Genomic DNA, 115,343 nt, shown 5'->3' with positions numbered 1-115,343 from the left:
CTCCTCAACCCCGTCCTCGTCCTCGTCCTCGTCGCCGGCCCCGACCGCCCTGCGTACGGTGTCACCGACCGTCCCTGCGGCCTCACGCACCTTGCGTTTACCGACCGACCGGGCCGCGGAACCACCGAACAGTTCAGGAACGGTGGTACTGCCGGAATCACGTTCGAGATCGAGCCGGTTACACGCCTCGGCGAAACGCAGATAGGTATCGACGCTCGCCACGACTATGCGCGCGTCGATCTTCAGGATCTCGATACCGACCAGGGAGACCCGCACGAACACGTCGATCACCATGCCCCGGTCGAGAATAAGCTCCAGCACGTCGTAGAGCGTGCCGTCACGAGGCGGACACGGAACAACGCCGTCGTAATACGTCGTGGTCGTCATGAAAACCTTCCACCTGTCGGACGGAAATCGGATCACTCGTCGGAAGCACCACGCCGGTAACGACGGACCCGGGTGTATTCCACAAGCTCACAGGCACTGTCGAGGCGTACCTCGTACGAAGCGAGGAGACTTGTGGTGTCCGGGATACGGGGTACCTCACACACATCCACGACGACGCACCAGCCACCGTCGTCGTTATCGGAACGCCGGACCGCGGACACACCCTCGGCCGGGTGACTGATCAGCGCTGCCAGACACTGACACGCAGCACGCGCCGCACCCCCCGGCCCCACCCCCGACCCCCCGCCCGGCGACGAACCCTTCCCCCCACCCCCGGACGACGAGCCCTTCCCAGACACCCTCGACCCACCACCCACACCCACACCACCTTGCTCTCCCATACACACCAGTCTCCCCAAACCAGGACACACCGCACCCCCAGCACACCCATACGCGCAACACACACCACCCCGGGTGCTGCTGCGCGACGGTGCGGGGTGATGCGTCAGCGGCGCTCCAGGGCCCGGGCCTCGGGCGCGCCGCCGATCCAGTCCTGGAACTTGCGGCTCGGACCCAGCCAGCGCCGGTCATGGTGGTAAGCACGCAGTTGGGACTTGGCGCGGGCACGCGGGCGCCGCCGGTAGAAGCGCTTCGCCCAGGGAGACGCGGGGCGGGCCAGCCTGACGGCGCCGAACAGAGCCACGAAGGGAATGATCACTCCGAAAAGCGCCGTACGGGCCTTGCCCTTGAAAAGGGCGGTCAGCGCAAGCACGAAGTTCCCGGCAATCGTGCTCAGCGCCGTCCCGCGGTTCTGCATCTCGTCGTCATTGAGGCCATTGACCCCGAAAGGCGCGAAGCCGAGCAGAAGCAGCCCGGCCAGCGCGGCGGTGAGCACGACCACCTCGACGCTCTTGCGACCGTCCTCGGTCCAGTAGACGTCGTCCAGGTGCAGGATCAGCGCGAACTCGTCCATGACCAGACCCGCGCCCATTCCGAAGATCACGGCGGCGGCGGCCGAGCCGAAGCCGCGCTCACCGCCCGCGACCGCGCAGAAGCCGCCGATCACCGTGAGGATGATCCCGGGGACGACATGGTGGATGTGGACGGAGCCGGTCTCGACGTTGCGGAACGGCCCCTTGCCCGCGCGGATGAGGCGGGTGATGACGCGGGTGACCACAAAGGTGATCACGAAGGCGGTCAGGGCAAGGAGCAGGGGCAGTTTGCCCGGTTCGAGGATGTTGCGCTGCCACCAGTCACCCATGTCCTCAGTGTGTCCGGGACCGTGGTGGGCCGCCTCCTGTGCTCGGCTCCGGCGATGGAGCGGAAGACCGTGGACATCGACGCCCGACGGCACCGGATGCGGCGCCCGACGCCTCTGAGAGCCGGGCGCGGCATGACGAAGAGGCCCGTGCCGGTCTCCCGGCCGCCGTGCCCCTTCTTTGCCACGGTCCGGGATGCGGCTGTGACGGACTGGGCCGATGGCGGCCACATGGCGGTCGTCGTGCTGCGCGAGCCGCGCAGGGAAATGCGGAGGGCTTCGGCCCGGGCGATCCGCTCCCAGCACCCGACACCCGGACGGCTCAGGGATGTGGGCGAAGGTGGGCCCGTATGTGCCGTCCGCGGCGCGCGCCATGTCGGTGTGAATCCACTGGTGGTCCCCGGAGGCGCAGGCGTAGGTGTCGATGAGCTCCTGGGTGACCTCTGTCCAGCCCGAGTGCCCGAGGTCGCGTCCGCCGGGGGCGAGGTTCTCCGGGATACCGTGCGCGGTCAGGGGCACCGAGTGAGCTGGTGGCCCAGGACAGGGCGAACGTCGGCTTGAAGTAGGTCGCGGACGGGCCGATGGTGCAGGCGCCGATGCCGAGGACGATCAGCATGGGGTGGCTGCGCAGGACGCCCCGGGCACGTCGCCCGCCGACCGCGCCGGCCGGTGACGGCGGCGGCCCCCGCTTCGTACGGGACCGGGTCCGGGGTGCGCCGGATCCGCGACGTGCCTGCGTGTCGGGTCACCGGGCGGGGGTGTCCGGGGCGGTCGACGGGTCGAACCCGGAGAGCTCTCCGACGAAGGTTTTGACGTTCCGCAGCGTCCGGCGGGCTGCTCGCACCGGTGACGTTCCACTCCCCGGTCGTGATCATCCATGTCGCCGGGTTGTACCGAACCTATCAACCTGTCCGATTCACGGGCCTGTTGAGGGTGATGCGGAAGTGATCCCGCCAGGTCGGGCCCGTAGGTTCTCTTGCGAGAACCACAGCACGTGCTCATATCATCACACTCACAGTTGGGGCCAACGATCCACTCTGCGTTCAGGCGGGCTGGACGCACGGGATCCGGTGAGGGGACCACATGGCATCGGCGGGGCAGGTGGGGCGTCGCTTCCCCCAACTGGTGGCGGGCAACGCCGTTTCGGCCTACGGCTCCTATCTGAACCTCGTCGCGCTCAACCTCTTCGTGCTGCAGATCACCGGCAACGCGCTCTCCGTCGGGATCTTCCTGATCATCCGCATCGGCTTCGCCTTCCTCGCGGGCTACACCGCCTCACGGGTCGTCGCACATGTCGACCGGCGGTACGTGATGGCCGGCTGCGACCTCGTGCAGGCGCTGTCCCTTCTCGGGTTCGCCCTGCTGCCGGACGGCGGACGCACCGCGGTGCTCTACGGGCTCGCTGCTGTCATGGGCTGGTGCGGCACGCTTTCCGGTGTGGCGTTGCGCAGCAGTGTTCCCGACATCGTCGGGCAGGACCTGCGGATCAAGGCCAACGGTCAGCTGGTGACCGGGCGTTCGGTGGCGATGGTGCTGGGCTTCGCCTCGGCCGGTGTGGTGGTCGCCGCGGCCGGGTACACCTCCGCGTTCCTGGTGGACGCGGCGAGCTTCCTGTTCTCCGCCGTCGCCTATGCGCTGCTGCCGCGCCGGGCCGGGGGCAGGGATGCGGCGCGGCGCACGGCGGCGGAAGGCACCCCCGCCGACGAAGAGACGGGCCGGGGCGCCCGCCGGACCGGAGCGGGCAGGTTGCGGCGGCTGCGGGGCTCCCCGGCCCGGGCAGCCGTGCGCCTTGCACCGGTCGTGGTCTGCCTGGTGGCGGTGCGCGCCGTGGACAACATGGGTTCCGCCTCCCACCAGGTGGGCCTGCCGGTCTACGCCGCCGGGCTGGACCCGGACGGCGCCGCGGCATTCGTCGGCCGCTTCTACGCGGTGTGGGCCGTGGGCTGTCTGCTCGCACACCAGCTCGTGTCCCGGGTGCCCACGGTCGCCCGCTGGGCCGGGTCGCGGGAGAAGGAGGGGGGCTCGGGGGGTGAGCGGGCGTTCGCCGTCGGCACCTGTCTGATGTCCGGGTTCTTCATCCTCGCCTTCGCCGGTCTGCCCCTGCCCACGTTCCTCGCGGTGGCGATCGGCGCGGGGATGGCCGACGGCTTCACCGAGATCGTCTACAACTCCCGTCTCCAGGCACTGCCCGGTGGGCAGCGCGAGCGGGTCCTTGGCCTGGCGTCCATGGCGGAGACCGCGGCCCTCGGGGTGGGCACGCTGGGATGCGCCTCCCTGCTGGACCACTTCGCACCGTTGACCGTGGTGACGCTGGCTCACGGCACCGCCATCCTCCTGGCTCTCGGCCTGCTGGTCCTGCTGGTCACCGTCCCCGGGCTGACCGGCGAAGGACGGCCCGACGTCCGGAGACCGGGCCCCGTGCCGGCCGGCCGCCGTCCGGCGGAGGACACCTCCCGGCCGGCCCGTGACGATGCGGCGGCTCCCGTGGATGTCGACTGATCGCTCCGGCGGGTCGACCGCGACCCGGCCGGCGTCCCGCCGCCCGGTCTTCGCGTGTCAACTCGCCGGTCGCACGGGGCCGGTCCCCGTAGGACGGCGGCACGCACACGCCGCACGTGCCGGCACCGCTCGAGAAGGACGGCGCGCGCCCGTTGGCACGCCGCACCACGGCGCCCGAACAGACCACTCTCGTCAGGAAGGCAACCATGGCCACCGACCACTCGCCGCTCCGTCTCGCGGACGGGCTGCGCGACCTGCGGGACGTGCTCGACTGTGCGGTCGTGCCGCTGGGCGCCACACTGCCGTCGGCCGCGTTCATCGTCCCCGCGCCCGGCACCGACCCCGCGCGGCTCAGGCGCAGGGTCGCCGCGGTGGCCCTGGACGCGGGCATCCCGCTGATTCCCGTACTGGTCGACGACGTTCCCCGGCGGGACGACGGCACGGTGGACACGGCGGGCCTGGACGCGGTGCCGGTGCTCTCGGAGCACCATCTCGCGGAGTACCGACGTCAGTGCGAGGCCGCCGGTATCCGCGCCGAGGTGACCTTCGCCCCCGTCGTCCGTACGCCGGGCCGGCTCCACCTGGCCGGCCTCGACCCGGAGCCGCCCGTCTCGCCGTCCCCGGCGGACACCGCTCCCGGGCGTGCGGATGCCCCGGCCGACGGGCCCTCCCGTCAGACACCCGCCGGTCCCGCCCGGCCACCGGCCCTGAGCGCCGGCCCCGCGCTGGTGCCGGACCCCGATGCGCCGCGCGACCTGCCGGAGGCGCTGCTCCGGGCCGCGGCCGGGCAGCCCGAGGCCGGGCTGCACCTGGTGACGGCGGCCGACCGCACCGTGTTCCTGAGCTATCCGGACCTGCTCGCCCGTGCCCGGCGGATCCTCGGCGGGCTGCACGCGGCGGGACTCCGGGCCGGTGACCGCGTGCTGCTGCAACTGCCCTCCCTCGACGCGTACTTCCCGGCCCTGTGGGGCTGTCTGCTCGGCGGTGTCCTGCCGGTGACGGTGGCCTGCCCCCCGGACCACACCGCGCCCGGCCCCGGACCCGACAAGGTCTTCCACGCCTGGGAGACGCTGGAGCGGCCCGCCGTACTGGCCGCCGGCGCGGCGGTCGACGGCGTCCGGGCGATGGCGGGCCGGTATTCCATGGCCGGTGTGCGGGTGCTGGATGCGGCGCTTCTGGAGCAGTCCCCGGCTGTCATGGACCTGCCCCCCGTGGATCCGGCCGAGCCGGCGCTGCTGCAACTGAGTTCCGGCAGCACCGGCCGGTCCAAAGCGATCCGGATCACCCACCGCGGAGTGCTGGAGTACACGGCCGGCACGCGCGAGCAGGGCTGCGCACCCGGTGACACCACCCTCAACTGGCTGCCCCTTGACCATGTCGCCGGTCTCGTCATGTTCCACCTGCGGGACACCGTGCTCGGTTCCCCCGCGGTGCACGTGCCCACCGAGCTGGTCGTGGCGGATCCGCTGCTCTGGCTCGACCTGCTCGACCGCTACCGCGCGGCGCACTCCTGGTCGCCCAACTTCGGCTACCGGATGGTGACCGAGGCCCTGCGGCGATCACCCGGGCGTAGCTGGGACCTGTCGGCGGTGCGCTCGCTGATCAACGCGGGCGAGCAGTGCACGCTGCCGGTGATGAGCCAGTTCCTGGCCGCCACCGCCCCCTACGGTCTGGCCCCCCGGGCTCTGATGTCCGCCTGGGGCATGGCGGAGACCTGCACCGCGATCTGCTACCAGCCGTTCACCGCGCCGGGAGCCGTGCAGCACGTCCGCAAGGCGTCGCTGACCGGGGACCTCGAGTGGGTCGGCGAGGACACGCCCGGAGCGGAGCGGACCACGTTCCTGAGCATGGGCCGCCCGGCGCCCGGCGCCCGGTTCCGGATCTGCGACGAATCCGACCGGGTGCTGCCCGAGGGACGCATCGGACGGCTCCAGGTCTCCTCGGCCCGGGTGACGCCCGGTTACCTGGGCAACCCGCAGGCCAACGCGGAGGCGTTCCGCGGTGACGGCTGGTTCGACACCGGTGACCTGGCCTATCTGCGGGACGGTGCGCTGGTGATCACCGGCCGCCGCAAAGAGGTCGTCGTCATCAACGGCACCCACTACTTCTGCCATGAACTGGAGGACGTCGCCGGGTCCCTGGAAGGCGTGACACCGGGTTCGGTCGCCGCGTGCGGGGTGCCGGAGCCCGGCTCGGGCAGCGAGCGGCTCGTGGTGTTCTTCGTCCCGCGGGACGACGGCGACGCGCCCGGTCCACAGACCGCGGCAGGTGCCGGCCTCCGGATGGACGGCGACCTCGCCGCGACCGTGCGCCGTGTCCGCTCCGGGATCACCCACCGCTTCGGCCTCCCCGCCTGGCGGGTGGTCCCCGTCACCGCCGCCGCGTTCCCCCGGACCACCAGCGGCAAGATCCAGCGCACCGCGCTGCGCGCCCGGTTCCTGGACGGCGCCTTCGACGACATCCTGCACGCGCTGGACGTCACGGACGGCAACGCCCGGACAGTTCCGGACGCCCTCCACCGGGCCGTGTGGGAACCGCTCGCGACCACCGCGGGACAGGACGGCGCGCTGCCGCCGCTCGACCCCGCTGCCACGGTCGTCGTCTCGGACACCCTGGGACTCGCCGACCGGCTCGGCGGCACCGGCGGGCCCTTCGCACCGTCCGTCGTGGTCCGTTCGGGACAGCGGTACGAGCGCGAGGGCCCCGGACGGTACGTACTCGACCCCGCCGACCGCGGCCACTGGGACGCCCTGTGGGCCGACCTCACCGCGGCGGGCAGGACGCCGGCCGGGCTGCTGTATCTCGCGGGCTACTCCGCACCGGTGCCGGACGACCTGCCGGACGGCCGGCTCAGGGCGTTGTTCGACGCGGCGGGCACCGGGCTGGTCACCGCCGTGCGGGCGCACCGGGCGGGCGGCGGTGCCGCGCTGCGCGTGGTGACGGTGAGTCGGGGCGTCCACCGGGTGACCGGTCAGGAGCCGCCGGCCGGGAGCGCCGGGGCGCTCACCGCCGCCGTGGCGCAGTGTCTGGCACTGGAGTGGCCGGGAGCCGGCATCCGCCACGTCGACCTGCCGGGCGCCGGTCCGGAGGCGGACGCGGACGCGTTGTGCACCGCCGTGCTCGGGCGCGCCGGCCGTCCCGCGCCGGCAGGGTTGTCCCGGGGGCCCGCGGACCCGGTGGCGGACGGTGGCGGTCCGGGGGGCGTGGAGGTGGCGCTGAGGTCCGGCCGGGCGTACCGGCGGCGGCTGGTGAAGGTGCGGCCCGCCGCGGCGGGTGAGGACGGGCCGTCCTCACCGTTGTTCACCCACGGCTCGTGCGTCGTCGTCACCGGTGGTCTGGGCGGGGTGGGCCGAGAGGTGCTGTCCGGCCTGCTGCGCCGCTTCCGGCTGCGGGTGCTGGTCCTGGGCCGGACCCCTCCCGAGGACGGGTCCGGCGCGGCCCGCGCGCTGCGGCAGCTCGCCGCGCTGGGCGACGTCCGCCACGGCGTTGCCGATGTCGCCGACCGCGCGGCCCTGGCGGCGGCCGTGGAGGAGGCCGAGCACGACTGGGGCCGGCCGCTGGACGCGGTACTGCACCTTGCGGGCGTCTTCGTGCCACGGCTGCTGGCGGACGAAAGCCCGGAGACCTGGTGGTCAGGGCTGGCCGCGAAGACCGCTGGGGCGGTGCGCCTGGCCGAGCTGGTGCGGCGTCGGCCGGGAGCGCATTTCGTGTCGTTCTCCTCGCTGCTGACCGTCACTCCCGCCGCCGAGTCGGCCTCGTACATCGCCGGGAACCGCTTCCTGGAGGCCTACCGGGACCAGTTGGCCTCGCAGGGGGTGTCGGGCCACTGCGTCGTCTGGGGCCTGTGGAACGGGACCGGCGTCAACCGTGACAACCCGTACGAGGAGCTGACACGCCGCCGCGGCCTGATGGCGCTGTCTCCGGCCGAGGGGCGTGACCTGGCGCGGGTGGTGCTGGCCCAGCCGCCGGGGAACTGGTTCGCCGGTCTCGACGACACCGCGCCCGCGCTGCGCGGCCTGGTCAGACCTGCCCGCCCGGCGGCCCTGGAGCGGGTCGTGGTGGACTCCGTGAGCGCGGTCGACGCCCTGCCGGTGCTGCGAGACGCGCGGGGGGACACGGTCCCCGTGGTGGTCCGTGCCGCCGATGCGGCCGGTGCCGCCCCGGGCGACGCCGGTGACACCGCTGCCGCCGGTGCCGCCCCGGCCTACGTTGGTGACGCCGGTGCCGCCCCGGGTGACGCCGGTGGCGCGGCGAACACGCGTGACACGGAGGCGAGCGGCCCGGCAGACGCGGGTCGCCCGCTGGACGCGGGGGCCCCACCACCCGCCGACCCGCCGCCCTTCGCGCAGCACGGGGCGCCCGGCGCCGTCACGGCCCGCGCGGGGCGGGACCGGGCCGGATTGCGGCAGCTGGTGCTCACGGCGCTCACGGACGCGGCGGGAACCGAGGTGGACGAGCGCCGGCCGTTCCACGAGAGCGGTCTCGGCTCGCTCCAGCTGATGCGGGCGCACGGCGCGATCGAGCGGGGCCTGGGCCGCGCCGTGCCGCGCGCCCTGCTCTTCCGCTACCCGACGGCCGTGGAGCTGGTGGACCACTTGGCCCGGGAGGACGCCGCCGGGGCCGTCCCGCACGACCGCCCCGCGGCGGACGCGTCCCCGGCCGGGAACGCCGGGCGGTCCGGCGACCGGCGGATCGCCGTCATCGGCATGGCCGGCCGCTTCCCCGGCGCGGCAGACCTGGACGCGTACTGGCACCTCATCGACTCCGGCCGCTCGGCGCTGCGCACCTTCACCGCGGAGGAACTGGCCGCGGCGGGGGTGGACGAGGCGGAACGGGGCCGACCGGACCACGTCCCGGTCGGCGGGGCCCTGGAGGGTGCGGACCTGTTCGACGCCGGCTTCTTCGGGATCAGCGCCCGGGAGGCCGCGACGATCGATCCGCAGCAGCGGCTGCTGCTGGAAATCTGCCACCGGGCCCTGGAGGACGGCGGTTACGCGCGTCCGCTGCCGGACAGCCGGGTCGGTGTCTTCGCCACCACCGGAATGAACCTGCACGCCCTGCAGACGTATCTGCTGAACAATCTCGCACCCTCCCAGGACCTCACCGACCCGGTGACCGCGCTGCAGTTGGCCATCGGCAACCAGCCCGACTTCGCCGCCGGCCGCGTCGCACACCGGCTCGGTCTGCACGGCCCGGCGGTCGGGGTGCAGACCGCCTGCTCCAGCGCCCTGGTCGCCGTGCACCTGGCCGTGCAGTCGCTGCTGAGCGGCGACGCGGACCTGGCGCTCGCCTGCGCCGCCGCGGTGCACGTGCCGCAGCGTGCGGGATACCGCCATGTGCCGGGTTCCGTCCTGTCCCGCACCGGCGCCTGCCGGGCCTTCGACGCCGCCGCGGACGGCACCGTCGGCGGCAACGGCGTCGCCGCCGTCCTCCTCAAACGCCTCGACCGTGCCCTCGCCGACGGTGACACCGTCCACGCGGTCCTGCTCGGCACGGCCGTCAACAACGACGGGGCGGACAAGGCCGGGTTCACCGCACCCGGCGTCACGGGCCAGCGCCGCGCGATCGCCCAGGCCCTGCGGACCGCCGGGGTGGGCGCGGACAGCGTCCAGTACGTGGAGGCGCACGGCACGGGCACCGAGGTCGGCGACCCGATCGAGTTCCAGGCGCTGACGGAGGCGTTCCGGGAGAGCACCGACCGGACGGCGTACTGCGCGCTGGGGTCCGCGAAACCGGTCATCGGACATCTGGACTCGGCTGCCGGACTAGCCGGGCTCATCAAGACGGTGCTGGCGCTGCGGCACCGCCGTATCCCGCCGCTGGCCGGCTTCACCCGCCCCAACCCGGCGCTGCCGCTGAACGGCAGCCCGTTCGTGCTGTCCGCGGCCGGACGCCCCTGGGAGCGGGACGGGACGTCGCCGCGCCGGGCCGGGGTCAGCGCGCTCGGCGTGGGCGGCACCAACGCGCACGTGGTCGTCGAGGAAGCGCCCGAGCCCGTGAGGCGCCCCGTCCCGGCACCGGGCGCGGCCGGCCCGGTGCTGCTGCCGCTGTCCGCCCGCACTCCGCGGGCGCTGGCCGACCTGGCCGCCGCCTACCGGGACCGGCTGAGCGGCGCGGACGCGCCACGGCCCGCCGATGTGGTCGCCACGGCCGCGTTGCGCCGCGCCCACCACGAACACCGTCTGGCCGTCGTCGGCGGTTCTTCCGCCGAACTGGCCGACGCCCTCGGCGACTTTCTCGCTTCTCACGCCGGACCGCCCCCGGACGGCGGGTCGGCGGCCGCCACAACCGGCGCGGCACCCGCCGGCCGAGATGCCCGCGGCCCTCGCCGGAACCGCTGGGTGTACGGCACGGTGCCGCGCGAACCTGTCGGCCCGCTGGTCTTCCTCTGCGCCGGACAGGGCACCCAGCGACCCGGCATGGCACGGGAGCCCGCCACGCGTTTCCCGGTGTTCCGCGCCGTCCTGGACGAGTGCGAGCAGTACTACCGGGACACCTGGGGCGGCTCGCTCCTCGCGCCGCTGCTCGACGACCGCACCGGACGGGGCGCCACCTGGCCCACGGATCTGGTGCAGCCCGCGCTGTTCGCGTTCGAGACCGCCCTGATCCGGCTCTGGGACACGCTCGGTGTGCGTCCGGAGCTGATCGCGGGCCACAGTGTCGGCGAGTACGCGGCGTTCACGGCCGCCGGGGCCCTGTCGCTCGAGGACGGCCTGCACCTCACCGCCGTGCGCGGCCGCCTGATGCGCCGGCGTTGCGCGCCGGGCTCGATGGCCGCCGTGCTGGCCGACCGCTCGGCGCTGGACGAGACGCTCGGCGAACTCCCCGGAGTGGAAATCGCCGTGACCAACGGCCCCGGCAACCACGTGATCGGCGGGGACCCACGGGAAGTCTCCGAGGCGGTGCGGCGGCTGGAGGCGGCCGGGCACCAGGTGCGCATACTGCCGGGCGACCGGGCGTTCCACTGCCGGCTGGTGGAGCCGATGCTCGAGGAGTTCCGCGGCCACGTGGCCGGGGTCCGCACCATGCCCCTCGGCATTCCGGTGATCAGTGGCCTCGACGGCACCGTACTGCCCGCCGGGCACGTCCCGGACACGGAGTATTTCGTTCGGCAGACCCGGGAACGCGCCGACTACGCCGCGGTCCTCGACCGGTGCGCCACGCACGGCGCCGGAACGCTACTGGAGATCGGCCCGGACGCCACGCTCACCGGCATCGGCCGGCGCGTGCTGCCCGGCGCGCATCACATCGCCGCCCAGCCGCGTGGCGCCGCCGGTCCCGCCGGCCTGCTCCACGCCCTCGGCGAGCTGTACGGCCGCGGGCTCGGCCCCGAGTGGCGCGGGCTCGCCCTGCCCGACGACCCGGGCGGCCACATCCCCCTGCCCACCTATCCCTTCCAGAGCACGTCGTACTGGATCGACGCCCCGGCGGTGGCGTCCGTCCCCGCCCCAGTCCCCGCAGCCTCCGATGGAGCTCCCTCGATGACGACCGACGACTCGGCCCCCGCAACGTCCACGGTCCGGGCGGAGACGGCCTCGACCGCCGGGGCCGTGCTGGCGCAGGTACGGGAGCTGGCAGCGGACCACCTCGCGCTGCCCGTCGAGGAGGTCGCGCCGGGGGTGGCGTTCTTCGACCTCGGTGCCGACTCCCTGCTGCTGATCAACTTGATCCGCCGGCTGGAGACCGCCTTCGGGGTGCGCATCGCGATGCGCGAGCTGTTCGAGGAGGCCGACAGCCCGGAGCGGCTGGCCGCACTGATCACCGAACGGATGGACCCGGACCGGGCGGCCGGGCTGCGGGCCGCCGCGGCGACGCCCGTACCGGCGCCCTCGACCACGCCGGACTCCTCCCCCTCGACGACCTCGAGCGTTCCGCCGGTCCCGCTGCCGGCCCCCTCTCCGGCCCCGGCCCTCTCGACGGAACCGCACTCTTCGCCCCTGCCGCCGCCTCCCCCTGCGCCAACCGCTCCACCGGTCCCGGCTTCTCCACCGGTCCCGGGTGCGGGCTCCGTGCCCGCCGGCACGGCCGGGCACTCCGACCTGGCCAGCGTCGTGCACCGTCAGCTCGACATGATGAACGGCTTCTCCCAGCTGATGCAGCAGCAGCTGACGGCACTGGGCACAGTCCCGGCGCCCACCGCGGACGACCGGGGCGCTCCCCCGTCCCAAGGGGCCGCCCCGGCACCGCGGGCGACATCACCGGCCGCACCGAACGTCACCCCGCACTCCGACCCCCGGCCCCCGGCGGACACCCGGGCGCCCGCCTCGCACGGCCCACGGGTCGCCCTCGCGCGGTCCTCCGGCATGGCGGCCGGTGCGCTCACCGCGGCACAGCGGGCTCATCTGGACGACCTGACACGGCGTCTGACCGAGCGCACCGCCACCTCCAAGGCGATCGCCCAGCGGCACCGCAGAGTGCTGGCGGACAGCCGGGCGGTCGTCGGGTTCCGCAGTGCCACGAAGGAAATGCTGTACCCGCTCGCGGCGCGCACGGCGCGGGGCTCCCGTCTGGAGGACGTGGACGGCAACCGCTACGTCGACATCACGATGGGCTTCGGTGTGCTGCTCTTCGGCCACGAGCCGGCGTTCGTGAACGACGCGGTGCGGCGCTACCTCTCCGGCGGACTGCGGCTCGGGCCGCGCAGCGAGGAGACCGGGCGGGCCGCCGAACTCCTCGCGGAGCTGACCGGTTTCGAGCGTGTCGCGTTCGCCAACTCCGGTACGGAAGCGAACTCCGCCGCGATCAGGCTGGCGCGCGCCGCCACGGGCCGCAGCACGGTGGTGGCCTTCCAGGGCTCGTACCACGGGCACGCCGACAACGTCCTCGGGCGCGCCGTCACCGCCGACGGCCGCTCCCACACCGTCCCGGTGTCGTCCGGCATCCCGGCGGCCGCGGTGGCCGATCTGGTGGTACTGGAGTACGGCGCGGACAGCGCACTCCAGGCCCTCGAGGAGCTCGGCGGACAGGTCGCCGCGGTGCTCGTGGAGCCGGTGCAGAGCCGCCACCCGGGTCTGCAGCCGAAGCAGTTCCTGCACCGGCTGCGCGAGGTGACCCGGCGGCACGGCTCGGTGCTGCTCTTCGACGAGATGCTGACGGGCTTCCGGCCCCATCAGCGGGGGGCGCAGGGCGTGTTCGGCGTCACTCCCGACCTCGCGACGTACGGCAAGTGCATCGGCGGCGGTTACCCGATCGGCGCGATCGCCGGCCGGGCCGACATCATGGACGGCATCGACGGCGGCTTCTGGAGTTACGGCGACGACAGTGTCCCGCCGCGCGACACCACCTTCTTCGGCGGCACGTACATCCAGCATCCGGTGGCGATGGCCGCCGCCGAGGCGGTGCTGAACCGTCTCAAGGCGTGCGGTCCCGGCCTCCAGGAAGCTCTCAACGCCACCACCGCGGGGCTCGTCGACCGGCTCAACCGGTTCTTCGAAGAGGAGGAGTTCCCGGTCCGCATCGCCCGCTTCGGCTCGCTGTTCCGCTTCGAGTACCGCGGGAACCTGGAGCTGTTCTTCCACCACCTGCTGCTGCGCGGCGTGTACGTGTGGGAGTGGCGGAACTTCTTCCTGTCCACCGCGCACACCGAGGAGGACGTGGCGCTGGTCGAGCACGCCGTGCGCCACGCCCTCCACGACATGCGCCGCGGCGGTTTCCTCGTGCCGCCGGGCGGACCCCGGCCGGTTCCCGCGTACGAACCCGCCCGCGAGGTCCCGGCCGGCCCGGCGCCGGACCACACACCCTCCGCACCGCCGACACCGCCGCCGACGCCGCCGACGCAACCGGTACCCGTCGTGGCACCGGTCTCGGCCCCCTCCGCGCCGGGCACGACCGCGACGACCACCACGACCGGCACGACCGACTTCAGCCTGTACTTCTTCGGCGACTACCCGCGCGACGACACCGGCACCGACGGCACACCCGTCGGGGCCGGTGGACCGGACAAGTACGCCATCGTCCTGGACGCGGCCCGCTTCGCCGACCGGCACGGATTCCACGCGGTGTGGCTGCCCGAGAGGCACTTCCACTCCTTCGGCGGGGTATTCCCCAACCCCTCCGTGCTCGGCGCGGCACTCGCCCGTGAGACCAGCCGCATCCGCATCAACGCCGGCTGCGCCGTGCTGCCCCTGCACCATCCGGTGCGGGTCGCGGAGGAGTGGTCGGTGGTGGACAACCTCTCCGGCGGGCGGGTCGGCATCGGCTGCGCGAGCGGCTGGCACGCCAACGACTTCGTGCTGCAACCCGAGGCCTACGGCCGGCACAAGGACCTGATGTACGAGCACCTGGAGACGGTGCGCCGGCTGTGGCGCGGTGACGAGGTGCGCAGCCGCAACGGCCACGGAGACGAGATCGGGGTACGGCTCCACCCGCGTCCGGTGCAGTCGATGCCGCCCTTCTACACCGCGATCGTCGGCAACCCGGAGAGCTACCGGCGGGCCGCACGGCACGACCTGGGCGTGATCACCAACCTGATGACCCAGTCGGTGTCCGACCTGGCGGAGCACATCGCCCTGTACCGCAGGGAGCGGGAGGCCGCCGGACTCGACCCGGCCGCCGGGCGGGTGGTGGTCCTGCTGCACAGCTACCTCGGCGACGACCTGGAGCGCGTACGGGCCGAGGCGCTCCCCGCCTTCAACCGGTACATGCGGTCCTCGCTTGCCCTGTTCGGGCAGGTGTCCAACAGCCTCGGGCTGCAGATCGACGTCGCCCGGACACCGGCGGAGGACCTCGACTTCCTGTTGACCAAGGCGTACGAGCGGTACTGCGCCGACCGTGCCCTCATCGGCACGGTCGACAGCGTCGTGCCGGTCGTGGACGCGCTGCGCGCGGCGGGCGCGGACGAGATCGCCTGCTTCGTCGACTTCGGCGTCACCCCCGAGCAGGCTCATGCCGGGCTGCCGTACCTGGACGCGCTGCGCCGCCGCTACCAGACGCCCGACGGCCGGTCCGGGACGGCGCACGACACCGCGGGGGGAACCGGGCCCGCGCAGCACGCCGGGCCGGCGGCCGGTGTCCCGCTCACCCTCGCCCAGCAGCGCCTGTGGTTCCTCGACCGCCTGCACCCGGGCAGCACCACCTACAACGAGTGCGTCGCGGTCCGGCTGGACGGCCTTCTCGACACGACGGCGCTGCGCACCGCTCTGACCTGGGCGGTTGCCCGGCACCCCGCGTTGCGGTCCGTCTTCCGCGACACCGCCGACGGCCCGCGGCAGTTCGTGCCCGACGCCCCGTACGACGTGCCCGAACCGGCGGACGTCGGCGGGCAGGACGTGGAGGAGGTGGTGCGTCGGGTCACCGCCGAGGAGAACGCCCGCCCGTTCGACCTGGCGAGCGGCCCGCTGCTGCGCACCCGGCTGCTGCGTTTCGGACCGGACCGGCACGCGCTGGTCCTGGCCGCTCATCACATCGTCTTCGACAGCGTCTCCGCCGAGGTACTGGCCCGTGATCTCTCGGCCGGATACGCGGCAGCCGTCGAGGGCCGCCCGAACCCGCTGCCGCAGCCGGGCGACGGCATCCGGGGGTATGCCGAGCGCCGGCGGAGGGCGGTGGACAGCGAGGCGGGCAGGAGGGCCCTGGCCCACTGGCGCGAACAACTCGCCGGCGCACCGGAATACCTGCACCTGCCGGCCGACCGGCCCCGACCCCCGGTGCCCTCCGGCCGCGGCGGCTCGGTGCACGCAGGGCTGGACGCCGGTCTCACCAAGCGGGTGCGGGAACTGGCCCGAAGCGAGCGCGCGACGCCGTTCATGGTGCTGCTCACCGCGTTCTACGCGACGGTGCAACGGTTGACCGGACAGGACGACCTCGTGGTCGGCACACCGGTCGCCGACCGCCCGTCCGGCACCGAGGACCTGGTCGGATTCTTCGTCAACACCCTCGCGCTGCGCACCGATCTCGGCGGTGCCCCCACCTTCACCGAGGCGTTGCGCCGCACCCGTACCACCGCTTTCGAAGCGTACGAGCACCAGGACCTGCCGTTCGAGGTGCTGGTGCGGGAACTCAACCCGGAGCGGGACGCCGGTAGGTCCCCGATCGTCCAGGTGTGCATCGAGTACGAGACGCAGGAACCGCTCGCCCTGACCCTGCCCGGGGTGTCCGCGACCGCGCTGGACGTGCCGACGCAGAAGGCGCCGTTCGATCTCACCTTGTTCCTGACCGATCTCCACGACGGCCTGCGCTGCCGGCTGGAGTACAGCACCGACCTGTTCGAGGAGGTCACCGCGCGGCGCTTCCTGGACTACTTCGCGCACGTGCTCGGTGCGGGCGTCGAGAATCCGGACCGTCCGCTCCCGGAACTCCCGCTCACCGAGCAGGACCGCGCCCTGCTGGCGACCGCGCAGACCTCCGCCCCCCACACCGGAGCGCACCGGGGCGTCGAGCCCGGTGAGCCGGTGCACCTGCGGGTGCTGCGGGCCGCAGCCTCGGCGCCGGACGCGCTCGCCGTGGCGCAGGACGGAGTGCGTCTCACCTACGGGGAACTGGCAGAGCGTTCGGCGGTCCTGGCCGGTCGGCTGCGGGCGGCGGACTGCGGAGCGGGCCGCGTCGCCGCGGTCCTGCTGCCGCGCGGCCCCATGGCGGCCGTCGCACTGCTCGCGGTGCTGCGCGCGGGCGCGGCGTACCTGCCGCTCGACCCGGCGCAGCCTGCCGAACGGCTGGCGTACATGGTCCGGGAGAGCGGTGCCGCGGTCCTGCTGACCACGGGCGGGGACGGCGCGGACGGCGACCGGGGGCGGGATCTCCCGGACCTGCCGGGGCTGACTGTGCCGGTGCTGCCCCTCGACGGCGGTGACGCCGACGGCGCCGAGGACGGACCCGCCGGCGGACGGCCCGCGGGCGTCGTGCCGTTCCAGGACCACCGGCCCGGGCCGGACGACACCGTGTGCCTGCTGTACACCTCGGGCTCGACCGGCCGTCCCAAGGGTGTCGTGCTGCGTCACGGCGGTCTGGCGAACGTCGTCGACTGGCACCACCGCGAGTTCGGCACCGGTCCCGAGGACCGTGCCTCGTGGATGTCGAGTCCCGGATTCGACGCGTCCGCCCTGGAGTTGTGGGCGCACCTGGCAGCCGGGGCGAGCGTCCATCCGGTGCCCGGGGCGGTGCGAACGGCCCCCGAGGCACTGCGGGACTGGCTGGTTGAACAGCGCGTCACCAGCTCCTTCTTCACTACCCCGCTGGCCGAACTGCTGCTCGCTCTGGACTGGCCCGCCGAAGCCGCGCTGCGCCTGCTTGTCACAGGCGGGGACCGGCTGCGCCGGTGGGCGCCCGAGGGCGCGCCGTTCCGGCTGGTCAACGTCTACGGCCCGACCGAGAACACCATCGTCTCCACGTGGACGGACGTGCCTGAGCGCACCGGTGACACCGGGGCGCCGCCGATCGGCCGGCCGGTGCCCGGTACGTGGGCGCTGGTGCTCGACGGTCGGGGACGCCCGGTGCCGGTGGGGGCGCGGGGCGAGCTGTACCTGGGCGGGGCTCAGGTGTCGGCGGGCTATGTGGCGCGGCCCGAGGAAAACCGGGACCGGTACGTCACGGCGCCCGAGGGCTGCGGAGCGCCGTCCGGAGGCCGGCTGTACCGCACCGGTGACCTGGTGCGGTGGCGTGCGGACGGCCGGCTGGAGTTCCTGGGCCGGGCCGACCGGCAGGTGAAGATCCGCGGCCACCGCGTCGAACCGGGCGAGGTCGAGCACACGGTGTTGCGCCGGCTGCCGTGGGTGCGTCAGACGGCGGTCGTCGCGCACGGCGCGGACGGTGAGCGGACCGGCCTGACCGGCTACGCGGTGCTGGCCGACGGGGTGCCCGACACCGGGTCCGAACCGGCGGCGCGGGAGAGGATCACCGGCGCTCTGGCCCGCTGGCTGCCCGATTACCTGGTGCCGCGCATCTGGGTCTTCGCGGACGCGCTGCCGCTCAATGCCAGCGGCAAGGTGGACCATGCGGCGCTGCCCCGGCCGGACCTGAACCGGGGGGCCGGCGGCGTCGCGCCCTCGGCCGGAACGGAGCAGCGGCTGCACGAGCTGTGGGCGGCCGAGCTGGGCCTGGAGCGGATCGCCGCCGACCGTTCGTTCTTCGAACTCGGCGGGCACTCGCTGAACGCGACACGGCTGCTCAACCGGATCCACGCGGACTTCGGCCACGAGGTGACCCTGCTGGACTTCTTCCGCGCACCGACCATCCGCGGCGTGGCTGCCCTCCTGCCGCGCGAGCCGGACGAGGCCACCGCGCCGGCCGACGGACGTGTCCGGGGGAGCTTGTGACCGGCACCGGGACGGCCAACGAGGAGGCGGCGAGCGCCGTCCCGTCCACGCTGTCCGGCCTCCTCGCCCGGCTCAGCGTCCTGGACGTCCGGGTCCGGGCCGACGGCGACACACTGCACTACGACGCACCCCGCGACGCCGTCACGGACGACCTGCTGGACCTGATGCGCCGGCACAAGGCGGAACTGCTGCGCCACCTCCGCGCGGAGCCTCCCGGCCGGCAGCCGGAATCCAGCGGGCCCACCCTGCCCGTCCAGCGGCGGATGTACGACAAGGTGGTGCGGCACGCCGACCCGGCCGTCTTCAACGTCGCCCACCGCATCGACCTGGCCGGACTTCTCGACGTGACCGCGCTGCAGCGTGCGCTGACCGCGCTGCTGCGCCGCCAGCCCGCCCTGCGCACCCGGCTCGGCGCGGCCGGCGACGAGCTGGTGCAGGAGGTCATGTCCCTGCCGCCGTTCCGGCTCGACATCACCGACCTGCGCGGCACCGGGCCCCACGAGCCGGTGCCGCGCGTGGAGCAGTGGCTGCGGGAGCACGCCGCGACACCGTTCGACCTCTCCGCCGCTCCCCTGCTGCGCGCCGCGCTGGCCCGGACCGGGGAGCAGTCCTGGACCCTGGTGCTGGTGGTGCACCACATCGTCGTCGACGGCTGGGGGCTCGACGTCCTGCTGAGCGACCTCGGCGCGTTGTACGCCGCCGCTCAGCGGGTGCCCGGGCCGCGGCCGCCCACCGACGCCGAGGCCGGGCTCGTACCGCTGGCCACGTCGTACGCCGACGCCGCCCGACAGGTCCGCCGCGATCTGTCCGGTCCCCGCCTGGAACGCCTGCGCAGCTACTGGCGGCAGGCCCTGGCAGGCGCGCCGATGGTGCTGGACCTGCCCTACGACCATCCGTCGCCGGAGCGGCCCACAGGCGCAGGCGGGCGGGTCGACCTCCGGCTCGACCGCGCCCTGGCCGACGGGCTCGGGGCTCTCGCCGGGTCGGTGGGCACCACTGTCTTCACGGTGCTGCTGAGCGCCTACGGCACTCTGCTGTGCCGGTTGACCGGGCAGCGCGAGGTGGTGGTCGCGTGCAACATCGCAGGGCGTACCCGACGGGAGTTCGAGCCGCTGGTCGGCCTGTTCACGGGCAATGTGGCGCTGCGGCTGGGCTCCGTGGACACTGCCGACGCGGGGGTGCCCGGCGCCGTCCGGGCCGCCGCGCAGACCTTCTTCGCGGCGGCGGATCACCAGGAGTACCCGCTCGACCTGGTGCTCGCCGACCGGGCCGGCCAGGACCCGCCGGACGCGCCGCCCTTCCCCCAGGCCGTCGTCGTCATGGAGAGCCAGGGCCCCCCGGTGCTCGACGTTCCGGGCCTGACCGCACGGATCAGCGATGTGAGCGTCGAGGGCGCCGTGGGCGACGTGTGCCTGATCCTCACCCCCGACGCCGACGGCATCCACATGACGCTGCTGTACGCCGTCGAACGCATCGGTCCGGCCTCGGCCGAACGCTGGGCGGGCGCGTACGAGGCGCTGCTGCGGGAGTACGCCGGGCATCATCCGGCGGGGGACGCGGGCCTCGGGCAGCCGGGCGGAACCGGCGGAGCCGGGTAGCGGTCAAGCAGTACGGGGCGGTGGGCGAGGCCCGGGCGATGGGGACCCGCCGCTGCTGACCGCCGGACGGCGCGGCGGGTTGCTGCGCCGCATGCCCGCCCCGAGTGCGCGGGCGGAGTACAGGAAGGCCGGGCCCCTGGGGGTCCGGCCTTCCTGGTGTGTCGGTTCCGTCAGGTGTCGGCCGTGGCCGTGCGCACTTGGGGGAACCATGCTCGGTAGCCGAGCCCGAACTTGCCGTAGAGGAGAACCGCGGCGCAGAGGGTGACGGATATCGTGGCGGATATCCGAACGATTCCCGGCAGCGAGACATGACCCGCCAGTACGGAGACCAGTGCTCCGCTCACCGGTATCGACAGCAGGTTGAGTGCGCCGATGATGCCCATGATCTTGCCCAGGTGTTCCTTCGGCAGGACCGTGCTCCGCATCGTTCTCACGTATACGTTGAATCCGCCGTCGAATGCTATGAGAAGAGAGTAGGCGGCGGCGTACACAAGGAAGTTCGGCGAGAATCCGAGCAGGAATCCGCAGGCGATCATCACGGCCAGCGAGAGCTTTCCGACGAACGGGATTCCTGCCCGGCGGACGAGATGCGGGATCGCCGCGAACAGGGAAACAGCCACGACCGCGGCCACCGACTGCATTCCGCCGAGGCTTGAGGAGCCTCTGTCGAAGTGCTGGACGACCATCGCCGCACTGATGGCGAGCGCCGTGCCGTAGACGAAATTGACCACCCAGGTCATCCCGCTGAGATACAGGATTTCCCGTCGCTTCAGAAGGATCCTGAACGCCGTTTTGTTGGTCGATATCACACGGGCGAGGGAGGCGGAGTTCGCGGCGGACGAGTCCTGGAGGGACAGCAGCCCGATGTTGACCGCGGACAGGGCGAAGAGCACGGCGCACGCGATGAGCACGTACTCGATGCTGCCCGTGTTGTAGATGAGGACCGCCAGCACCGGGCCCACCACCTGCGACGCCTGCTCCACTCCCTGGACCAGGGAGTGGGCACGCGGGAAGTCCTGCTCGGGCAGGTTGTTGGGAATGGTCGCCTCTATTCCCAGGAAGTTCACGACATAGCAGACGGACATGCATGCCATGAAAGCCGGGAGCGTGCTGAACGCGCCGAACGGACCGACGAGGGCCGCCGCTATGACGAGGAGGACCACGCGGGCCACGTCCAGCGCGAGGAACACCCACTTGAGCGGCAGCCCGTCGATGACGGAACCGATCAGGGGGAATCCGATGACCCGGGGTATCCATTCGATCACGAAGGATACGGCCGCGTAACTGGCCGAGTGGGTCTCGTGCAGCACGGCGAGCGGTACCGCGAAGAGCAGGAACTGATCACACAACGCGCCCAGGGCGCGTGAGATCATGAAGTAGTTGAAGGTGAGCCGAGCGGATCTCACTCCTCCACCACGAAGATGTCGGCCGCGATCTCACGGGCCCGGACGAGGTTTTCGTCGCTGGGCGCCGAACCGTACGCGACCGACTTGTCGGGCCAGTAGAAGCGGACGAACCCCTGGCGCTCCAGCCATGAGGTGAGCGGCTTCACCCGGGTACCGGGGCCCGCCGTGATGGCGTAGAACTTGATGTCCGGAGCCTTCAGCACCTCGGCGTTCTTCCGGACTTCGGTGACCGTCCCGTTGGCGGCCTTGAGGAAGGCGACGGCGGCGACGCCCCGCGGGGTGAACTCCTTACGCTCGGGATGCTTTCCGAGGTAGGAGAGGACGTGCATCTCGTAGGGGTTCACCCCGTAGACGTCCTCGATCAGATCCATGATCGCGTCGCCGCCGGTGCGGGCGGCGACCTCGATGACCTTGATGTCTCCGGCCGTGTTGACCCGGGCCTCGAAGTGTGCGACGCCGTACTCGATGCCGAGCACCTCGCACGACTTGAGGGCCCATTCGACGAGGGAGGTGTTCGTGCTCAGCACGGACGGCACCACATGGCCGGTCTCGACGAAGTAGGGCTCCGGCCCGAGCTGCTTGTCCGTGATTCCGAGAACGATCCGCTCACCCTGGAAGTGGGCGATCTCGACGCTCACCTCGTACTCGTAGTCGATGTACTCCTCGACCTGGAAGACGTCCTCGGGAGAGTTCGCCTGCCCGTCGATGGAGAGCACATCAGCCACGCTTCTGGCGTAGGCGTCGGCCAGCTCCTCCTTGCTGTCCACCTTGATGACGCCGAGGCTGCCCGCCATGTGGCGCGGCTTGATGACGACGGGGAACGTGAACTCGTCGACGCCGGCCATGAGCTCGTCGTACGTGGTGAACCCGTGGAACCTGGGGATCGGTATGCCCGCCTCGGCGAACGCTTCCTTCATCGCCAGCTTGTCGCGGCACAGCTCCACGGTGCGCGGCGAGTTGCGGGGCAGGCCGTAGTGTTCCGCCACCAGCGCCGAGGAGGTCACGGTGAAGTCATTCGTGGGGACGACGGCGCAGGGCCTGCGGCCGGTCGCCCGAGCGAGCTTCTCCGTCTCGGCGATGATCGTCTCGTGGTCCGCGATGTCCGAGAAAATGCTGCCGTCGAAGTACCGCAGGCCAGGTGACTCCTTGTGCTTCGATACCGAGTACACCGGCTTACCCGATGCGGCGCGGAGCGCTCCCGCGAGACTTCGCTCCCTCAGCGTTACGTCTGCGCCGACAACGAGGATGTAGTCTTCCACCGGTTCTCCCTGTCTCACACACTTTGCACGTTTTGGTATTACAGGTCTTTCGCCGCGCTCCAGCCACCGTCGACGAAGACGGTGGAGCCGGTCACGAATTTCGCGTCCTGGTCGGCGAGAAACAGGATAGCGCGAACCACGTCATCAACTTCGCCGATGTTCGGCACCAGTTGGCCCCGCTGGATGCGTGCGACCTGGTCGCTGTCGGAGAAATACTCCTCGGTCATGGGGGTCCTGATCACGCCAGGGGCGACCGCGTTCGCGCGAACGGAGAACTGCGCGTAATCCACGGCGAACTGTTTGGTCAGTCCTATGGTGGCGTGCTTGGACGTCACATAGGCCGTCCTGTTGGGCTCTCCGAGGAAACCGGAGACCGACGCCACGTTGACGATGTTTCCGGACAGCGACTCGCTGATCAGCCTTTCACAGAACGACTGGCTCGCCACGAAGACCGACGTCGTGTTGATATCCAGGATCTCGCGGAACCTGGCGTGCGTCAGTTCCCGGGTGTGGCAGATCTCGCGCTGCCCCGCGCAGGTGACGAGCAGATTGTCGTCGCCGGGCGTGAACCGGTCACCGATGACACGGGCCAGCTCATCGGTGTCCGTGACGTCCAGGACCACGTGCTCGTAGCGCTCGTCCGCCTGTTCCGCGGTGTTCCTGTCGATGCCGAGGACGTGGTAGCCGGCTTTCAGGAGGCCTGCGCAGGCGGCTTGCCCGATACCGCTTGCGGAACCCGTGACGACTGCCGACTTGAAACCGGGCATCAGGCATCCCTCGTCTGGAATGTCACCAGCATGATGTCGCGGTGGCTGGGAACCACCGTGTTCGTCCCGCGGGTCCCCACGGGCGTCACCGCGTGCAGCTTGTCGTGGTTGACGACGAGGGTGTCGAAGGTGTCGCTCAGCCGCAGCGTCGTTTCGAAGGACTTGGCGTCCCTGGCGATGACGTTGTCGCCGCCCACGATGTTCGCCGACGTCTCGACCAGATGGACGAAGACCACGTTCTCGTCGTCCTTGTGGAGCCAGTTCGGGGAGCTGTAGGCAGGGTCGTCCGCGTACGCCAGGTAGCGGAAGAGGTGGAGCCCGACCATCATCTCGGACGGGTCGGCCTCCATGCGGTCGTAGCAACGGAGGAAGCTGATGTCCGACCGCAGAATCTGCGACAGCATCCGGTTCTTCCGCAGCTCGTCGCTGATGAGCGGGTAGGTACGGACCACCCCACCCGTGTCCGGGTTGTACTTCTTCGTCTGGAGGTACGGCTCGAAATAGCCGTACTCGAAGTCGGTGGAATCCCTGTCCACCCGCAACTGCGCGTACTTCCGGTACCTGTTGCCGGTGGAGTACGGATCGATCTCCAGGTCCTCGTACGCGGCCGACAACTGCAGGTAGTCGGAGCGGAGTTCCTTCGTCTCCCGGCCGTCGAGCACACTGCCGAAGTAGAACTCCGACGGTATGAAGGCATACCCGTTCGTTGCCAGGTCCCTGGCGTAGGGCGCTTCGTCCAGCGTGTGTGTCATGTGGGGTCCGCCCTCAGGTCCAGTACGCCACGACGTCGTCGGCGATATTTCCGATGAAGCGGCCCGCGGAGAGCCGGCGCCCCGCCCGCACGCTGGAGACACCGTGAATGAAGCTGGAGTTCAGGAAGTACGCATCACCCTGGTTGAGCTGGACCGTGAGGGTCTCCACTCCTTCCAGTTCCTCGAGCGGATACGGGTAGCCGGTGCCCACGAGCCCTAGGCGGGCGCGGCAGGCGTCGTCCGGGTTGATGTTCCAGACCTTCAGGGACCCACCCGCGTCACTGGATTCGAGCACCGCGTTGTAGGACACGACATGGCGAACGTTCGCGATCTCGTAGTCGTCCCTCCTGGCGGCGTCGAGCTGGGCCGTGTCGTCGTGGGGCAGCAGTGACATCTGCCCGTTGTCGAGCCAGCGGCGCAGCGTGATGAAGCCGGCCGGCATGTTCTTGAATCTGCTGCTGCGGAAGACGACGCCCTTCTTCGCGAACGTCTTCTCGAGCAGAACGGTGTTGAACATGGCCTCGATGTCGCTCTGGGCGACGTCCTCGAAGAGGTCCAGGCTCATCGACGAGGTCTTGATGACCTCACGCACGTACTCCTCGCCGGAACGCGAGAACTGCGTGGCGCCGATCTGGTTGGTGTTGACGTACCCGTCTCCCGAGCGGTTGCCACCGCCGGTCGTGGACAGGAGGCGATCGAAGTTCTCCACGACCTTCGCGGCTGCCGTACCGCTGAACGCGTCGCGTACGACATACACGATGGCGCCCTTGTGATGACCCTGCATAATGATGTCGTGCATGATGGCCGGGTCGGCGTCGGCCTTTTTTGTCTCGACGTAGGAGAAATGCTCGTCCACGCGGGTACCGGTCAGCGGACCAGCCGAAATCGAATTTATCATCTTCCCTCCGGGTCAGATGAACAGGGGTGCGTACAGCATTCCACCCTGTGTCCTGAGGTGATTGGCCTTGCGTTCTTGCTTGAGTGCCGAACTCATGCCGAGATTGCGTTCGAAGATGTCGGAGTAGCTCCCGACCTTCTCAAGGATGAGAGAGGTGAAGTCGGGTTGCAGTCCGAGTTTCTCCACGGTTCTGGCAGAAGGGCGGAGAAATGAGCGCAGATATGGCGTGGCCGACTCTTCTTCGGCGGTCGGGAGAGAATGCTGGGTCAGGCCGAGGTTGTCCGCCTCGATGACAGCGAAGAGTGCCCATCTGATGGCTCTGACCAGATCCCAGTCCGCGCTCCGCGCGACGGGGGACATCGCCTCGAGAGACACCTGTTCACGGAGAAAGACATGGTTGTCGATTTCTCCGCTGCTGGAGAGCTCACCGGCCAGCAGGTAGGAATCGAGGCAGTAGACGCTTGCCTCTCCCGAGAGGTACCCGGCCAGAGCATCCTGCGGGGTGCGGTAGAGCACCGGGGTGTAGTCGATGTTGTCGCGACGGCACAAGCGCGACACGTTCTCGGCGGTGGTCGAGCCTGCCAGCATCCCGATCCTGGCGCTCTTCACCTCCCGGATGGAGAGGTCCGATCCGGCGCCGTGCCTGAGGTTCTCGGGTCTGGTGGCGAACACTTCGCCGTCGTGAAGTACGGGGTGTATGAACGTCAGCCCGTGCTCGGCCTCACGCGTGTAGGTGATGCTGGCGTTGTAGGACCCCATGTCGATGCGCTGTTCCGCCAGCGCCTCGAACCTCTCCGCGGAGGTCAGTGGTACGAATTCGATGGCTTCGGCGTCGCCCAACAATGCCACGGCGACCGCCCGTGCCATATCGACATCGAAACCGGTCCAGGTGGACCGCTTGTCGTCGTATAAGGAAAGCCCGTGGAAACCAAGGCTTGTCCCGACTCTTATCTTCCCCCTGCAGCGTATTCGCTCCAGGGACAAACCCCCCGATAAACCCATCGTCCTTTGCGCTTCCCTTCGCGGTCATCCGTGATGCAGTGGAAACGTATGGGATAGAACGCAGCCTCCGCACGCGGTGGCTGCGCCGACAAGTTAGCACGGGCCTCCATCATCCAGGAAGTCTTGACGGTGCAGACCGAAATTAAATAGAGGCAGGCGGTTCCGTTTTTGCGGTGCGTCCACCGGGGGTGGCGGAGTGTCACCGAATCGTGGTGCGCGGGCCGGGGACAATCGAGTCAAAGAGCAATGGGGACCGAGTTGCTCCCCATTTCCGTCCGCCGGCCGTCTTCTGGAAGCGCGGCGTCCGCTATCGGCATTCCGGTGGTTCTGTTCGGAGTTGCACCGACCGTCCTCACCGCACCACCGGGCACGTCCCGGCGAGGTGTCCTGGTGATGTCTCGCAGGCAATGCACGCCAGGAGCTCGAGTGCTTGTCACTCGTATCCCCTCGTCCGCCATTCGGGTGCGGCGGCCGACCCCCGGAAGCCGCCGGCCGCGGTCGCGTCACCCGGGCCGCAGCGGTGTATCCCGGTCCCGACCGACGGTGCGGGGCAACCATGCGGCCGGCCCAGGAGTCACCTCTGTGGACACAGTCCCAACCGAGGTGAAGAGGGTCGACGTGCGGAAAAGACTTCAGGCAGCCACCACCGTGGCCGTGCTCGCGGCATGCGGCCTGGCACTGCCCCTCGCGGCTCCCGCATCCGCCGTCGGCGCCACAGCCGACGACTTCAACGGCGACGGCTACAAGGACCTGGTGGTCGCCACACCCAAGGCCACGGTGAACGGACAGACACAGGCCGGGCAGCTGACCGTCCTGTACGGCTCGGCCTCCGGCGTCTCGACCAGCCGTTCCTCACTGATCAGTCAGAACACCGCAGGAGTTCCGGGCACGGCGGAGGCGTACGACAAGTTCGGCACGTCCTACGCCACGGGCGACCTCGACGGTGACGGCTACACCGACCTGGCTGTCGGCGTGCCGTCGGAGGAGGCAACGGCCGCTCCCGACTTCGGCATCGTCCAGATCCTGTGGGGTGGCTCCAGGGGGCTCGTCAACGGTGCGCTGACCGTGTACGCGGCGCCGGACTCGTCGTCCCGCTACCTGTACGGCTCCACCCTCGCGGTCGGCGACTTCGACGGCGACGGCCGCGATCAGCTCGCCGTCACCGGTTACTCCGGAATCTCGGTGTTCGGAGACGGATTCACCCGGAACACGGCTCCGGCCCAGACCGACCTGTCGACCGGCCCCTCCGGGGCGACCCGGGGAAGCGGATCGGTCGTGGCGGGCGACTTCGACGGCGACGGCGCCGACGATCTGGTCGTCTCGGGGGACAACGACTACGAGGACGACGAGCACGGGGAAACGGGCGTGTGGCTCGGCTACTACGCGGGCGGCGCCGACGGCATGACGTTCACCGACAATCCCGCGAGCGTGCCGCTCACCGCCGCCCACGCACGGGCGGCGGGCGACTTCGACAAGGACGGGTACGACGACCTGGTCACCTACGGACAGGGGGCCTCGGGAGCGGGCGCCATCTCCGTCCACTACGGCGGCACCGGCGGTATCCCGGGCAGCACGCGCAGCCGGCTGATCGACCAGGACACCGCGGGGGTCCCGGGTTCGAACGAGTCGGGCGACGGCTTCGGCCGCGCCGTCTCCGTCGGCGACGTCAACGGCGACGGCTACGCGGATGCGGCGGTGGGCGTGTCCGCCGAGGCTGTCGGCACCCTCGAGTACGCCGGAGCGGTCTCGCTGCTCAAGGGTTCGGCCTCCGGACTGACCGGCACCGGTGCCCAGTCCTTCACGCAGAACACCACGAATGTGCCCGGCACCGTCGAGTTCGCAGACCAGATGGGATCGGGTCTCCGGCTTCAGGACCTGAACGGCGACGGCCGGGCGGACCTCACCGCCGCCGCCCGCGGCGAAGACGTCTTCGACGACGACGTCCACTACTCCGACGGTGCCGACTGGATCCTGCGCGGCAGCGCCTCGGGGCTCACGACGTCCAGCGCGGTGTCGTTCAGCGAGAAGGCGTTCGGCCTGACCTACCGCAACAAGTCCTTCGGATCGGTACTCGGAGGCTGACCGGACGGCGGACGGCGCGCGACGAACGGCAGAGTCGTCGGAGGGCGGAACACCCCCTCGGGCAGACCACCTGCCCCGCGCACACCAACTGCCTGCCCGATCCTGGCTGACCGCGCGACATATCGCCGAGGCGAACACGGCAACGCCCTTGCACGGTCCAGCGCCCCACGCCCAGGGACCCAACGTCAGCTGATGTCCGCCGACGACTGCTCCACTACGGCATGGTCAGCCGTTTTCGTCCAGGTATTCGACCAGCGCCCTGCCCGCGCGGAACGCAGCGTCACGGCCATCGCTGCGGAAACTGCCGAAGCTGCCGAGGACGACCGATTCGTCGTGCTTGAGAGCTTGAGCGATCGTGCCCGGATACTCGACGGTGCCGAAGAGCGCGTCGATCACCCGCTCGACGTCCGCGACGTCGAGCGGCCGGGTGCCATGATGGACGGCTTTCTCAGCGGTCGCCTCGACCAAACGTGCCTTGTCCACGTGCCATTCCCTTGTCCAGGTCTGCCCTACGTCTGTCTCGATCACGGCATCGGGATCGCGTAGTTCTCCGGCTTCCGGAACGTCACGAGGTCCCGACACACAGGCAATGCCCTTGAGGCCCCACTGTGACGATGGACCGTGAGTCCAGCCTGCCTCCAAAGCGCCCGCCTCGCCACCGCCTGCCTGGTTCCGGTGTCAGTCGCCGGCGGTATCGCACGGTGCCGATGCTGCGGTGGTGAGAGCGCGGTGACGTACTCGGACGAGGACGATCAGCACGGTCACGCAGAGCAGGGCGACGACGCCTGCGAAGTACTGGACTGCGGCGAGAAGTCCGGCAACGGTGGCGAGGAAGCCGACTCCGATGACGGGCAGGCCGACGCCGAGGTAGACAATCACGTAGAAGCCGGACAGCACCTCGGCGTGACGATCGACGGTGGCTGCTTGGCTGACCGCGGTGAGGCCGCCCAGGAACGCCAGCCCCTGCCCGATACCGGCGACCACCGTCGCGATGAGCAGCAGCGTCAGCGAGGACACGCTCCCCGCGAGGGCGAGCAGCACCAGTCCGGCAGCCAGCAACGGGAGGCCGGTCAGCTCCAGGGCCCGGGCCGGCCGTCCGTAGGCGACGAGCTGGGCGAGCACGGAGCAGACCAGCATCAGGGCCACGGCCGCGCCGCCCAGGAAAAGATTCTCGCTGCCCGACAGGGTGGTCACGTAGGTGGGGATCAGCGTGAGGAACAGTCCGACGACGGCGAAGGCGAGACAACTGGCCGTTCCACTGGTGGCGAAAACTGCCCGCATCGCGGCGGGAATCGCGGGTCGGCGGGGTCGCCATCGAGCCGCTGGGCGGGTCGTCGGCAGGGCGGTGATCGCTGCTGCCGCCGGTACCAGCAGCACGATGTCCGCGACGAACGGCAGCACATGCGGTGCCGGAGCATACTGAGCAAGCAGGCCGGCGAGCACGGGGCCGAGGCCGAGGCCGCCCATGGAAGCCACGGTCGACACCAGCGCGGCCTTGCGCCGGTTGCCGGAGGGTTCCAGTTCCGCCAGCGATGCGGTCAAGGGCCCCGAGGCCGCGCCGAGCGCGAGGCCCTGCAGGATGCGTGCCGCGAAGAGCCACTCGGTGTCCGCGGCGAGGGCGAAGACCAGCGATCCCAGTGCGGCCAGGGCTACCGCTGGCAGCAGCACCTTCCGGCGGCCGACCGCATCCGACAACGGTCCCGCTACCAGCAGGGACGGGATCAGGGCGCCGACGTATGCCGCGAAGATCAGTGTGGCGACCAGCGGTGAGAAGCCGAACCGCGCCTCATAGCCTTGGTACAAGGGCGTAGGCAGGTTCGTGCCGGTCAGCAGGATCAGCAGCGCGTAGGCAGCACCCCAGAATCTCCGCCTCGCACCGGGTCTGGTCTGCTTGTCCTGATCTGTGCCGGGTGAGCCCGAGGGCTCGGCCCGGCGGTCGCGGCACGGTGTCCGACCGCTGCGTGCAGCGGGAAGGCGGTCGAGGGGCATCCATTCCTCCACGGGGAGCATGTTCGGGTTTTCCGAACATAGCAGATGTTCGCCCACCCCGAACATGATTGGCTATGCTGCGGGTATGGCCAGCCGTACCGCGACGAAACTCGTGCACCCCGACCGCGCCCACCTGCGGTTCACCGCCGTCCTGGCCGCCCTGAGCGACCCGGTGCGACTGGCCATCGTCGCCCGGCTCGCAGAGGTCGAAGCAGATGGTGAACTGGCGTGCACGACATTCGCACTGCCGGTCAGCAAGTCCACCCAGAGCGGCCATTTCAAGGTCCTTCGGGAAGCAGGCGTGATCCGCCAGCGGGATGAGGGAACCCGGCGGCTGAACCAGCTCCGCCGTGAAGATCTCGACGCCCGTTTCCCCGGCCTCCTGGATATCGCCGTTCCACAGGGGCGCGATGTCATGGCCAGTTGGTGACGACACCGGTCATCCATACCGCCGACACCGCGGGTCGCGGTGCCCGCGTACGCAGACGGCTGTCCCGCTTCACCCCTCACCCGGAAAACCGTCACCGGTGAACAGCGTCGCGCCTTCACCGGTTGGCACCCGCGCCTTCGTGCCCGCCCTGCGTACCGGTGGCCGGCTCCTCCTTCTCAGCGCAGTTGCTCGGCCAGTCCGACGATGATGCCCTCCGGCCCGCGGACGTAGCAGAGGAGATAGCTGTCCTCGAACCGGGCGATCTCGCCGACGAGCTCGGCGCCGTGAGGGCGCAGGCGGGCAACGGTGTCCTCGATGTCGTCGACGGCGAACATGACGCGGTGCGTGCCCAGGATGTTGTGCGGCCGGTCGCGCGGCCCGGCGCTGATCACCGCGGGGCTGCGGTACTGCGCCAGCTCGAGCCGGCTGTGACCGTCCGGGGTCCGGATCATCGCGATGTCGCAGCGGACGCCGTCGAGTCCGGTGCACTGGTCGGCGAAGAGGCCCTCGACCTCCCCCCTGCCCTCCAGCTCCATACCGAGTTCCACGAAGAACGCGATGGCGGCATCCATGTCCCCGACGACGATGCCGACGTTGTCCATCCGCTGAATCGCCATGCCGGCTTCTCCTCCTGCTCGTGCGGCCGGTGGTGGCCGCTTGGTGTCCCGGGGACGGAGCCGGCGGCACGTTCTCGACATCCTCAGACCGCCGGACTCCGAAGAATCCGGCTCGCGCCCCAGCACCGTTACAGCAGACCCGCGAGCCGGGCGCCACCAGCGAGGGTAGGTGCGGCGCAGGTGGCCGCATCCACGAAGACGATCAGCCGCAGCGTGCCGTCTCCGCTTTTCCATGCTTCCTCGACGATTCGCAGAGTGCGCCCTTGAGCGTTGCGCGTCCCCCATCCCCGCGCATCCGGGGTGACCTCAGACCTCACCCATGGCGACGTCCCGGTCCCCTCCCATCACGGCGCTCGCGCCACCGACGGCCGGTGTCACTGCTCGGGGCGTGAGGACGACGACTACCGGCAGTACGCGAAGAAGCGGAGGTCAGGGGTGGGGAGAGCGGGTCGGTGAACTCTTCCGGTGGCGGATGTGGGGAAATCCTGCATCCTCCGGCTACTCACCGGAATGGCCGGACCTGGGCTTTCCTCGCCGTCCGGAGCTCACCGCGCCTGATTACCCCACGCTGACCAGCGACAATGCAGGATTCCGCCATTGACTGGCTGAAAAGCGCTGGTTAGCTTCATCGCATGACCCAGCAAGCCCTCAAGGGCACCGTCGACGAGCTGGACCGCCGCGTCATCGCAGCGCTCCAGCTCAACGGTCGTGCCCCGTGGAGCGCGGTGGGGCGCTGGGTGGGTGCCAGCGAGACCACCGCCCAGCGCCGCTACACGGCCCTGCGGGAGCGGGGACTGCTGAGAGTGTCCGGCACTCTGGAACTGGACCGGACACGGGAGGGATCCTCCATGCTGGTCCGGGTCCAGACCCGCCCCGGTCGCGGGCTGGAGGCCGCGGCCCGGTTCAGCGAGAGCCCCGACGTCCGCTTCGTGGCCGTCGTCACCGGATCGGCCGACCTCGTCGTCGACTTCGTTGCCCGTGACAACGAGGAGATGATGCGGATGCTGTTCACCGATCTCCCGGCGACCGACCTCATCACGAGTACCGAGGTGGTTCCCGTCATCCGGTCCTTCACCTCGGCGGCGATGTGGGACACCGGTTTGCTCCCGGCCGCAGCAGCCGCCGACCTGCGGCCCGCTTCGTCTTCCGTCGACCGCACCGACCGGGACCGCGCGCCACAAGCGCTCACCCCGCTCGAGCAGGAGATCGCCGCGGCGTTGAGGGAGGACGGCCGGGCGCAGGTCAGTGTCCTCGCCCGGCGCCTGGACCGTGCCGAATCCAGCGTCGCGCGCGCCATGGACCGGCTCATCTCCCGCGGCGTCCTCCAGTTCCGTACCCTCGTCGAACCGTCCCTCCTCGGCTTCGACGCGGAGTTCATGGTGTGGCTCTCCATCGAACCCGGACAGCTGGACGCGGCGGGCAGGCAGCTCGTCAAGCATCCGGGGACGAAATTCCTCAGCGCGGCCACCGGGCGTTTCAACCTCGTCGGGCACATGGTGCTGCCCCGGCGCGCGGATCTGTACCCGTACACCAGCGATGTCATCGGGTCGCTGCCCGGACTTGTCGCCTCCGACGTGACGCTGCACCTCGCCACCATGAAGTACTCCTGGTACCGGATGGGCCGACCCGCCTGAACCGCCGGACCCGCACACCACACTCTGCCGCGCCGCGGCCCCCCTCTCCCTCCCCCAGCACGTACAACCCCCGTGGAGTCACCATGTCCTCAGAAGACCCCGGCCTGCCCGCGGAGAGCTGGCGCTGGCCGGAGACCATGTGGCGAGGTCACGTCGATGCCGTACGCGCCGGCCGGCGCCTGGTTCCCGACGGCTGGCCCGGTGACGCGCGCATCGCCGTCGCTTTGTCGTTCGACTCCGACCACGAGACGATCCCCCTGCGCGACGGCGAGACCAGTCCGGGCCGGCTGGCCCAGGGCGAATACGGCGCCCGCGTCGGTGCCACGAGAATCCTGAAGCTGCTGGCGCGCCACGGAGTGCCCGCCACGTTCTTCATGCCGGCTGTTTCCGCCCTCCTCCACCCCGAGGAAGCCCGCGCCTACACCAGGGACGGGCACGAGCTGGCCGTCCACGGCTGGATTCACGAGCGGAACATGCTCCTGGGGCGCGAGGACGAGCGGGAGCTGACCGCACGCGCCCTGGAAACCCTCACCACGCTGACCGGGCAGCGCCCGGTCGGCATCCGGACTCCTTCGTGGGACTTCTCCGCATCCACTCTCGACATCATGCTCGAGCTCGGGTTCGCCTACGACTCCTCACTCATGGCCGACGACGAGCCCTACGAGATCGTCGCCGGGGGGCGCTCCACCGGTCTGGTCGAGATCCCTGTCGACTGGATCCGGGACGACGCGCCGTACTTCACGATGGATCGCTACGGCTCCGTCCGCCCCCACAGCCGGCCCCGTGACGTGGGAGAGATCTGGCGGGACGAGTTCGACGCCGCCTACCGCGACGGCGGAGTCTTCCAGCTCACGCTGCACCCGCACGTCATCGGTCACCGTTCACGCCTGGTCGTGCTGCGCGAGCTGCTCGATCACATCACGGCGCACCGCGGGGTCTGGTTCGCCACGCACGCCCAGCTCGCCGACGCCGCGCGCGGCGTACTGCACAGCCCGACCACAGCCCGTCCCGTCCCCTCGGAGCGCACGCCATGAACACCAGATCTGACATGTCCGCCGGGTCTCAGAACGAAGAGGGCGGCGTGTCCGCCCCGGGGAAGCTGAGCGGCGGCCAGCGCAAGGCCATCGTCGCAGGCACCATCGGCAACACCGTCGAATGGGTGGACTGGGCGCTGTACTCGATCTTCGCGAAGATCATCGCGGACGAGTTCTTCCCCACGGGGGACGGGGCAGTCGCCCTGCTGTCGACTCTCGCCGTGTTCGCGGTCGGGTTCGTCATGCGCCCCGTGGGCGCCGCGATACTCGGCGCCTACGCCGACCGCCACGGCCGCAAGAAGGGCATGACACTCACCGTCGGCCTCATGGCGGGGGCCGGCTTCCTGATCGCCATCACCCCCTCCTACGAGCAGATCGGTGTCCTCTCGCCGCTGCTGCTCCTCGTCGCCCGCCTCGTGCAGGGCTTCTCCGCCGGCGGCGAGTTCGGTTCGTCCTCCGCTTTCCTCGTCGAGTCCGCGGCCCGGGGCCGCCGTGCCTTCGCCGGTTCCTGGCAGCAGGTGTCGGTCGCCGGCGGCGTCCTGATCGCCTCGCTCCTGGGCACCCTCACCACGTCGTGGCTCAGCGACGGTGCCCTGCACTCCTGGGGATGGCGTGTCGCGTTCGTCTTCGGGGCGCTGCTCGGACTGGTGGGCCTGTGGCTGCGCGTCGCGGTCGACGACACCGAGTCCTTCGCCCAGACCCAGGTCAGCGGCCGGACCCGCGCCAACCCGGTCAAGGCGATGTTCGTGGAGCACCCCGCGGCCACGCTGCGGGTCGCCGGGATCACGATCGCCGGCACGCTCACCTACTACATCTGGGTCAACTACCTGCCCACCTACGCGAACCTGACCACCGGCATCCCGCTGAAGACGGCACTGCTCTCGCAGACCCTGTGCCTGATCGTCTTCGTGTGCGCGCTGCCCTTCGCCGGGAAGCTTTCGGACCGGCTCGGACGCAAGCCGACGATGGCGGGCTTCGCCGGCGGGTTCGTCGTCCTTGCCTGGCCGCTGCTGCACCTGCTGGGCAACAGCTTCCTCAGCCTGTTCCTGGTCCAGCTCGTGGGCATGATGCTCATCCTGGGCTACTCCGCCAACTGCGCCGTCATCATGGCCGAGCAGTTCCCCGCGGAGGTCCGGGCCACCGGCATCGCCCTGCCCTACGCACTGGCCGTCGCGGTCTTCGGAGGCACGGCACCGTACGTCACGACGTGGCTGCACGAGAGCGGCCACAGCGACCTGCTGTGGATCTATGTGGCCGTCGCTTCGCTGATCTCCCTCGTCGTCTACCTCACGATGCCCGAGACCAAGGACAAGGAGTTCAAGTGACGCGCCACATTCTCATCACCGGGGCCGCGGGCGGGATCGGCAGCGCGATCGCCGAGGCGTTCGCCGCTCAGGGCGCGTCGCTCACGCTCACCGACCGCGACCACGAAGCGCTCCGGGCCACGGCCGCCCGCTTCGGTTCCGGCGCCGCGACCCGGACCGCCGACCTGGCCGATTCCGGTGAGTCGACCGCCCTCGTCGAAGAGGCATGGGCGGCGAACGGCCCGGTGGACGTCCTGGTCAACGCTGCGGGCATCTACCCCTCCCTGGACATGGCCGAGGTCTCCGCGACGGCCTGGGACCGGCTGTTCGCCGTCAATGTGCGCGCCCCCGTCCTGACCACCGCGGCTCTCGCACGCCTCGCCGTGGCGGAAGGCCGGCCCGGCTGCGTCGTCAACATCTCCTCCGGCTCCGCCCTGCGCTCACGCCCGGGCGGCGGACCGTACGCCAGCTCGAAGGCGGCCCTCGAGATGGCCACCCGGGCCGCCGCCCTCGAGCTGGGCGGCCACGCCATTCGCGTCAACGCGGTCAGCCCCGGCTTCGTCCTGGTCGACAGCGACTGCAACCCCGTCTCCGCCGAGTACGCCCGGGCCATCGGCGTCAACCCGCTGGGGCGCCCCGGAACGCCCGCGGACATCGCCCGCGCCGTGTGCTGGCTCGCCGGACCTGAAGCCTCCTGGATCACGGGGGAAATCCTCCGCGTCGACGGCGGGTCGAGCACCGGGGCTCTTCATCTTCCCCGGATCTGGCAGGCCGACGAGACCCGCGCCACCGCATCCTCCGCACCCCTCGCGGCCGTCACCACGACAGAGGAACACGCCCGATGAGCGACAACAGCCCGGATCGGACCGCCTACACGATCGTGGGCGCGGGAGCGATCGGCGGCACTCTCGCCTTCGCCCTCGCCCGCGCGGGCCACCCCGTCACCCTCGTCGACACCGACCGCGCGCACGTCGACGCCATCCGCGCCCACGGTCTCGTCCTCGCCGACGGCGATCGCCGCACGAGTCTCACGGTCACCGCCACCACTCCCGACGAGTTCACCGGGCCGCTCGAACGTGTCCTGCTCGCGGTGAAGGCACAGGCCACCAAGGGCGCCGTCGACTGGATCGCCCCCCGCCTGGCCCCGGACGGCTACGTCGTCTCCGTGCAGAACGGCTTCAACGAGGACCTGATCGCCGGGCTCATCGGCGCCGACCGCACCGTCGCGGCGTTCGTCAACATCTTCGCCGACGTGGCCGAGCCCGGAGTGATCCAGGACGGCGGCCCGGGAGCCCTCGTCATCGGCGAGCCCCACGGTTCCCCCGTCAGCGACCGCGTCCGCGCCCTGGTCGCCGACTTGCAGAGCTGGGGTCCCGCCCGGGCCAGCGACAACGTCGAGGGCTACCTGTGGGCCAAGGCCGGATTCGGCGCCATGCTCGCCGCCACGGCCCTCGCCGACGCGCCCATGGCCGACCTCATCGACCGCCACCGTCCGGCCATGGCCGGGATCGCAGCGGAGATATTCGCCGTGGCCGACCGGCGCGGCATCACGCTCGAGGCGTTCGACGCGTTCGACCCCCACCCCTTCCGGCAGGGGGCGGACACCACGGAGCGCGAGGCCGCCTTCGACCGTCTCACCGGCTGGCTGCGCACCCAGCCGAAGGACCGCAGCGGCATCTGGCGCGACCTGGCCGTCCGCCACCGTCCGGTCGAGGTCACCACCCACTACGGCGACGTCATCGCGTACGCCACGGACCTGGGGCTGCCCACAGCCCTCCTGCGGACCGTCCTGGACGGGCTGCGCGAACTGGAAGGCGCACCACAGAAGATGTCCGAAGCCCGGCTTGACGAGCTCGACCGGCTCACCCGGCAGCCCGCGGTCCGGGACCTCCCCGACGGCGAACAGGCCACGGCCGTCCGGCGCTGGCTGGAACACCACCGGGAGGACATGGTCGCCGACCTGGCCGCCTACACCGCACAGGGCAGTGCCAGCGACGACCTGGGCGCCCTGGACACCTGCCTCGCCTGGCTGCGCCAGTGGCTCGACCAGCATCTGGGAACCCCGGAGACGGAGGAGATCCTGCCGCGCGCCGAGGCCGGCGACATCATGATCCGCCGGTACCCGGCGCGCGGTGCCACCGCGGCCGACGAGCGCCCGGTCATGCTGGTGGGCCACTACGACACCGTCTGGCCGACCGGCACCCTGGACACCTGGCCCTTCCACCGGGAGGGCGACGCCATCAGCGGGCCCGGCGTCTTCGACATGAAGGCCGGCCTCGTCCAGGCTGTCTGGGCCCTGCGCGCGCTCGACACGCTGGGTCTGCCCCGGCCGGCCGTCACCCTCGTGCTCAACGGCGACGAGGAGACCGGCAGTCTCGCCTCCCACGAGGCCATCGTCGAGACGGGCCGCGACCACCGCCTCGCCATGGTCTTCGAAGGCGCCGCCGACGGCGCCATCAAAACCGCCCGCAAGGGGGTCGGCCTGTTCACCCTCACCGTCACCGGCACCGAGGCCCACGCGGGACTGGACCCCACCGCCGGAGCCAGCGCGGTGGACGAACTCGCCCGCCAGATCCTGCGCCTGACGGAGCTGCGCGACCACGCCGCCGGGACCTCCCTCAACGTCGGAGTGATCGAAGGAGGCACGCGCAGCAATGTCACGGCCGGCCGCGCCTGCGCCCGCCTGGACGTCCGCGTGTCCACCGCCGCCGAACAGGAACGCATGACTCAGGCCCTCGCAGACCTGCGCCCCGTCGACACCCGCACCCGGCTGGCGGTCACGGGAGACTGGAACCGCCCGGTCTTCGAACGCAGTGAACACGTCGCGGAACTCGCGGACCTGGCGAAGGCCTGTGCCCGACGGCTCGGACACGACCTCGCGGAGGCGTCGGTCGGCGGAGCGAGCGACGGCAACTTCCTCGCGGCAGCCGGTGTGCCGGTCCTGGACGGCATCGGAGCGGTCGGACAGGGCGCACACGCCCGTTCGGAAGGCACCTGCGTCTCCGGCATGGTCACCCGGGCCGCGCTGGCGGCCACCGTCCTCGCGGCACTCGCCGAAAAGTGACCTCTGCCGGACGGGAGGACGGACAGCGCGTCGCCGGCTGTCCTCCCGGCGGGCCGTGGGCGGGGCCGGCTGAGGCGGTCGAGGCCGCGCGGTGCGTGCTACCGGCCCGTTCACGGGGCATGCGGACGGGTGGCAAGCCGCACTCGCCGCCCGACCGGAGGAGCCGACGCATCATGGGAACCGCCGTCCACGTCCCGCAGACCCGGGACATGCTCGGAGAGGAACTCTCCGGCGACGAAGCCCTGACCGCCCTGCGCCGGTACGGGGGTCTGCGGTTGCTCGCCGACTCCTTCACCCGCTTCCGCTACGCGGACGGCTTCACCAACGCGCGGGCACTCGCCTTCCAGATGGTGATCGGCCTGGTTCCCTTCACCGTCGTGCTCGTCGGGCTGGCGACCTCGGTGCACACCGAGGGCGTCGGCGAGGTCGTCGAGCTCACCCTCGGCCGGATCGTGCCGGGCGCCGGCGCGGAGGTGGTGCAGAACGCGTTCGAGGGGACCCGCCGCAGTGCCGACAGCGACGTGTGGAGCACGCTGGCGCTGTGGCTGGGCCTGGCCTTCGCCCTGCTCAACCTCGCCTCGGCGATGGGTCAGATCGAACGGGGCGCCAACCGCATCTACGGCATAGAGCGCGACCGCCCCCTCCCCCGCAAGTACACCCGGGCGCTGCTGCTCGCCCTCACCGCCGGCCTGCCCATGGTGCTGGGTTTCGTGGTGCTCGTCGCCGGTGAGGCCGTGGGCGACGCCGTCACCCGCTCCCTCGGCGAGCCGGCCGGTTCCGGCTGGTGGGGCTTCCTCGAGGTGCCGGCGGGACTGCTGCTGGCCTGGGTCGCCTCGGCCGTGATCCTGCGCTGGTCGCCGCGCCGCGACCAGCCCGGCTACACGTGGCTGGCCTTCGGTTCCGCGGTCCACCTCGTGCTGTGGGTCTCGGCGACCTGGCTGCTCGCGCTCTACGTCGGCAAGAGCGGAGCCTTCGGCGCGGTCTACGGTCCGCTCACCGCCTTCATCGCGCTGCTGCTGTGGGCCCATCTGACCGCCGTGGCGCTCTTCCTCGGCATCGCGTTCGCCGCCCAGCTGGAGGCCGCGAGGGCCGGGATACACGAGCCCGCGCGGCCCGACCCGGGACCGGGCGCCTGAGGGACGTCACGGGCTGACGAGTCGGTGCGTGACAGCGGGCGGGAGGCGTCCGGCCCGGTCGTGGCCTGTTCTCAGATGCTGCGGGGCGGTCGGGGACGAGACCGGCGACGGCTCGGCAGGTGGCGGACAGGCGGTCGCGCCGTGGGAGGGGTGAGGTCGAACATCGAACGCGCAACAGGCACCCCGGGCCCCGACGCGTCACCGCTCTGTCACAGAAGACCGGTGGGCCGCAACGTTTCCTGTGCGCCATGGATCCAACCCGTGACCGCGCCCCCCGTCGACCCGCACACGGAAGCAGATCATGACCCACAGACGTTCCACGGCCGTTGCCGCCACCTCGTTCCTGCTGCTGAGCGGTGTGGCCCTCACCGCCGCGCCTGCGGCCCTCGCGGGCACACCCGGGGGCACCTACGCCGACGACCGCAACAGCGACTTCGACGGCGACGGTTACGACGACGTCCTGACCGGCGCTCCGGGCGGCACCGACGGCGGCAAGAAGGGGGCGGGCTACGTCACCGTCCAGTACGGCGCCGCGAGCGGCATGGGTACCGCCACGAGTCTCCCCCGGGTCCGCACCGCCGTTTTCGGTCAGGCCACCGCGGGCGTCCCGGGCTCCGCCGAGTCCGGTGACGGCTTCGGCACCGCCGTGGCCACGGGGGACCTCGACGCCGACGGCTACGACGACGCAATCGTCGCCGCACCGGGTGAGGACGAGGGTTCCGTGAGCGACGCGGGCCGGGTGACGGTCCTCTACGGATCCCGGGCCGGGCTGACCCCCGCGCGCAGCGTCACCCTGGGGTCGGGCGCGCCCGCGGCGGACACCCGGTTCGGCCTTGCGGTGGCCGCCGCTCGGCTCTCCGGAACCACACCGGGTGACGTCCTCGCCGTGGCCGACCGTGGGGGCGCCTTCCTGTTCACCTACGGCGGCGGCGTGCTGGAAGGAACGGGCCGGCTCGACACCGCCGGTGTTCCCGGCCGTCACTCGGTGCAGCCCGCTTCCCTGACGACCGGAGACTACGACGGTGACGGATACGCGGACCTGCTCGTGTCCGGCAGCAGCCTGGAGGAGGACTACAGGCCTCGGTCCTTCCTGTACATGGGCGCGGCGGACGGGCCGGTCTACACCCGCGACCTTCTGGGCGGCTCCGCCACGGCGTCCGGCGACATCGACAACGACGGGTACGACGACCTGGTCTACGGCAGGCCGGACAAGCCCGAGGACGAGAACGAACCCCTCACGGGCGGAGTGGTCGGCGTCTACCTGGGTTCCGAGAACGGCATGGACGACGTGAACGAACTCGGCACACCCGACCAGGTGTGGACGCAGAACAGTGCCGGTGTGCCCGGTACCGCCGAGCTCGGCGACGGATTCGGCGCCGATGTGTCCCTCGCCGACATCGACGGTGACGGATACGTCGATCTGGCCGTGGGCGTGCCCGGTGAGGACGTCGGTACCGTGGCGGACGCGGGCGGGGTGCGGGTCCTGCGCGGCTCGGCCGCCGGGCTGACCCCGGTGGGCGCGAAGTCCTTCGACCAGAGCTCGGCGGGCGTGCCCGGCACGGCGGAGGAGGGGGACCGCTGGGGCGCACAGGTCCGGCTCGCCGACACGGACGCCGACCGCCGCTCCGAGCTGCTGGCCGCTGCCCCCGGCGAGAACACCGGGGACGGGGCGGTCTGGTGGCTCGCCGCCTCCACGGCCGGGACGGTGAGCACGGGATCGTGGTCGTACGGCGCGGGCTCGCTCGGCGCTTTTGGGACCGAGGCGCGCTTCGGCACGTCGATCGACGAGTGAGCCGGCGCCTCCGACGCTCCGCCGATCACATGGGAACAGGTTCCGTCACGGTGTTCGTCGGGGGCCGCGGGTCTGTCAGGGGGCGATCCCGCGGTGGCCGGAGGTGGGCGCGCCCGTCCACGCCGGGCACGTTCCCGCGTAAGGCGCGCTCGGGTGGTCGGGGCGGCCTGCCGGGCGGTTCCGTCACGGGTCGCACCGCAGGCCGTGGCCGCCCGGGCCGCACGCCTCCACCCGCGGGGCCTTTACCTGATCCCACCCTTTCCATGACGTGTTCTTGACAAGGGCGGCGAATGACGCCACTCTCATGCCTCTCCAACCGGTACCACCGAGTGATGAGAGGCAGTCCCCCCACATGAGGTTACGTTCTGTCAGAGGGCTGGTGTCGGTACTGGCGGGCGCGGGCCTGATGCTCGCCGCCCCCGCGGCCCTGCCCGCGGTCGCGAACGCCGCACCGGCCGCCGTCGCCGAGGCGTCCATCGCCGACGGCTGCTACACCTGGAGCGGATCGCTCAGCGAAGGCTCGTCCGGCGAAGCCGTGCGACAGCTCCAGATCCGGGTCGCCGGATACCCGGGCTCGGGCAGTCAGCTCGCCATTGACGGCCAGTTCGGCCCGGCCACCAAGGCCGCGGTGCAGCGCTTCCAGTCGGCCTACGGTCTCGGCGCCGACGGCGTCGCGGGCCCGGCCACCTTCGGCAAGATCTACGAGCTCCAGGACGACGACTGCTCCCCGGTCAACTTCACTTACGGCGAGTTGAACAACTGCAACTCCGACTGGTCCGGAGGCAAGGTCAGCGCGGCCACGGCCCGCGCCAACGCCCTGGTCACCATGTGGAAGCTGCAGGCCATGCGCCACGCCATGGGCGACAGGCCGATCACCGTCAACGGCGGCTTCCGCAGCGTCACCTGCAACAGCAACGCCGGTGGCGCGGCCAACAGCCGCCACATGTACGGCCACGCGGCCGACCTCGGCGCGGGCTCGCAGGGCTTCTGCGCCCTGGCTCTGGCGGCCCGCAACCACGGCTTCACGGAGATCCTCGGCCCGGGCTACCCGGGTCACAACGACCACACGCACGTCGCCGGTGGCGACGGCCGCTTCTGGTCGGCACCGAGCTGCGGTATGTGATCCACCGGCGCGCACACTGCGCGCGCCTGCGACGCCCGCTCCGGCGCTTCCGCCCGGGGCGGGCGTCCGCCGTTGTGCGGCTGCCTCCCGCGACGGCACCGTAGGAGCCCACCCCTGGGGCCGGCGGTCCGAACTGGCCGAAGTCGGCGCCTTCGCGATCTTCTGGCGCACCGGATCCGCACGGCGGAGCGGTCGGGACACTGCCGCCGTGGGCCTTCATTCAGCCATGCATTGACATGCGCACGCCATGCTTGGAGAGTTGCCCTTCTCCGTAACCCGCCGCAGCGGCACACGACTTCGGACGGGACCGGAGTGCAGACCGTCGAAAGGACCGCACAATGAACCGCCTAGCGAAAACCATCCTGCCCATCGCCATGGGTGCCGCGCTACTGGTGCCACTGACCCACTCCGCCACCGCGGCGGACACCGGCACCCTCACCTCCCCTGTCGCGACCGAGAAGAAGGTCGTCGGCGATGTCCGGGCGACAGTCAGCCGCGACTCCGTCATCCAGCGGGCCAAGACCTGGCTGACGGCGAACAACGGCAGTCAGGTGCCCTACAGCCAGACCGCCACGTTCGGCGGATACCGTACGGACTGCTCCGGATACGTCAGCATGGCGCTCCAGTACGGCAAGCCCGGCGCCAACACGGTGATGCTCGCCGGTGCGGACTTCACCAGGCCGATCAACATGTCGCAGCTCCTCAAGGGCGACCTGATCATCGACGCGAACGGCAGCAGCACCACGCGCCACGTCGTGATCTTCGAGAAGTGGACGAGCAGCGCCCACACCAGCTACAAGGCCTACGAGCAGCGCGGCGGGCACGGCACGGACTACCGCACGCTCAGCTACGGGGTCGGGGCGGACGAGTACAACGCCTACCGTCCCAACAAGTACTGACACACGCCCCGTACGCGCGGCCCGCGGGACCCCCACGGCCGCCGGAAGCGCGGAACGGCAGTGAGCAGAACGCCCTTCGGCCCGCACCCGGGCCGGAGGGCGTTCCGTCGTCAGGCCGAGGTCGGCACCGTCCTGATGGTCGTGGACCGGCCCGCTCCCAGCGGTGTCCTGCCGCTGACCGTCGCCCGCCGCGCCGGCTGCAAGGTCGGTTTCCTGCCCGGACTCGCGGTGCGCCGGCCCGCCGGCCTCTACCCGGGTGAGGCCACGGCCGACGCCCGGGACGCGGCTGTCCTCGCGAACGCCGCCCGCACCAGCCCCCACCCTGCGCTCCCCGGAACTCGCCGACGGGGTCACCGCCGAGCCGATCATGCTGGTCGGCTTCCGCCAGGACCCGGCAGGCGAGGCCGACCGCACGTCCGACCACAACCGGCGCCTGCTCACCCGACTGGGCACTCCGAGCCGAGCCCGCCTCCGTTGTGCAGGGGGACCTCCAGCGTGCGGGCGCCGAAGGTGATCGAACCGTTCGGCGTCACCCCGCCCGCCGTCGACCTCAGCACCCACATCGAACCGTCGGTGGTGTCCTCGTCGCCGAACTCTCCCTCGCCCGCGGCGCCGACGACCAGGTCGGCCCTGCCGTCGCCGTTGGTGTCGGCGAGCCTGGTGCAGGACCCGAAGAGGTCGTAGGTCCGCGCGACACCGGGCACGCCCGCGGTGGCCTCGCTGAAGACCTGCGCGCCCCGGCCGGTCAGTCCGCCCCAGGTGCCCCGCATCGTGACGGCGCTGCCCGCCATCTCGATGCCGTCGAAGGTCTCACTGGGCACCCCGACGGACACGTCCGCGTACCCGTCGCCGTCGATGTCGCCCACCGAGACATCCTCACCGAACTCGTCGCCCACCTCGGCGACACCGGGCACACCGGAGGTGTCCTGGTTGATCCTCCTGCGCCGCGCGGTGTCGGGACCGGTCGCACTGCCCGGCAGGTAGGTGACCATGCCGCCCTTGGCCTGCGGCAGGGGGACCTCAGTGCCCACGTTGCCGTCCGGGCGGCCGATGACGATGTCCGCGCGGTGGTCGCCGTTCACGTCGCCGACGTCCAGGTTGTCGCCGGCGCCGTCGAGACCGCTGACGGTGACGCCCGCGCCGAGACCCGCCGGGGCGCCCGTGAAGTAACCGACGTGGCTCACGTCGCCCCTGCCCCCCGTGGAGACGACGTCCGTGCTGCCGTCACCGTTCACATCGCCCGCGGCCAGGTCGCTCATGCTGTTCGCATCGGGTGCCCCGTCGTCGGCGCCCTTGACGTCGTGTGTGCCCCCGGCCGGCGTACCGTCGCGGTGGAAGGGGCCGGTCAGGACGCGCAGACGCGTCCCCCGAACGCTGGTCGCCACGTCGGCGGCACCGTCGCCGTTGAAGTCGCCCGCCACGACGAGGTCGCCGACCCAGTCGTCGTACGCGGCGCCCCGGGACAGCCAGGTCGAGCCGGACAGCCCGTCGGGGCCGCCCCAGATGACCGACAGTGAGCCTTTGCCCCCGTTGTCACCGCCGGCCCCGACGATCAGGTCCGCGTTCCCGTCCCGGTCGAGGTCGGCGGAGGTGACCGAACTGCCGTAGGCGTCGCCCTGCTCGGCGTCCCCCGGAATACCGGGCCTGTTCTGGTCGAAGACCTGCTTGGAGGAGGTCACCAGACCGCTTGCCGAGCCGTACATGACGGCCACGTAGCCGTCGAACGCCGCTCCTCCCCCGTCCTGGTTGCCCTCGTTGCTCCTCAGTCCCGCGGCGGGCACGGGGAAGGCGACGTCGGCGTAGCCGTCGCCGTCGAAGTCGTCCCGGAGCCCGGCGCCGGCCGTGGTTCCGGAACCGTCGGCGGCAGTGCCCGCCATGGCCACGGGGGTGATCACCGACAGGCTCACCGCGATGGCCGCCATCAAACTCATACCGCCTGCCGCTCTGCGCAGGTTCATCAACATCCTCCTGGACCGGACGTGACCGCCGGACGGGCCGGGCCGACGCACGGGGCAGGACACACCCCGCGGTCACTGGCGCTCAACGGTCCGCGCACGGCGACATCACGCTGCTCCCATTCCCTGTAAGGCACGACGTGGACAGGCGCATGACGGCGCGTCGACAGCGCGTCACGCGCCTGTCCAGACCTGTCAGGGGCGCGAAGGGTTGTGCACCCCCGGCCCCGAGCACGACACGACGGAGGCAGGGCGCGGCGCAGCCTTGCGCGGGACGGACAGGAGCGACAGCGCTCCAAGCCGCACCTCGTCATACGTGCCGACGGCGCGTACGGGGTCGTCGTGAGCCGGCGCCTGATCCGGTACGACGAACATGAGGCATCAGCGGCCCCGTTGCCTTCTTCGTGGCTCCGCAACGGGGTTTCCGCCTTCTGAAACTGCATGGCTCGTCCCATTCCCCCTGTCGAACGCTTGGCCCAGGGGGTGTCACCAGCTCCGGAAGCACCGACAAACCGCCGGTCAGGGCATGACCAGCGGTTTCTCCGGATGAAGGGTGGCGGAGCGGTTCAGGGCCGCAGCCCCACCGGTGGGTCGAGTGGTCGGTCAGGAGTTGTAGTAGATGGGGCCCGTCGTGGTCTTGCACCTGACCGACTGGTTGTTGTTCACGTACTGGCATCCGGCCAGCACATTGGTGGTCGCCCCGGCCGGGATGTCCACCGTCACGTCGTGGTCGACGCCGTAGGTGCCGTCCATCACGCCGTAGAGCGTGCCCTCGCTGCCTGCCAGGGCCGCGCCGGGCCAGGTGTTGTAGGTGGAGCCGTAGCCGATCGTGCCGCCACCCCAGTGGTAGACACGGGTCGAGCCCTCCATGACCACCGGCATGTTGCAGGTGGTGCCCGCCTGCCACTCCATCGACCGCATCGTGTAGTCGCTGACCACCAGCGGGAGGTAGACGTTGCACGCGAGGAATGCGGCCTCGCCGCGGACGCCCGTTTTCTCCATGGTGATCTCGATGTGGGGACGGCCCTCGGGCCCCTTCGCCTCGGTGTCGACGACCTGGGCGGTCAGCACCGGGCGGGCGTCCTCCCCTTCACCGGCGGCGGAGGCAGAGCCGGTCGCGAGGACGGTCAGGACCATGGCCAGGCCCGCGGAGGCTCCCATGACGGTACGTCGCACGTGCATGGACATGCATACACCTTTCGCGAGAGGCGCACGACACGACCGCCGGCGCCAGGAGGAAACACGGAAGAGCGGTGGTGCACACACCCTCGGACCGTCCGTCGGGAGACGCGGAGGCCGTCAAGGACGCGATGACGATACCGGGGAACGTCGCTCTGCGCAGGAGGGCGAATCCCCCCGTGCCAAGCGGTCCGACGGCGTCCCGCGCCACGGGCGGAACGCCCCTACGGCCGTGCACCGGACGTCCACGCGCTGTCGCGATGTCCGCGTCCGGTGACAACCCCCCGCTTTCACGCAGAACCCACCGTTTCCAGCACGCGGGTGCCGTGCGACCTGCCGCGCCCCACCGTCCGGGGCTCGCGTCTGGCGGGCCGGGCCGCCCCGGCCGAAGGGCTGGTTCAGGTGGGCAGACCGGTGAGGGCGAGGAATTCGCTGCGGGAGCGGGCGTCGCTGCGCAGGACGCCGAGGAGGGTGGACGTGAGGGTGCTGGAGCCGGTCGCCCGTACGCCGCGCAGGGTCATGCAGGTGTGTTCGGCCTGGATGACGACGCCGACCCCCTTGGGTTCCAGCTGAGTCTGCAGCCAGTCGGCGATCTGTTTGGTGAGACGTTCTTGCACCTGGGGGCGGCAGGCGAAGTGTTCGACGACGCGGGCCAGTTTCGACAGGCCCAGGATGCGTCGTCCCGGCAGGTAGCCGACGTGGGCGGTGCCGACGAACGGCAGCAGATGGTGTTCACAGACGGACCGCAGGGGGATGCTGCGTGCCAGGACGAGTTCGTCGTAGTCCTCGTCGTTGGGGAACGTGGTGAGGTCGAAGGGTCGGGGGCTGAACAATTCGGCATAGGCCCGGGCCATGCGGCCGGGGGTCCCGCGCAGGCTCTCGGAGTCGGTGCCGATGCCGAGCGCGTGCAGGAACTGACCTGCGGCGTGTTCAGCGGCCGCCAGGTCGATGCCGCCGGTCTCGTGGACGACGCGCAGCGGGGGCGGCGCGGGTATCGGTATCTCCGGGTCGTCTGCGGGAGCGTGCGACGTGGTGGGGGAAGGCTGGGACATGTCAGCTGTCACCGATCCCGAGCGCCGTGAGCAGGACCAGGACGACGGTGACGACGGCGAACAGGCCGTGCCCGACGACCACCGGCACGGGGAAGTACCGTTCGGCGGGCTGGGACTGCTCACCCGCGGCGGCCTCGGCGGCACGGGCCCGGTACACGGGGAGCCAGCGGGCGAGCATCGCGAAGCCGAGCAGGGCGACGGGCACGAGCAGGCCGAAGGCGGTCCAGGCCAGCGCATCCTTGTCGGCGACCACGTAGACGATCCAGACGACCAGGCCGATCGCGGCGAGGGCGAAGTGCCCGAAGACGACCGGGACGGGCAAGCGGCTGCCGCCGCGGGCACCTCCGCGGGACATCCAGGTTCCGAGCATGTAGAAACCGCCCAGAGCGGTGATCACCCAGGTGATCAGTGCGGCGATGTCCAAGGGACTCCTCGTTTCCGTGGTGGGTGGGGTGGCCGGGCGTTGAGTGCCCGCGGCCCGGCGCCGCAGCGACGGCGCGCTGGCGCGTGAGGACGCCGGTCAGCCGGGCCGGCCGTCCTGAGAGCGGCGGGTGACGGGACAAAAGCCCTCGGCCTGGGTGGCTTCGTCGGCGACGCGGACGCCGTAGTGGTAGGCGAGCTTGCCGCCCAGGTAGCCGGAGAGGCCGAGGACCGCCAGGCTTACGGCGTTCAGCGCGAGCATCCCGGGGCCGACGCTGCCCTCCGGCCCCTGGCCCCCCTTGCGCCACAGGAAGTTCCCGGCGTAGGCGGCGGTCACCAGCAGGTTCAGCGTCATGTGGATCAGGCCGACGCGGAACGCACGGGTCCGCGGCGGGATCGCCCACAGATCGAGGAAGCCGACCAGCGCCGCGGCCAGAGCGCCGATCACCCCGATCGCGATCAGCCACATCGCCCCGCGGGCCAGGAAGTCCGGGTCGTGCACGACATGGGAGGCGATGTCGAAGACCAGGCTGCCCACCCAGGCACCGATGGGCACCGTGATCAGGATCGGGTGGAACGGGTGCCCGTACGGGCCGGCCAGCGCGGCGCTCACCGGTCTTTTCGCCTGCCGGTGCAAGGGATCAGCCATGTCGACCACCTCCAGTTTCGCTAACAAATTTTGGTCTTATTCCGGTGAGCGGTCAAGCAGGCCTGATCAGAGCCCCTCGGCGGGAGCCCCGCCCGTGGAGGTGGGAGTTACTGTGGAGAGGTGGCCTCCGACATGACTCCGCCGCCGGCTCGTGACGCGGCGATCAATTCCGTCAGCGTCCTCGGCGAGCACTCGCGGCGCCGGATGTTCGCCTTCATCCGGCGCGCCCGCCGTCCCGTGACCCGGGACGAGGCGGCCGCCAGCGTCGGCATATCGCGCAAGCTCGCCGCCTTCCACCTCGACAAACTCGTCGACGCCGGTCTGCTGCGCGCCCGCTACGCCTCACCGGGCGGAGCCCGCAAGGTCGGCCGCCAGCCCAAGGTCTACGAGCCCGCCGACACCGAGATACGGGTCAGCATCCCCGACCGCCGCCATGAACTGCTCGCCGATCTGCTGCTGCAGGCCGTGCTGACCGAGGGGGGCGACGAGACCGGCGTCCAGGCGGCCCTGCGTACGGCTGGAGAGCGCGGCCGGGAACTCGGTGAGGCCCAGCGCGAGGAGGACCGTCCCGGCCGCCTCGGCGCCGAGCGCGGCCTCACCCTCTGCGAGCGCATGCTCGACCAGCACGGCTTCGAGCCCGTACGCGAAACCCCCACCCGGCTACGGCTGAACAACTGCCCCTTCCACCCCCTCGCCGCCAAGGCTCCCGACCTGGTGTGCGGCATGAATTACGCGTTCCTCGCCGGCTATCTCCAGGCCGTCGAGATCTCCGGTGTCCAAGCCGTTCTCGCCCCGCGCCCAGGAGAATGCTGCGTCCAGATCGGCCCAGCCGACGCGTAGGCCCGCGCCCTGCCGGCGTGCGCCGACCGGCGCCCGTTCGAAGCCGCCCCTGGGCTGCGGCGCGACTTCCCGGCCACCCGGCACACGGTCGGGTAGGGGTCACGGCAGCGTGATCCGGCTGCCCGACCGCGGCAGACCGAGACTCGCGAGGGCGACGAGCCGCCCGGGGCGGAACCACCCGAACCGGCGCCAGTTCCCCTCTCCTGCACGCGCGATGCGGAGGCCGTCCCGGCAGACCCGAGACCAGGGAGTTCGCCCGCCGCGTCGAGTCCGGCGAGCAGGGTGGTGCACCTGGCCGACGGCCTGGCCCGTTGCCGAGTCGCGTGGCTGGGCGGGGGTTCGCAGCCCTACCACTCGGGCGGTGTGCGGCGTGATCCGGTGCCGAGGGCGACCAGGGCGGCCAGCGCGGACATGAGGGCAAGCAGTCCGAACAGGCGAGGGTAGCCGCCCAGTGGTGCGGCCAGTGCGGCGCCGGCGAACGGGGCGAGCGCGGATGCGGCGGTCGTGGGTGCGGCGAGGAGTCCGGACAGCCGACCGTAGTGGGTGGCACCCCAGCGGTCGGTGACCGCGGTGGCCTGCAGCAGGGTGAGGTTCCCGCGGACCGTCCCGGCCGCGACGGACAGGGCTGCCAGCACACCGTACGGACCCGGGACGAGAGCAAGAGTCGCCGTGGTGAGGGATCCGAGCGCGACCAGTGCGACCGTGCGGCCCGTCGGCCCGGTGCGGCGGGCGAGGGTGGCGTACAGGGTGCGGCCGAGGGTCTGTCCGGCTCCGCCGAGACCGAGGGCCCAGGCGGCTTCAGTGGTGGAGTAGCCGCGTTCGACGAGCAGGGGCACGAGTGCGACGACGACGGCGGAGACGGCGAACGCGGAGAGGGTCAGAGCCGCGGCCAGCATCCAGAACGGGCGGCTGCGGGCCGCCTTGTCCGCGCCGCGGGTGACGTGGGCGGGAGCGGGTGGCGCTGTGGGCCAGGGCGCGTCGAGGGCGAAGGCGTGGGCGGGGACGGTCACCACAGCGAGTACGAGGGCGAGCACGGCGTACGTCGCACGCCAGGACAGGTGGGCGGCCAGGACCGCGGTCACGGGCGCGAAGACGGTGGAGGCGAGCCCGCCGGCGAGGGTGACGACGGTGAGGGCGCGGATGTGGTCGGGGGCCCACCAGCGGGTGAGCGCGACGAAGGCAGGCTGGTAGAAGGTGGTGGCCATCGAGAGTCCGGCGAGGAGCCAGCCGCCGGCGAAGACGGGCGGGTTCGGGGCGGTGGCGATGATGAGGATGCTCAGCACGCCGAGGACGGAGCCGGCGGTCATCACGGTGCGCGGCCCGCGGTGGTCGATGATGCGCCCGACGCGTATCCCGGCGATGGCCGAGACGAGCAGGGCGGCGGAGAAGGCGGCCGTGGTCGCCCCGGCCGGCCAGCCGGTGGCGTGGGTGATCTGCGGGTTCAGTACGGGGAAGGCGTAGTAGACGATGCCCCAGCCGGTGACCTGGGTGAGGCAGAGGGCGGGCAGCGCGGCGCGGGGCCGCGACCGGTCCCCCGTTCCGGCCGTGGCCCCGTGTCCCGGTGTGCCGAGGGTGGTCACGAGTCGCAGCGGCCGCCCGTGGACGCGTCCTCGGCGACCACGGCGGCGGGCACCCCGGCACCGAGCGGGACGAGCGCGGGCGCCGGGGCGCAGCACCCGCCCCCGTCTGCCTGCGCGCCCGCCGGGTCGTCGAAGAGGCCGGCGCCGCCGCACACCCCGGTTTCGGGGAGGGTGAGTTCGACGCGGTCGGCGGACTCGGTGTCCCCGGCGATGGCGGCGGCGACGGAGCGGACCTGCTCGTATCCGGTCATGGCGAGGAAGGAGGGGGCTCGTCCGTAGGACTTCATACCGACCAGGTACACGCCCGGTTCCGGGTGGGACAGCTCGCGGTGGCCGTGCGGCGGGACGGTGCCGCAGGAGTGCTGGTTGGGGTCGATGAGGGGGGCCAGCTCGACGGGCGCCTGGAGGCGCTCGTCCAGTCGGAGACGGATCTCGGAGAGAAGGGAGTGGTCCGGCCGGAAGCCGGTGAGCACGATGACTTCGTCGACGGGGTCGAGGCGTCGGCCGTCCTCGCCGACGAGGACCAGCCGTCCGTCGGTGTCACGCTCGATCGCCCCGGTGCGGAAACCGGTGACGGCCTCGGCGTAACCGTTGTCGACCGCGGCCTTCGCGGCCAGGCCCAGGGCGCCGCGTGCGGGGAGCTGGTCGGCTTCGCCGCCGCCGAACGTGGCGCCGCCGAGGCCGCGCCGCAGCACCCACACCGCGTGGGTGCCGGGCTCGGCCTCGGCGATGTCGGCGAGGGTGGCGAGTGCGGTGAAGGCGGAGGCGCCGGTGCCGATGACGGCGGTGCGCCTGCCGGCGTAGCGGGCGCGCACAGCCGGGTCCCTGAGGTCGGGCACGCGGTGGGTGAGGTGGTCGGCGGCGGCTGTTTCTCCCCGGGCGGGCAGGCCGTCGGCCCCGGCCGGGTTCGGTGTGGTCCAGGTGCCGGAGGCGTCGATGACGGCGCGCGCGAGCATGCGCTCCTCGCGGCCGTCGGCGGTGGTGAGGTGCAGGACGAAGGGCTGGGTTTCGCGGTCGGCGTCGACGGTGCGGTCGCGTCCGGTACGGGAGACGCCGGTGACGCGTGTGTTGTAGCGGATGCGGTCGCCGAGAGCGTCGGCCAGCGGCTGCAGGTACTGCTCGGCCCACGCGCCGCCGGTGGGGTGGCGAGTGGCGTCCGGCGCGGTCCAGCCGGTGGGGGCGAGCAGTTTTTCGGCAGCCGGGTCGGTGAGCTCGCCCCACGTGGAGAACAGGCGCACGTGGCTCCACTCGCGCACCGCGGAGGCGGCGGCCGGTCCGGTTTCCAGGACCCGGAGCTCGATGCCGCGCGCGGCCAGATGGGCGGCTGCTGCCAGGCCGACGGGGCCGGCTCCGATGACGACGACGGGGAGCTGCTGCCGGCTCATGGTGGTCGACTCCCTGAGTAGATGGGGGCTCGTCTCAGCGGGCGGTGGGCAGTGCGGGCCGTGGCCCCGCGGGAGGCGTCGCACATCTGTGTACCGCTGTCGCAGAAACCGACCCCGGTCGAGGTGGCGAGGGTGCGGCGGGCTGCCGGGCGATCCACGGGCGGCGATGAGAGCGGACCGGACGACGTCCCACGGCGACTCGCTGTTTTGATACTTGTCTATATCTGAAGCTTGCCACTCGCATTGACGGGTGTCAACATAGACATATGTCGAAGTCAGAGGCGGTCGAGCGGCCCGTCCTGGACCCCGGGGCCGGGGTGCCGTGCTGCCCGCCGATCACCGCCGGAGAACTGTCGCGGGCCGACGCGGAGAAGATGGCCGCGATGTTCAAGGCTCTGTCCGACCCGGTGCGGCTGCGGCTGTTCTCCAAGGTCGCCTCGTGCGAGGGCGGTGAGGCGTGCGTGTGCGACATCTCCGACGTCGGCGTGTCCCAGCCGACCGTCTCCCACCACCTGAAGAAGCTGCGCGAGGCCGGACTGCTCACTGCACGGCGTCGCGGGACCTGGGTCTACTACCGGGTGGCCCCGTCCGTGGTCGCCGCGATGTCCGCCATGCTCGACCTGCGCACCTGACCGCTCACCGGCACAGGGCACCGCCCGGCTTTCCTTCCCGTCAGCGGGCGAGTCGGCCCCGGAACGGTCCGGCCCGGGGGTTGAGCCGCCGCCGACACCACCGCCCCTCGGCCTCCCGTGGTGCTTTTCTCCTTCGAAGCGTCGGCCTGCCGGCCGCCGGGTGATCGCCCCTGAATACGGGCAGCGCCGGGCCGGACAGGAGGATCGATTCGGGCTGCGCCCGGCGCTTCTCCACAAAGGAGACAATCGGCCGCTACGCGGAACGTCATATCCCACCCACAGCGTGCCGTCGCCTCTCCGCCTCTCCGCGACCCACCCCGGACCATAAAAGGGATGATGATTACCGAAAGCGCAAGCACGCTGCCAAAAGCCTCGCAAGTAGAGGAGATCTTGGCCGAAAGCGACGTCCCGTCGGGTCTACCGCCGTCCCCCTGACCCGCAGGTCCCGGACGTCGGGAAAAACCGGTGCCACCGCCGCGCGGGCGACCCCGTGCAGAGGCCATTCTCACGTGCGAGCGGCGGGCGCACTCGCTTCCCGGCCCTCGCCGGCCATTGCGCCTCGGGCGGGGACACCTTCCACTGCGACCCGTACCCATTGGGGCCCGCAAGGCCGGCGAGTACGAAAATGATCAGACGGATTTGAGACTGCTTGCATTCCGATGGGGCGGCGTCGATGCGTTCCACGAGATGGACAGTTACACTCATGCGGATGCTTTCGTTCTTCCTGGCGGTACCCAGTACGTCGTTCACGGCGAACACCGTGGTTGCTCGCGGGATTCGCTGAAGGAAAGGCCGGGTTCGGTCGCACCTGTCTTCGTGTCCGGAGGCGGGACCGTCACCCGCGCTGAGCCATCCGACAGGTGCAAGAACCACATCAGCCGCCGGGCCGGCGTTCCCCGGAAGCTGATGCCGCCGTTGCGTGCACCGGCGGCATCGGACTCCTCGAGGATGCTCCAGCCCGCCGGCGCTCCGGTCGTCCGATCCGTCGGGCGACGAGGTTCCTCCGGTGTCGTGCCCGTCCCGCCCGGGGCGGCGCGGGCCGCCGGCATGTTCACTGCTCCAAGGCTCGACCTGCCCCACGCCTCCCTGTTCCGGCGGAGACGCGGGGCACCTTCCCGTATGCAGTCACCGCACATCGAGAGGGAGACAAGTGAGTCGTTTCGAGACCATGTGGGACCGTTTCTGGACCGACCTTCCCCAGGGGTTGGGGACCTCACCCTGGGATGTGGACCCCACCTACGTCGCCCATGCGCACCTCCATCTGTTCGGCAGCGTGCTCGATCCCGCGCTGCCCGTCATCGACGTCGGCTGCGGCGACGGCTCTCAGACCGCGGCCATCGGACAGCACTTCGACCGGGTCATCGGTGTGGACGTGGCACCGAGCGCCGTGGAGCGCGCCCGGGAGCAACACAGTGCTCCAGGCGTCGTGTACGAGCAGCTCGACCTGCTCAAGCCCGAACAGGCCGCGGCGCTGCACGACCGCATCGGGGACGCGAGCCTGTACGTACGGACGGTGCTGCACGCCTTCACTCCGGACGAACTCAAGCTCGCCACCACGTCATTGGCCCACCTGGCCGGCAGCAGCGGCGGAGCGTTCTTCTACGAACTCGCCCCTGCCAGCCGGGATTTCATCGTCGGACAGCTGGGGAGCGACGGCGAGCCGGCGAAGAAGTTCGGCTTCGTCTTCGACCGTGTCCCGCTCCCGGCGGTCCGGGAGGAGGGGACGCTTCAGCGTGAGCTGGAGGCGGCCGGTTTCGAGATCCTCTCCACGGCGCCCATCGACTACCAGGGGACCGTCAAGTCCGGTGAACGGCATGTCAACGTTCCCGCGTTCTTCGTCGTAGCACGGGCGAAGGGCGCCCGATAGACCGGGCTGGTTTTCCCGCCGTTCAGTGACACCTGACAAGGTCGGCCGACGGGTACTCCCTGTACGCCGTCGGCCGACTCCACAGGTGGACCGGCATTGCGCGGCACGTCGTCGCCGAAAAGCACATTCATGTATTCGCGAACAGCCCGGAAAGGCCGAGGCTGTTTTTTTCGCGTTCCTTGAACCGGCCACATGCGACGGCAATCGACTCGTGATTGCAATTCCCTTCCGACTGGACAAGCGGGAACCATTGACCGATCTCATCCGCGATGTTAGCTTTTCGGTATGGGGTGCATTGTTTCGATCAATACTGGTCCATGTGTTCCATCTGATTTCGCGCGACGAAAGAAGTCGGCGATCAAAAAGCTCCCGGTGTCCGACGGTATCGCGGTCGGCAAATTGGGACTGGAAGGCGACGAGCAGGCCGCGGATTTCCATGGCGGAGAAATGCAGGCCGTCTACGCGTATGCGCGGGAGGATCTGGACTGGTGGTCCGACCAGCTCCAGGTGCCGCTGCGCAACGGCATGTTCGGAGAAAACCTGGACTTTGTCGGTTTCGACGTCAACGGCTCCGTCCTCGCGGAGAAGTGGCAGGTCGGCGAAGTCCTGTTGCAGGTCATGGCGCCGCGCATGGCCTGCGGGACGTTCGGCGGCTGGATGACTCAGCAGGGCTGGGCGAAACGTTTCAACGCCGCCCGTCGCCCCGGCGCGTACCTGCGCGTTCTCACAGAGGGCCGGATCTACCCGGGAGATCGCGTGGAGCGCGTCTGGCGTCCCTCCCGGCACATCACGGTGGCCGAGTCGGTGGGAGCGATCCTGGATGAACAGGATGTGCTGCGGCGCATCATCGACATGGCGGACAACGAGCCCGGCTGGGACCGCACCGCCATGATGTTCCACGTGTCGAACCGGACCCGGTCCGGGGCGACAGCGCAGTCCCCGAAGGAACAGGCGGCCGCGTCCCCGCCAGGGGCCCCGAGCATAGACGGCTCCCATGCTTGACGTCTTCGGGGACTACAGTGCTCGCGATCCCTTCGCGGCGTTGGCCGATGCGGTACAGGGCTGCCCCTACCAGGCGGTGGCCGAGAACGGCGGTCCCTACGCGCTGCGTGCCGCGGATGTGCGGCGATTACTGACCAGCGGCGACGTCTGGTCGCAGCGGTCCGCCGATCGCAGACTGGCCGGTCTGTCGGAGCGGGACGCCGCGCGGAGGACAGAGTTGAAACGGTTCCTCTCGCACTGGCCGGTGTTCTCCGACTCCGAGTACCATCAACGGGCGCGCCGCACCGTGGTCCGACTCCTGCGCGGCACCGTGACACCGGAACTGGTCGCCGCCTGCACCGAGCTGTTCGAGACGCGTCTCGCCACACCCGTCGGCAAGAGCTTCGACTGGTTGGAGGAGGTGGCCCGCCCGACGGGACGGGAGTTGATCGCCACCCTCGTCGGACGGGCGGACGCCGCCCGGCTGATCCGGCTGAGTGGGGCCGTCATGGACGAACTCGCCGCGGCCCACCTCGACATCGCCCTCATCGACCACGCGCTGGAGGCGGTCGAGGAACTCCGGTCCTGGCTGGAGGCGGCCCGCAACGATCCACCGACGCCGTTCGTGGCGAAGTTGGGGAAGGTGTGGGACGACCCGGCCTACGGCCCCGAGCCGGCGACGGCGTTCCTGACCCAAATGATCACCGGAGCCTACGACCCCACCACCACGGCCCTGTGCGTCGTGGGAGAGCGCGTAGGGGCGCAGGTGCTGCTCGACCTGTCCGTGACTGTCCTGCGCGAGGAGGTGTTCCGCCTGGCAACGCCCTTTCGCTTCGCGACCCGCTACGCGCGTCAATCGATGTCGGTCGGTCCGTATCGGCTGGAGGCCGACGACCGGATCAACCTCTGCCTGGGAACGGCGAACCTCGACCCCGCGGAATACCCGGACCCCTTGGAGATCCGGGCCCGTGAAAACGCAGCCCGTGCTCTGAGCTTCGGAGCCGGCAAGCACTACTGCCCGGGAGCCCTCCTCGCGCGGACCGTCGTGGAGGCGCTGCTGACCTCGTTGAAGAAGGCGCAGGTCGTCTTCGACGCGGAGCACGTCGAGCGGGAACCCGAACTGCCCGCCCTGCGCTACCGGAAGCTCAGGGGATCACTCGTGCCCGCCGTCTGAACAGGACGGCGGCCGAGCGTACCCGGCACCACATCCACCCGTTTTCCCCTGCCCGTGACGCCGGGACCGTGTTGGCGGCCGTCCGCCGCCGCCAACACGGCAGGCCTCGTCCTCCCGCGGTGAAGCGGGCCACACGGCACGGGCATGCCCGCCTCCTTCCCACCTTGGAGCCCGTGTTGAGCACGTTGATCATCGACACTGATCCCGGACTGGACGACGCCCACGCCCTCGCCATGGCTCTCACCCCGTCCCCGAAGCGGCCCGCCGTCCGGGTGTGCGCGATCTGCACCGTCGCGGGCAATGTCGGCATCGACGCCGTGACCACCAACGCGCGGTGGCTCCTCGGCGCTTTCGGGGAGGAGGCGGCCCGCGTCCCCCTCTACCGGGGCGCCGCCGGTCCCCTGGCCGGTGAGCGGGTCGGTGCCGCCGACATCCACGGGGCGGACGGACTCGGCGAGATGACGAGATGGCCCGTCACCGAGGTCGAGGAGAAGGCCCTGCCCGCAGCCCTCGCGCTGGTGGAGGCTGCTCGTCGGGATCCGGGAACGATCACGCTCGTCGCCCTCGGCCCGCTCACCAACATCGCCCTCGCCCTGCGCCTGGAACCGGAGCTGCCGCGACTGCTGGGCCGCGTCGTGGTGATGGGCGGTGCCGTGTACGGCAGAGGCAACCTGACGCTCAACTCGGAATTCAACTTCGGAGCCGATCCGGCGGCGGCGGACCTGGTGTTGGCCCACTTCCCGGACATCACGCTGCTCACCTGGGAGGCGACCATGGACCACGCCTTCGCCCGGGAGGACTTCGACTCCTTCTTCACCGGCGACTCCCCCGCGGCCACGAGCCTGCACCAACTGGTGGGCAACCGCTACCTGACCGACCCCGGGTACGGGAAGCGGTCGGCGTACTGGCGGGCCGACCCCCTGGCGATGGCCGTCGCCATGGACCCCTCCGTCGTCACCAAGTCGGCACAGCACCGGGTTTACGTGGGATACGGTCCGGGAAGCGCGGGGCACGGGGTCACCGCCGTCGACTGGCGGGACCTCCGCTCGGACCGGCCCCCGGTCACGATCGTGCAGGAACTCGACCGTCCGAGGCTGCTGGACCTTCTTCGCATCTGACGGTCGCGGGGCCGCACCGCCCGACTGCCGCAAAGCCACCTCAGGAGGAGCAGTGGAAGCAGTTCACCCCGGTTCCGGGACCCGGGACGAGTTACTCGACGTCACAGGCATCTCTCCCGATCTGCCGTCACGACTGGTACGGCAACTGGAGTTCATCGCCGAGATCGACCGTCTCAAAACCGTACTGCGGCTGAGTCCCCTCCTCGCCGTCGACCGCCGCGAGAACGATGCCGAGCACTCCTGGCACCTGGCGCTGATGGTGCTCGTGCTCGCGGAGTACGCCGCCGAACGGATCGACATCGAGCGGACACTGAAACTCGTCCTGATCCACGACCTCGTCGAGATCTACGCCGGTGACACCTGCCTCTTCGACGACGCGGCAAAGGCCGACCAGCACGAACGCGAGGCGGTCGCGGCGGGCAAGTTGTTCGCCCTCCTGCCGAGCGACCAGGGCGCACACTTCCGCGCCCTGTGGGACGAATTCGAGTCGCTGACGACCGCCGAGGCCAAGTTCGCCAAGGCCATGGACCGGCTGCAACCCCTGCTGCTGAACGTCGGCAACGCGGGGGGTACGTGGCGGGCCCCCGGGGTGACCGAGGAGCGGTTGAGGCAGCGTACGTCCCTCATCGCCGACGGCTCGCCCCAGCTGTGGGACCTGACGGAGAAACTGTTCGCCTTCGGAGTACGCGAAGGCTGGCTGAAGAACGACTCCTGACGACGGCATCCGGGCACGCCGGTAGCCCAACGCCTGCCCGCAGACCATGTGCTGTGCGCGGTGAGGCGTGGTGGTCCTCGTCCTGCCCCGGCTGCGCCATCAGGCCGCACGGGCCGGGCGTCCCCGGTCAGGACAGGAGATCCGCGATCTGCGCGGCGGCCTCCCGGGCCGGGCGTCCGACCCCGGTCAGGGTGGCCGAAGCGGGGCCGGTCCAGTCGCCGTAGCCGAGCAGGTACAGCCGTGGCTCACCCGGGGCGCGCGTGCCCTCGGTGGCAAGGCGTCCGCCGTTCCCGCGCAGACCCGGCGGGGCCAGGTGGGACAGCACGGGCCGAAAGCCCGTGCACCAGATCACCGCGTCCGCGTGGGTTGACGTCCCGTCGGCGTCCGGAGAAGTCCTCCCGTCCGGGCACTGAGTGCGAGGAGTCCAGGCGTGTTGCCAGGCACCGCCCTCCTGCGCCTGGGCGCCGAGGATGACGACGTCCAGGGCCCGGCGGCGCAGGTGGTAGCCGGCGGCGGTCCGGCCTGGCCGCCGCCGATCACGATCACATCGGCTCGCCGCGTCATGCTGTCCGCGCCGCCGCGCACGGTGCGCGTCGCGTCCAGGGGGCCGGGGTCCGGTACGCGGCAGGGAGGACGATCCCGGCCGCCGTGCCGGTCGCTGCCCGCGTGCGGCTGTCGCAGCAGTGCATCAGCTCTCCTTCGGTTCGGCCGTCAGCTGCTGGGCGGGAGTGAACGTCCGGCCCCGGGCCAGGGAGACGTGCACCAGCGCGACCAGGACCGGGACCTCGATCAGCGGTCCGACCACGCCGGACAGGGCCTGGCCGGAGGTGACACCGAAGGTGGCGATGGCGACCGCGATGGCCAGCTCGAAGTTGTTGCCCGCCGCGGTGAAGGCGAGGGTGGCCGTGCGGTCGTAGGGCAGGCCGATCGCCTTGCCCAGGGCGAACGCGCCGAACCACATCAGGGCGAAGTACACCAGCAGCGGAAGCGCGATGCGGGCGACGTCCAGCGGTTGCGAGGTGATCGTCCTCCCCTGCAGGGCGAAGAGGGTGACGATCGTGAAGAGCAGGCCGTACAGGGCCCACGGGCCGATCATCGGCAGGAACGTCGCCTCGTAGGACTCACGGCCCAGCTTCTTCTCGCCCAGGCGGCGGGTGAGGAAGCCGGCCAGCAGCGGGACACCGAGGAAGATGACGACGTTGAGGGCGATCTCCGGCATGGAGATGTCGAGGTGTTCGCCGTCGCCCAGGCCGAGCCAGCCGGGCAGCAGGTCGAGGTAGAGCCAGCCCAGCAGGCCGAACGCCAGGACCTGGAAGACGGAGTTGAGGGCGACCAGGACGGCTGCGGCGTCGCGGTCGCCGCGGGCGAGATCGTTCCAGATGACGACCATGGCGATGCACCGGGCCAGGCCGACGATGATCAGGCCGGTGCGGTACTCGGGCAGGTCCGCAAGGAAGATCCAGGCCAGCGCGAACATCACCGCGGGGCCGATCAGCCAGTTGATGACCAGGGACGACACCATCAGCTTCCTGTCGCCGGTGACGGCGTCGAGCCTGTCGTAGCGCACCTTGGCCAGGACCGGGTACATCATGACGAGCAGGCCGACGGCGATCGGCAGGGAGATGCCGCCCACCTCGACCTCGGCGAGGGCGTCGTCGAGGCCGGGGACGGCGCGGCCCATGGCGAGTCCGAGGGCCATGGTGGCGAGGATCCAGACAGCGAGGAAGCGGTCGAGCGTCGACAGCTTCCCGACGACTGAGGACTCGTCGTCGGTCGCGGGAGCTTCGGTGCGGGTCACGGACAGGCCCTCTTGTTCTCGGCGGCATGACGGGCGGACTCGGCCAGTTCGGCGAAGTGGCCGGCGAGGGAGGCGATGACGTCGGGCTTGAGCTTGTAGTAGGTGAACCGCCCGCACGGCTCCGTACCGACCACGCCTGCCTCGCGCAGCACTCTCAGGTGGTTGGAGAGGTTGGTCTGCTTGGCGCCGGTCTCGTCGATCAAGTGGGTGGCGCACAGCGTCTCGCGGGCGAGCAGGGTCACGATGTGCAGCCTGAGCGGGTCGGCCAGAGCCCGGATCAGATCTATGTCGACCGTCGTCATCATGGACCGACCATTGCACATCAGTGCCGACTGACACCATCGACTGCTGATCTCAGTCGCGCCTGATGCCGCGATGAGACACGTAAGGCCTCCCGATGTCCGGCAACCCTCAGCCGGCGGTGGGGCGGCCGGAGATCCCCACGGTTTCGATCTGCAGGGTTTCCGGTGCACCGCAGCAGCTACCACCCGTCTCCTCCACGGGTGCGTCAAAGAGGCCGGAGCCACCGCACACCCCCGTTTCGGGCAGCGTCAGCTCGACGCGTGCGGCCGCCTCGTGATCGCCGGCGAGGGCCGCCGCGATCGAGCGCACCTGCTCGTACCCGGTCATCGCGAGGAACGTGGGGGCGCGGCCGTAGGACTTCATCCCGGCGAGGTAGACGTCCTTCTCGCTGTGGGACAGTTCCTTGGCGCCGTGCGGGTAGACCGTGCCGCAGGAGTGGACGTTGGGGTCGATCAGGGGGGCCAGTTCGACGGGGGCCTGGAGCCGCGGGTCCAGGTCGAGCCGCAGTTCGCCGAGGAACGACAGGTCCGGCCGGAAGCCGGTGAGGGTGATGACGTCGTCGACGGGCTCGGTGCGCGTGCCGTCCTCCGCGACCAGGGTGAGCGTGCCGTTGGTGTCCGCCTCGATTTCGGCGATGCGGAATCCGGTGACGACTTGGGCGTGGCCGGCTTCGACGGCGGCCTTGGCCGCGAGGCCGAGGGCGCCCCGAGCGGGCAGCTGGTCGCCGGCGCCACCGCCGTAGGTGGAGGAGCCGACGCCGCGGCGCAGGATCCACAGGATGCGGGTGCCGGGTTCGGTCTTGGCGAGATCGGCGAGTCCCACGAGCGCGGTGAAAGCGGAGGCGCCGCTGCCGACAACGGCGATCCGCCTGCCGGCGTAGCGGCTGCGGGTCTCGGGCCGGCGAAGGTCCGGCACCCGGTAGGCGATGCGGTCGGCGTGGGCGCGCTCGCCTACGGCGCGCAGTCCGTTTCCGCCGGCGGGGCCGGGCTGCGACCACGTGCCGGAGGCGTCGATGACGGCGCGCGCGAGGTGCCGGAGTTCGGTCCCGTCAGCGGTCACGGCGTGGACGGTGAACGGCTGCCCGTCTCGGCCGGAGTCCACCGTGCGGTCCCGGCCCGCCCGGGACACACCGGTGACGGTCGTCCCGAACCTCACCCGGTCGCCGAGCGCATCGGCAAGGGGCTGGAGGTACGACGTGGCCCAGTCGCCACCGGTGGGGTACGCCGCCCCGTCGGGCCGCTGCCACCCGTTCGCCGCGAGGAGCTTCTCGGCGGCGGGGTCGATGACTTCGTCCCACGTGGAGAACAGCTGTACGTGGGCCCAGTCGCGTACGGCAGCTCCGGCCTCTCGGCCGGTCTCGAGGACGACGGCGGGCAGGCCGCGATCCACGAGGTGTGCTGCGGCGGCCAGGCCCACGGGGCCGGCGCCGATGACTACTACGGGGAGTCGGGGGATGTCGGTGGGGGTCATCGATTCTGTCCCTCTCGGTCGGCGGGGGCATCCGCAGCACACTGATTCGACAAGCATCTATTCTGTACACAGCCTGCCTCGCGCATCGAGGGGTGTCAACATAGAGAATGATCGAATAAGCGTTCCGCGGGCGCCACTCGAACCCGCCCGGACGGCTCCTGCCGGCCGCCCGTCCGGCACCTCACGGACGACGGCAGGGCGCACCCCGACCCCGTACGCCCGCGACCCCACGTCTCATCCCAGGATGAACCGCGCACGCGACATGACCGGTCATCACCCCACCGCCACGTCCGCCGCCGCGAAGGAGGCCGCCGGCAACGGAACGATCAGCCGGCCGGGGGGAGTACCGCCCACGGAGCGACCCCTCATCCCATTGCGTGATGATTTTACGTATGTGAAAATAGAAAAATGTCAATTCTAGGCGCGGACCCCAAGGTTGTGCCCGCGCAAGCGGGTGTGCCCTGCTGTTCTCCGCTCGTCTCGGCAGAGCTCTCGGCGCTGGACGCCGAGCGAATGGCCAACCTTTTCAAGGCGCTGTCCGACCCGGTCCGGCTGCGGCTGCTGTCCCGGGTGGCGTCCCACCCCGCCGGCGAGGCGTGCGTGTGCGACATCGCGGACGTCGGCGTCTCACAGCCGACCGTCTCCCACCACCTCAAGAAGCTGCGCGAGGCCGGACTGCTGACCTCTCAGCGCCGACGCACCTGGGTGTACTACCGCGTCGACCCCAGTGTGCTCACCGCTCTCGCCGCCCTGCTCTCCATGCCCGCTCGCGCATGACCGTACCCGCAGACGGCGGGGGTGCGGGTGGGCAGCGTGTCCGGGGGATGATCACGATGCCCACCCGAGTCTCAGTCGGAGCGGACGGTGTGCACCGTCGTGCCGGTGAGAGCGGCGCTCCGGAAGGGGCGGGTGTCCAGCTCCTCCGACGGGGTGAACAGGTTCACACGCAGGGGGGCGCCCACGGCCGCCTCCTCCCCCGCGACCGGCGCATAGGACAACAGGAGTGTGGGGTCGGAGAGTTCACCGAACCGGATCACCCGGTCGGCTTGGTGCGACCCGCTCCCGGGGTCGAGGAGCTGCCCCGGTATGGCGGTGAACCCGAGCCGCGACTTGAAGCTGAAGAGCCCCGGCTTGACCACATGGCCGTAGAGGTTGATGTCGCGGCCGAGTGAGGCCCATCGGCGCTGCCGGGCTCGTGCCTCCCGCAGCGTCTCCCAGTACAGAACGCGGGACAGGCTGTCGCTTCGCTGTTCCGGTGTCACGGCCGAGAACCGTGCGCGGATCTCGTCCCGGGCCGGCAGGTCCTGATTCAGACAGGCACCCACGAGTGAGCCCTCCGAGCGGACCGTGACCGCGCAGTAGGTCCCGGCCTCGGCGAGGATGCTGTCGCGCTGCTCGACAGCCACGGCCCAGCCGTGGCGCATGGTGGAGACCTGACGTTCGTACAGCTCCAGGAACTCCGTGAGCACAGGGGCGGTCAGCGGCTCGACGCCTACCTGGAAGCCGAGTTCCGCAGCTTTGCGGTACGCCGCCCGGACGTCGTACCGGTCCTTCTGGGAAAGCCTCTTGAGGTAGTCCTCCTCCTTCGTCAGAGCCTCCGCCCGCCAGGCCACCACCTGGGGTTTCGGCAGAAAACCGGCCTCCCGCAGCTGAGGCCAGGCGGTCACTGGCGGGTCCTGGACCCGGATGAGGTCCACTTCGTGCTCGTACGCCCGCCACTGACCGTTCAGCGCCTGGTCCACGTCGACGAGGGCCACCGGCAGGCCCATCGGGCGGACGATCACGAGAGCGCCGCCGCGCCGTGGCCCACGGGGGTCACGGTTTCGCCCTGCCCCGCCTTCTGCGGGGAGGCCGGCTTGAACCTGCGCAGCCGGAGGCTGTTGGTGACGACGAAGATGCTGGACAGCGCCATGGCCGCACCCGCGATCATGGGGTTCAGCACGCCGGACGCGGCGACGGGGATGCCGGCGAGGTTGTAGACGAACGCCCAGAACAGGTTGCCCTTGATCGTTCCGAGGGTGCGCCGGGAGAGGCGGACGGCGTCGACCGCGTCGCGAAGGTCGCCGCGTACCAGGGTGATGTCGCTCGCCTCGATGGCGGCATCGGTACCGCCGCCGATGGCGATGCCGAGGTCCGCCTGGGCGAGCGCCGCAGCGTCGTTGATGCCGTCGCCGACCATGGCGACGTTGCGCCCCTCGTCCTGCAGACGACGCACCACGGCGGCCTTGTCCTGGGGCAGGACCTCCGCCTCGACCTCCGTGATGCCCATCTGGTGGGCGATGCGACGGGCCGCGCCCTTGCTGTCACCGGTCAGCAGAATGGGGTTGAGTCCCAGGCCGCGCATCTCGTCGATGGCGAGGCGGCTGCTGGGCTTGGCCTCGTCGGCGACGAGGAGCAGGCCGCGCAGCCTCCCGTCCCAGCCGACGGCGACGGGCGTGTGGCCGCTGTCCTCGAACTCGGTGACGCGCCGGCGGAGCGTGTCCGGCGTGTTCATCCGCTCCCCCACCCACCCCGGCCGGCCGACCACGACCTCGCGGCCGTCGACGGTGCCCTCCACGCCGAACCCGGCGCTCGCCCGGAAGCCGGCGACCGCCGGAAGGTCCCCGGCCACCTCCCGGGCGGCGGCCGTGACGGCGGTCGCGATGGGGTGCTCGGAGGAATGCTCCAGTGCTCCGGCGAGGGTCAGCAGCTCGTCGTGACTCGTGTCTTCAGCACTGATGGTCTCGACGAGCCGCATCCTGCCCGTGGTGACCGTTCCCGTCTTGTCCAGGAGGATGGTGTCGATACGACGCGTCGACTCGAGGATCTGGGGTCCTCTGATCACGATGCCGAGCTGGGCACCCCGCCCGGTGCCCACCAGCAGCGCGGTCGGCGTGGCCAGGCCGAGGGAGCACGGGCAGGCAACGACGAGGACGGTCACGGCCGCGGTGAGCGCGACCGCCGCGTCGCCGCCGTTGCCGAGCCAGAAGCCTCCGACACAGACCGCGACGACGATGACGACGGGTACGAAGACGGCGGCGATGCGGTCAGCGAGCCGCTGCACGGGGGCCTTGCCGGCCTGGGCGTCGGAGACGAGCCGGCTGATGTGCGCGAGCTGGGTGTCCGCCCCCACCTTCTCGGCGCGTACCGTCAGGCGGCCACTGATGTTCACCGTGGCTCCGACGACACTGTCGCCCGCGGTCACCTCTTCGGGGACGCTTTCGCCCGTCAGCATCGAGGCGTCGACGGCGGAGGAGCCGTCGACGACCACTCCGTCGGTGGCGATCTTCTCCCCGGGCCGGACGACGAACGTGTCCCCGACGCGCAGTTCACCGACGGGGATGGTGACTTCCTGTCCCGCACGCAGTGCGGTGACGTCCTTGGCCCCGAGTTCCAGCAGAGCGCGTACGGCACTGCCCGCCCGGCGCTTGGCCCGGCGTTCCGCATAACGGCCCACCAGGACGAAGAGCGTCAGGGAGGTGGCCACCTCCAGGTAGATGTGGTGCAGCCCCTGCCCGGGGGTGGGCGTCATCAGGAAGGGCATCCGCATGCCGGTGACACCGGCGTAGCCGAAGAACAGGGTGTACAGCGACCAGCCGAAGGAAGCGAGGACGCCGAGGGACACCAGCGTGTCCATGGTGCCGCCGGCCTGCTTGACGTTCTTCCAGGCAGCCTCGTGGAAGGGCCAGGCTCCCCAGACCGCGACGGGCGCCGCGAGAGTGAGCGAGAGCCACTGCCAGTTGTCGAACTGCAGCGGCGTGATCATCGCCATGGCGACGACCGGCACGGTGAGCGCGAGGCACAGGAGTATGCGCCGGCGCATGGCGGCCAGTTCACGGTCGGCCACGTCCTCCGCCGTCTCCGCGGCCTGCGGTTCGGCGGCCGAGAGGGCCTGCGGCGGGGGCGTGAGAGCGGCGCTGTAGCCCATCTTCTCGACGGTCTGGACGAGGTCGTCGACGGTGTGCCGGTCGTCGAAGCTCACATGGGCGCGCTCCAGGGCGAAGTTGACCTCGGCGGTCACCCCCTCCAGCCGGCTGAGCTTCTTCTCGATACGTGCTGAGCAGGCACCGCAGGTCATGCCGCCGATGTCGAGCGTGACCACGGCCGGTGCCGTCGTGGCAGTGCCTGCCATGACTGCGTACTCCTTAGGGAAGAGGACTTGCTTACAGGGGGGCCAGCGAGCTGCCGAGCAGGTACGAGACGCCGAAGCACACGGCGAGACCGGCGGCGAAGAGGGCGAGCTTGGCGGGCGGCTTCACGCGGCCGTTCCGGCGTACTCGTAGCCCGCGCGCTCGACGGCGGCCTGGACGGTCTCGTGGCTGATGTCGCCGGGGGCGGTCACGGTGACCCGGCCGCTCTTGTGGTCGACGGCCACCTCGGCTCCCTCACCGAGATCGCCCTCGATGGCGGTCCGGATGCGCTTGGAACATCCGCCGCAGGTCATGCCGCGAACCTCGAAGACGGTGGCGGTGCCGCTCATGGGTCACTCCCGTTCGTTGATGGACTTGAGACAGGTGGCGAGGCGGTGCAGTGCTTGGGTGATGTCCTCGGTGCTGACCGCGTAGGACAGACGCACATGGTCGGGGGCCGCGAAGTCGCGGCCCGGCATGACGGCGACCCCGGCCTTCTCCAGCAGGTCGGCGGCAACGGTTTGCGCGTCGTCACCGGGCCGTGTGTAGAGCCCCCGCACGTCGACGAAGGCGAAGAAGCCGCCCTGGGGCCGGGCGGCGAGGCGGAGCGGCCGCAGGCCGTCGAGACCTTCGCACATGAGCGCCCGGCGGGCGTTGAGTTCCGCAGCACGCCGGGCCAGTTCGGCATCCGTGTCGCCGGTCAGCGCGGCGAGCGCCGCGTGCTGCGAGATGGAGGAGGGGGCGGAGCTGGTGTGTCCCTGCACGGCCGAGAGCGCGGCGGCCACGGGCTGGGGGGCCGCAGCGAAGCCGATGCGCCACCCGGTCATGGCGTACGTCTTGGAGAAACCGCCGATGGTCACCGTGCGCTCGGCGATCTCCGGGGCGAGGGAGGCGACGCTCGTGAAGGAGGCTCCTTCGTGAACGAGGTCTCCGTAGATCTCGTCGCTGACGATGACGAGTCCGTGCTCGACGGCGACGGTCGCCAGGGCCTGCAGTTCCGAACGGTCGTAGACCACTCCGGTGGGATTCGAGGGACTGTTGAGCAGCACGGCCCGGGTCCGCGGGGTGATCTGCGCCCTGAGTGACTCGGCCGTGAGCTTGAAGCCGGTGGTGGCGGTGTCCACCACGACCGGCACAGCTCCGGCGAGGGCGATCATGTGCGGGAAGCTCACCCAGTACGGGGCGGGGAGGACCACCTCGTCGCCGGGCTCGCACAGCACCGTGAAGATCTGGGCGAGAGCCTGCTTGGCTCCGTTCGTCGTGACGATGTGTGCAGGCTCGTAGGAGCAGCCCCAATGGGTACGGAGCCGCCGGGCGATCGCCTCGCGCAACGGCCCGATACCGGCGACCGGCGTGTACCGGGTGTGTCCTTCGGCGATCGCCCGACGCGCCCCGTCCGCCGCCTGTTCGGGTGTGGGGAAATCGAGTTCGCCGCCGGTGAGGTTGACGATGTCGGCGCCGTCGGCCAGCAGGGACTTGATGTGCGCGTCCAGGGCGGCGGTGCTCGATGCGGGCAGGGCCCGCGCCCGAGAACTGAGCACTGCCCTATTCCGCCTTCACGTCGAACTCGGCGGAGGACGCCTTGCCGGAGGCCGGGGTGACGGCGACCCTGACCAGCCAGTCACCGGGCATGCCCAGCACGAGCTTGGCCTGGTAGCCGTCGCCCTTGAGGCCCGCCGACTGGTCGCCGCCCTTCATCTTCATGTTCGGCATCTCCGAGTTGATGTCGACCTTGGCGTCGTGCACCGTCTTGCCCGCCGAGTCCCTGACGGTGATGGTGGCGGTGCCCGCCGCCCCGCCGCCCTTGACGGGGCACGGACGGAGCTTGAGGGTTATCTTCAGGCCCGCATCGGTCTTGGTGCCGGTGCAGCTCGCGTTGAGGTCCGTGCCGTCGGCGCTGCCGGCGGTCGCGGACGATGTCGTGCTGCAGCCGGTGACGAGAAGTGCGGCCAGAGCCGCACTCGTCACGGCGACCGGGCGCACCGCCCCCTTGGAGGTACGGGGCCCAGCCCGCCGCGCCCTCTTCGTTCCACGGTCGGCAGGCTGGGGGGTGGCTGTGCGCCAGGTCATCGTGTGCTCCTTCGGAGTCGCGGGCGGAGGAAGGTCAGCCGCAGCAGGAGGACTTCTTGACGGGTTCCGCCGACGCGGCCGTATCGGCCGTCCCGGCAGCGGGCTTGGGCCCGCAGCAGGAGGACGTCTTGGGCGCCGCGGCGGGCTTGGGCCCGCAGCAGGATGACGTCTTCGCAGCCGCGGCCTCGGGGGCCTTCTCGGTCTCGGCGGCCGGCTTCGGTCCGCAGCACGACGACGTCTTCGGCGCTTCGGCGGTCGGGGTCCCCTGGGCGGCATCCCAGAACAGGTTTCCGAGGCTGGTGTCAGACATGGGCGTTGTCCTTTCCGGTGGTGTTCTTACGGGCCCGGCCCTCCTGGGCCTGGCAGAGTTCCGTGAGCCGCCCGCCCGCGGTGAGCAGTTCGACGGGGCGGCCCGATTCGACGATGTGTCCGTCTTCGAGGACGAAGACCTGGTCCAGGTCCTCGACGAGGGTCAGCCAGTGGGCGACGACGATCGCGGTACGGCCTTCGAGGAGGCGGCGGATCGCGGCGAAGACCAGGCGCTGCCGGTCCGGGTCGACACTGGAGATGGCCTCGTCGAGGACGATGACACGGGGGTCGGCGAGCATGGCGCGGGCCAGGGCGATGATCTGTCGCTCGCCCACCGACAGGCGCGAACCCCGTTCGCCGACCCGTGTCCTGTAGCCGTCGCGCAGGCTGGAGATCACCTCGTGGGCGCCGACCGCCTCGGCCGCCCGGACGACTTGTTCCTCCGTGGCCTCCGGCCGGCCGAAGAGGATGTTCTCGGTGACCGTCCCGTCGAAGAGCTGGGCCTCCTGGGTGACCAGCAGCACCTGGGACCTGACGGATGCGCTGCTGATGCCGGCGAGGTCGTGGCCGTCGATGCGGACCGTGCCGCGGGTGGGGACGTAGAGGCGGACGAGGAGTTGCATCAGGGTGCTCTTGCCGGCGCCGCTCGAGCCCACGATGCCGATGTGCTGTCCCTGTTCGGCACGCAGGGAGATGCCGTGCAGCACGTCGGGCCCGTCCCCGTAGGCGAACGTCACGTCGTCGACCTCGACGACGCCTTCGACGGGGGGCAGGGTGCCGGGCCCGCTCTCCTCCTCCTGCAGGTCGAGGACGTCGAGCATGCGGCGCGCGGAGGCGGCGATGTCGGAGGCCTGGCCCATCTGGTTGGCGAGGTCGCGGACCGGGTTCAGCATGCGCTTGACGAACAGCGCGAACGCGGCGAGGGTTCCGGCCGCCAGGGCGGTGCCGGAGGCCATGCCCATGGACGCCATCATGGTGTCGGTGCCCATGAGCATCCAGGTCATCGGCATCATGCCGGAGGCCATGTCGAAGAAGAAGCCGGACCCGAGCTGGTGGCCGTTGATGATCTGCAGGCCGCCGAAGAAGATCAGCAGGGCCAGGGCCAGGAAGACGCTGAAGCCGAGGTGAGAGGTGAGCCAGAGCCGCTTGCGCGAGAGGCAGTTGTGGACCTCGCTGTACTCCTCCGAACGTCGGCGCAGGTCGGCGAGGACCGCCTCCTCCTGCCCGAAGGCGCGGATGTCCGCGAGGCCGTCGATCCGCTGGTTGAGGTAACCGACCATGCGGTCCCAGCCTTCGCGCTGGGCACGGGTGTCGGGGCGCAGGCGCGCCGTCCACTTGACGGCGATCCAGACCATGAGCGGGATGGTGACGAGCGTCGGCAGGGCGACCAGGGGGCTGAGGGCGAGGAGGAAAGCGGCGAACGCGATGAACCAGACGACGCTGTTGATGATCTCCATCAGCGTCTTGGTCAGGAAGCCGCGGAAGCGGTTGGCCTCGAAGAGGACCCGCGTGACCCACTCGCCGCTCGCCTGGGAGACGTGCCGGGAGAGCTGCACATTGTGCAGGCGCACGACGAGGTCGTTGCGGATGGTGACGGTCAGGCGCTCGTTGACCCGGATCATCGCCGAGTTGTAGACGATGCGGATGACGTTTTCGACGACGGTCAGCAGGACGAGGTTGAGCGCGGTCGACTCCACGGCTTCCATGTCGCCCATGACGATGTGCCCGATGCCGGCCATCACGGTGTACATCACCGCGATGGTGACGACCGTGTTCAGGACGGCCATGGCGGTGGCGGCACTCAGCCAGCCCCAGTGGGGGCGCACGTAGGGGAGGAAGCGCCGTACGGCGCGGAAGAGGGTTCGCCGTGCCTCGCGTTCGTCCATGAGGTCTTCGGGCGCCTGAGCCGCAGTGGTGGTGGTCATACGTCGCTTCCTCCGTCCGGGCCGGCCGCACCGGCGAGGGTGACCTGGGCCTTCACGGAGGGCTCCTGGGCTGCGAGGTTGATGGTGCGGTCCATGTAGCCGGCGACCGCCGGCTGCTGGGAGGCGATGACCAGGGTGCGGCCGCGGCGGACTCGCAGGACCGTCTCCACCAGCGCGGCTTCGGTCTCGGCGTCCAGGTTGGCGGTGGGGTTGTCGAGCAGCAGGATCTCGGGGTCCACGAGGAACACGCGGGCCAGGCCGATCCGCTGGCGTTCTCCCGCGGAGAGGTCGAGGGTGCTGGCGCCGAAGCGGCGGTCCAGCGGGATGTGGGACAGTCCGGCGGCCTCGACGGCGTCGGCTATCTCCTGGCGAGTGGCCGCGGGCCGGGCGAAGCGGACGTTGTCCTCAAGGGTGCCCTCGATGATCCACTGGCGCTGGGGCAGGCAGACGATGCGGCTGCGCAGCGCGGCGGTCGCGTAGGAGCGGGCATCGATGCCGTCGTACGTCACGGTGCCGGCGTCCGGGTCGCGGAGTCTGGCCAGCACGTGCAGCAGGGTCGACTTGCCGCTTCCGGTGGGGCCGGTCAGGGCGACGGCCTCGCCCGGCTCGACGCGGAAGTCGACTCGGTCGAGGATACGGCGGCCCGCGATGTCGACGTCGATGCCGGTTGCGTGGATCCCCCCGAATGCGGGGACGTCGGTGTTGCCGTCGCGGGTGGCGAGTACGGAGGGGGCGTCCATGACACGCAGGAGGCGCTGCGCGGTGACGACGCTGCGAAACGCTCCGTTCACGTGCATGGCGAGCATGTGGATGCTCATCTGGAACATCATCACCAGGGCGACGACCGCGACGAGGTCGCCGACGGTGCTGGTGCCGTCCAGGACGGCGTGGCCCCCGGCCCAGAGGGCGATCGGCGTCGGAAGGCCGCCGACGACGTTGAGGACCGCCTCCCACCGGCTGTAGGTGCGCTTCATCTGACCGTCGCGGGCCGTGTGGTCCTCGTTGACCCTGTTGAGGCGTTCGGAGGCGTCCGACTCGCGGCCGTACGACTTCACGACGTTGATGTTGGCGAGGGACTCGCCGACGCCGGCCAGGAGCTTGGTGAACTGGTGCTTCAGGTCGATGAAGGCCCGCTGCAGCCGCAGTTGCACGGTGAAGTTCCCGATGATGACGAAGATCATGGGAATGATGGCGAGCAGGGTCGTGCGGGGGTCGATCATGAGCGCCGTGATGAGCATGGCGAGTGTGACGAGCACCTGGTTGAGGAGCTCGAGCAGACCCCCGTTGGTGAGTCCGCGGACGGAGACGGCGTCGGAGATGAGCCGGGTGAGCGCCCGGCCCCCGGACGCCTCCGCGATGTCGGCGGGGCCCAGGTGCATCATCTTGCGCACCAGGTCCTCACGGAGATCGTTGACGGCTTTGCTGGCCACGGTGAATCGCATGCGCTTGCCGTAGTGCAGCAGGGCCGTGGTGGCGACGCCGGCGGCGAGCACGCCGGCCGAGGTCAGCAGCAGGCTGCTGGACTCACCGCCCAGCACGCCGATGTCGATGGCGTAGCGGGTCAGGAGCGGCACGGCGATATTACCCAGGAGGCCGACGAACATGATCACCGTGGCGGTGATGATCTCGCGGCGGTAGCGCAGCGGGTAGCCATAGATGAAGCGCAGCGCGCGTAGCGAGTCGTTCAACGTCGAGCCCCCTCCGAAGTGTTGTGGGGTGGTGGTTCACGGGCCGCACGCCGTGAGGTGTGGTGTTGCGGGCGCGCCATGTGGTGTGGTTTCACGGGCCGCACCCCGTGGGGTGCGGCCCGCCGTCGCGTCCCGGACGGGAATCAGTCGCAGCAGGCGCAGGCGCAGCCGCACTCCTGACCGTCTTCGGCGACGTCCTCGGCACCGCTGGTCTCGCAGCAGCCCGATCCGATCATGTCGTCAGCCATGGTTCCTCCTCCCCAGCCTTGATTCGATGATTTCAAAAGTATCGAATCACGTGCCGGGGCGAGCGTCAACCGGTCTGTCTCGAGCCGCAGTTGTCAGCAGCAGCTGGTGTGCGGGCGGTCCACCGCGGCGTCCGCCGCGGCGTCGTCGGCCAGGCGGACGGCGAGTTGCTCCATGACCCTGCGGTAGTCGCGCTCCAGCTGCTCGCGGCTCTCGCCGGCGAGCACGACGCGTCCGAAGGCCCCGCCCCTGGCGTGCTGCACGGGGAGCACGGCGTCGCCCGGCCGGACGTCGAACTCGACGAACGGCGGCAACGGGGATTCGAGACCCTCGAATGCCCCGACGGCCTCGGCGTTGTAGTCGATGCGTCCGCCCGACTCGAAGACCACGCTGCGGTACAGCCCGAAGGGTGCCTTGGGGGCCCGGGGCTCCGGGTGGCGTCCCAGTGCGGCCTCCGTGGCGATGAGACTGGGTTCGTGACCGGTGGTGGTCCGGATCATCTCGACCGCCTGGCCACCCGGCACCCTGGGGTTGACCTCGCCGGCGCGCCAGCCGTCAGCCGTCAGGGTGAACTGGAGGGCCGCGACCCAGTCATCGAGGCCGACGGCCGTGAGGACCCGGTCCGCGAGATCCTCGAGTTCGGCGAGCCGTGCCTCGTCGAGGCGGCTCGGGAAGACGCCACCCACCTTGACGAAGGTGGGAGGGGGCCCGACCTCCCCCTCGACGACCCACATGACCCGGGTTCTTCCCCCGACCCTGGAGGCGAAGACACCGAATTCCGGTCCGGTGACGTACTCCTCGATGAGGACGGTGTCCCGGCCGGCGGCCAGGATGTCGGCCACCGACCGCTCCACGTCCTCGACGTTGTCGCAGTACTGGAGGCCGGCGGCGCTGGAGGCGTCACGCGGTTTCACGACGACAGGGAGCCCGAGCTCCCGGGCGGCCTCGGCCCCCTCCTTGGTTCCGGCGACTGTCCTGTTCCGCGGCACGGGCACTCCGGCGTCCGCGAGGAGCCGGTGCGTCGCGGCCTTGTCGATGCAGTCACGGGCGGCCTGCTCGGTGATGCCGTGATCGAGTTTCAGCTCGGCGCGCAGGCGCCCGGCAAGAGGGACGAGGCTCTCGACCCCCGTGACGACGGCGTCGACGGGCCGGTCGGCGTGGGTCGCGGTGACTCGAGCGGTCACCTCGTCCCAGTCGCCGAAGTCGACCTGCAACGGGTAGTCGGCGAGCATGACCTGCTCGATCGTCATGTTCTCCTCGGCGAACACGACGTCGTAACCGGTGTGTTCCTTCAGCTGCTGCACCGTGCGCTGGCCGCTGAGGACGAGGACGCGAAGGGTCAAGGGACCATCACCTGCTGATGTTCGGGCTCGACGTGGAGTCGGAGCGATTCGAAGAGGGCGCGGTACCGGCTCTCCAGCTCCGCGGGGTCGTCGCCGTACACCACGATGCGGCCGTAACTGCCGCCCTGCGGGTCGTCGACACTGCGGACGCTGTCTCCCGGCTCCACGTCGAGCATGACGGCGGGTTCGTCGGTGCCGTCGAGGTCGTACCAGGCTGTGCCCGGCCGGTCGGAGGTCACGCACCGGTAGAGGACCCGGTTCGCGGTGGGCAGGCCCCGAGTGACCGGGAGCCCGAGAGCGATCTCGGCGGCGGCACGCGTGAGATCCACGCCGTTGAGCCGTTCCGTCACGGCGCACAGTTGCCCGCCGGGCGGACGGGCGGCGACGTTGATCAGGACGGGGCCGTTCTCACCGATCCGCACCTGGGTGTGGGAGACGGCGTGGTCGAAGCCCAGGACGGCGAGGGCCCGCGTGACGAAGGCCGTGATCTCGGCCTCCCGCTCCCGGCCGAGTCCGCTGGGGAAGTCGTACCCGATCTCGGCCTGCCGGGGACCGGGACCGACGTGCTGGGCCAGGATGCCGACGACCTCGGTCCGGCCGTCGCTCGTGACGCTCTGCACGGCGTACTCGGGGCCCTCGACGAAACGTTCCACGAGAAGCGCGGTGGAGCCGAGGACGTCGACGGCGCGGGCCACGTCGTCGGCGGTCCGGCACAGCATGCTCCCCCGGCCTCGCGAACCGGTCGCCTTCTTGACGACGACGGGCAGGCCGAGGTGCTGCGCGGCGGCCGAGGCGTCGGCCGGGTCCGTGGCGGGCAGGTGGTCGGGGACCCGCACTCCCCCGCTGGCCAGGACCATCCGCATACGGATCTTGTCGTGGCAGGCGAGCGCGGCCTGGAGGTCGAGCCCGCGGGCCCCGAGCCGGGCGGCCAGGTAGCTGGCCAGCGGGAGGTGTGCGTCGTAGACGCTGAAGACCGCGTCGACGGGGCGGCCGGCGTGCAGCCAGCGCAGCGCCGCTTCCGCGGCCTCCCAGTCGTCCAGGTCGACGTCCAGGGGGACGTCGACCTGGCAGGCGAGGTCCAGCGGGGTGGGGTTGTCGAGCAGGATGGACCGTACGTCGAGGTCGTTCAGAACGTCGACGACGCGGCGTCCGGAGATGCACGCCACACTGGGGCGGGTGTCCGCGTTCATCAGCAGCACCTCTTGGCCATGTCGAGTTGTTCGTCGGGACCCTGGCAACGCTGTTCGAGACGCCGGCAGGCCGCGTGCAGGGCGGCCTGCCCGGCCCGGTCCGACGTGTTGAGGGCGAGGTAGAGCGGGACGGGCCGTGCGCCGAGCTTGCGCTTCTCCACACCGTTGGACCGGCCGAGGTCGACCGTGGTGACGCCCGTGCTGACAGCGCTCTGGATCAACCGCGCTGCCATGGCGCGGTAGGGCACGAAGTGGGCGAGCCGCTCGGTGTCGAGCCCGGCCAGCCACATCGACCGGTTGCGGCCGAACTGCCAGCCGGCGAACACGGCCACCGTCCGGTCCTCGGCGTCGGCGGCGGTCACCGTGCGCTCGTAGGGGGCCAGCCGGGAGTTGATGGCGTGGAGAAACGCTTCGGGCAGCACGTCGGTGGGCGTACCGCGGCTCTTGAGGATGGAGTGGACGAGGCGGACGAGGGTGTCGGCGTCCGTCGGTGTCTCCGCGACCGTGTGGTCGCGTCCGGAGACGCGGCGCTCCTTTTCCAGCTTCCGGCGGAGTCTCCCGGTGGCGAAACCCCAGTAGTCCCTCGCGGACGGCACGTCGGTGTCACACCGGTAGGAGGTGGTGATGTGGGCAGTGGCGTAGCCGTGCCGCAGCAGCAGCCCTGCGAGACCGCCCGCCGGGGCGTTCGCCACGCCCCAGGTCCGCGCGCCGTCGTCGCCGGCTGCCGTCCGCAGGGCGGCGAGCAGCGAGACGAGTGCGTCCTGGTGGCCGGGGACGGCGAGAGGTCCGCCGTCGAGTGCCGCGAGACTGTGGGCCAGGAGCACGGGGCCGCCCAGGTCCAGCTGGGCGAGGTCCGTCAGGTAGGAGAGCCGGGGGCACTCGTGCACCAGGTACGCCGGGCAGACGGCGACGAGAGCGCCGTCGCGGTAGGCGAGCAGGTGGCGCGGCTCGAAGCGGCCCGGCGGGGCGTCCTCGAAGGCGGCGAGCCACTCCCAGGTGTGGAAGATGGTTCCGCCCGCCTGCGCGACGACACGGTTCCATTCCGCGCTGTCGATGGTGTCGATGGACGCCCGCACCTCGATCCGGTGCCGCTCGGACACCTCGGGCATGGGCTCGGTGAGGGTCATCCGGGCCACCTCAGCAGCACGACTTGAACTCGCGGCTGTCGGTCCGCGCCGGACCGAGACCGTCGGCGAACACCACCTGCAGGCTCAGTGCCTCGCGAACCCGGCGCTCGGCACGGTCCAGGTCCTCGGCCGTCTCGCCGTAGACCACGATGCGCCCGTAGACGCCTCCGTCGGGGTGGTCCTTGGGCCTGACGGTCTCACCGGGGTCGACCTCGATCTCGACGATGGGGCTGTGGGGCCCCGGCTCCGGCGCCACCTCGTCGTACAGAAGCGTGCCGGAAGTGTCGAAGACGATGCTCGAGTAGCGGGCGTACGGCACGGTGGCCCCCGCCGGGGACGGCGGGAGCCCCACGGCCTGGCGGGTGACGGCCTCCGTCATGTCGACGCCGCTGACCGCCGTGGTCATCTCCACCAGGCGCCCTCCGGGGCGACGCGCGTTGACCTCTATGACGCGGAAGCCGTCAGGACCGCGCCGTACCTGGGTGTGGCTGATCCAGTCGTCGACACCCAGCGCCGCAAGGACGTCCCGCACGAGGTCGTCGAGTTCGCGCCGCTCGGCCGGCGACAGGCCGCTGGGATGCTCGTAACCCAGTTCCACGAAGACCGGCGGGGGCGTCATGAGCTGCCGGAAGACGCTCAGGACGCTGGTCCGGGTGTCCTGCGTGAGGGTCTGGACGGCGTATTCGGGCCCGTCGACGTACTCCTCCACGAGGGCCCCCGGCAGGGGGCCGGCGGGCGAGGCGAACAGCGCGCCGACGGCCGCGCGCAGCTCGCCCTCGCCCGAGCAACAGCGAACTCCGAAGGCACCCGCGCCGTCCCGCGGTTTGACGACGACGGGGTAGCCGAGAGTGTCTGCCGCCTTGATCGCCTCCTCCACCGTGGTGGCGAGCGCGAAGCGGGGCACGGGAAGTCCCGCTTCGCTCAGCACGGTGCGCGTGCGCCACTTGTCACGGCAGTTCGTCACGGCCGCTTCGCCCAGGCCCCGGGGACGGTCGACGAGCAGCCCGTTCAGATGGGCCATCAGCGGCAGTCGGGGTTCGGTGTGGGTGAGTACGGCCGCGAGAGTGTCGTCGCCGAGCTCGGCGCGTATCGTCCGGGCGACCACGTCCCAGTCGTCGAGGTCGACGTCGACGTGGGCGTCGACCCAGGGCATGCAGTGCCACGGCACCTGCTCGTCCACGAGCACCACGCGGTATCCGAGGTCCCGTACGACGCTGAACTCCCGCTCGCTGCGGCCTCCGAGGACGACGACGGAGCCGGAGCCGGGATGGGATGGATCAGTCACTGCCGCAGTCCTTCGAAGTGAGGTCGGAATGGAGCGGGGACGCGGTCAGCAGCAGGTGTTGGCCTTCTTCGCCGAGGAGGCGACGGCCTGGACGGCGGGACGCTGCAGTGCGTCGAGCTTCATCGCCTCGACGATGCCGGCGATCTGGCCTATTTCCTCGTTCTTGAGGCCGAGCCGCTTGGCCGCGGCGAGGAAGGAACGCACCGTCTCCTCGCGGTCCTGCATGAGCGCGGCGCAGAGGGCGACGGCGGCGCGGGTCTTGGGATCCAGCGCCTCGTGGTCGAAGACGGCGGCGAAGAAGTCCTGGTAGCTCTTGGAGAAGGTGCTGTGGTGCTCACCGACCGTGGGGGCGAGCTGGATGAGCTGGGTGGAGACGGACTGCTGGGCGGCGGCCATGGTGAAGCTCCTGATGAGAAAGGTCGATGTAGGCGATCAGTTCGGGAGGGCGAGGCGGCGGACGGTCTCGAGGACGAGTCGACCCGCCTTGTGCAGGGCGTCGGGGTCGATCCGCTCAGGACTGTCGAGCGGCGAGTGGTAGTGGGCAGCGCCGAGTCCGATCCCCGCGGCGGGGAAGCCCACCGACGCGTAGCGCCGGTTGTCCGACGACACCGTCCCCGCGTAGAGGGGGAGGCCGAGGCCTCGGCCGGCGCCGTCGAGCGCCGCGATGAGGCGCTGGGGCTGCGGGTCCCGGGGGCCGAGTTCGATCGCGACCCTGCCGTTGAACTTGCCGGCCATGTCGAGGTTCAGCACGTCCGGTTCGCTTCCGGCCTCGTGCAGGCTGCGCGCGTGGTGGCTGGAGCCCAGCGTGCCGATCTCCTCGGCGTCCACGAAGGCGAACACGACGGGACGGCGCAGCGGCCCGGACGATGTCAGCAGGCGGGCCACCTCGCACAGGACGGCGGTGCCGCTGGCGTTGTCCCCGGCGCACGGGAAGTGGCGTTCGGGGTCGGAGCCGACACCGTCGTAGTGTGCGCAGAGCAGGATGGGATCGGCCGCAGGGTCGGTCCCCGGCAGGCCGGCGACGACGTTCGTGCCCGTGGCCGCCTCGCGGACCAGGGGCACGTGAGCGGTGACCCGGCCCCCGACGGCGGCGGCCAGGAGGTCCGGCCGTACGGCCACGACGGGTATGCCGACCGGCGGTGGGCCCTGGACGCGCTTGGTGAGGAACCCCGAGGCGTCCGCGTTCTGCGCGGTGAGGATACCCACCGCGCCGCGCGCCTGGAGGGCGCCGGCAAGTTCGGCGAAGGCATCGCCCTGCGGAACCGACAGCAGCGTGGCCCACTCCCCCGCTCCGGCGCTCTCGGAGACCGTGCCCGTGATGGGTCGCGTCATCGGAGCCGAGCGCGGGTGCTCGGCGAACTCGGCACGGTGGACGAGTTCGCGGTCGAGCCGAGGGCCTTCCGCTCTCAGGATGGGCTGGGCCTCCAACCGCATGACGTCACGGATCGGGAAGCTGTGCAGTTCGGGGACGAGTCCGTACGACGTCAGCTCCGCGACCAGGAACCTGGTGGCCAGGTCGTGTCCGGCGGTGCCGGGCGCACGCCCCTGCATGTCCGGTGTGCACAGGGCCCGGAGCGTCGCCATGGCACGTCGTGTGTCGAAGGCGTCCGTCGCCTGCTGCGCCGGGGCGGGCTCCTGACCCTGGGCCGTGTCGGTCATCTGCGGTGTCTCCTCAGCAACTGCAGCCGGACTCACCGCCACCGCCGCTGGGCTCCCCGCAGCAGCCGCCGCCCTGTCCGCCGGGGACGGAGCCGGTGGCGTCGGCGGGCTCACCACAGCATCCGCCCTGCGAGGCGCCCGCGGTGGCGGTCGGGTCCGTGACGAAACCGCCGACGGGCTCCTGCCCGGCGGCCTCATTCGAAGTCGTGGTCATGACGCGCATCCTTCCCTTGCCCAATTCGAACTCTCTTTACTTAAACAAGTATCGAATCAGAGAGATCGTGATGTCAATGGCCGTGGCGCGCCCGCTCTCCGACCGCGTCCAGGAAAGCCCGTATCAGCGGGTGGAGCCGGGACGCCGTCGAGGACAGTTCGGGCTGGAAGAGACTGCCCACGAAGAAGGGATGGTCGGGCAGCTCGACCGCCCGGGGCGCCTTCTCGGCGTCCCAGCCGCTGACCCGCAGGGAGCCGCCGAGGAGCCTGTCCTCGTAGACCGGGTTCAGTCCGTACTTGCAGTGGTACGTCTCCTCGGTGGACCCGATGCCCGAGTAGACGGAGGAGAGACGGCTGCCGGGTTCGATGTACAGCGGCGCCGTCTCGCCCACCAGGGAGCACGAGAGCGGGACGATGAGCGGGGTGGCGGCGTCGGCGTCGTACTGCACGTCCTCGGCGCCGTCGATGCCGAGGACGTTGCGGGCGTACTCGATGAGCGCGTGCTGGAAGCCTCCGCAGGTGCCGAGGTACGGGATGCCGCGCGTGCGGGCGGTACGGATCGCGAGCAGGACGTTCATCTGACTGGCGTACGGCGAGCCCGGGACGACCCAGATCCCGTCATAGTCCCCGATGGCCTCGGTCACGTCGCTGCTGGGCAGCCAGTCGACTCCGACGCCGAAGGCGGGGATGAGTTCCTTGAAACGAACATGGGAGGGAACGCTGTCGCTGAGGTCGCCGACGAGCGCGAGCCTCGGGCGCGAAGTCATCGAAGTGTCTCCTGTGTGTGGTGGACGAATGGAACGCGTACGCATCGAGGTGTACGGCCGACGGCGCTCACCACAGCGCCCGTCCGGTCATGCGGGAAGCGGGGGCGAGCCCGAGCAGCGCGAGCACGCTGGGAGCGATGTCCGCGAGCGTCGCCGGTCGGGCGGGACGAGCCACCTTCTGTCCCTCGGCCGGGGCGAGCACGGCCGGGACGGGGTTGGTGGTGTGACCGCCGTACGGTCGGGCGCCGCCGTCCCCGTCGTCGGTGAGCATCTTCTCGGCGTTGCCGTGGTCGCCGACGAGCAGCACCCAGCGGCCGGTTGCCCGCGCGGTGCGGCAGATGGCCTGCACGGCTCGGTCGGTGTGCTCGGCGGCCTGGCGGGTGGCGTCGAAGTGACCCGTGTGGCCGACGACGTCGATGTTGGCGAGGTTGGCGATCACGAGGGGGACGTCGGCGCGGTGCGCGGCGGTGACGACGGCCTCGGTGACCCGTTCGATGTTCATGGCGGGACGCGCCGTGTAGTCGGGTGCGGTGTCACCGGTGATCTTCACGTGCTCCTCGACGGGTACGGGGGTGGCGTCCCGGCCGTTGAGGTAGTAGGTGACGTGCTCGAACTTCTCGGCCTCGGCGATGCGTACGGAGCGCACGCCTCGCACGGCCAGCTCGGCGGCGAGACCGCCGCCCGCGTCCGACCGGTGCACCAGGGCCGGGATCGCCGCCTCGGTGTCGTACTGGGCGAGGCTGAGGAAGGTGATCCGCCGCCCGGTGAGCCGGCGGTGCAGGTCGTCCGCGAGCTGCTGGATGCGGTCGCTGCGGAAGTTCGTGAAGAGGATGGCGTCGCCGTCCTGGACCCGCCCGAGCGGTCGGCCGTCCGCGGAAGTGACGACGCAGGGCGGCACCCACTCGTCCCCGCGTCGGGCCAGTTCCAGCGCCTCCCGTGGCTCACCGACGGACTCGCCCTTGCCGTCCACGACGGCGAGCGCGGCACGCTCCGTCAACTCGAGATCGCCGCTCTTGTCGAGTGCGTAGCCACGTCCGACCACCGTGACCACCTGCCCGACACCCGCCTGGGCGGCATAGGTGCTCACGAGATCCAGATGGGCGGCGGCGGTCTGGTCGGCGACGTCACGCCCATCGGTGATCGCGTGGATGCGCACCTCGGGCACCGAGAACAGCGCGGCGATGCGCAGCAGTTCCTGCAGATGACGGACGTCGGAGTGGATCATGCCGTCGGAGCAGAGGCCGATGAGGTGCAGAGCGCCGCCTGTCCGGGCGAGCCCGCTGAGCACCTCGGTCAGCGTCTCGTTCGAGCGCATCCGGCCGGTGGAGATCTCGTCCTGGACGAGCACGCTGTCGTACGGGACCGGCCGGCCCGCCCCGATGACCATGTGCCCGATCTCGGAGTTGCCCACGGTGCCCGGCAGCAGTCCGACCGCCGCGCCGGACGCCTCGGCGAGGACAGTCGGACACGTGGTGAGCAGGTTGTCCAGGAACGGTGTCGAGGCCGCGGCCAGCGCGTTGGCGGCGCCCGGTCGTGCGTGCCCCCAGCCGTCGAGCACCAGGAGGACGCCCGGGGTCCCGGCGCTCACAAGGTGCTCGTGGTGCCGTCGTGGAGGCTGTCCAGGGTCGTCCAGAAGGCCGGGAAGGACTTCGCGACGCAGCCCGGGTCCTTGATGACGACGCCCTCGGCCCGCAGTCCGGCGATGGCGAAGCACATGGCGATGCGGTGGTCGTCGTAGGTGTCGATGACGGCGCCCCGAGGCGCGCCACCCGTGATCGTCATGGCGTCGGGGTGCTCCTCGACTGTGATGCCCATCTTGCGCAGCTCGGCGGTGACGGCGGCGATGCGGTCGCACTCCTTGATGCGCAGGCTGGCGATGTTGCTGATATGGGTGGTGCCCTGCGCGAACGCGGCGACGACGGCGAGGGTGGGCACGGCATCGGGCATCGCTTCCATGTCGATGTCGATGCCGTGGAGCTCGCCGCCGGTCAGGGTGATGGAGTCCTCGGCGACCTCGGCCGTACAGCCCATGCGGACCAGGGCGTCCACGAGGCCGACGTCGCCCTGCTTGGACTGCTTGCCGATGCCGGGGACGGTGACCTTGCCGCCCAGTACGGCGGCGGCGGCGAGGAAGTAGGACATGCCGGAGGCGTCGGGCTCGACGACGACGGTGCCGCCCCGCAGTCTCTGCCCCGCCGCGACCGAGAAGCGGGTGTAGCCGTCGCGTTCGACCGCGACACCCATGTCGGCGAGGGCGGCGATCGTCATCTCGACGTAGGGCTTCGACACGAGGTCGTCGACGATGTGGATCTCGGTGTCCTGCTGGGCGCGTGTCGCGTTGATCAGCAGGCTGGAGGTGAACTGGGAACTGACCGCGCCGCTGATGCGCGTCGATCCACCGCGGAAGCTCGGTCCGGTGACCCTGATGGGCGGGCTGCCGTTGCCGCGGACGGCCTCGGCCGTGACGCCGACGCCCGGCAGTGCGTCGAGGAGGGAGCCCATGGGGCGCTCCTGCATGCGCTTGGTTCCGGTGAGAACCGTCGTGCCCTCGGCGTGGCCGGCCATGGCGATCAGGAAGCGGATCGGGGTGCCGGCCGCGCCGACGTAGACCTCCTCGGTCGGCGCCACCATGTCCCTGCCCGTGGGCGTGACGGTGATCCGCTCCGCTGCGGCATCGATGTCCACCTCCACGTGGCCGAAGGCGCGCAGCGCGGCCGCGAGGAACTGCGTGTCGTCGCAGACGAGGGCGCCCTCGATCGTGGTCGCTTCACCGGACAGGGCCGCGAGCGCGAGGTAGCGGTTGGAGTAGCTCTTGGATCCGAGGACCTTCACCCGCTTGTCGAAGGTAGGCAGGGGGCGAATCGCGACGCTCTCGGCCTTCATCCGCGGATCTGTCTCGAATGCGCTCAAAGCCTCTCCCGATGGTCATGGCGTGGCGACGCCGGTGTTGACGCGATCGAGCCTGCGGGGCTGCGGTATGGCTGAGAAGCTTCTTTCGGCTGCAACAAGTTGCCCGGCAGCATGCTGCCCGTCTTGATCACGTTGAGTCGCAAAGCACGCACTGATGATCAAGCTGCAGTGTTATCTTGAGGAAATTCAATTCAGCAACAGACCTGTGGGGGGCGGATGTTGCAGTCATTGGGATTGGACGACCTGACCTACGAGATCTACCGCTTCGCTCTGAATCGTCCGGGGTGTCGCCTCGACGAGTTGCTGCTCGCCGTCGACGCACCCGAGACTGCCGTACGGGACGGCGTGAGCCGCCTGCTCGAGCTGGCGCTGCTGCGCCGGGCGGAGGGCAGCCTCATACCCGCCCGTCCACCGCTCGCTCTCCGCTCGATGCTGGAGCGTCATCAGGCCGACATCCTGCGCCGCCAGCAGGAGTTCATCCATGTCAAGGCGGCCGTGGACCGCCTCTCGGAGGAGTACGAGGACGCGCAGGCGCGGGGTACGCACGCCGGCTGGGAGCGTCTGGAGTCGCAGGCGGCGATCCACACCCGGATGGAACATCTCGCAGGCCGGGCCACCACCGAGTGCGTGTCCCTTCTTCCCGCGGACGCGAACGGTGACGACGCGCTGCGCGCACGCCGCCCCATCGACCAGCACATGCTGGACCGCGGACTCCGGGTGTGGAACGTCTATCTGGAGAGCATCTACAACGACCGCGCCGGCCTCGCCTACGCCCGCTGGGTCGCCCAGAGCGGCGGCCGGGTGGGCACCACGCCGACGCTGCCGATCTGGCTCGTCGTCTACGACCGGACCACGGCACTGCTGCCCGTCGACCCCAAGGACCCGGCCGCCGGAGCCGTACAGGTGACGGGTGCCGGGTACATCGCCGGTCTGCTCGCCCTGTTCGAGCGTCTCTGCGAGAGCATGACGCCGCTCGACGCCCCGGGTGCGTGCGACGGCGAGCAGCTCACACCGCTGGAGAAGGAGTTGCTCCGTCTGATGGGTCAGGGACTCACCGACGAAGCGGTGTGCAAGAAGTTCGGACTGGGCGTACGGACCGCGCGTCGCATGATTGCCGACCTCATGGAGCGCCTGGGAGCCCGCAGCAGGTTCGAGGCCGGAGCCAAGGCCGTGGAGCGTGGCTGGCTGCGTCCCTGCGCGTGCGGTGCCGACCAGCCGGTGCGCGCCAAGAAGGCGAAGAACTCCCCGCCCACGACCACGCCCGGGATGCCTCAAGGAGCGGACATCGGCGCCCTGGTCTGACACGCGTCCGCGTACGGCATCAGGCCGGGGTGGCCGCCAGTTCGTCCACGCCCGGCACGGCGAGCAGACCCGAGAGCATCCCGAGGTTGTCCCGCCGCAGGCGGTAGTAGACCCACGTGCCACGGCGTTCCGACGTCACCAGACTCGCCTCGCGGAGGATCTTGAGGTGATACGAGATCGTGGGAGCGGAGAGGTCGAACGGTTCGGTCAGATCGCAGACGCATACTTCACCGTCGCCGGTAGCGGACGCGATCATCGACAACAGGCGAAGCCGGATCGGGTCGCCGAGGGCCTTGAACATCTTGGCCGTCCCCATCGCCCGTTCCTCGTCGAGAGCCGCGGCTATGACGGGCGTGCAGCAGGACACCGGGTCGATCACCTCAAGCTGTGCCATCTTCGCATTTTGACAGTCATCGAATCTTTGCGCAACTGACTCGAGGCTGGACGGCCCGCGCCGTCCGTGCTAGTGAGGCACGGGCAGCGGCCCGCCTCGCGTCACGCGCCGGTGGGTGCGCGGCGTGAGGCGGGCCGGCGTCCGGCCGGGCCGCAGGACGGATCCCGCCGCGTCGCCCGGACGTCCGGGTCGGTTCAGCCCGGCACCTTGACGACCCGGCAGGCGAAGCACTTGTACGCCTGCTGCCCGGAGAGGTTGTCGTAGTAGCGGTCGTCGACCAGGGTGTTCGCCGCTTCGTAGCGCTCGGCCCCCAGCTCCTCGGCGAGCTTCTGGGCCGGGCCGAACGTGTTCGGCAGGAAGACGGTGTCCTCCCGGATCCCCTCCCAGTACAGCGCCGTCGCACGGACCTTGCCCCGCGGGCTCTCCACCACCACGTCGTCGCGGTCCTCGATGCCGAGCCTGCGAGCGGTGTCCGGGTGGAGCTGGAGGAACCGGATCCCGTTGAGACGGGCGCCGGTGGGCGCCCAGTGCGTGACGGACGCGAAGTGGACGACGCTGGGCCGTCCGGTGATGCCCATCAGCGGATAGGCGCGGTGGACCGCGTCGTCGCCCTGCACACCGAGCCGCACCGGATGCGTGACGGCCTGCGGATTGACGGGGTTCGTCACGAAGCTCGTTCCGTACGAGAGCGTGGGGTGGGCGCCCGTGACCTCGGGGTGCGTGTAGAAGCCGGGCAACGCGGCGTGACCCGCTGTCGCGAGGTGCCGGTCCAGTTCCGCGGTGAAGATCTCGATCTTGCCGCTGGGGGTGAGGAAGCGGCGCCCCTTCGCGGCACCCAGCGATTCGGCGGCCTCGTACCAGGAGGGGTGGTCCTGGTAGAGCACGCTGACGCCGGGGTGGCGGGGTGTCGGGCAGGGCCAGCGCAGGGGCTCGGAGCGCTTCCGCATCCGCTCCCTGGTCATGCCGCCCATACCCGGGGTGTGCTTCACGAACTCGGCCCAGAGGGCGGAGTAGTCCTTCCAGCCCAGGGGGAACGCGTCGGCCCAGTACGCATGACCCTTGCGCTGGTCCTGGCGCGCGAGGGCGTGCGCGAGGTCGATCCAGATCTCGTAGTCGGTCTTCGACTCCCCGCAGCGTGGAACAGCCGCCTCCTGCCACCGGATGGCGCGGTCGTCGCGTCGCATGTAGACGCCTTCGTATTCCAGCGGCGAGCTGACGGGGAGGACGACGTCCGCGTAGTCGGCCGCCTCCTCCATGAACAGACCGGTGTAGACGTAGAAGTCGAGCGTGCGGAACGCTTCCCTGACCTTCTCCGTGTTGGCGGAGGAGATCAGCGGGTTGCCCTGGGTGATGATCGCCTTGAGGGGGTACGGCTTGCCGGTGAGGATCGCCTCGGCGAAGTAGTCGGGGCCCACCGGCAGGGCGGCGCCGACCTCAGGGGTGCGGGCGGTGAGCTCGGGAAGGTGCAGGTCGCCGGGCCAGGTGTTGTGCATGAAATTGCACCCGGTGCCGGGTCGGCCGATGTTGCCCGTGACCGCGGCCAGGAAGGTCAGGACGCGGTAGGTGTCGAAGGCGCCGAGCTGGTGGGAGATGCCGGCGTTGCAGAAGATGGCCGCCTTGTCGGCGCGTGCGTAGTCGCGGGCGATCCGGCGGATCGTCTCGGCCGGCACTCCGGTGACGCGGGAGGCCCACTGCGGGGTGTAGCCGGATCCGGCCATGTGTACCTGCAGTTCCTCGAACCCGAGGACCCAGCGGTCGACGAACTCCCGGTCGTGGAGGTCCTTGTCGAGGATGTGATGCAGGATCCCGAGGGCGAGGGCGAGATCCGTGTGGGGCTTGGGGGAGATCCACTCGTCGGCGAGCACGCCCGTCGGGGTTCGGCGCGGGTCGACGACGACGAGCTTGGCCTGGTTGCGCTCGCGGCCGCGCAGCAGGTAGTCGAAGGTGACGGGGTGCGTCTCGGCCTGGTTGGTGCCGAGGAAGAGGTAGTAGTCGGCCGAGCCGAGGTCGTCCTGGCCGGTGGCGCCATCCGTGCCGTAGCCGTTGGTGAAGTTGCCGAGGCCGAACGTGGCCTTCAGGGCGTTGCCGCCGGCGTCGTTGCAGACGGGGCCGACATCGGTGTTGTTGGGGCTGCCGAGGAGGGCGAACAGGCGGGCGACCAGGGAGCCGGTGCCGCGCGGGAGGCGACCGGTGGTGCGGTTCGCGATGGAGGCCGCCTGGCCGCTGTCCCGCAGGGCGAGGAAGCGGGTGGCGATCAGGTCGAGCGCCTCGTCCCACGTGGCCTCGCGGAAGACGGAGTCCTTGGAACCCTTCCGGCCACCGGTACGGATCAAGGGCTTGGTCAGACGCAGAGGGCTGTGTACGAGTTCAGCCATCATCGGCGCCTTGACGCAGATGTTGCCGCGCTGGACGGGGTCACCGGAGGCGCCCCGGACACTGATGACGCGATCGGCACGGACGCCCACGGAGATGGCACAGTTCGAGTTGCAGAACTGGCAGGCGCTCTTGACGACCCGGTCGGGGTGTAAAGCCGCCGATCCCTCGGTGAAGCCCAGCAGAGTGCTCGCGCCGGCGGTGGCAGGGGGTGTGCCGTCGGGGTCCGCCCCGGCAGCGGAAGGGACGTTGACCATCAGGGCCGCGCTGGTCAGCACGGCGCCCTGGACCACGGTCCGTCTGGATACCGGTTCGCTGCTGTGGGACATGACGACTCCCCCTGTGGTTGGCATGCGATGAGAGCCTATGGCGATCACCACCACCTGTCTGGAAACTCATCGAATCAAGAGGCTGGATCGGGGCGTGCCGCCCCACGACGACGGCCCCACGGGCGGTCGGCGCGTTGCGCCGCCGCCCACCGCGGGAACCGGCCCGTCGCGACCGCTCACCCCACGGCAGCGGGCCGTTGCGACACCGCCGGCAGGTCCAGCTGAACCGTCGTGTCGCAGAGCCTGGCCACCTGGGCGGGGTCGTGCGAGACCAGTAAGACCGTCCGCTTCCCGCGCAGGGCGGCCACCGATTCCTCGACCGTGTCCCGGCTCCGCTCGTCCAGGGCGCTCGTCGGCTCGTCGAGGAGGAGGGCGGCCGGTTCCAGTGCCAGGGCGCGTGCGAGACACAGGCGCTGACGTTGACCGGCGGAGAGGTTCTGGGCCGGTGAGTCGAGCCGGTCGCAGACCTCCTTCCACAAACCGGCTTCCTTCAGAGCCTGTTCGGCGCGGTCACGCAGGGTTTCCCGGGACGCCCGCATGACGTGCCGGATCCCGAACAGGGCGTTGTCGAGGATGCTGCCGCCGAAGACCACCGGCGTCTGGGGGACCAGCACGACTTTCGTCCTGAGGCCGGCATCGCCCCTGCGGGGCATGATCGGCCTGCCCAGCACCTCCAGGTGTCCTTCCCGGGCGAGACCGGTGGGAAGCAGGTCCACGAGCACGCGCAGCACCGTGGACTTTCCGGCGCCCGAGGGCCCGCACAGTCCGGTCGTCGACCCCTGCTTCAGGCTGAAGGAGACAGGCCCGACGAGCATCTTGTCCCGGTCCCGGACTCGGAGTTCCCTCACGGCGATCACGTGGTCCATCGATCCCCCTCGAAGCGCTTGCGCAGCACGACCGCCACGCTCAGTAGTACTGCTGTGATGAGCACCAGGACCAGGGCGCTCCCCCACGCCTGCGAGACCGCCGCCGGGTCACCGGAGTCCTGCGACAACGTGAAGATGTGCGTGGGCAACGCCTGCACGGGAGCGTTGACGATCCCGCTGGGCAGGCCCGGCGCGCCAAAGAACACCGTGGCGGTGAACAGCAGCGGCGCCGTCTCTCCCGCGGCACGGGCCAGCCCGAGCAGGAGCCCGGTGACCGTCGCCGGCCAGGCGTACGGAACGACGACGGACCGTATGTACTGAGCTCGCGACAGGCCGAGCGACAGCGCACTCTCGGTGATCTCCGTCGGCATGCCGCTGACCCGTCCGGCCGTCGTCAGCGCGATGACGGGGACGACCACCGGCACGAGCACGAGGGCGCCCACCAGCCACGATCGGCCCCACCCCATGGCGCTGCACACGATCACGAACCCGGCGAGACCGAGGAGGATGGTCGGCGTCCCGCCCAGCACCACGGTCACCGTCTGCAGGACGCGCGCCCTGCGCGTGGAGGCGTACACGCCGAGCAGGATTCCGGCCCCGAATCCGAGCGGAAGGGCGATGAGCCCCGTGGTGATGACCAGGAGGAGCGTGCCGAGGATCTGGTCCCTCACCCCGCCGCCGGCCGCACCGGCCGCCGAGGTGAACCAGAAGGACGGCGCGAAGGCGGTGCTCCCCCGGGTCACGAGCACGGCGAGCATGGCCACGAGGAGGACGACGGGCAGCAGCAGGGCCCCGAGGCGGAGCAGCCTCACCAGCTGGTCCAGCTCACGGCGCATCCGCCCGGACCGCCGTTGCCGGTTCCCCCGCGGAGGTGCCCCCGCGAGGGACGAGCGTCGGGTACCCCACACGGTCGTCGCGGCCACGAGCGCGAGCAGTATCAGTCCCAGTCCGCAGATCGAGGCGAAGTAGGGGCCGGAGGTTCCCGCCAGGACAGGTTCCGGGCCGGCCAGCTTGGTGGTCAGTGTCTGCCCCGGATGGACGAGCGAATCGAGCAGCTCGCCGAACGAGGTCGGCAGGCGGCCGTCCGCCCTCCCCACGACCAGGAACACCGCGATCGCCTCGCCGAGCCCTCGAGCGAGACCGAGGAGCACCGCGGCTCTCATGCCCTGGCGGGCTTGGGGCAGCACTGCGGACCGGATCACCTCCCGTCGCGTCAGGCCAAGGGAGTAGGCGGCCTCGCGGTACCGGTCCGGCACCGCCGACAGGGCGTCCACGCTCACGGCGACGATCGTCGGCGTGATCATCACCGCCAGCACGATCCCCGCCGCGAGGAGGCTGTCTCCGCCGGGGACGTCCCCGAACCACGAGATGACCGGGCGTACGGCCATGATGCCGATGAGGCCGTAGACGATGGACGGAACGGCGGCCAGCAGCTCGACGCTCATCCGCAGGGGCCCCGCGAGCCGGGGCGGCAGGTACTCCGAGAGCGCGATGGCCCCCGCCCAGCCGACCGGCACCGCGAGCGCGAGGGCGATCAGGCTGACGACAGCCGTGCCGTACATCATGGCGAGCCCGCCGAAGGCGGAGTCGCCCGGGCTCCACATGGACTCCGTCACGAGCGCGGCCCAGTCGACCGTCCCACTGAGCGTGCCCACTCCGAGGTAGCCCACCAGGACGAGCAGCACGCCCGCGGTCAGGGCGGCGCCGGTGAAAACCCAGGCCCAGACCCAGGAGGAGGGGCGCGGGCGCGGTGACGCGTGTGGTGCGGCGGGCTGCCGCACCAGCATCTTCACGGTCACGGGCTACTTCCCGATGCGCTTGAGGGTGAGGTAGCCGTGCTTGGTCATGAGGGCCTGCCCCTTGTCCGACAGGACGTAGTCGATGAACTGCTTCGCGTCGCCCTTCGGCTTTCCGTCCGTGATCATGTAGAGCGGCCGGCTCATCGGGTACTTCCCGGAGGCCACGTTCTGCGTGGAAGCGGAGATGCCGTCGAGGCTGACCACGGCGAGCTTGTCGCGCCCCTCGACAAATCCGGTGGACAGGGGGGCCACGGCGCCCGGCGTCGACTCGAGTTTGTTGCGGGTCTCCAGGTTTCCGCCCACGATCGCGAAGTTGTCGGAGTTCGGCGGGGGCGGGGGCTTCTCCCCGTGGTACAGGTACTTGTCGAGCACCTCACGGGTGCCGCGCCCGGGCTCCTTGTCGTAGACGAAGACCGGCAGGTCCGGCCCCCCGACCTCCTTCCAGTTCTTGATCTTCCCCTCGAACAGTCCCTGCACCTGCGCCACGGTCAGGTTCTTGACCCCGGCGTCGGCAACCTGCCTGGTGATGATCACGCCCACGGCGTCGGCACCGATCTGGGTGGGGACGAAGTCCGTCTGGGGACTGGCGGCCCGGTCCTCGTCCGAGAGCGGCTTCGAGCTGAGCGCGATGTCGATCTGGCCGGCGCCGAGCTGCGAGATGCCGCCCGCCGAGCCACCCTGTGTGGCGACCGTGATGTCGAGCCCCTCCGCCTTCACCGCCTCGGCGGCATCGGCGACGACAGGAGCGACGGTCGTGGAACCGCTCGCCTGCAGCACCGTGTTGGACCCGGCGTCGGCGTCCGCACAGGCCGTCGCGAGGGACATAATCAGGACAGCGCCCGAAGCGAGGTATGCGAACTTCCTGCCTTTGGCCGGCCCCTTGGACTGAACCTCACTCATCGTCAAGGTCAGCGGCTGCGACGGCGATTCCATCATGTGGGACATGCAGAGCCCTCCCCCAGTTGATCTCTGATTCGAACGGAGTCTAAGCAGGGCGACGGGTGACTGAGAACCCTCTATCAACTACCAACTGTTTCAGTTGAGTTCACGTCGCCCATCCGTCCTGCATCTCTTCCGATTACTTGATCACCCCTTTACCTTTGATGATCTTTCGCGGCTTCCGATGCGCGTCGCGCTGCCGGGGCGACGGGGCAGGACGACGTCCCCGCCCGGTGTGAACCGGACAGTCACCTGAAGGAGGCGCTGAAGCTGAGGGCCGCCGGTCCGCGGAGACCCGTGCACGCGGGCGCGGGCGGCTGTCCGCCCGGTCCGCCGGAGCCGCGGCGGACCACGCACGTAGTCCCGTCTCCCCACCGCGGGCCCACCCGGAGGGAACCGGCCCGCCACACGGGCGCACACCGACCCGACAGCCCGGCTCACGGGTCCGCTTCGTCCCGGCGCTCGTGCCGGGACGACGTAGCCGACCAGATCGGGCAGCGGTTCCCAGCGGGGGACTAGCGCGTCACGCGGTAGCGGAGGTAGACGATGTCTGCGCTGATGGTGCGGGTCTCGACGAGTTCGAGATCCACCCGGCGCTCGCGCCGGGGAAAGAACGGGATGCCGCCGCCGACCAGCACCGGGCAGACCCTGACCCGGAACTCGTCGATGAGACCCAGCGCGGCCGCCTCGGCGGCGAGAGTCGCGCCGCCGATGGCGATGTGGCCCTCCCCCGGCTCGGCTCGCAACCGCGCGATCTCCTCCGCCGGGCCGCCGGTAGCCAGCCGGGCATTGCCCCGCACCGCCGACAGCGCGGTGGAGAACACCACCTTCGGGAGCGGCTTCCAGACCGCGGCCCATTCGAGCATGGAGTCGTCGAGCGATGGGTCCTGGTCGGCGGTCTCCCAGTACAGCATCGTCTCGTACAGCCGTCGGCCCAACAGGTGGACGCCGACCTCTCGCATCTCGTCCGTGACGAAGCGGAGAAACTCCTCGTCGGGCGCCGTCCAGTCGAAGTCGCCGTCCGGCCCGACGATGTAGCCGTCGAGAGAGACGCTCATCGAATAGATCACGCTGCGCATCAGAAGTCCTCCCGGGTGACGGCTCGACCGTACGACCGCCGTACGCCGCAGGACTGGTCGCGACTCGTAGAAATTTCTCCCGCAGCGGGACGTGTCCGCCATCCGGCCGATCGCGGACGGAGGAACGACGATGGTGAAGCCAGAAGTGGCGGGCGACGGCCGGGCAGGCGGCCGGCTCGCGGCACGATCCTCAGGCGCCCCCGCCCGTGATGCCGTCTGCCTTGGCTGCGTCGGCGACGGCCTCGGCAGCGGCCTCGGCGGCCTGCGCCGCGTCGCTCGCGGCCATGGAAGCCCCGTGGTCCGGGGGCTTCTCGCGGGTGGCCGACGACTGAGGCAGCACCTCGCTGAAGGCCTGGGAAACCCCCTGGAGTGCGGAGGTGACTTCGCTGGGGATGACCCAGAAGGTGTTGCCCGGGCCCTGCGCGAGTTGCGGCAGCGTCTGGAGGTACTGCCAGGCCAGCAGTTTGGGATCGGGGTCGTTGCGGTGTACGGCCTGGAACACCTCGTCGATGGCCCGTGACTGGCCCTCGGCCTGGAGGATCGCAGCGCTGCGGTTGCCCTCCGCACGAAGCACGGCGGCCTGCTTGTCACCTTCCGCGGTGAGAACCTGCGACTGGCGTTGCCCTTCGGCCCCGAGAATCGCCGCCCGCTTGTCGCGCTCCGCCCGCATCTGCTTCTGCATCGCGTCCTTGATGGACTGCGGCGGATCGATGGCCTTGATCTCCACCCGGTTGACCCTCAGCCCCCACTTACCGGTGGCCTCGTCCAGCACACCCCGGAGCTGGCTGTTGATGGTGTCCCGGGAGGTGAGCGTCTTCTCCAGATCCATGGACCCCACGACGTTGCGCAGGGTGGTGACGGTCAATTGCTCGACCGCCTGGAGGAAATTGGCGATCTCGTAGAAAGCCGCTCGCGGGTCGGTGACCTGGAAGTACAGGACGGTGTCGATCTCGACGACCAGATTGTCCTCGGTGATGACCGGCTGGGGTTGGAAGGAGACGACCTGTTCCCGGAGGTCGATCACCGGATAAACGCGGTCGATGTAGGGGATGACGAGACTGAGACCGGGTTTCAGTGTCCGGTGGTAGCGGCCGAGGCGCTCGACGTTCCGAGCGCGCGCCTGGGGCACGATACGGACCGCCCGCACCACGGTGAACACTGCGATGAGTGCGACGATCAGGCCGGCGATGAGGAGCGCGTCCATGATTCAGACCCGGGGGTAGACGAATGCGGTGGCGCCGCTGATCTCTATGACGTCGACGGTTGTTCCGGGAGGAATCACCAGCGTCTCATCGTAGGCGCGGGCCGTCCATTCCTCACCGTCGATACGGACCCTGCCGCCCAGGCCCGTCACTTCCGAAACGGCGTAGGCGGCCTTGCCCACCAGGGCGTCGATGCCGAATCGCTCTGCTTGGGGCGGGCGCAGGTGTCGCACGGCAACAGGGCGCAGGAAGACCACGCCGGCCACCGCGACGACGGTGAACGCCATGAATTGAAGAGGCACCGGCAGCCCGACTGCGGCGAGTCCCCCCGTGATCAGTGCCGCCGCGCTCAGCATTCCGAGTGCGGCGGTGAGCGTGAGGATTTCCGTCGCCGCGAGCACAGCCGCGGTGATCAACCAGATCAGCCATGGATCCATTGCATCTTCTTCCGGCCGGTGCGGGTGCGCGAATACGAGGACGACCACCTCTTGGCCGCAAGAGTGAGGCAGTCGCGCATCACGAGAGACGACCGTCTCGCTCAACGCATTCCGCTGTGGTGGTAGAACGCTCGTTGGGTGACCACGATTCCGCACTTATGATTTTACGCGTTCTGAAGTCTTGAATGGGCAGGTTCACCTGCTCGCCGGGCGTTCGGTCTGTCCGGGTTCGCGGAGGTGCGGGATGAGCGGGCCGGTGCCCCGGTAGCCGCCGTCAGCGATGACCGTGGTGCGGCCGACGGTGCCCTTCGCGCCGGACAGCTCCCACGCCGTGCAGTGGTTGCGGTTGCCGGGCAGTGGCGGGCCGACGGCGACGACGAGCCGGGTGTCGGCGTCGACGACGTCCTGGTGGTTGGTGGAGTACCGGTAGTTCCCGGACTGCTCGGCGATCTGGTGGTCGCGGGGGGGACCAGGGTGCCGTCCACGAGGAGAACGGTGTCCTTGGCGAACCGCACCAGAAGCGAAGATCGACAGCCTCTGGCTCCCCGAAACGACAGCAGTAACACTTCACCACAACCGCGTCCCGCTCCTGTGCGTCCTACTACTGAGCGGCGGCAGAAGCCGGCCACCCCGGGGGATCGGGACGCGAGTCATGCAGAAGTACGCGATTGTCCAGCACATCACACGGCTCTTCTGGCCCCCGCGCGGCGCAGGACGACAGCCGCCCACGTTCGCCCGGCAACTGGCGGGGCTCTGGCTGTTCGCGCTTGCCTTCGGGGCCGGTCTCACCGCGCTCGGCTGGGATGACCAATTCGGCATGGCGCTGCTGCTCCTCTTTTATGGCGACATCATCGACGGGGTACGGCACCGCTGGCCGGCCACACTGGCCGCGGTAGCAGTCCTGTCGGCTGCGAGCCGGCTCACAAGAGCCGTCCTGCCCGGCTCCCTCGACGATGCCTGGGCACAGAGCGTCGCCTCCGCTGTCGGCGTCACGCTCGGGCTGGCAGTGAGCGCCGCGATCACACGGCTTCCGGAACGCCGACCACATCGGCCCGCCGAGGGACACGACTCCGGGTTCAGCGGTCAGGACTTTCCGTAAAGGGAAAGGGGCCGCCGACCTCGGTGACAACAAACCTGCCCTTGTGACACCTGCCGCGCTTCAGCGCAGCTCGGAGCCAAGATCTGTGCGGGACAGCCCTGAGAGGTCCTGCTTGCTGCCCGGCCGTGCGCGGTCGACCGGGTTGGGCCCGCTTTTGGGCCGCGCCGACGTCAGGACCTCCGAGTAAGTACGCGGACGCGAAGCTGCACTGGAGTGAGCACCGTTTCGACGGCGCCGCCGGATGAGCGCGGGCCTCGCGGGTCAGGCTTACGGTGCCGGCTCCTGCGGCGCGCTCTCTGTCAGCCCTGCGGCGGAGGCGCGTGGCTCCCGCGCTCGGTCAGGCTGGGGGTGAGGACCACGCGTCGGCTCGGCGCATGGGGATCCTTGCCGCCTATGCGCTCGACGAGCAGCCGCGCCGCGGTGCCGGCCAGTTCCGCGAGGTCGTAGTGGACCGTGGTAAGCCGGAAGGACTCCCAGCCGGCCATCGGCAGATCGTCGAATCCGATAACCGAGAGTTCCTCGGGGATCCGGACACCGCGACGCCGGGCAGCGTTCAGCGCGCCGATGGCCACCACATCGTTGCCGCAGAACACCGCGGTGGGCGGCTCGTCCGCGTCGAGCAGCTCCAGCAGCTCCCGGTGACCCGTGTCGAACTCGAAGGGACCGTATCGTGCCAACTCGGGCGGCAGCGCGACGCCGCCCTCGGCGAGCGCCATCCGGAAACCCATCTCGCGATCCCGGCCCGTCGTGGTGTTGCGTGGCCCGAAGATGCCGCCCACCCGGCGGTGTCCGAGGCGCAGCAGCATCTCAGCCGCCATCCGGCCGCCCTTCTCGTTGTCGACGACGGCGGCGTCACCGAAACCTGCGGTGCTTTCACGGTTGAGGAAAGCGAACGGCAGCCGGCGGCGCAGCAGTTCTCCGGGCAGCACGGAGCCGGCGGTGGTCGTCGCGAGGACGACTCCGTCGATCGACCCGTCAAACAGCTGTTCCCCGACGATCGAGGAGTCGGAACGTTCGACGAGCAGCATCATGCGGTAACCGAGGCGTTCCAGCTCGTCGTGAAGCGGCGCCACCAGGTGCGGGTAGAAGGGGTTGGTCAGGTCGGTGACGACCAGGCCCACCCGGTGCGTCGCACGCATGACCAGGTTGCGACCGGCCTCGCTCGGCACATAGGCCAGGTCGTCCGCCGCCTGCCGCACTCGGTCGAGGGTCGCCTGCGAGACCCGCGGGTCGCCGCGCAGCGCCCGGGACACGGTGGCTTGCGACACACCGGCCAGCCGTGCCACGTCCCGGCTGGTGATCGCCATTGCGGCCTCCTGCATTTCCGTGCTTGCGTATGTTTTGGACGGCGCGGACAGCCGTCTCCGATACATTACCGTCAGCCATCCCCCAGTTGGGTACTCGTTGGCGCGTCCATGTGGCGGGAGGGGGCCCGCACAGGGCATACGTATGCTGACCTGTCGGGAGAATCGTCACCGAGCTGTGAGGGAAAGCAGTGCGGCCTCGCGCACGCGCAAGCGGCCGGGGGCGGGAAGCCGTACGGCCGGACCGTCCGGCTTCCCGCTCTCGGCCGTTGAAGCCGGAGCGGACGTCTAGGCGGCGAGCTCCGCGAGGGCTTTCTCCAGGCTCTCGACGACGAGGTCGACCTCGTCGTCGGTGATCACCAGCGGAGGTGCCAGCCGCAGGGTGCTGCCGTGGGTGTCCTTGGCCAGGACGCCGTGGTCCGCTAGGCGTTCACAGACCTCGCGGCCGCTCGCCAGCGCCGGGTCGATGTCGACTCCGGCCCACAGGCCGAGCCCGCGGGTAGCGACGACGCCGCGGCCCACCAGGCCGGCGAGCCCGGCATGCAGCCGTTCACCGCGCTCCCGCGCCTGCCGCTGCATGGTCCCGTCAGCGAGCAGCCGGATGACGGCCCGGCCGACGGCGCAGGCCATCGGATTGCCGCCGAAGGTGCTGCCGTGCTGCCCGGGTTTCAGGACGCCGAGCACCGATTGCCGCGCCGCGACGGCGGAGACGGGCAGGATCCCACCGCCCAGCGCCTTGCCGAGCACGTAGACGTCCGGCCGCTCGCCCCAGTGCTCGCAGGCGAAGGTCCGGCCGGTGCGGCCCAGGCCCGACTGGATCTCGTCGGCGACGAACAGCGCGCCGTGCTCGTCACACAGACGGCGCACCGCCGACAGGTAGTCCGGCGGGGGGACGATCACGCCGGCCTCGCCCTGAATCGGCTCGACGAGCACGGCCACCACGGTCTCGTCGAAGGCCTCGGCAAGTGCCGCCGCGTCTCCGAAGGGGACGCTGCGGAAGCCGCCGGCGAACGGGCCGAAGCCGGCCCGGGCCTCGCCGTCGTCGGAGAAGCCGACGATGGTGGTGGTGCGGCCGTGGAAGTTCCCCTTGGCGGTGATCACGGTCGCCCGGTCGGCCGGCACGCCCTTGACCTCGTAGCCCCATTTGCGGGCTACCTTGATGGCGCTCTCCACGGCCTCGGCGCCCGAGTTCATCGGCAGCACCATGTCCGTGCCGGCCAGCTGGGCCAGTTCGGCGCAGAACGGCCCGAGCAGGTCGTGGTGGAAGGCCCGGCTGGTGAGCGTTATGCGGTCCAGCTGCCGTTTCGCCGCCGAGATGAGGGCCGGGTGCCGGTGGCCGAAATTGAGTGAGGAGTAGCCGGCGAGGCAGTCGAGGTAGCGCCGCCCGTCCGCGCCGGTGGCCCAGACGCCTTCGGCGCTCGTCACGACGATGTCGAGCGGGTGGTAGTTGTGAGCGCCGTGGCGTTCTTCCAGGTCGATGAGGTGGTCCATCGTTCAGCCCACCTGCGACAGCAGGGCGATCTCGTTGTACTCCGCCCACTCCGCGACCACGAGCGTGCCGCGGACGTGCACATGGTGGAAGCCCATGAGGGATACCGGCCGCTGTTCACCGGTGTCGTTGGTGGCTGTCCCGGTGATCTGGTAGCGGACCGCCACCCGGGCCCGGTCGGGGGTGTCGTTGTTCCAGTACAGTTCCTCGACCTCCAGGTGGAGGTCCGGCAGCAGCCGGTGCCAGCGCTCCACCTCCGCGCGGACGCCCGCCGGGCCGAAGCCGATCCGGGAGGTGCCGAAGGAGTAGGGCGCGCCGGGCGCGTAGCCGCGGTCGGCGGCGGTCAGGTCGCGCCGGTTGTAGAGCCGGTCGAGCAGATCCGTGACGACCAGGCCCGCACCGTCGACCACCTCGGGAATGGCGGGGACGGTCGCGCCGAGGGACCGGGTCCGCTCCCGGGAAGCCTCGCCGGTGGGCGCCGCGGTGGGCCGGTTGGTCCGGACGAACTCGTCCACGGGGTGGCCGAGCTGCTCCCGGAACGTCTTCGGGTTGCCGCCCGCCCATTCCTCGACGTACTGGTCGCCGAGCACCACACAGTGCGAGATGGAGCTGTTGGCCACCCGGCGCCCGGTGGGCTCGCCGAGCCGGCTGGCCCCGTCGTGGGTGCCGTGCGCCACCCAGCGCATCGAGGTGCGGTAGCCGCGCTCGTCGTCGCCGGTCCAGATGACGTCGTCGATGACACCGTAGTAGTCGGAGAAGCCCTTGCGCCGCTCGGCGGTGTCCGCGGTGACGACCTCCTCACCAAGGAGGTCGCCGCTGTCCGTCCAGATGATGGAGTGCTTCGGGTACCACGTCGGGACGAGGCCGGGATTGCGGTCGTTCCAGATCGCGTAGGTCGTCCGCTCGACGAAGTCCACGATGTCGAGGAAGGGGTAGCCTGCCATCGTCTGCGTGGCGTGCTGCTCGGTCATGGTGATCGTCCTGTTCCCATCTGCTGTGCTCGATGACCGGGGCCCGGGCCTCCAGTCCCTTCCGTCAGGCACGGGGGGCCTGCTCGCGCAGGGCCGCCGTGCGGTGCTCGGCATTGGTCTGCTCGATCTGGATCCGCAGGCCGAGTTCGTCGTAGACCCGGTACTCCTCCGTGACCTTGCCGTCCGCCAGGACGTACTGCGTCGTCCCGAGGATCTCGACATCCTGGCCGCAGCCGGCGCCGAAGCGCTCCACACCGGTGTACTTGCCGGTCAGCAGCCAGACGAGGCTGACGCGGCGGCCGCGCCGCTGATCGTCGTGCGTGACGACGTCGAGGACGCGGACGCGGGCGCCGGGGAAGGCGGCCAGCAGGTCGAGGATCTCGGTGGAGTACTCCCTGTGGCCCTGGAGCAACCGGCCCCGCGTGGTGTGCAGGACGATGTCGCGGGAGACATAGGACGGCAGTCGCTGGAGCATCCGGTTGTTCCAGACCTCCTCGAACATCTCCACCAGGCCGGCACAGTCGGTGTCCGACCCGGTCCCGGTCGTGCGGGGTCCGGAGACTCCGCCCCGTAGCGGGTCCTCCGGCAGAGAGCCGAGCTCCAGTGGGGACCACGGCCGGCGCTCGGCCAGTCGTGCGGCCACCTCGGCGGGGTCGAGGCCGAGGTCGAGCACCAGCCGGCACTCGTCCCTGACCACCCACTCCTCGACGATCCGGCCGTCGCGCACCAGGCAGTGCGCCAGCGCACGCTTGCTGATCCGGCGGTGGGTGGGAGGCCCGTAGGGGGACCAGCCCGCGTTGGTCGCTGTGCTGAACACTCGGTGCGAGGAGACGAACGCGTCCGCGCCGCGGCGCTCCCACACCACGTCCTCGCCTCGACCCACTTCGTCCGGGTAGGCGCTGATACTGGTCACAGTGCCCTCCAGTACCGGCTGGACACCCCGCTCCGAGCCGAAGGTCCCGTGCACCACGACGTCGGCGGCGTAGTAGGTACTGGAGATCAGACCGATACCACGGTCCGTCCAGATCTCGTCGGTGCACCCGAGGACGTACTCCTCGACGCTGCCGTACGGGCGGTAGGCGGGGGCGGACTCACCAGGCTTCATGGATCCGGAGTCTATGCATACGTCTGCACAGGCGGCAAGAGCCCGCCAAACCGAGCGCGCGATCATCAAACCCGAGATCAATGGACATGAGCACAACTCTTGACACCATTTGGAGGGAGGCCAAGTATACGGATGCATAACCCGAACCAGGAGGCGGCATCACATGGTGGTTTTCCCTAGATCGCGGCTGTTCCTCGGACTGGTCCTGGTCGGCGCGACGGCGTTCGCGACCGCCTGTGGTGCCGGCTCCGATGTCCCCGGCGCGAGCGACAAACCGGTCGACTGCGACTTCCCGCCGCAGAAGCGCACCACTGTCAACGTCCTCGCCTACAACTCCTCGGCGATCGACCCGTTCGCGAACGCCATGGTCAACAGCTGCTCGAAGAACGGGGTCACCGTCAAACGCGCACCGGTCGACTTCAGCGGCCAGTACCAGAAGACGGCGACGACCCTCGCGGGGAACCAGGGCACCTACGACATCATTGAGATGTATTCCGGCGCCGTGCCGGGCTACGCGGCCACCGGCAAGCTTCTTCCGCTGGACGATCTGCTGGCCAAGTATGCGAAGAAGTACCAGCTCGACGACATCGATCCGGCGATGCTCAAGGGTCTGTCCCACGACGGGAAGCTCTACGCGCTCCCGATGCAGGCCAACGTCGGAACGATGATCTACCGCAAGGACATCTTCGCCAAGGCCGGCCTCGAGCCGCCGACGACGTACGCCGAGCTGCTCGCCGCCGCACGGAAGATCAAGAAGGCGGGATTGGCAAAACACCCTGTCGCGCTGCCCTTCAGCGACAGCACTTCCACTCTCTTCGAGCAGACCATGTCCTCCCAGGGCAAGACCTATGTGAACCCGGAGAACAAGGCCCCGACCTTCGACACCCCGGAGGCCGCCAAGGGCGTCAAGGCCCTCAAAGACCTGGTCCCGTACATGGACCCGGATGTTTTTGCTTTCAACCAGCCCCGGGTGCAGCAACAGATGGTCACCGGCAAGGCGGCCGTCACGATCATGTTTTCCGGCCGGATGGCTGACATGATCGATCCGAAGCAGTCAGCCTTTGCGAAGAAGTTCGCCTTCGCGGCGCCTCCGTCCATCGCACCGGGTGGCAAGGCCGGCTCCTTGGTCTCCGTCGACGGCTGGTCAATTCCAGCCAACAGCCGGGTCGACCCCGATCTGCTGTTCCGTATCATGGCCGCCTCGACCGGCCGGGAGACCTCCGAGCAGGCGATGCCCGCGGCCTACCCGGCCCGGCAGGGAGTGACCACAGCGGGTAACCCGCCCTACGCGGCGGCCGTCGAGGACGCCCTTGCCCGGGGTGCCGCCAACCCGCCGATGGCGACCTGGCTCGGCAACATGCAGAACGCCACCTCCCCCCTGCTGCAGCGGGCGGTCAGCGGGAGGACCCCGGTGCAGACGGCGCTGACTCGCTGCCAGAAGGCCGGCGCCGCCGTCCTCGCGGATGACTGACACCTCTGCGCCCCCGCCGCGAGGGCGAGAGGGCGAGCGGGTGAGCGGGCGCCCCTGGGAACGCCGCCACGGTTGGAGCACATCATGAGAGGACGCCATGAGACGTCGTGAATTCGCTGTGGGCGTCGGTCCGAGCGTCATCGTCATGGGCGCATTGCTCGTCCTTCCCCTGGCGTACAGCGTGATCTGGAGCTTGCAGAAAGTGCAGTACGGCTCGCCCGGGCACTGGGTCGGCTTCGACAACTACACCCAGGTACTGCGGGACCCGATGTTCCAGACGGCGGTTGCCTTCACCGTCGGCTTCGCCATCGCCCACACCGCCGTGGTCATGGTGCTGGGTTTCGGGCTGGCGTTGCTCATGAATCGCGTCAGGCGCGGCCGTTCCACGTTCCTCGGTCTGCTGCTGATGCCCTACGTGGTCCCGGCGGTGATCAGCGCGACCGCGTTCTCCTGGCTCTTCGACAACAGCTTCGGCGGCCTCGCCAACCACCTGATGGAAGGGATCTTCCACCAGGAGATCCGATGGTTTACCAGCACCTGGCCCAACCGGGGCCTCGTACTCGCCGAGTCCGTGTGGGCGGCCGCCCCCTTCATCATGCTGATCCTGCTCGGCGCACTGAAGGGTGTGCCCGAGGAGCAGTTGGAGGCCGCCGTCGTGGACGGCGCGAACTGGTGGCAGCGGCAGTGGCATGTCGTCATCCCGATGCTCGGGCCCGTCTTCCGGTTCGTCGCCCTGCTCTCCGTCATGGGCGGACTGGGCGTCTTCGACGCGCTCGTGCCGCTCGCCCCCAATGCTCAGGCCGTGGGCACCCAGTCGGTCAGCCTGTACGTCTACCAGATGGCCTTCGCCCGCGACCAGCAGAACCTGGGGCTCGGCAGCGCGGTCAACATCCTGATGATGGTGGTCATGCTCGCGCTGGTTTCTCCCTTCATCCGGCAGATCTATCGAGAGGTGCGGGCGAAGTGAGCGACGCGACCCAGCTGTCCACAAGCCGCACGGTCCCGACCGAGTCCGAACCGGCACCGACGTGTCCGGCAGCGCCGATCGCCCCGGGCCGGAAGGCACTCACCCGTTCCCGGCGCACCAGGCGCACCACGGTCCTGGTCACCCTCGCGCTCGCCGCTGTCACCCTGGTCATGCTCTCCCCCATGCTTTGGACGCTACTGACGGCGACCAAGCCACTCGACCAGGCCTTCACCAATCCGACGCGGCTGGGGTACTCCCCCTCGTTGGAAGCCTTCACGAGCCTGTGGCAGGGCACCGAGTTCTACCGGTTCGTCGTCAACTCGGTGGTCATCGGGCTGATGTCGGTTGCCTTCACCCTGCTGCTGTCCGCCCCCGCCGCGTACGCGCTCTCCCGATACGGTGGCCGGATCAGTGCCGTCATTCTGGCGGCCGCCATGCTCTTCCGGGCCGTCCCCGGCTTCGCCATCATGCTGCCGTTCTACCAAATGATGACCGAGCTGGGTCTCTACGACTCAAAGCTCGGCCTGACCCTCGCCTTCGTGGCGATCGACCAGCCGTTCTCCATTTGGCTGCTGCGCAATTTCTTCGCCGCCATCCCGCAGGAACTCGACGAGGCTGCCATGATCGACGGCTGTTCCCGCTGGGGCGCGTTCCGCCGGATCATCCTGCCCGTCATGGGACCCGGACTGGTCACCGCCAGCCTCCTGACCTTCCTGCTGGCGTTCCAGTCCTACCTGCTGCCGGTCGTGCTCACGAACGTGGACTCGGTGACCGTTCCCGTGTTCCTGTCCGCGCAGGTCGGGCAATCCCTGCCGCAGCTGCACCAGGCCTCGGCGGGTGTCGTGCTGCTGGCCCTGCCTATTTTCGCCCTGGCGCTCATTGCGCAGCGATACCTCGTTGCCGGCCTCACGAACGGCGCGGTGAAGAACTGACTCCCCGGTGCCCTGTGTACCGATCCGATCGTCCCGAGTGCTGCTCACGGACACGGGCGTCCGCCCGGAGATTTCCTGGAGGTTTTCTGATGGTTGATCATGCTGGAAACAAGCGTGTGGTGGTGTCGATGCTTGCCGAGCTGGCCGAGGCGGCTCCGGGGGAGGTGAGGGGGGTGCTGGCCAGGCACTGTCATCCGGAGGTCGAGTGGGAGGTGTTCCACCCCTTCAACTCGTTGCGCGGCATCGACGACGCCGCCGCGAGGTTCTGGGGTCCGCTGCGTACCGCTTTCCCCGACTACGAACAGCGCCTGGGGCTTGTCATCGGCGGCAGCTACGAGGGCCGGAACATGGTCAGCACCCTCGGCAACCTCATGGGCACCCTTGCCGGCCCCTGGCTCGGTATCCCCGCCACCCACGCCCTGACCTTCCTGCGTTTCGGCACCAACGCCATCCTTCGCGACGGGAAGATCGCCAAGATGTACATCCTTCTCGACATCGTCGACGTCATGCGGCAAGCCGGGTGGTACCCGCTGCGCGCGATGCCCGGCAGTGGCGAACAGTGGCCCTTGCCCCCCTGCACCGGCACCAGTGACGCCCATGAACACGACGCCACCCGCGGCGCCGACACCCTGCGCATCATCCGCGAAATGCAGTCGGGGTTGGCCTCGGGCGAGGAACTCAAGGATCTGGCCGCCACCAACTCCAAGCACAGCCCGCACTGGCACGAGAACATGAACTGGTACGGACCTGCCGGCATCGGCTCCAGCCGTGGCCAACGCGGCTTTCTCGACTACCACGGGGCCTTGTTCATCAACGCCTTCCCCGACCGCGGTGGCTTTCCCCGCGACCCGGCGGGCCCCGAAACACAGCCCGGCCACTACATTCAGGCCGGCGACGGGCGCTTCGGCGTCACCGGCGGCTGGCCCTCCCTGCACGGCACCCACACCGGCGGCGCCTGGCTCGGCGTCCCTCCCACGGGCCGCCACATCAACATGCGCGTCGCCGACTGGTACCGCACCGACACCCACGACAAACTCATCGACAACTGGGTCATGATGGACATCCCCCACATCCTTGACCAGATGGGCCTCGACATCCTCGACGACCTCCGATACCGCACCGACCCCACCCTCCCCCGCTGGCCCCGCTGAACCCAGAAACACCCGGGCAGCCCACGGCGTCGAAGGGCCCAGCCCGGCATCTTGAGCTGGTTTCCGCAACGATCCTTGACGACGGGCTTCTTAGCCGTAGACCACCGACCACGGGCGGGGCGCGTCGTCGGGTGGACGAGGGGCGTTGTCGCGCCCGGGGATCGCTGTGTGGTCGCGGGCCAGGACGTCGGCCGCGAGTTCCGCGAAGCGGCGGGCGGCCGGGTGGGCTCCGCGGCCTGAGGGCCAGGCGCCGCTGATGCGCAGAGTGAGGGGGCGGCCGGCCAGTGGCCGCCAGGCGACGCGGGGTTCTTTGCGGGCCACCGGCCCCTGATCGAAGGCGATGCCGTGCCCCGCCGTCACCAGGGCGAGCAGGAACTCGGGGTTGACCGCGTGCCGAAGCCCGCCGGGTACGAAGCCGCCGGCGCGGCACACGTCGAGGATCCGGTCGTACCAGCCTGGTGCGTGTGGCCGTGGGAAGAGCACCAGATCGTGGCCCGAGAGCTCCCCGAGCGTCACCTCCGGCCGCCGGACCAGCGGCGAGGTGCGGGGCAGGACGACACCCAGATCCAGTGAGATCTCGGGGCCGAGCCGCAGTTCGGTGGCGTCGACGGGATGGTGCACGAGTCCGACGTCCAGTCCGCCGGAGGAGAGCAGCCGCATCTGGTCCTCGGTGGTGACCTCCTGCAGGTCCACGGTCAGCCCCGGCGAGTGCTCCGCGCAGGCGGAGAGCAGCGCGGACAGCACGGCGGCGGTGGTGTCGGGCGGTATGCCCGCGCGGAGCGTGCCGAGGCCACCGTCGGCGGCGCGGCGGGCCAGGGTGCGCAGCCTTTCCTCCCGGGCGAGGAGTTCGTGGGCTTCCTCCAGCAGCGCCGCCCCGGCGGCGCTCAGGCGGACACCGCGCTGCGAGCGGTCGAACAGCTCGGCACCGAGCTCCTTCTCCAGCCTGCGGATCGCCTGACTGAGCGGCGGCTGCGCCATGCCCAGCCGCTCGGCCGCCCGGCTGAAGTGCAGTTCGTCGGCTACGGTGACGAAAAGACGCAGGTGACGCAAGAGGTCCACGATCCACGACCTTACGTGAGGGCCGCGGCGGGGGGACGGATCGGTCCGCCGGGGGCCGGCGCACCGACGACGACCAGGACAGGCCGACGGCCGAGGGGTGGCAGTGACAGAGGAACGGATTCGGCACGTGTTCGCCGGGGCGGGGGCCGAAGGACAGCTGCACGCGATCCCCGTCCTTGCCCGCACGAGGGCCGCCGGGAAGGGCGGGACGGAGCCGTTCCCCCGTGAGGTCGCGGCGGGCGCCGACGACCCCGTCGTGATCGCCTCGATCTTCAAGGTGCTGCTGGTGCTGGAGTTCGCCCGGCAGGTCGCCGCCGGCCAGCTCGACCCCCGCGAGCGGGTCCGGGTGACCGCGGCCGACCGGCTCGGCGGCTGGGGAACCGCCGGCTGCCTGGACGACGTCGAGCTGTCACTGCGCGACCTGGCCCACTTCACGATGTCCGTCAGCGACAACTCGGCAGCCGATGTGCTGCTGGCCCGCGTCGGCCTGGACACCGTACGGCTGCTCGCGAAGGAACTCGGACTGGACCGGACCCGCATCGTGGGCGGACCCCGGGAGCTGCTGGAGTCGATGCTGGCGGAGGTCGGCGCGCGAGACGAGCGGGAGTTCGCCGTCCGCTACCCCGCCCTGCCGGACGACCGCAAGAGACGGCTGGCCGTGCTGGATCCCCGTCACACCACGGCGAGCACGCCCCGCGAGATCACCCGGCTGCTCCGGCTCATCTGGACCGATGCCGCCGGGCCGCCCGAAGCCTGCGCGCTGGTACGCGACTTGATGGGCCGCCAGGTCTTCCGCCACCGGCTGGTGTCGGGCTTCCCGGACGACGTCACGGTCGCCGCCAAGACCGGAACCCTGCCGGGGCTGCACATGGAGGCAGGCGTCGTCCGCTACCCCGACGGCGAGTGCTTCGCGGTCGCCGTCTTCGCCCGCACCCACGACCTGACGGCCTCCCGCCCCACGGTGGACGCCGCGATAGGCGAGGCCGCCGGAATCGCGGTCGGCTTCCTGCGCGGCGGCGGCCGGTGACCAGACCACATATGCGTTCGCATATCACCGGGGCCGCGTTCTGATCTTGGACACGGACGTTCACGCCCTGGTCTGCTGACGCCATGAACCAGGACATCCGTGTCACGGACACCCCGGACGCGCCCTCCGGCCGCAGGCTCGGCCGCCGTACGGTGCTGCGCGGTGCCGCCCTCGGTGCGGCCTCCCCACTGATCCCCGTCACCGGCACCGCCGCCGCGGCCCCCGCCCGGGGGAGGGGCGGAGCAGCCGGTGCGGCGTCGTTCCGCTGGCTCGGCACCGCCGGCTGGCGCATCGACGTCGGCGACCGGACCGTACTCTTCGATCCGTACCTCACCCGCTTCAGCACCGGTCTGTACGACGGCGTCTTCGACCCGCGCACCCGCCTGCAGTCGCGCCCGGCGGTCGTGGACGCGCACATCGGCCACCCCGAACTCGTCCTGGTGAGCCATTCCCACTGGGACCACCTCGCCGACGTTCCCCACATCGCCAGGACCACCGGCGCCCGCGTCGTCGGCACCGAGACCACGTACCACCTGCTGGTAGCCCTGGGCGTCGACGCGGGACAGATCTCCGTGGTGAAGGGCGGAGAGGTGCTGGACTTCGGCGGGATCACCGTCGAGGTCGTGCCCAGCCTGCACAGCCGCAACAAGAAGTGCGCCTACTTCGCCCCGGGCACGCTGAACGCTCCGCCCAGCACGGTACCGAGCACCATCTCGGACCTGCCGGAGGGCGACACCCTCGCTTTCCTGGTGACGGCCGGGGAGGACGGCCCCTCGGCGTTCCTCATGGGAGCCAGCGACTTCTCCGAGCGGGCCGTACAGGGCTTGCGCCCCGACCTCGCGATGATCGCCGTACCCTCCAGCAGCGCCACCCACCGGTACGTACCCCGGCTGCTGCGCGCGCTGGACACCCCCGGCGTCGTCGTCCCCGTCCACTGGGACAACTTCGAAGTGCCGCTGAGCGGTTCCCCCGTACGAGACCCGTCGATGGACCTGGAAGCGTTCCGCGCCGAGGTCGGGAAGGTGTCTCCGGCAACGCGGGTCGTCGTCCCGGACTACCACACCAGGTACGACGGCGGCATGCGCCCGGGGCAGTGACTCGGCGGCGCCGGACCGATGCCGGCTCTGCCGGTCTGGTCAGTGGCATTCCCCGGGTGACGGGAGCCGTTGCGGCGTGCCGGCAGTGGATCAGGCGTGACGGCGCGAGTGCCGGTTGCCGACGAGGAGACGGTAGAGCAGGAGCAGGATGAGGGAACCGGCGATCGCGGCGATCCACGTGGAGAGCTCGAAGAAACCGTCGATGGAGTCGACACCGAAGACGACCTTGCCGAGCCAGCCGCCGAGCAGGCCTCCGGCAATGCCGATGAGCATGGTGACGATGACGCCCCCGGGGTCCTTGCCCGGCATCAGGGCCTTGGCGATGGCGCCGGCGAGCAGGCCGATGATGATCCACGCGATGATGCCCATGTGCTTCTCCCACTCGTCGTACAAAGCCTGTGTCAGCACTCCGTCTGCACCATCCGCGCCGGAACAAACCTTCCGCGCATCTCCCGACCCGGGTGCCGGGTCGGGCGGCGCGGGCCCGGCAGCGGGACGGGCGGCGCGGGCCAGGAAGGCGGGAGGGGCAGTGCGGGCCCGGGAGCCGGGACGGCGGCGACCGGGAACGCGCCCCGTGGGAAAGGGCGGACCGCGTCGTCGGCGACGTGCCCGCTGTCCCTCGCGCCGCCCGCCCGGCCGGCCGTGGTGCCGTCCGCTGCTGATCCCGTGTGGGGCCGGGGCGGATCGTGACGGAGTAAACGTCCGATCGCGGGGGACGTTAGGCGCATGGCGAGACTCGACGATCACCTGCCGGCGGACGTGCCCGACACGGCGCTCAAGCGCGCCCTGACCACCCCTCTGTTGTACTTCTTCATCCTCGGCGACGTGCTCGGCGCCGGGGTCTACGTCCTGGTGGGACAGGTGGCCGCCGACGCCGGAGGAGCGGTGTGGGTGCCGCTCCTCGTCGCCCTGCTGCTGGCGATGCTGACCGCCGCCTCCTACGCCGAACTGGCGACGAAGTACCCGCGGGCGGGCGGCGCCTCCCACTACGCCACGCGCGCCTTCGGGCCGTTCGCGGGATTCGTGGCGGGGTTCTGCATGCTCGCCGCGGGCATCGTCTCCGTGGCAGCCCTCGCCCGCGGCTTCGCGGGCGACTACCTGTCTGCCTTCGTCACGCTTCCGGTCGGCCTCGTGGCGGTGGTGTTCCTGCTGCTGCTCGCGCTGGTCAACCTGCGCGGGATCAGGGAGTCGACCCGTGCGAACGTCGTGGCCACCCTCGTGGAGGTCGGCGGCCTGGTGGTCATCGTCGTCCTCGGTGCCTGGCTGCTGCTGCGCGGGGACGGCGACGCGGGGCGGCTGGTCCAGCTGGGCACGGCGGAGAAGGGGGCCACGGCGGCCGTGCTGAGCGGCTCCGTACTGGCCTACTACTCCTTCGTGGGGTTCGAGACGTCGGTGAACGTCGCCGAGGAGACCCGCGACCCGCGGCGCTCCTACCCGCGCGCCCTGTTCGGCGCCCTCGCCACCGCCGGGGCGGTGTACGTGCTGGTGGGCATCGCCGCGTCGGTGGCCGTGCCCACGTCCCGGCTGGCCTCGTCGAGCGGCCCGCTGCTGGAGGTCGTCGAGGCTGCCGGAGGCGTACCCACCCGCCTGTTCAGCGCCATCGCGCTGGTCGCCGTGGCGAACGGCGCCCTGCTCACCGGCATCATGTCCTCCCGGCTGGCCTACGGCATGGCCCGGGACGGCCTGCTGCCCGCCCCGCTGGCCAGGGTGCTGCCCGAGCGGCGCACCCCGTGGGTCGCCATCGCGGTCACGTCCCTGCTGGCCATGCTCCTCGCGCTCACCGGCAGTGTCGCCACCCTGGCGTCCACCCTGGTTCTGCTGCTGCTCGTGGTCTTCCTCATGGTCAACACGGCCGTGCTCGTCCTGCGCCGCGACCCGGGCGAGGCCGACCACTTCCGCGCTCCCACCCTGCTGCCGGTCCTGGGCATCGGCTCCTGCGTCCTGCTGGCCACGCAGATCGAGGCCGAGGTGTGGTTGCGGGGCCTGCTGGTCGTCGCCGTCGGTGTGGTGCTGGCCGCCGCGGGCGCCGTACGACGCGGACGGCACGGCGACGGGGCCGGGCAGGCCGGACGGACGGACCCCGGGTCGCGTCACCCGGCAGACCCGGCCCGCTGACGGCCGGTCGTCCATGGCCGGTCGCCCACGGCGGATGCCCACGGCCAGGTGCCCACGGCCGGGTACGGCGCGGTCTTCCCGAGCGGGAGACCGCGCCGCCTGTCGTTTCGGGCGGGTTTCGCTCCACCGTGGCCGTTTCCGTAGCCGCCTCGCCGTAGCGGGGACCACATGATTGCACACGCGGGCAATTGCTGAGGCGGGTATGCGCGCAATGCTAATATCTCCTTGCGCAACGTCAGGCGGTGTTCCGTGCCGCCCCTCCACCTCGATTCGCCCGGAGTTTCGTGTGAGTTCCCTGTTCGAGCCGTACACCCTGCGTTCCGTGACCATCCCGAACCGCGTGTGGATGCCGCCGATGTGCCAGTACTCGGCGGCGGCCGACGGGCCGGCCCGGGGCGTGGCCACGGACTGGCACCTCCAGCACTACGGTGCACGCGCCGCGGGCGGCACGGGATTGATCATCTTCGAGGCGACCGCCATGTCGGCCGACGGCCGCATCTCGCCCCACGACCTCGGTCTGTGGAACGAGGCGCAGGCCGACGGCCTGCGACGCATCACCCGCTTCCTCAAGAGCCAGGGCACTGTCGCGGGCATCCAGCTCGCCCACGCCGGCCGCAAGGCGTCCACCGGCAGGCCCTGGACGGGCGGCGGCCCGCTCGGACCCGACGAGCAGGGCTGGCAGCCGCTCGGTCCCAGTGCGGAGCCCTACCCCGGCCTGAATGTCCCGCACGCCATGAGCGTGGAGGAGATCCGCGGGATCGTCGACCAGTGGCGCACCTCGGCCCGGCTCGCCCTCGACGCCGGCTTCCAGGTCGTCGAGGTCCACGGCGCCCACGGCTACCTGATCCACAACTTCCTCTCCCCGCACAGCAACCACCGCACCGACGCCTACGGCGGCAGCTTCGACAACCGCATCCGGTTCGCCGTCGAGGTCGTCGACGCCGTACGGGAGGTCTGGCCGGACCACCTTCCGCTGTTCTTCCGTGCCTCGGCCACCGACTGGCTGGAGAGCAACGGCTGGACCGAGGAGGAGACCGTCGCCCTCGCCCGCGTCCTGACCGACCACGGCGTGGACCTCATGGACGTCTCCACCGGCGGCAACGCGGCCGGGGTGACCATCCCCGGCGGCCCCGGCTACCAGGTGCCCTTCGCCGCCCGCGTCCGGCGCGAGACGGAGATGCCGGTCGCGGCGGTCGGCGAGATCACCGACCCCACGCAGGCGGAGAAGATCCTCGCCGCCGGTGAGGCCGACGCGGTCCTGATCGGCCGCCAGTTGCTGCGCGAACCCGCCTGGGCGTGGCGGGCCGCCCGCGAACTCGGCAGCGACGTGGACGTCGCCCCCCAGTACGGCTGGCGCGCCTGACCCCACCCGGCCGTCGGCCACCGCACCGACGGCCTCGGCGTCAGGCCGGCCCCTCGGCGGTCTGCTTGCAGGCCAGGAAACCGGCGACCCTCCAGTTCAGTTCCTCGTCGGGCTCCTGCACCAGTTGAGCGGTGACCGTGAACCCGGCCCGGTGCAGCAGTTCCGCGAGCCGGCCCGGGGGCAGTCGATAGGACTCGTAGCGCACGGGGCGGCCCCCGTAGGCGTGGGTCGGCCGGCGGTGCTCACCCGTGCCCACGTGGCCGACGAGGAGAAGATGCCCGCCGGGGGCCAGGGTGCGGTGGAACTCGGCGAACACGTCCGGCAGGTGCTCCGGAGGCGTGTGGTGGGTGGAGTAGTGGGCCAGGATGCCACCCAGCCCGTCGTTTTCGATCTCCAGCGCGGTCATGGAGCCCACGGAGAACCGCAGGTCCGGATAGGCCTGTCGGGCGAGTTCGATCATCTTCGGGGACACGTCGATGCCGAAGGACGACACTCCGAGTCCGGCAAGGTGTGCCGTCACCTTGCCGGGGCCGCAGCCCAGGTCCGCGACCGGTCCCCGGCCGGATGCTCGCACCAGTTCGGCGAAGGCGGACAGCATGGAGCGTGACAACGGGTCCAGCTCGGACGGGGCCTTGACGAGGGCGGTGTAGTCGTCGGCGACGGCGTCGTACGACTCCCGTACCGCGGCGAGGTAAGAAGGTTCGGTCACGCGGTGAATCTAGACGGGTGCGCTGACAGAGTCCGGCGCGGCTCCGGGTCACGCAGGCACATGCGGGAGTGCGGCGAAGGCACGCCGGCGTCGGAGTTCCGCCGCGACTGGGACCCGCCTCGACTACGCGACTCTCCTGTGTGACGAGCACGTTGTGAACACGCCATTCGGACGGCACGAATTCGACGGGGCCAGATTCGGCCAATCCTCCACTGTCGCATTTCTTCCGGTCGCCATTCTCTGAACGCCCGGGGCTGTAACGGGTCCCGATGGATGCACAGAGTTCTTCTGGTGACGGCGAGACTTCACGGGATAGGATATTGCGCGCTGCTCGCGATGGCGGTCGGCGGGGGCGGGGGCGGGGGCGGCGGTACTGTGATTGAGCTGCAAGAACACGCGTCCGAGGGCGATCCCGCTCGAGACGGTGAACGTGCGTTTGATTTTCCCATCCCGCAGCGCTTACCACTCACCCCCGATAATACGATCACCGCAAAGTGGCCCACGCAACAGCAGTGGGCCCTTTTCTCTTACGTGACGCTCGCGACCGGCGTCCCGTCCGGGGCCGTGAAGTCGACGTGCAGCGAGACGCGAGTGCTTCGTTTTCACGACTAGAGAAGTGTGGAGTGTGATGCCATGAACCGACTCGGCGAAAAATCGCGCCGGTCAGCCCGGAGGCTGGTGGAGCCGCCGGCGCGCATAGCGTTATCTGTTCTTCTGCTGACAGGCGGCGCCGTGGGGGCGGCGGCCGGACCGGCCGCCGCTTCGACCGCCGACGGCACGCTGACGGTCGAGGTGCTGCGCGACTTCTTCGGCACCGGCGCGATCAACACCACGATGGACGTGCCGCAGCGGGGCATGAAGGTGGAGATCTCCGACCCCGCCGGTCACGTGGTCACGGGCGTCACGGATGCCACCGGCAAGGTCGTGGTGTCGCCGTCGACCGTGCTGAGCGGCGGCCAGTACCGCGTTGACGTCGGCATCCCGGCGCCGTACAGCGGTTATCTGCAGGCGGCGCCCGCGTCGACGGCGGGGAACCACTTCGACAGCTTCACGTCGTTCGTGGATGTGTCGGGCGGAAAGAACGCGTCGGTGGTGACGGGGGTGTGGGATCCGGCCGACTACGCGTTGCCGGACTCACGGTACTTCGTACCGATCCACAACGGCGCCAACGGTACCGACAACCGGGCGCTGGTGGCGTTCGGGACGAAGGCCCGGGGCACGTGTCCCGCCGATGTGGCGTGCCCGACCACGCTGGCCACGCAGGACCAGGTGGGCACGACCTTCGGTTTGGCGTACGACACGTACCGGACCCGGCTGTTCGAGAGCGCGTTCGCCCGCCGGTACGCCCCGTACGGGCCGCAGGGCGGGGGCGCGATCTACACGGTGCCGGTCAACGGCTCGGGCGCGCCGGAGCTGTTCGCGCGCGTGCCGGACGCCTCGGTGACGCGGCACGACACCGCCGACATGATCAAGGATGCCGGGTTCACCGACGCGCCGGGCAAGGAGAGCATCGGTGGCCTGGCTCTGTCGGAGGACGGCTCCACGCTGTACGCGGTGAACCTGCGCACCCGCAGCCTGGTGGTCTTCGACGCGACGGGGGCCACCGCCGCGGCGCCCAGGTCGACGGTCCCGATTCCGGACCCGGGGTGCGCGAGCCCCGACGACTGGCGGCCGTTCGGTCTCCAGGTCCACAACAACACGCTGTACGTCGGCGGCGTGTGCAGCGCGGAGAGCACGCAGCGGCGCGCGGACCTGAAAGCCTTCGTCTCCACCTACGACGGCAAGCGGTTCACCGAGGTGCTGAGCCACCCCCTCACGGACGACCGCGGCAGCGTCTTCGGCTCCGGCGACAGAGCCACCCACTGGAACCCGTGGAACACCGGCCTGGACACCTGGGACGACCGGAAGACGGGCACCACCTTCATCGACCCGCAGCCGGAGTTGGCCTCCCTCGCCTTCGCCCGCGACGGTTCGATGATCCTGGGTTTCCGCGACCGGTTCATGGACGTGCTCAGTTGGGGAGGGCTGGACCCCCGCCCGGGGGACGACACGGCGGAAAACGGCATGTCCGGTGGTGACATCACCATGGTCTGCGCCACTCCCACCGGTGAATACCAGTGGGAAGGCACCGGGAACTGCCCCAATCACGCCGGACCCGCCAACAACGGCGGCCAGGCCGCCGACGTCGTCGAATACTTCCCGGGCGACTTCTACGCCAACGCGCACCAGGAGACCGCGCTGGGGTCGGTGGCCTATGTCCCGCAGCAGCAGTGGGTCGTCAGCACGGAGTTCGACCCGGTCGTCAACGTCGCGACCTCGGGGACCGGATACCACGACATCACGACCGGTCAGGGCCCGGGCAACAACCCGACCGCCAACGGGTTCCAGTTCGTCAGCCGGGAACAGGGCGGGTTCGGCAAGGCCGGCGGGCTCGGTGACATCGCGTACGCGGCGGCGAACGCGCCGGTCCAGATCGGCAACGTCGTGTGGTTCGACGGGGACCACAACGGGATCCAGGACCCGGGGCACGTGCTGCTGCCGGGGGCGACGATCGGCCTGCTGGACGCGGACGGCAAACAGGTCGCCACGACCAGGACCAATGCCGACGGCGAGTACTACTTCGGCGGTGTCGGCGCCGCGTACGAGCTCACGCCGGGCGCGAAGTACACGGTGCGGTTCGACGTGTGCACCGCGGACACCGGACGGGTGCCCGAGCAGCCCCGGGCGAGCGAGTTGAGGTTCACGCTCCCGCGGGCCGGTGCCGGCCGGGCGCACGACTCCAATGTGACCCCGCCGACCACCGGACCGTTGTGCAAGGGCTACGCGGCCGTCACGGCGCCGGACGAGCCGGGCGGGGTCGATCACACGATCGACGCCGGGGTGTACATCCCGAAGGAGACGCCGACCCCGACGCCGACTCCCACTCCGACACCGACGCCCACTCCGGCTCCGACGCCGCCCGCGGCCTCCACGCCGCCCGCCAACCACCCGACCCCGGCCGGTGGAGGCGGGGGTTCGCTGGCGAACACCGGTACCCCCGGGCTGGCGGAGATGATCGGCATCGTCGGTCTGCTGGTGGGTGCGGGCCTGGTCATCGCGTTCGTGACCCGGAATCGTCGCGCCGGGCAACACTGAGCGCACCGGACGAGGGTGCTCCGCGCCGTCCGCGTTCCGGACGGCGCGGACGGGCGGATCACGTCTCGTCCGGTCCACGAGGCCGGTCTTGGCGTGGTCTGCCACCGGACTGCCGAGTGCCGCCGCGATCCCGCGGCGGCCGGACGGTGTGGCGATCGAAAGGACGAATCGGACAGTGTCAGCGTCGAACCGCGTGCGGAGCGTAAGAATCCGGCAAGCCCCACCGGGTCGTCCGGCTGACCGGCGTCGATGGCCGCGCTCGCGCCGGGCCGCGGCCGTCATCGGCGTCGCGGTCGTCGCGGTGACCGCGGTGGCCGCGTTCCTGGTCGCCGACGGCGGCTTCGGCGCCGACGGTCCGCGCCCGCTGACGACGGACGAGGCGAGCCGGCTGGCGATCACGCGATTCCGTAACTATCAGGTGCGGGGCCGCGCGGTGACGATCACCGTGCCGGGCACGGCCGGCGGCCTGACCGTCACCGGGTCCGTCGACT

General features: G+C 70.5%; 88 protein-coding genes and 5 pseudogenes (2 of these 93 running past the window's edge). 35 read left to right on the top strand and 58 right to left on the bottom strand.

Annotation, left to right across the window (positions count from 1 at the left end):
- From gvpJ to ABZ354_RS11340, 4 genes and pseudogenes are all read right to left on the bottom strand, one after another.
- A protein-coding gene (gene gvpJ / locus ABZ354_RS11355; RefSeq protein ID WP_358655366.1) for a gas vesicle protein GvpJ crosses the window boundary here: on the bottom strand, positions 1–387 show its 5' portion. Its footprint begins 90 nt before the window's first position; only the first 387 of its 477 coding nucleotides appear in the window; it begins with the start codon at positions 385–387; the stop codon falls past the left edge of the window.
- 32 nt (positions 388–419) lie between these two features.
- A pseudogene (locus tag ABZ354_RS11350) lies at positions 420–677 on the bottom strand (gas vesicle protein); the annotation flags it as partial.
- 215 nt (positions 678–892) lie between these two features.
- Positions 893–1,648 carry a hypothetical protein gene (locus ABZ354_RS11345; RefSeq protein ID WP_358655407.1) on the bottom strand — a complete coding sequence of 252 codons (756 nt, stop codon included), beginning with the start codon at positions 1,646–1,648 and terminating at the stop codon, positions 893–895.
- Between the two features lie 339 nt (positions 1,649–1,987).
- Positions 1,988–2,164, bottom strand: a pseudogene (locus tag ABZ354_RS11340) (MaoC/PaaZ C-terminal domain-containing protein); the annotation flags it as partial.
- A gap of 564 nt (positions 2,165–2,728) precedes the next feature.
- Here ABZ354_RS11340 and ABZ354_RS11335 point away from each other — a divergent pair.
- From ABZ354_RS11335 to ABZ354_RS11325, 3 genes are all read left to right on the top strand, one after another.
- Positions 2,729–4,144 carry an MFS transporter gene (locus tag ABZ354_RS11335; protein ID WP_358655365.1) on the top strand — a complete coding sequence of 472 codons (1,416 nt, stop codon included), beginning with the start codon at positions 2,729–2,731 and terminating at the stop codon, positions 4,142–4,144.
- Positions 4,145–4,350: 206 nt separating this feature from the next.
- Positions 4,351–18,393 carry an amino acid adenylation domain-containing protein gene (locus ABZ354_RS11330; RefSeq protein ID WP_358655363.1) on the top strand — a complete coding sequence of 4,681 codons (14,043 nt, stop codon included), beginning with the start codon at positions 4,351–4,353 and terminating at the stop codon, positions 18,391–18,393.
- Positions 18,390–19,991, top strand: a complete 1,602-nt coding sequence (locus ABZ354_RS11325; protein WP_358655361.1) for a condensation domain-containing protein — start codon at positions 18,390–18,392, stop codon at positions 19,989–19,991. Before ABZ354_RS11330 ends, ABZ354_RS11325 begins: the two co-directional genes overlap by 4 nt.
- Positions 19,992–20,161: 170 nt before the next feature.
- Here the strand turns inward: ABZ354_RS11325 and ABZ354_RS11320 are convergent, their stop codons facing one another.
- The 6 genes from ABZ354_RS11320 to ABZ354_RS11295 all read right to left on the bottom strand — a co-directional run bounded on the left by ABZ354_RS11320 (position 20,162) and on the right by ABZ354_RS11295 (position 26,075).
- Entirely contained in the window at positions 20,162–21,397 is a 1,236-nt protein-coding gene (locus tag ABZ354_RS11320) for an MFS transporter (RefSeq protein ID WP_358655359.1), read from the bottom strand.
- Positions 21,394–22,566 (bottom strand): ATP-grasp domain-containing protein, encoded by a 1,173-nt coding sequence (locus ABZ354_RS11315; RefSeq protein WP_358655357.1) that lies wholly within the window; start codon positions 22,564–22,566, stop codon positions 21,394–21,396. The genes ABZ354_RS11320 and ABZ354_RS11315 overlap by 4 nt, the downstream gene beginning before the upstream one ends.
- 128 nt (positions 22,567–22,694) lie before the next feature.
- Positions 22,695–23,423 (bottom strand): SDR family oxidoreductase, encoded by a 729-nt coding sequence (locus ABZ354_RS11310; RefSeq protein ID WP_358655355.1) that lies wholly within the window; start codon positions 23,421–23,423, stop codon positions 22,695–22,697.
- Entirely contained in the window at positions 23,423–24,175 is a 753-nt protein-coding gene (locus tag ABZ354_RS11305; RefSeq protein WP_358655353.1) for a 2OG-Fe dioxygenase family protein, read from the bottom strand. Before ABZ354_RS11305 ends, ABZ354_RS11310 begins: the two co-directional genes overlap by 1 nt.
- A 13-nt stretch (positions 24,176–24,188) precedes the next feature.
- The gene (locus ABZ354_RS11300; RefSeq protein ID WP_358655351.1) at positions 24,189–25,031 is read right to left on the bottom strand and encodes a hypothetical protein; all 843 of its coding nucleotides are present in this window, start codon (positions 25,029–25,031) and stop codon (positions 24,189–24,191) included.
- 54 nt (positions 25,032–25,085) lie between these two features.
- Positions 25,086–26,075: a transporter substrate-binding domain-containing protein gene (locus ABZ354_RS11295; protein ID WP_358655349.1), complete on the bottom strand. Its 990-nt coding sequence runs from the start codon at positions 26,073–26,075 to the stop codon at positions 25,086–25,088.
- Positions 26,076–26,657: 582 nt separating this feature from the next.
- Here ABZ354_RS11295 and ABZ354_RS11290 point away from each other — a divergent pair.
- Entirely contained in the window at positions 26,658–28,157 is a 1,500-nt protein-coding gene (locus ABZ354_RS11290) for an FG-GAP repeat protein (RefSeq protein ID WP_358655347.1), read from the top strand.
- Positions 28,158–28,382: 225 nt separating this feature from the next.
- Here ABZ354_RS11290 and ABZ354_RS11285 read toward each other — a convergent pair whose 3' ends face one another.
- Positions 28,383–28,640 carry a hypothetical protein gene (locus tag ABZ354_RS11285; protein ID WP_358655345.1) on the bottom strand — a complete coding sequence of 86 codons (258 nt, stop codon included), beginning with the start codon at positions 28,638–28,640 and terminating at the stop codon, positions 28,383–28,385.
- A gap of 195 nt (positions 28,641–28,835) precedes the next feature.
- Positions 28,836–30,203: an MFS transporter gene (locus tag ABZ354_RS11280; RefSeq protein WP_358655343.1), complete on the bottom strand. Its 1,368-nt coding sequence runs from the start codon at positions 30,201–30,203 to the stop codon at positions 28,836–28,838.
- A gap of 28 nt (positions 30,204–30,231) precedes the next feature.
- On the opposite strand from ABZ354_RS11280, the gene ABZ354_RS11275 reads away from it, so the two are divergent.
- On the top strand, positions 30,232–30,576 hold the full coding sequence (locus ABZ354_RS11275; RefSeq protein WP_358655341.1) for a helix-turn-helix domain-containing protein: 345 nt from the start codon (positions 30,232–30,234) through the stop codon (positions 30,574–30,576).
- 176 nt (positions 30,577–30,752) lie between these two features.
- Here ABZ354_RS11275 and ABZ354_RS11270 read toward each other — a convergent pair whose 3' ends face one another.
- Positions 30,753–31,193: a VOC family protein gene (locus tag ABZ354_RS11270; protein ID WP_358655339.1), complete on the bottom strand. Its 441-nt coding sequence runs from the start codon at positions 31,191–31,193 to the stop codon at positions 30,753–30,755.
- Positions 31,194–31,825: 632 nt separating this feature from the next.
- On the opposite strand from ABZ354_RS11270, the gene ABZ354_RS11265 reads away from it, so the two are divergent.
- The 10 genes and pseudogenes from ABZ354_RS11265 to ABZ354_RS11220 form a co-directional block, all read left to right on the top strand.
- Positions 31,826–32,827 carry an Lrp/AsnC family transcriptional regulator gene (locus tag ABZ354_RS11265; protein WP_358655337.1) on the top strand — a complete coding sequence of 334 codons (1,002 nt, stop codon included), beginning with the start codon at positions 31,826–31,828 and terminating at the stop codon, positions 32,825–32,827.
- 83 nt (positions 32,828–32,910) lie between these two features.
- Positions 32,911–33,861: a polysaccharide deacetylase gene (locus tag ABZ354_RS11260; RefSeq protein WP_358655335.1), complete on the top strand. Its 951-nt coding sequence runs from the start codon at positions 32,911–32,913 to the stop codon at positions 33,859–33,861.
- Complete coding sequence (locus ABZ354_RS11255; RefSeq protein WP_358655333.1) at positions 33,858–35,186, top strand: MFS transporter; 1,329 nt, start codon at positions 33,858–33,860, stop codon at positions 35,184–35,186. The genes ABZ354_RS11260 and ABZ354_RS11255 overlap by 4 nt, the downstream gene beginning before the upstream one ends.
- Entirely contained in the window at positions 35,183–36,010 is an 828-nt protein-coding gene (locus ABZ354_RS11250; protein WP_358655331.1) for an SDR family oxidoreductase, read from the top strand. The genes ABZ354_RS11255 and ABZ354_RS11250 overlap by 4 nt, the downstream gene beginning before the upstream one ends.
- Positions 36,007–38,229: a 2-dehydropantoate 2-reductase gene (locus tag ABZ354_RS11245; RefSeq protein ID WP_358655329.1), complete on the top strand. Its 2,223-nt coding sequence runs from the start codon at positions 36,007–36,009 to the stop codon at positions 38,227–38,229. The genes ABZ354_RS11250 and ABZ354_RS11245 overlap by 4 nt, the downstream gene beginning before the upstream one ends.
- A gap of 173 nt (positions 38,230–38,402) precedes the next feature.
- Positions 38,403–39,365: a YihY/virulence factor BrkB family protein gene (locus ABZ354_RS11240; protein ID WP_358655327.1), complete on the top strand. Its 963-nt coding sequence runs from the start codon at positions 38,403–38,405 to the stop codon at positions 39,363–39,365.
- A 301-nt stretch (positions 39,366–39,666) separates the two neighbouring features.
- A complete protein-coding gene (locus ABZ354_RS11235; RefSeq protein WP_358655325.1) occupies positions 39,667–41,157 on the top strand; it encodes an FG-GAP repeat protein in 1,491 nt (496 codons plus the stop codon).
- Between the two features lie 352 nt (positions 41,158–41,509).
- The gene (locus ABZ354_RS11230; protein ID WP_358655323.1) at positions 41,510–42,280 is read left to right on the top strand and encodes a M15 family metallopeptidase; all 771 of its coding nucleotides are present in this window, start codon (positions 41,510–41,512) and stop codon (positions 42,278–42,280) included.
- 338 nt (positions 42,281–42,618) lie between these two features.
- A complete protein-coding gene (locus ABZ354_RS11225) occupies positions 42,619–43,179 on the top strand; it encodes a hypothetical protein (RefSeq protein WP_358655321.1) in 561 nt (186 codons plus the stop codon).
- Between the two features lie 114 nt (positions 43,180–43,293).
- Positions 43,294–43,624 (top strand): annotated as a pseudogene (locus ABZ354_RS11220) (transposase); the annotation flags it as partial.
- On the opposite strand, the gene ABZ354_RS11215 reads toward ABZ354_RS11220, so the two are convergent.
- The 5 genes from ABZ354_RS11215 to ABZ354_RS11195 form a co-directional block, all read right to left on the bottom strand.
- Positions 43,617–44,882 (bottom strand): FG-GAP and VCBS repeat-containing protein, encoded by a 1,266-nt coding sequence (locus tag ABZ354_RS11215; protein WP_358655405.1) that lies wholly within the window; start codon positions 44,880–44,882, stop codon positions 43,617–43,619. The pseudogene ABZ354_RS11220 and the gene ABZ354_RS11215 overlap by 8 nt on opposite strands.
- Positions 44,883–45,737: 855 nt before the next feature.
- Positions 45,738–46,322 carry a hypothetical protein gene (locus ABZ354_RS11210; RefSeq protein ID WP_358655319.1) on the bottom strand — a complete coding sequence of 195 codons (585 nt, stop codon included), beginning with the start codon at positions 46,320–46,322 and terminating at the stop codon, positions 45,738–45,740.
- 389 nt (positions 46,323–46,711) lie between these two features.
- Positions 46,712–47,365, bottom strand: coding sequence for a GTP cyclohydrolase I FolE (gene folE, locus ABZ354_RS11205; RefSeq protein ID WP_358655317.1), 654 nt, complete (start codon positions 47,363–47,365; stop codon positions 46,712–46,714).
- A 1-nt stretch (position 47,366) separates the two neighbouring features.
- Positions 47,367–47,789, bottom strand: a complete 423-nt coding sequence (locus tag ABZ354_RS11200; RefSeq protein ID WP_358655315.1) for a hypothetical protein — start codon at positions 47,787–47,789, stop codon at positions 47,367–47,369.
- Between the two features lie 96 nt (positions 47,790–47,885).
- A complete protein-coding gene (locus ABZ354_RS11195) occupies positions 47,886–48,434 on the bottom strand; it encodes a DUF2231 domain-containing protein (protein ID WP_358655313.1) in 549 nt (182 codons plus the stop codon).
- A gap of 132 nt (positions 48,435–48,566) precedes the next feature.
- On the opposite strand from ABZ354_RS11195, the gene ABZ354_RS11190 reads away from it, so the two are divergent.
- The gene (locus ABZ354_RS11190) at positions 48,567–49,274 is read left to right on the top strand and encodes a helix-turn-helix domain-containing protein (protein ID WP_358655311.1); all 708 of its coding nucleotides are present in this window, start codon (positions 48,567–48,569) and stop codon (positions 49,272–49,274) included.
- Positions 49,275–49,621: 347 nt separating this feature from the next.
- On the opposite strand, the gene ABZ354_RS11185 is transcribed toward ABZ354_RS11190, so the two are convergent.
- On the bottom strand, positions 49,622–50,854 hold the full coding sequence (locus tag ABZ354_RS11185) for an MFS transporter (RefSeq protein WP_358655309.1): 1,233 nt from the start codon (positions 50,852–50,854) through the stop codon (positions 49,622–49,624).
- On the bottom strand, positions 50,851–52,239 hold the full coding sequence (locus ABZ354_RS11180) for an NAD(P)-binding domain-containing protein (RefSeq protein WP_358655307.1): 1,389 nt from the start codon (positions 52,237–52,239) through the stop codon (positions 50,851–50,853). Before ABZ354_RS11180 ends, ABZ354_RS11185 begins: the two co-directional genes overlap by 4 nt.
- Before the next feature lie 266 nt (positions 52,240–52,505).
- Between ABZ354_RS11180 and ABZ354_RS11175 the strand changes: the two genes are divergently transcribed.
- The 6 genes from ABZ354_RS11175 to ABZ354_RS11150 all read left to right on the top strand — a co-directional run bounded on the left by ABZ354_RS11175 (position 52,506) and on the right by ABZ354_RS11150 (position 58,726).
- Positions 52,506–52,871 carry a metalloregulator ArsR/SmtB family transcription factor gene (locus ABZ354_RS11175; protein ID WP_358655305.1) on the top strand — a complete coding sequence of 122 codons (366 nt, stop codon included), beginning with the start codon at positions 52,506–52,508 and terminating at the stop codon, positions 52,869–52,871.
- A 1,150-nt stretch (positions 52,872–54,021) separates the two neighbouring features.
- Entirely contained in the window at positions 54,022–54,738 is a 717-nt protein-coding gene (locus ABZ354_RS11170; RefSeq protein ID WP_358655303.1) for a class I SAM-dependent methyltransferase, read from the top strand.
- A 372-nt stretch (positions 54,739–55,110) separates the two neighbouring features.
- On the top strand, positions 55,111–55,740 hold the full coding sequence (locus tag ABZ354_RS11165) for an MOSC domain-containing protein (RefSeq protein ID WP_358655301.1): 630 nt from the start codon (positions 55,111–55,113) through the stop codon (positions 55,738–55,740).
- Positions 55,733–56,893 carry a cytochrome P450 gene (locus tag ABZ354_RS11160; RefSeq protein WP_358655299.1) on the top strand — a complete coding sequence of 387 codons (1,161 nt, stop codon included), beginning with the start codon at positions 55,733–55,735 and terminating at the stop codon, positions 56,891–56,893. Before ABZ354_RS11165 ends, ABZ354_RS11160 begins: the two co-directional genes overlap by 8 nt.
- 176 nt (positions 56,894–57,069) lie before the next feature.
- Positions 57,070–58,011, top strand: coding sequence for a nucleoside hydrolase (locus ABZ354_RS11155; RefSeq protein ID WP_358655297.1), 942 nt, complete (start codon positions 57,070–57,072; stop codon positions 58,009–58,011).
- Positions 58,012–58,063: 52 nt separating this feature from the next.
- Positions 58,064–58,726: an HD domain-containing protein gene (locus ABZ354_RS11150; RefSeq protein WP_358655296.1), complete on the top strand. Its 663-nt coding sequence runs from the start codon at positions 58,064–58,066 to the stop codon at positions 58,724–58,726.
- 127 nt (positions 58,727–58,853) lie between these two features.
- Here ABZ354_RS11150 and ABZ354_RS11145 read toward each other — a convergent pair.
- The 4 genes and pseudogenes from ABZ354_RS11145 to ABZ354_RS11130 form a co-directional block, all read right to left on the bottom strand.
- Positions 58,854–59,108: pseudogene (locus ABZ354_RS11145) on the bottom strand (pyridine nucleotide-disulfide oxidoreductase); the annotation flags it as partial.
- Between the two features lie 306 nt (positions 59,109–59,414).
- Complete coding sequence (gene arsB, locus ABZ354_RS11140) at positions 59,415–60,524, bottom strand: ACR3 family arsenite efflux transporter (RefSeq protein ID WP_358655295.1); 1,110 nt, start codon at positions 60,522–60,524, stop codon at positions 59,415–59,417.
- Positions 60,521–60,829, bottom strand: coding sequence for a metalloregulator ArsR/SmtB family transcription factor (locus tag ABZ354_RS11135; protein WP_358655294.1), 309 nt, complete (start codon positions 60,827–60,829; stop codon positions 60,521–60,523). Before ABZ354_RS11135 ends, arsB begins: the two co-directional genes overlap by 4 nt.
- Positions 60,830–60,935: 106 nt before the next feature.
- Complete coding sequence (locus ABZ354_RS11130; RefSeq protein ID WP_358655293.1) at positions 60,936–62,297, bottom strand: NAD(P)-binding domain-containing protein; 1,362 nt, start codon at positions 62,295–62,297, stop codon at positions 60,936–60,938.
- A gap of 408 nt (positions 62,298–62,705) precedes the next feature.
- Here ABZ354_RS11130 and ABZ354_RS11125 point away from each other — a divergent pair, with 408 nt between their 5' ends.
- Entirely contained in the window at positions 62,706–63,074 is a 369-nt protein-coding gene (locus ABZ354_RS11125) for a metalloregulator ArsR/SmtB family transcription factor (RefSeq protein WP_358655292.1), read from the top strand.
- 71 nt (positions 63,075–63,145) lie between these two features.
- On the opposite strand, the gene ABZ354_RS11120 is transcribed toward ABZ354_RS11125, so the two are convergent.
- The 18 genes from ABZ354_RS11120 to aroA form a co-directional block, all read right to left on the bottom strand.
- Positions 63,146–64,066, bottom strand: a complete 921-nt coding sequence (locus ABZ354_RS11120; RefSeq protein ID WP_358655290.1) for a GNAT family N-acetyltransferase — start codon at positions 64,064–64,066, stop codon at positions 63,146–63,148.
- A gap of 11 nt (positions 64,067–64,077) precedes the next feature.
- The gene (locus ABZ354_RS11115) at positions 64,078–66,408 is read right to left on the bottom strand and encodes a heavy metal translocating P-type ATPase (RefSeq protein ID WP_358655288.1); all 2,331 of its coding nucleotides are present in this window, start codon (positions 66,406–66,408) and stop codon (positions 64,078–64,080) included.
- Between the two features lie 123 nt (positions 66,409–66,531).
- A complete protein-coding gene (locus ABZ354_RS11110) occupies positions 66,532–66,756 on the bottom strand; it encodes a heavy metal-associated domain-containing protein (protein ID WP_358655286.1) in 225 nt (74 codons plus the stop codon).
- 3 nt (positions 66,757–66,759) lie between these two features.
- A complete protein-coding gene (locus ABZ354_RS11105; RefSeq protein ID WP_358655284.1) occupies positions 66,760–67,947 on the bottom strand; it encodes a pyridoxal phosphate-dependent aminotransferase in 1,188 nt (395 codons plus the stop codon).
- A gap of 4 nt (positions 67,948–67,951) precedes the next feature.
- Positions 67,952–68,374, bottom strand: a complete 423-nt coding sequence (locus tag ABZ354_RS11100) for a FixH family protein (protein WP_358655282.1) — start codon at positions 68,372–68,374, stop codon at positions 67,952–67,954.
- A 136-nt stretch (positions 68,375–68,510) separates the two neighbouring features.
- Positions 68,511–68,786: a hypothetical protein gene (locus ABZ354_RS11095; RefSeq protein WP_358655280.1), complete on the bottom strand. Its 276-nt coding sequence runs from the start codon at positions 68,784–68,786 to the stop codon at positions 68,511–68,513.
- Positions 68,779–70,710 (bottom strand): ABC transporter ATP-binding protein, encoded by a 1,932-nt coding sequence (locus tag ABZ354_RS11090; protein ID WP_358655279.1) that lies wholly within the window; start codon positions 70,708–70,710, stop codon positions 68,779–68,781. Before ABZ354_RS11090 ends, ABZ354_RS11095 begins: the two co-directional genes overlap by 8 nt.
- A complete protein-coding gene (locus ABZ354_RS11085; RefSeq protein WP_358655277.1) occupies positions 70,707–72,398 on the bottom strand; it encodes an ABC transporter ATP-binding protein in 1,692 nt (563 codons plus the stop codon). Before ABZ354_RS11085 ends, ABZ354_RS11090 begins: the two co-directional genes overlap by 4 nt.
- A gap of 341 nt (positions 72,399–72,739) precedes the next feature.
- The gene (locus tag ABZ354_RS11080) at positions 72,740–73,987 is read right to left on the bottom strand and encodes an ATP-grasp domain-containing protein (protein ID WP_358655275.1); all 1,248 of its coding nucleotides are present in this window, start codon (positions 73,985–73,987) and stop codon (positions 72,740–72,742) included.
- Positions 73,984–75,177: an ATP-grasp domain-containing protein gene (locus ABZ354_RS11075; protein WP_358655273.1), complete on the bottom strand. Its 1,194-nt coding sequence runs from the start codon at positions 75,175–75,177 to the stop codon at positions 73,984–73,986. Before ABZ354_RS11075 ends, ABZ354_RS11080 begins: the two co-directional genes overlap by 4 nt.
- On the bottom strand, positions 75,177–76,304 hold the full coding sequence (locus ABZ354_RS11070; RefSeq protein ID WP_358655271.1) for a GNAT family N-acetyltransferase: 1,128 nt from the start codon (positions 76,302–76,304) through the stop codon (positions 75,177–75,179). The genes ABZ354_RS11075 and ABZ354_RS11070 overlap by 1 nt, the downstream gene beginning before the upstream one ends.
- A 10-nt stretch (positions 76,305–76,314) precedes the next feature.
- Positions 76,315–77,589, bottom strand: a complete 1,275-nt coding sequence (locus tag ABZ354_RS11065; RefSeq protein ID WP_358655269.1) for an ATP-grasp domain-containing protein — start codon at positions 77,587–77,589, stop codon at positions 76,315–76,317.
- Positions 77,590–77,634: 45 nt separating this feature from the next.
- Positions 77,635–77,985 carry a carboxymuconolactone decarboxylase family protein gene (locus ABZ354_RS11060; protein ID WP_358655267.1) on the bottom strand — a complete coding sequence of 117 codons (351 nt, stop codon included), beginning with the start codon at positions 77,983–77,985 and terminating at the stop codon, positions 77,635–77,637.
- Between the two features lie 36 nt (positions 77,986–78,021).
- Positions 78,022–79,248 carry a M28 family metallopeptidase gene (locus tag ABZ354_RS11055; protein WP_358655265.1) on the bottom strand — a complete coding sequence of 409 codons (1,227 nt, stop codon included), beginning with the start codon at positions 79,246–79,248 and terminating at the stop codon, positions 78,022–78,024.
- A gap of 13 nt (positions 79,249–79,261) precedes the next feature.
- A complete protein-coding gene (locus ABZ354_RS11050) occupies positions 79,262–79,462 on the bottom strand; it encodes a hypothetical protein (RefSeq protein WP_358655263.1) in 201 nt (66 codons plus the stop codon).
- A gap of 73 nt (positions 79,463–79,535) precedes the next feature.
- Entirely contained in the window at positions 79,536–80,228 is a 693-nt protein-coding gene (locus ABZ354_RS11045; RefSeq protein ID WP_358655262.1) for a hypothetical protein, read from the bottom strand.
- A 67-nt stretch (positions 80,229–80,295) separates the two neighbouring features.
- Positions 80,296–81,816, bottom strand: a complete 1,521-nt coding sequence (gene gpmI, locus ABZ354_RS11040; protein WP_358655260.1) for a 2,3-bisphosphoglycerate-independent phosphoglycerate mutase — start codon at positions 81,814–81,816, stop codon at positions 80,296–80,298.
- The gene (gene aroA, locus ABZ354_RS11035; RefSeq protein WP_358655258.1) at positions 81,813–83,138 is read right to left on the bottom strand and encodes a 3-phosphoshikimate 1-carboxyvinyltransferase; all 1,326 of its coding nucleotides are present in this window, start codon (positions 83,136–83,138) and stop codon (positions 81,813–81,815) included. Before aroA ends, gpmI begins: the two co-directional genes overlap by 4 nt.
- Before the next feature lie 228 nt (positions 83,139–83,366).
- Between aroA and ABZ354_RS11030 the strand changes: the two genes are divergently transcribed.
- On the top strand, positions 83,367–84,440 hold the full coding sequence (locus ABZ354_RS11030) for a helix-turn-helix transcriptional regulator (protein WP_358655257.1): 1,074 nt from the start codon (positions 83,367–83,369) through the stop codon (positions 84,438–84,440).
- Positions 84,441–84,459: 19 nt separating this feature from the next.
- Here ABZ354_RS11030 and ABZ354_RS11025 read toward each other — a convergent pair whose 3' ends face one another.
- From ABZ354_RS11025 to ABZ354_RS10985, 9 genes and pseudogenes are all read right to left on the bottom strand, one after another.
- Positions 84,460–84,834: a metalloregulator ArsR/SmtB family transcription factor gene (locus ABZ354_RS11025; protein ID WP_358655255.1), complete on the bottom strand. Its 375-nt coding sequence runs from the start codon at positions 84,832–84,834 to the stop codon at positions 84,460–84,462.
- 194 nt (positions 84,835–85,028) lie between these two features.
- Positions 85,029–87,536, bottom strand: coding sequence for a molybdopterin-dependent oxidoreductase (locus ABZ354_RS11020; RefSeq protein WP_358655253.1), 2,508 nt, complete (start codon positions 87,534–87,536; stop codon positions 85,029–85,031).
- A gap of 176 nt (positions 87,537–87,712) precedes the next feature.
- Positions 87,713–88,402: an ATP-binding cassette domain-containing protein gene (locus tag ABZ354_RS11015; protein ID WP_358655251.1), complete on the bottom strand. Its 690-nt coding sequence runs from the start codon at positions 88,400–88,402 to the stop codon at positions 87,713–87,715.
- Positions 88,390–90,201 carry a phosphate ABC transporter permease subunit PstC gene (pstC, locus tag ABZ354_RS11010; protein WP_358655250.1) on the bottom strand — a complete coding sequence of 604 codons (1,812 nt, stop codon included), beginning with the start codon at positions 90,199–90,201 and terminating at the stop codon, positions 88,390–88,392. Before pstC ends, ABZ354_RS11015 begins: the two co-directional genes overlap by 13 nt.
- A 3-nt stretch (positions 90,202–90,204) precedes the next feature.
- The gene (locus tag ABZ354_RS11005; protein WP_358655248.1) at positions 90,205–91,026 is read right to left on the bottom strand and encodes a phosphate ABC transporter substrate-binding protein; all 822 of its coding nucleotides are present in this window, start codon (positions 91,024–91,026) and stop codon (positions 90,205–90,207) included.
- Positions 91,027–91,655: 629 nt separating this feature from the next.
- Positions 91,656–92,219, bottom strand: a complete 564-nt coding sequence (locus tag ABZ354_RS11000) for a dihydrofolate reductase family protein (protein WP_358655246.1) — start codon at positions 92,217–92,219, stop codon at positions 91,656–91,658.
- 190 nt (positions 92,220–92,409) lie between these two features.
- The gene (locus ABZ354_RS10995) at positions 92,410–93,423 is read right to left on the bottom strand and encodes an SPFH domain-containing protein (protein ID WP_358655244.1); all 1,014 of its coding nucleotides are present in this window, start codon (positions 93,421–93,423) and stop codon (positions 92,410–92,412) included.
- A 3-nt stretch (positions 93,424–93,426) separates the two neighbouring features.
- Positions 93,427–93,858 (bottom strand): NfeD family protein, encoded by a 432-nt coding sequence (locus ABZ354_RS10990; RefSeq protein WP_358655243.1) that lies wholly within the window; start codon positions 93,856–93,858, stop codon positions 93,427–93,429.
- Between the two features lie 207 nt (positions 93,859–94,065).
- Positions 94,066–94,370 (bottom strand): annotated as a pseudogene (locus ABZ354_RS10985) (transposase); the annotation flags it as partial.
- A gap of 140 nt (positions 94,371–94,510) precedes the next feature.
- Here ABZ354_RS10985 and ABZ354_RS10980 point away from each other — a divergent pair.
- The gene (locus ABZ354_RS10980; RefSeq protein WP_358655241.1) at positions 94,511–94,957 is read left to right on the top strand and encodes a hypothetical protein; all 447 of its coding nucleotides are present in this window, start codon (positions 94,511–94,513) and stop codon (positions 94,955–94,957) included.
- Between the two features lie 299 nt (positions 94,958–95,256).
- Here the strand turns inward: ABZ354_RS10980 and ABZ354_RS10975 are convergent, their stop codons facing one another.
- The 4 genes from ABZ354_RS10975 to ABZ354_RS10960 all read right to left on the bottom strand — a co-directional run bounded on the left by ABZ354_RS10975 (position 95,257) and on the right by ABZ354_RS10960 (position 99,826).
- Complete coding sequence (locus ABZ354_RS10975) at positions 95,257–96,264, bottom strand: LacI family DNA-binding transcriptional regulator (protein WP_358655240.1); 1,008 nt, start codon at positions 96,262–96,264, stop codon at positions 95,257–95,259.
- Positions 96,265–96,549: 285 nt separating this feature from the next.
- Entirely contained in the window at positions 96,550–97,752 is a 1,203-nt protein-coding gene (gene rocD / locus ABZ354_RS10970; RefSeq protein WP_358655238.1) for an ornithine--oxo-acid transaminase, read from the bottom strand.
- 3 nt (positions 97,753–97,755) lie between these two features.
- A complete protein-coding gene (locus tag ABZ354_RS10965; protein ID WP_358655236.1) occupies positions 97,756–98,721 on the bottom strand; it encodes an ester cyclase in 966 nt (321 codons plus the stop codon).
- Between the two features lie 64 nt (positions 98,722–98,785).
- Entirely contained in the window at positions 98,786–99,826 is a 1,041-nt protein-coding gene (locus ABZ354_RS10960) for an ester cyclase (RefSeq protein ID WP_358655234.1), read from the bottom strand.
- A 163-nt stretch (positions 99,827–99,989) separates the two neighbouring features.
- Here ABZ354_RS10960 and ABZ354_RS10955 point away from each other — a divergent pair, with 163 nt between their 5' ends.
- The 4 genes from ABZ354_RS10955 to ABZ354_RS10940 all read left to right on the top strand — a co-directional run bounded on the left by ABZ354_RS10955 (position 99,990) and on the right by ABZ354_RS10940 (position 104,347).
- Positions 99,990–101,297, top strand: coding sequence for an extracellular solute-binding protein (locus ABZ354_RS10955; protein ID WP_358655232.1), 1,308 nt, complete (start codon positions 99,990–99,992; stop codon positions 101,295–101,297).
- Positions 101,298–101,394: 97 nt separating this feature from the next.
- Positions 101,395–102,264, top strand: a complete 870-nt coding sequence (locus tag ABZ354_RS10950; protein ID WP_358655230.1) for a sugar ABC transporter permease — start codon at positions 101,395–101,397, stop codon at positions 102,262–102,264.
- Positions 102,261–103,196 carry a carbohydrate ABC transporter permease gene (locus tag ABZ354_RS10945; RefSeq protein WP_358655229.1) on the top strand — a complete coding sequence of 312 codons (936 nt, stop codon included), beginning with the start codon at positions 102,261–102,263 and terminating at the stop codon, positions 103,194–103,196. Before ABZ354_RS10950 ends, ABZ354_RS10945 begins: the two co-directional genes overlap by 4 nt.
- An 89-nt stretch (positions 103,197–103,285) precedes the next feature.
- Positions 103,286–104,347 carry a hypothetical protein gene (locus ABZ354_RS10940; RefSeq protein WP_358655227.1) on the top strand — a complete coding sequence of 354 codons (1,062 nt, stop codon included), beginning with the start codon at positions 103,286–103,288 and terminating at the stop codon, positions 104,345–104,347.
- A gap of 90 nt (positions 104,348–104,437) precedes the next feature.
- Here ABZ354_RS10940 and ABZ354_RS10935 read toward each other — a convergent pair whose 3' ends face one another.
- Positions 104,438–105,406 (bottom strand): LysR family transcriptional regulator, encoded by a 969-nt coding sequence (locus ABZ354_RS10935; RefSeq protein WP_358655225.1) that lies wholly within the window; start codon positions 105,404–105,406, stop codon positions 104,438–104,440.
- Between the two features lie 103 nt (positions 105,407–105,509).
- On the opposite strand from ABZ354_RS10935, the gene ABZ354_RS10930 reads away from it, so the two are divergent.
- On the top strand, positions 105,510–106,433 hold the full coding sequence (locus ABZ354_RS10930) for a serine hydrolase (RefSeq protein ID WP_358655223.1): 924 nt from the start codon (positions 105,510–105,512) through the stop codon (positions 106,431–106,433).
- Positions 106,434–106,516: 83 nt separating this feature from the next.
- A complete protein-coding gene (locus ABZ354_RS10925) occupies positions 106,517–107,530 on the top strand; it encodes an MBL fold metallo-hydrolase (RefSeq protein ID WP_358655221.1) in 1,014 nt (337 codons plus the stop codon).
- 90 nt (positions 107,531–107,620) lie between these two features.
- Here the strand turns inward: ABZ354_RS10925 and ABZ354_RS10920 are convergent, their stop codons facing one another.
- Positions 107,621–107,899: a GlsB/YeaQ/YmgE family stress response membrane protein gene (locus ABZ354_RS10920; RefSeq protein ID WP_358655403.1), complete on the bottom strand. Its 279-nt coding sequence runs from the start codon at positions 107,897–107,899 to the stop codon at positions 107,621–107,623.
- 357 nt (positions 107,900–108,256) lie between these two features.
- Between ABZ354_RS10920 and ABZ354_RS10915 the strand changes: the two genes are divergently transcribed.
- Complete coding sequence (locus ABZ354_RS10915) at positions 108,257–109,645, top strand: APC family permease (RefSeq protein WP_358655219.1); 1,389 nt, start codon at positions 108,257–108,259, stop codon at positions 109,643–109,645.
- Positions 109,646–109,931: 286 nt separating this feature from the next.
- Positions 109,932–111,008 carry an NADH:flavin oxidoreductase/NADH oxidase gene (locus ABZ354_RS10910; RefSeq protein WP_358655217.1) on the top strand — a complete coding sequence of 359 codons (1,077 nt, stop codon included), beginning with the start codon at positions 109,932–109,934 and terminating at the stop codon, positions 111,006–111,008.
- Between the two features lie 40 nt (positions 111,009–111,048).
- Here ABZ354_RS10910 and ABZ354_RS10905 read toward each other — a convergent pair whose 3' ends face one another.
- Positions 111,049–111,717, bottom strand: coding sequence for a class I SAM-dependent methyltransferase (locus ABZ354_RS10905; protein ID WP_358655215.1), 669 nt, complete (start codon positions 111,715–111,717; stop codon positions 111,049–111,051).
- A gap of 732 nt (positions 111,718–112,449) precedes the next feature.
- Between ABZ354_RS10905 and ABZ354_RS10900 the strand changes: the two genes are divergently transcribed.
- A complete protein-coding gene (locus ABZ354_RS10900) occupies positions 112,450–114,852 on the top strand; it encodes an SdrD B-like domain-containing protein (RefSeq protein WP_358655213.1) in 2,403 nt (800 codons plus the stop codon).
- 310 nt (positions 114,853–115,162) lie between these two features.
- Positions 115,163–115,343: the beginning of a hypothetical protein gene (locus ABZ354_RS10895; protein ID WP_358655401.1), read on the top strand. The gene runs 500 nt beyond the window's last position; the window shows 181 of its 681 coding nt (coding positions 1–181); its start codon is at positions 115,163–115,165; its stop codon lies off the right edge, out of view.

Origin of the sequence: Streptomyces sp. NPDC005925, assembly GCF_040638805.1 — a bacterium.
Lineage (GTDB): Bacteria > Actinomycetota > Actinomycetes > Streptomycetales > Streptomycetaceae > Streptomyces.
The sequence above is the reverse complement of the archived record's forward strand: the minus strand, read 5'-3'. Positions and strand labels throughout refer to the sequence as shown.

Bases quoted from the DNA above. Each gene is read 5' to 3' on its own strand.
- ABZ354_RS11345 (WP_358655407.1), bottom strand. From the start codon at position 1,648: ATGGGTGACTGGTGGCAGCGCAACATCCTCGAACCGGGCAAACTGCCC.
- ABZ354_RS11335 (WP_358655365.1), top strand. From the start codon at position 2,729: ATGGCATCGGCGGGGCAGGTGGGGCGTCGCTTCCCCCAACTGGTGGCG.
- ABZ354_RS11330 (WP_358655363.1), top strand. From the start codon at position 4,351: ATGGCCACCGACCACTCGCCGCTCCGTCTCGCGGACGGGCTGCGCGAC.
- ABZ354_RS11310 (WP_358655355.1), bottom strand. From the start codon at position 23,423: ATGCCCGGTTTCAAGTCGGCAGTCGTCACGGGTTCCGCAAGCGGTATC.
- ABZ354_RS11305 (WP_358655353.1), bottom strand. From the start codon at position 24,175: ATGACACACACGCTGGACGAAGCGCCCTACGCCAGGGACCTGGCAACG.
- ABZ354_RS11295 (WP_358655349.1), bottom strand. From the start codon at position 26,075: ATGGGTTTATCGGGGGGTTTGTCCCTGGAGCGAATACGCTGCAGGGGG.
- ABZ354_RS11275 (WP_358655341.1), top strand. From the start codon at position 30,232: ATGGCCAGCCGTACCGCGACGAAACTCGTGCACCCCGACCGCGCCCAC.
- ABZ354_RS11270 (WP_358655339.1), bottom strand. From the start codon at position 31,193: ATGGCGATTCAGCGGATGGACAACGTCGGCATCGTCGTCGGGGACATG.
- ABZ354_RS11265 (WP_358655337.1), top strand. From the start codon at position 31,826: ATGACCCAGCAAGCCCTCAAGGGCACCGTCGACGAGCTGGACCGCCGC.
- ABZ354_RS11260 (WP_358655335.1), top strand. From the start codon at position 32,911: ATGTCCTCAGAAGACCCCGGCCTGCCCGCGGAGAGCTGGCGCTGGCCG.
- ABZ354_RS11255 (WP_358655333.1), top strand. From the start codon at position 33,858: ATGAACACCAGATCTGACATGTCCGCCGGGTCTCAGAACGAAGAGGGC.
- ABZ354_RS11245 (WP_358655329.1), top strand. From the start codon at position 36,007: ATGAGCGACAACAGCCCGGATCGGACCGCCTACACGATCGTGGGCGCG.
- ABZ354_RS11240 (WP_358655327.1), top strand. From the start codon at position 38,403: ATGGGAACCGCCGTCCACGTCCCGCAGACCCGGGACATGCTCGGAGAG.
- ABZ354_RS11235 (WP_358655325.1), top strand. From the start codon at position 39,667: ATGACCCACAGACGTTCCACGGCCGTTGCCGCCACCTCGTTCCTGCTG.
- ABZ354_RS11230 (WP_358655323.1), top strand. From the start codon at position 41,510: ATGAGGTTACGTTCTGTCAGAGGGCTGGTGTCGGTACTGGCGGGCGCG.
- ABZ354_RS11225 (WP_358655321.1), top strand. From the start codon at position 42,619: ATGAACCGCCTAGCGAAAACCATCCTGCCCATCGCCATGGGTGCCGCG.
- ABZ354_RS11215 (WP_358655405.1), bottom strand. From the start codon at position 44,882: ATGTACGGCTCGGCAAGCGGTCTGGTGACCTCCTCCAAGCAGGTCTTC.
- ABZ354_RS11210 (WP_358655319.1), bottom strand. From the start codon at position 46,322: ATGTCCATGCACGTGCGACGTACCGTCATGGGAGCCTCCGCGGGCCTG.
- folE (WP_358655317.1), bottom strand. From the start codon at position 47,365: ATGTCCCAGCCTTCCCCCACCACGTCGCACGCTCCCGCAGACGACCCG.
- ABZ354_RS11195 (WP_358655313.1), bottom strand. From the start codon at position 48,434: ATGGCTGATCCCTTGCACCGGCAGGCGAAAAGACCGGTGAGCGCCGCG.
- ABZ354_RS11190 (WP_358655311.1), top strand. From the start codon at position 48,567: ATGACTCCGCCGCCGGCTCGTGACGCGGCGATCAATTCCGTCAGCGTC.
- ABZ354_RS11180 (WP_358655307.1), bottom strand. From the start codon at position 52,239: ATGAGCCGGCAGCAGCTCCCCGTCGTCGTCATCGGAGCCGGCCCCGTC.
- ABZ354_RS11175 (WP_358655305.1), top strand. From the start codon at position 52,506: ATGTCGAAGTCAGAGGCGGTCGAGCGGCCCGTCCTGGACCCCGGGGCC.
- ABZ354_RS11160 (WP_358655299.1), top strand. From the start codon at position 55,733: ATGCTTGACGTCTTCGGGGACTACAGTGCTCGCGATCCCTTCGCGGCG.
- ABZ354_RS11135 (WP_358655294.1), bottom strand. From the start codon at position 60,829: ATGATGACGACGGTCGACATAGATCTGATCCGGGCTCTGGCCGACCCG.
- ABZ354_RS11130 (WP_358655293.1), bottom strand. From the start codon at position 62,297: ATGACCCCCACCGACATCCCCCGACTCCCCGTAGTAGTCATCGGCGCC.
- ABZ354_RS11125 (WP_358655292.1), top strand. From the start codon at position 62,706: ATGTCAATTCTAGGCGCGGACCCCAAGGTTGTGCCCGCGCAAGCGGGT.
- ABZ354_RS11120 (WP_358655290.1), bottom strand. From the start codon at position 64,066: ATGGGCCTGCCGGTGGCCCTCGTCGACGTGGACCAGGCGCTGAACGGT.
- ABZ354_RS11115 (WP_358655288.1), bottom strand. From the start codon at position 66,408: ATGGCAGGCACTGCCACGACGGCACCGGCCGTGGTCACGCTCGACATC.
- ABZ354_RS11110 (WP_358655286.1), bottom strand. From the start codon at position 66,756: ATGAGCGGCACCGCCACCGTCTTCGAGGTTCGCGGCATGACCTGCGGC.
- ABZ354_RS11095 (WP_358655280.1), bottom strand. From the start codon at position 68,786: ATGTCTGACACCAGCCTCGGAAACCTGTTCTGGGATGCCGCCCAGGGG.
- ABZ354_RS11090 (WP_358655279.1), bottom strand. From the start codon at position 70,710: ATGACCACCACCACTGCGGCTCAGGCGCCCGAAGACCTCATGGACGAA.
- ABZ354_RS11075 (WP_358655273.1), bottom strand. From the start codon at position 75,177: ATGAACGCGGACACCCGCCCCAGTGTGGCGTGCATCTCCGGACGCCGC.
- ABZ354_RS11070 (WP_358655271.1), bottom strand. From the start codon at position 76,304: ATGACCCTCACCGAGCCCATGCCCGAGGTGTCCGAGCGGCACCGGATC.
- ABZ354_RS11060 (WP_358655267.1), bottom strand. From the start codon at position 77,985: ATGGCCGCCGCCCAGCAGTCCGTCTCCACCCAGCTCATCCAGCTCGCC.
- ABZ354_RS11055 (WP_358655265.1), bottom strand. From the start codon at position 79,248: ATGACCGACACGGCCCAGGGTCAGGAGCCCGCCCCGGCGCAGCAGGCG.
- ABZ354_RS11050 (WP_358655263.1), bottom strand. From the start codon at position 79,462: ATGACCACGACTTCGAATGAGGCCGCCGGGCAGGAGCCCGTCGGCGGT.
- ABZ354_RS11045 (WP_358655262.1), bottom strand. From the start codon at position 80,228: ATGACTTCGCGCCCGAGGCTCGCGCTCGTCGGCGACCTCAGCGACAGC.
- ABZ354_RS11025 (WP_358655255.1), bottom strand. From the start codon at position 84,834: ATGGCACAGCTTGAGGTGATCGACCCGGTGTCCTGCTGCACGCCCGTC.
- ABZ354_RS11020 (WP_358655253.1), bottom strand. From the start codon at position 87,536: ATGTCCCACAGCAGCGAACCGGTATCCAGACGGACCGTGGTCCAGGGC.
- ABZ354_RS11015 (WP_358655251.1), bottom strand. From the start codon at position 88,402: ATGGACCACGTGATCGCCGTGAGGGAACTCCGAGTCCGGGACCGGGAC.
- ABZ354_RS11005 (WP_358655248.1), bottom strand. From the start codon at position 91,026: ATGTCCCTCGCGACGGCCTGTGCGGACGCCGACGCCGGGTCCAACACG.
- ABZ354_RS11000 (WP_358655246.1), bottom strand. From the start codon at position 92,219: ATGCGCAGCGTGATCTATTCGATGAGCGTCTCTCTCGACGGCTACATC.
- ABZ354_RS10995 (WP_358655244.1), bottom strand. From the start codon at position 93,423: ATGGACGCGCTCCTCATCGCCGGCCTGATCGTCGCACTCATCGCAGTG.
- ABZ354_RS10990 (WP_358655243.1), bottom strand. From the start codon at position 93,858: ATGGATCCATGGCTGATCTGGTTGATCACCGCGGCTGTGCTCGCGGCG.
- ABZ354_RS10980 (WP_358655241.1), top strand. From the start codon at position 94,511: ATGCAGAAGTACGCGATTGTCCAGCACATCACACGGCTCTTCTGGCCC.
- ABZ354_RS10975 (WP_358655240.1), bottom strand. From the start codon at position 96,264: ATGGCGATCACCAGCCGGGACGTGGCACGGCTGGCCGGTGTGTCGCAA.
- rocD (WP_358655238.1), bottom strand. From the start codon at position 97,752: ATGGACCACCTCATCGACCTGGAAGAACGCCACGGCGCTCACAACTAC.
- ABZ354_RS10965 (WP_358655236.1), bottom strand. From the start codon at position 98,721: ATGACCGAGCAGCACGCCACGCAGACGATGGCAGGCTACCCCTTCCTC.
- ABZ354_RS10960 (WP_358655234.1), bottom strand. From the start codon at position 99,826: ATGAAGCCTGGTGAGTCCGCCCCCGCCTACCGCCCGTACGGCAGCGTC.
- ABZ354_RS10955 (WP_358655232.1), top strand. From the start codon at position 99,990: ATGGTGGTTTTCCCTAGATCGCGGCTGTTCCTCGGACTGGTCCTGGTC.
- ABZ354_RS10950 (WP_358655230.1), top strand. From the start codon at position 101,395: ATGAGACGTCGTGAATTCGCTGTGGGCGTCGGTCCGAGCGTCATCGTC.
- ABZ354_RS10940 (WP_358655227.1), top strand. From the start codon at position 103,286: ATGGTTGATCATGCTGGAAACAAGCGTGTGGTGGTGTCGATGCTTGCC.
- ABZ354_RS10925 (WP_358655221.1), top strand. From the start codon at position 106,517: ATGAACCAGGACATCCGTGTCACGGACACCCCGGACGCGCCCTCCGGC.
- ABZ354_RS10920 (WP_358655403.1), bottom strand. From the start codon at position 107,899: ATGGGCATCATCGCGTGGATCATCATCGGCCTGCTCGCCGGCGCCATC.
- ABZ354_RS10915 (WP_358655219.1), top strand. From the start codon at position 108,257: ATGGCGAGACTCGACGATCACCTGCCGGCGGACGTGCCCGACACGGCG.